The organism is Azospirillum soli (genome assembly GCF_017876165.1).
Classification (GTDB): domain Bacteria; phylum Pseudomonadota; class Alphaproteobacteria; order Azospirillales; family Azospirillaceae; genus Azospirillum; species Azospirillum soli.
Genome location: NZ_JAGINQ010000017.1, coordinates 1 through 114,088, shown reverse-complemented (window position 1 = coordinate 114,088; position 114,088 = coordinate 1). Strand labels below are relative to the sequence as shown.

Genomic DNA, 114,088 nt, shown 5'->3' with positions numbered 1-114,088 from the left:
CTCGACACCGACGACCAGATCCGCCTGATCAGGCAACTGCTCGAAGCCGAGCACATCGATTCCAAGAAGTGGCCGGCCCGTCAGGTCCTCGGCGTCATCGAACGCTGGAAGGATCGCGGCCTGACCCCGGACAAGCTGGGCGACGCCGACGGCGGCGACGTGGCCGGCGGCCGGGTCGTCAGCCTCTACCGCCAGTATCAGGACCGCCTGCGCACGCTGAACGCCTGCGACTTCGGCGATCTTCTTCTGCACAACTTGGCCATCTTCCAGAACCACCCGGACGTGCTGGCCGAGTATCACCGGAAGTTCAAATACATCCTGGTGGACGAGTATCAGGACACCAACGTCGCCCAGTATCTCTGGCTGCGCATCCTGTCCCAGGCGCACAAGAACATCTGCTGTGTGGGCGACGAGGATCAGTCGATCTACGCGTGGCGCGGCGCCGAGATCGGCAACATCCTGCGCTTCGAGGCCGACTTCCCCGGCGCCAAGGTCATCAAGCTGGAGCAGAACTACCGCTCCACCGGCCACATCCTGGCCGCCGCCTCCGGCCTGATCGCCAACAACAAGGGCCGCCTCGGCAAGACCCTGTGGACCCAGGCGGACGGCGGCGAGCCCGTGCGCGTGCGCGGCGTCTGGGACGGCAAGGAGGAAGCCCGCTGGATCGGTGAGGAGATCGAGGCGCTCCAGCGCAAGGGCGTGCCGCTGTCCCAGATCGCCGTCCTGGTCCGCGCCGGCTTCCAGACCCGCGAATTCGAAGAGCGCTTCAACACGGTGGGGCTTCCCTACAAGGTGATCGGCGGCGCCCGCTTCTACGAGCGGCAGGAAATCCGCGACGCGATGGCCTATTTCCGCGTCGTCAACTCCCCCGACGACGACCTCGCGTTCGAGCGCATCGTCAACGTGCCCAAGCGCGGCATTGGCCCCGCCGCCCTGCAATGCATCCATGTGGCGGCGCGCGCGCAGGGCATCCCCTTGACCGAGGCCGGCTGGGCGCTGACCGAAACCGACGAGCTGAAGCCCAAGGTCCGCAACACCGTCCGCACGCTTCTCCAGGACTTCTTCCGCTGGCGGACCCTCGCGGCGACCATGCCGCACACCGACCTCGCCCGCATGATCCTGGACGAGTCCGGCTACACCCGCATGTGGCAGGAGGACAAGACGCCGGAGGCTCCCGGCCGCTTGGAAAACCTGAAGGAACTCATCACCGCCATGGCGGAGTTCGAGAACCTGTCGGGCTTCCTCGAACACGTCGCACTGGTGATGGAGAACACCGAGGCCGCCGGGGCCGATCAGGTCACGGTGATGACCCTGCACGGCGCCAAGGGGCTGGAATTCGACATCGTCTTCCTGCCCGGCTGGGAAGAGGGCGTGTTCCCCAACCAGCGCGCTCTGGACGAGACCGGCATCGCCGGCCTTGAGGAGGAGCGCCGCCTCGCCTACGTCGGCCTGACCCGCGCCCGCAAGCGCGCCTTCGTCAGCCACGCCGCCAACCGGCAGCTGTACGGCAACTGGGTCAGCGCCATCCCCTCCCGCTTCATCGACGAACTTCCCCCCGACGACGTCGAGGCCGAAGCCGCCAGCGGCCTCTACGCCGGCGGTGGCGGCGGGAGCTACGGTGGCGGCAATTACGGCGGCGGGGGAGGGGGCTTCTCCTCCGGGTTCCGCTCGCCGCCGCGCCAGCCGCCGGCCCCGCGCACGATCACGCTGGACAGCGGCTCCTACCAGGTGGAGCAGCGCGCCCGCCCGAACGCTCCCTTCCCGAAGGGCGCGCGGGTCTTCCACCAGAAATTCGGCTACGGCACCGTCACGGCGGTCGAGCAGGACAAGCTGGAAATCGACTTCGACCACGCCGGTTTGAAGAAGGTCATGGACAGCTTCGTGGTGGCCGCCGACAAAGCGGGGTGACCGGGTGACGGCCGTCACAGCCAAACGAACCGCCAGGGGGTAATGTCAGGCCTCGGAGTTGAAAAACAATCTGGGGCCTCACCCGTGTTCGGCAGCAGCAGCACCTACGAAGTTCAGGTCCGCCGCGAAGGCCGCTGGCGGATCGAAGCCACCTTCACGGAGGAGGGGCCGGCGCTCTCAAGCGCGCGCGGCCAGATGACCGGGCGCGGTGTCGAGGAGGTGAAGGTCACCAAATACCGCGCGCTCGCCGGCATGGCGCTGGAAACGGTGCTGTTCCAGAAGAAGACTCCGGAGATCAAGAACAAGCCGCTGGCGTTGGGCGGTTCGGCCGAGGGGGCGCCCTACTGCCTCGACGCCGACGATCTCTACGGGTTCGAGGCGCGCGTGGTGATCGGGCGGCTGCTGAGCCAGTTCCTCGACAAGTTCCACATCACCACGACCGAGCTGCTCCATTCCTGGACCTACGTCCGCAAGCTGGACGAGCAGGGCACGCTGATGGGCGCGGCCATCCACGCCGCGGCCCGCCACCACGCCGACATGCGCGGTGTCGCCGTGCCGGGCCGCGTGCGGGAACTGCGCGCCTTCGCCGACGTCGCCATGACCCGCGCCCGCGACTTCCTGGCCGAACGCAAGCGCCTGCCGGCCTTCGACATCCAGGATCTCGCCGGCTCCAGCCGCGCCATCGACTACGCCGTGGGGGTGGACGGGCATGATTTCGTCTTCCTGGCCCAGCTCTCGCTCCACCTCGCGGACAACAACTCCCTGGTCGGCAAGCTGGAGACGCTGCTGAACCTGCTCCACGACGATTCGGAGCCGCGCCATTTCGCGCTGATCGACGGCGTGATGGCCGACGCGCTGGGCTCGGCCGACGTGGTGAAGGATCTGCTGGGCGCGCAGCCCAACCTCGCCATGGGCCTGTGCGTGCTGGCCGACCATCTGCACGGCCGCGACCCCGACCCAAACGCGGAACCGGCCAGCCTGCTGCTCGCCCGCATCTGCGACCTCGCCCTGCGCGGCCGTGCCCCGCAGTGCCGCGCGGTGCTGGTGGACCGCATCCGCCGTTCCCTCAACGGCCAGCAGCCGCTCGACCGCCGTGACCCCAAGGCGGAGGCGCATCTGGTGGACCTCGTCTCCACACGCCTGAAGGGCGCCGACGGCCGACCGCTGGGCGGTGCCGAGGTGGACAAGGCCCTGGCCCGCCGCCTGCTGCGCCACCGGCAGAACCTGCTGCGCGAACAGGGTATGTACGACATCGCGGACCGGTTGTCGGGGCGGTAGGGAAAGGGTGCCTTTTGTGGTAGAGGGATTCACCACCAAGGCACCAAGGTCGCCATGCCCGCGTCCATTCCGACCGAAATTGACCACATTGCCCGACAGGCCGTGGATTCCGCCTTTCGTGTTCACAGCACGCTTGGTGCGGGGCTTCTTGAATCGGTGTACGAATCCTGCCTTGAGCACGAATTGCGCAAGCGTGGTTTGACCGTTCGGCGTCAGGTCGTCGTCCCCGTCGTGTACGACGACATCCGCTTCGACGAGGGCTTCCGGCTCGACCTGCTGGTCGAGAACATGATCGTCATCGAGATCAAGGCCGCAGAACGCTTGCTTCCCGTCTTCGAGGCGCAACTGCTGACTTATCTGAAACTGACCGGGTTGCGGTTGGGCTTTCTGATCAATTTCAACGTCGGCCAGATCAAAGACGGCATTCGTCGGATCGCTCTTTAGAACGCGGACCGGAAGCCGAAAGTCGATGGGGTGGGAACTTCTTGGTGCCTTGGTGTCTTGGTGGTAAACCCCATCCGACACAGCGACCACTCACCACCAGCGACCCGCCCCCATGTCCCGCACCAAGCTCTGGCGCATCGCGCTCGTCGTTCCCGAAGCCCACGCTCCCGCCTTCGCGGAGGCGGTGGGCGACCACGCCGATGCCGTCTCGACCTTCGAGCTTGAGGAGGGCGGCAACTGGCTGGTCGAGGCGACCGTCTACGGCGAGCCCGACGCCCCGCGCCTGACCGCCCGCGTCGCGATCCTCGCCGAGGCCATCGGCATCCCCGAGCCGAAGCTGATCATCGAGGATCTGCCGTCCATCGACTGGGTGTCGCACAGTTACCAGGGCTTCCCGCCGATCCGCGCCGGCCGCTTCTTCGTGCACGGCTCGCACCACGAGGGCACGGTGCCCGCCGGCTCCATCCCGCTTCTGGTGGACGCCGCGACCGCCTTCGGCACCGGCGAGCATGGTTCGACCAAGGGCTGCCTGATGGCGCTCGACCGCCTGTCCCGCCACGTCAAGCTCCCCCGCAACGGCCGGGGCGGCGCGCTGGACATGGGCTGCGGCTCCGGCATTCTGGCGCTGGCGGTGGCCAAGCGCTGGCGTGTTCCTGTCACCGCCGTGGATATCGACCCGGAGGCCGTGCGCGTCACCCGCCTGAACGCCTCCATCAACGGCATCAAGACCCGCATCCGGGCGGAAGGCGGCGACGGCTACCACACGCCCGTGGTGGGCAAGCACAAGCCCTACACGCTCATCACCGCCAATATCCTGGCCCGCCCGCTGGCCCGCATGGCCCCGCAGCTGCGCCGCCATCTGAAGCGCGGCGGTTATGCCGTCCTCGCCGGCCTGCTGAACCGGCAGGAGCGCCACGTCCTCCAGGCCCACCGCACCCAGGGTCTCAACCTCGTCGCCCGCATCCCGGTCGGCGAATGGACGACTCTTGTGGTGAAGCGCCCGAAGCGCCGCTGAACCGCAACTGGCATTCGGCCCTCCGCGCGCCATTTCTTCCTGTGAGGAAGAAGGACCGCACGGAGGACCGATGCTGAACCGGATCAGGGCGCTTTTCGATTCCACCGACACCGGCGAGACCGACAACCACACGCTCCAGGCCGCCGCCGCGGCGCTTCTGGTCGAGGCCGCGCGCACCGACGACACCATCTCCGGGCCGGAGCGCGACCGCATCATCGAGGTGACCCGCCGCCACTTCGGCCTGACCGAGGATGAGGCACGGGACCTCTTGACCGCCGCCGTCTTCGACACGGAAGGCGCCTCGCCCTACTACCGCTACGTCAGCGTCATCATGGACCGCTGCCCGCCCAACAAGCGGCTGTGGATCATCGAGATGCTGTGGGAGGTCGCCTACGCCGACGGCCAGTTGAACGACCTGGAAGCCAACCTCCTGCGCCGCATCGGCGGCCTGCTCCACGTCTCCGACATCGAGCGCGGCGAGGCCCGCAAGCGCGTCCTGGAACGCCTCGGCCTGCCCGAAGACACAGGTCTCCCTTGATTGTCGGCCTTCCATCATAGCGCCCTTCCGCCCGCTTGCGTTGCGCCGCGCCGCTGCCTAGCCTGACCGCATCGGCATCATCGGACGAGGACAGATCCCGTGCCCAGCGCGTACCGTGGCGACGAAACCCTGGCGGCCCTCCTGACCCAGGCGGGCGTTTCCCGCAGCCCGGCGGAGGTCCGCGCCCTCGTGGCCGGCGTCCTCGCCGCGCCCGAGCCGCAGGACCCCGACGCCTGGATGGTTCTGGTCGCCGAGCGTCCATCCCCCGACCTTGTCGACCAGCTCCGCGCCCTGAAGGCGGACCTCGCCGCCGCCACGGCGCCCCAGGCCCCGGACCACGCAGCCCGCCTGAAGGCCCTGCGCGACGTGCTGAAGCGCCGCGAGCTGGATGGCTTCATTATCCCGCGTGGCGACGAGCACCAGGGCGAGTACGTCCCCCCGCGCGCCCAGCGCCTTGCGTGGCTGACCGGCTTCACCGGGTCCGCCGGCCACGCCGTGGTCGCCGCCGAGCGCGCCGCGATCTTCGTGGACGGCCGCTACACCCTTCAGGTTCAGGCCGAGGTGCCCGCCGCCCTCTACGACTACAAGCATCTGATCGAGGATCCGCTGTCCGCCTGGGCGGCCGAGGCGCTGCCCCAGGGCGGCCGGCTCGGCTACGACCCGTGGCTGCACACGGTCGGTTGGGTGGAGAAGACCCGGCAGCAGCTGGAGCGTGCCGGCCTGACTCTGGTGCCCTGTCCGGACAACCCGGTGGACGCCGTGTGGGCCGACCAGCCGCCGCTGCCGCTTGCCCCCGTGGTCGCCCATGACACCGCTTTCGCCGGTCCTTCCGCCGCCGATAAGCGCGCCCGCATCGCCGACGAACTGAAGCGCCAGGGCATCGGCGCCGCCGTCCTGACCCAGCCCGATTCCATCGCGTGGCTGTTGAACCTGCGCGGCGCCGACGTGCCCTGCACGCCGTTGCCGCTGTCCTTTGCGATTCTCGGTGACGACGGCTCTGTCGATCTCTTCATCGACCGCCGCAAGCTCGCCCCCGGCGTGGAGGCCCACCTCGGCAATCAGGTCGCCGTCCGCGCCCCCGAAGACCTCGGCCCGGCTCTTGATGCCCTTGGGCGCGGCGGGCGCAAGGTGCTGGCCGACCCGACCACCACCTCCGCCTGGATTTTCGATCGCCTGCATTTGGCCGGCGCGAAGATCGAACGCGACCCCGATCCCGTCGCCCTGCCGAAGGCCTGCAAGAACGAGGCGGAACTGAACGGCACCCGGGCCGCCCACGCCCGCGACGGCGCGGCGCTCGTCCGCTTCCTGCACTGGCTCTCCAAGGAGGCGCCCAAGGGCACGGTCACGGAAATCACCGCCGCCGAGCACCTTCTGTCGCTGCGCCAGACCAACGAGCATTTCCGCGGCCTCAGCTTCGAGACGATCAGCGGTTCCGGCCCGAACGGCGCCATCGTCCATTACCGCGTGTCGCCGGACACCGACCGCCGCCTGGAGCCCGGCAGTCTGTTCCTTCTGGACAGCGGCGCCCAGTATCTGGACGGCACGACCGACGTCACCCGCACCATCGCCATCGGCACGCCGACGCCCGAGATGCGGGAGCGTTTCACCCAGGTCCTGAAGGGCCACATCGCCGTCAGCACGGCGCGCTTCCCGCACGGCACGACCGGGTCCCAGCTCGACACGCTGGCCCGTCTGCCGCTGTGGATGGCAGGATTCGACTACGACCACGGCACCGGCCACGGGGTGGGCAGCTTCCTGTCCGTGCACGAGGGGCCGCAGCGCATTTCCAAGGTGCCGAACACCATCGCGCTTCAGCCTGGCATGATCCTGTCGAACGAGCCCGGCTACTACAAAACCGGCGCTTACGGCATCCGAATCGAGAACCTGATCGTCGTCCAGCCTCTCGACCTGCCCATGGCCGAACGCCCCATGTTGGGCTTCGAGGTGCTGACGCTCGTTCCCATCGACCGCAACCTGATCGAACCGGCGCTGCTGACGGCCGAGGAAATCGCCTGGATCAACGCCTACCACGCCCGCGTCCGCGACGCCCTGACCCCGTTTCTTAACCCCGATACGGCGGCGTGGCTGCTGGAGGCGACCTCCCCGATCATCGTCTGAGTCGAAGCCACATCGCGTGACGCAAGATCGACACGGATTTCACCGATTAGAACACGGATTTCACGGACATTCCCGCCATCAGCCTCACTCGTCGTCATGCCCGTGCTCCACACGGGCATCCACGACAGGGGAGGGGGCTTCGGAGAAATCCGTGTGAATTCTTGCCCCCGATTTCAGCGCCTTTCGCACGAAGCAGCGCGTCCGCTTGTCACGGCCCGCAATGCGCGAACGGGCAAATCATCCCGTGCGTTCGCTCGTGAAATCTGGCAAGGTCCGCAACCGGCACGCGGCCTGTCCGATAGGGTTAACTCCTTGTGACCGTTCGCAACGGAATTCGGTTGCGACGGCATTTGGTAACCTGAAATTTACGGGCTTGCCGCAGTGTCTCTCTGAGGGATGACTTTTCGACAGACTTAGGGCATCACAGTCGGAACCAGTCCTCGACTACGGCGCAAGCGCCTTGCGCCGGACGAGCTGAACGCCGGGCCGGGGCCTAGCAACGGAAGAATGCGGAGACGCCTAGATGAAGATCCTCGTCGTCGATGACTACGCCACCATGCGGCGCATCGTGCGGAACCTCCTGACCCAGATCGGCTACACGGACATCGACGAAGCCGGCGACGGCGTCTCGGCCCTGGCCAAGCTGCGCGAAGCCAAGTTCGGCCTCATCATCTCCGACTGGAACATGGAGCCGATGACCGGCCTCCAGCTCCTCAAGGAGATCCGCGCCGACGCGAAGCTCGCCCCGATCCCGTTCATCATGGTCACCGCCGAGAGCAAGACCGAGAACGTGATCGCCGCCAAGCAGGCCGGCGTGAACAACTACATCGTCAAGCCCTTCAACGCCGACACGCTGAAGCAGAAGATTCAGGCCGTTATCGGCGGTTGATTGGGCGGCGGCTAAGGAGCACCGGCTTGGACCAGCTTCCGCAGCTTTCCGAGGAGGAGTTCGAGCAGATCGAAGAAGCGATCGCTCGAACCGCCAAGGGGCGCGCCTTTCTGCGCCGCCTCCACCGCCGTGCCTTCGGGGCATCGTCGGAGGAGGTGCGCAGCATGCTGTCGGAGTTCCGCAACTCCTGGCAGCAGCAGAATCAGGCGGTGGAAGCGGCCAAGCACGTCGAGGTGCTGCGGCGCGAGCTGATGGAGATGGCCGCCTCCATCGAGCAGGCGCGGCGCGAGGTCGCGGCCCTCCGGCCCCCCGACGGGGCCAGCGACAAAATCCTTTCGGCCACCAACGAGCTGGACGCCATCGTCATCTCGACCGAGCGCGCCTCGTTCGAGATCCTGAACGCTGCCGAGCGGCTGATGGATTTGTCCGGCAAGCTGCGCGCCGACGGTGCGGACGGCAGCCTGTGCGGCGAGATCGAGGCGGAGGTGACCAACATCTTCACCGCCTGCTCGTTCCAGGATCTGACCGGCCAGCGCACCAGCAAGGTGGTCAACGCGCTCCGCTACATCGAACAGCGCGTCAACGCCATGATCGGCATCTGGGGTGCCGAGGCGTTCGAGGGCCTGAAGGTCGAGCACGAAAACACCGACAAGCGCCCCGACGCGCACCTGTTGAACGGCCCGCAATTGGACGGGCTGGGGGTCAGTCAGGCCGACGTGGACAGCATGTTCGACGGCCCGTCCGTCCCCGCCGCCGCCCCGGCTCAGGAACCCGCTCCGCCGTCCGCGCCCGAGCCTGCCCCGGCGGCCGGCGCGAAGTCCAGCCAGGCGGACATCGACAGCCTCTTCGACAGCCCGGCGCCTGCCGCTCCGGTTCCCGCCGCCCCGGCCAAGGCGAGTCAGGCCGACATCGACAGCATGTTTGATTCGCCGGCACCCGCCGCCGCTCCGGCCCCTGCGGCCCCGGCCAAGGCCAGCCAAGCCGATATCGACAGCATGTTCGACAGCCCGGCGCCCGCTGCTGCTCCCGCCAAGGCCAGCCAAGCGGACATCGACAGCATGTTCGACAATCCGGCTCCGGCGGCCCCTCCGCCCGCCAAGAAGCCGGTGCCGAAGCCGCCCACCGCAGCGGCCAAGCCCGTGCCGAAGCCGGCCCCCAAGCCCGCTCCCGCTCCGGCTCCCGCCGCCGAAGCCCCGACCCCCCTCGACCAAGCGGCCATCGACGCCCTGTTCGGCTAACGGTGCCGAAAACGCCCTCGCCCACCCCCGGCGGGAGAGGGAAGGGGCCCATGGCGAGGCCATGGGAAGGGTGAGGGCTTGGTTCACCCCTGCATTGAACAGAGTCCGCGCGCCGCGCAATCTGCGCAACGATGCAAAGCCGGGCCATGCAACCAATGCATGACTTTCCGGTCGCTCAAACACCATCAATCTTCTCTTTGCCACCGAAGTCACAAATCTTTAGGCGAAATCCAAGGCAAAGTTTGATATGACGTGTGCTGTGCGGCGGTCCCTGTCCAAGGCCGGCGCCAAGCGCTGACATACCGGCCGGATGGCCGTTGGCAAAAGGGCGAGGAGCCAGCATGAAGAATCTCTCGAAACCCTTCATGGCTGAGATTCAGAAGGCTCGCCGCAACGGCAGCAGCCCATTCCAGGTCATCGCGGAGGAGGTCGGCCCCATCGCGGCCGCTCTGCCCGCCGGCCCGGTGACGGTGGACCAAACCGAGGTCATCCGCGCCATCAACGATCTGGGCGCCAAGCTCGACCGCTTCCTGACGCTGGACGCCAACCAGATCGAACAGATCCAGGTCGAGATCGCCGACATCTCCGGCCGCATCAAGGCCACCAAGGTGGAAATGGCGGCGATCCGCCACCCGCTGGCCGGCGAGGACAAGTTCCAGCAGGCCTCGCAGGAACTGAACGCCGTCGTCAACGCGACGGAGGTCGCGACCAACACCATCATGGCCTGCGCGGAAGAGCTGGAAGAGGTCGTGCACGAGCTGAAGTCGTCGCTGCCGGAGGGCTACCACGCCGACCGCGTCAACGACATGAACGACGTCATCGTGCGCATTTACGAGGCCTGCAACTTCCAGGACCTGACCGGCCAGCGCATCACCAAGGTCGTCCGCGCCCTGTCCTTCATCGAGGAGCGCGTGGAGGCGATGATGGGCCACTGGAACAAGCGCGAGTTCGAGGCGATGCCGCTGCCGCCGTCCGTCACCAAGAAGGACGAGCACCTGGAACTGCACGGCCCTGCCGAGCAGCAGGAAGCCGGCAACATCAGCCAGGCCGACATCGACGCCCTGTTCGCATAAGCTCTTTCCTGGGACGACGGGGATGTCAGGGAACCGGGGAGTGTGGCAACGGCCGGACCCCCATCCTTGCCTCAGAAACAGAACACCCAAGGAACTTGCCGTGCCCGCACGCCTCCGTGCTATATAGGGCCAAACTTGGAAGCATTGTGACGATCATGCCGCCTCGCCTGACCCGCCTGCCGCTCGTGGCCCTCCTCCTCGGCACCGCCCTGACCGCCTGCTCCTCCACCAAGGAGGAACTGGATTACGTGGAGCGCCCCGCCGAGCAGATCTATCAAGAGGCGGACGCCGCCATGCAGGACGAGCGGTTCAAGACCGCCGCCAAGCTGTATGACGAGGTGGAGCGTCAGCACCCCTATTCCGAATGGGCCGCCAAGGCGCAGATCATGGCCGCCTACGCCCATTACCAGGACCTGAAGTACGACGACGCCATCCTGGCGCTCGACCGCTACATCCAGCTGCATCCGGGCAGCAAGGACGTCGCCTACGCCTATTACATGCGGGCGCTGTCCTACTACGAGCAGATCACCGATGTCCGCCGCGACCAGCGCATGACGAGTCGCGCGCTGGAGGCCCTGTCGGAGGTCGTGCGCCGCTTCCCCGAAAGCCAGTACGCGCGCGACGCCAAGATCAAGATCGACCTGACCAACGACCACCTCGCCGGCAAGGAGATGGAGGTCGGGCGCTTCTACATGAAGCAGGGTCAGCAGACCGCCGCCATCGGCCGGTTCCGCACGGTGATTGAAAACTACCAGACCACCTCCCATGTGCCGGAAGCCCTCCACCGTCTGGTGGAATGCTATCTGGCGCTCGGTATCACCGACGAGGCGAAGACCGCCGCCGCGGTGCTCGGTCACAACTTCCCCGGCAGCGAATGGTACACGGACAGCTACGCACTGCTGGTGGACGCCAACGTGCGTCCGGAGCGAAACGACAAGTCGTGGATCAGCAAAGCCTGGAGCTCCCTGTTCTAGGCCGTTCCGTGCTGGCCTCGCTGACGATCCGGGACGTCGTCCTGATCGAAAAGCTGGCGCTCGGCTTCGATCGGGGCCTCTGCGTGCTGACCGGCGAGACCGGCGCCGGCAAGTCGATCCTGCTGGATGCGCTGGGCCTTGCGCTCGGCGCGCGCGCCGAATCGGGCCTCGTCCGTCACGGCGCCGAGCAGGCCTCGGTCACCGCCGAGTTCGAGCTGTCCGGCGACCATCCCGCCTTCGACATCCTGAAGGAACAGGGGCTCGACGCCGAGGACCGCCTCGTCGTGCGCCGCACCGTCAGCGTTGATGGCCGCAGCCGCGCCTGGGTCAACGACCAGGCGGTCGGCGTCGGCCTGCTGAAGCGCCTGGGTGAGGAACTCGTCGAAGTTCACGGCCAGTTCGACACCCACGGCCTGCTGAACCCGCAGACCCATCGCAGCGTGCTCGACGCCTACGCCGGCCTTGACGCGCAGGCCGCCCAGGTCGCCGCCGCGCACCGCGCGTGGCGTCAGGTCGAGGACGCGCGCGCCAACGCCGCCGCCGAGATCGCCCGCGCCCGCTCCGAAGAAGAATACCTCCGCCACGCCGTCGCCGAACTGGACGCGCTCGCCCCGAAACAGGGCGAAGAGGAAGAGTTGGCTGAGACCCGCGCCGTGCTGATGCACCGGGAAAAGCTGGTCGACGCCATGAACTCCGCCTTCGCGGAGCTGTCCGGCGACCGTGGCGTGGAACGTGCCCTGTCCTCGGCCATCCGCACGCTGAGCCGCATCGCCGACAAGGCCGGCGGCAAGCTCGACCCGGTGATTGCCGCGCTCGACCGTGCCGCGACCGAGGCGGGGGAGGCCATCGCATCCCTCCAGGCCGCCTCCGCCGACGTGGACATGGACCCGCAGGCCCTGGAAAAGCTGGAAGAGCGCCTCTTCGCGCTGCGCGCCGCCGCCCGCAAGCACGGCGTGGACGTGGACGCGCTGGCGGCGCTCCGCAAGGACATGGCCGACCGCCTTCTCCTCATCGAGGACCAGGGCGACCTGCTGACCCGCCTCGCCAAGGAGGCCGAGGTGGCGCGCGAGGCCTACCGCAAGGCCGCCGAGGCGCTGAGCAAGGCCCGCCAGTCCGCCGCCGGAGACCTGGACAAGGCGGTCGCCGGCGAGCTGGCACCGCTGAAGATGGAAAAGGCCAGGTTCCGCACGCTGGTCGAACCGCTGGGTGAAGCCGAATGGACCGCCGCCGGCATGGACCGCGTGGCCTTCCAGGTCGCCACCAACCCCGGCTCGCCCCCCGGTGCGCTCAACAAGATCGCGTCCGGCGGTGAACTGGCGCGCTTCATGCTGGCGCTCAAGGTGGTTCTGGCCCAGACCTCGACCGTGGGCACGCTGGTCTTCGACGAGGTGGACACCGGCATCGGCGGCGCCGTCGCCGCCGCCGTGGGCGAACGGCTGGAAAAGCTCGGGCACGGCTTGCAGGTGCTCGTGGTCACCCACAGCCCGCAGGTCGCCGCGCGCGGCTCCACGCACCTGAAGGTCCAAAAGTCGGTGAAGGGCGAGCAGGTGACGACCGGCGTCGCCGAACTGGACGGCGACGACCGCCGGGAGGAGATCGCCCGCATGCTCTCCGGCGCCACCATCACGGCGGAGGCCCGCGCCGCCGCCGACAGTCTGATCGCGGGGCGAGGGTAGGGCAAAGTCCCATCCTTCGCCCGCAACGGTCATCCAACGGCCACAGCAAAGTCCGGATAGTCCAGCCTCGTACAGTTATGGAACGAGGTTGGCGCTATGTCGAACACCACCGCCCCCATCGGAAACGTCGTCGTGATCGACACTGGCCTGTCCTCGTCCTGGGGCACGGGCCGGCTGGTCTATCAGCAAGATTTCTACCACAACGACGACAACGTCATGGTTTCCGACGCGAACACGCACGGGGCCATGGTCACGGCCGGCATTCTGAAGAACGCCCCCGACGCCGGCATCATCGCCCTGAAGGTCATGTCCGACAGCGGCGGCGCCACCGACGAGACTTACATCGAGAAGGCCCTGCAATGGGTCGTCGCCAACGCCGACGCCTACAACATCGTGGCGGTGAACCTGTCGCTCGGCGGCGGCGCGCAGACCGTGGCGGCGACCACCTCCATGTCCGACGAACTGGCGGCACTCGCTGCCAAGCGCGTCCTGACCGTGGCGGCCGGCGGCAACAGCGGCGACGGCGGCGCCACGCAGAGCGTGTCGAGCTTCGCCGCCGACGCCAACCAGATCTGCGTCTCCGCCTCGACCGGCGACGGGAGCTTCCCGGCCTGGGCGCAGCGCAGCCCGACCCTGACCGACATCTGCGCGGACGGCACCGACATCCGGCTGACCAACAGCGCCGGTCTCACCTATTCGGCCAACGGTTCCTCCTTCGCCGCGCCCACCGTCACGGCGGCCGTGGCGCTGGCCCAGCAGCAGGCCGTCAGTCTGACCGGCGCGCGCCTGACCCAGGACCAGTTCCTGTCGCTCGCCAAGGCCAGCGGCACGGCCATGGGCACGTCGGGCTATTTTGATCTGAACACCGACGCCCTGCTCGCCAAGATCGCCCAGACTTACACGCCGACCACCCCGGCGCCGCAGCCCGACACCTCGACCATCACCGTCAACGCCCTGGGTTACCCGGCCGGTGGCGTGAACGCCCACTTCAAGCTGCTGGTGGACGGCCAGAAGATCGGCGAGGGCGTGGCCGGCACGACGGCCAAGGACTACGCCTTCACCGCCAACCTGACCGGCGGCCAAGCCCACAAGGTCCAGGTGCAGTACGACAACGACGCCGTCGTCAACGGCCAGGACCGCAGCCTGTTCGTGAACAAGGTCACCGTCAACGGCCACGCCATGGCGGCGACCGACGCGAACGTCACCTACGACAAGGGTGCTCTCGACGGTCTCGACGTGGTCAAGGGCCAGTCGGGGATGTGGTGGAACGGCACGCTGGTGTTCAACACCCCGGCTTCCGCTTTCCCGGCCGCTCCGGCCACCGGCTCGACCATCACCGTCAACGCCTCCGGCAGCCCGGCGGGCGGCGTGAGCGCCCATTTCAACCTGCTGGTCGATGGCAAGAAGATCGGCGAGGGCATGGCCGGCACCACGGCCAAGGATTACAGCTTCAACACCAGCCTGACCGCCGATCAGGCCCACAAGGTCCAGATCCAGTACGACAACGACGCGGTCATCAACGGCCAGGATCGCAGCCTGTTCGTCAACAAGGTCACCATCAACGGCAAGGCGGTCCTGCCGACCGATGGCATCGTGACCTACGACAAGGGGGCCTTGGACGGTAAGGACGTGGTCAAGGGCCAGTCGGGCCTGTGGTGGAACGGCACGCTGGTGGTGAACGCCGACAAGGGCTACTTCCCCGGCGCCACCGCCCTGGCCGAAGCCGGCCAGCAGGAGGTTTACCAGCACCTTGTCACGCAGGGGCTGGACGGGCTTCAGGGCCATACGGACGATGTGGTGCCCATGGCCTTCGATCTCGCGGCGCTGGCCCCGGACCTCTACGCCCACGCCGACCTGCTGCACGACCACAGCACCGGCTGACGCATCGCCAAAGGGGGCGGCGCAGTCCTACGCGCCCCCCTTCGGCATCACGCCGCGCTCTTCCACGGCTGCCAGCCGCCCAGCCGCAGCCCGACGGCGAAGCTGGTGAAGGGGATGCGCAACTCCAGATCACGCGGCTGGAAGAAGGTCAGGCGCTCCGGCGCGCCAGTGGGGCCGAACTCCAGCCGGGCGCCCTTCGGCTCCTCGGCGAACTCGTCGCTCATCACCTGCCAGATCTCCAGATCGTCGCCGTGGTTGGAGATCTTGTACTGGCCGCAGCGCCACACCGACGTTTCGCCGACCCCGCCTTCGACGACTTTCTTGTCGCCGTCCATCTTCACGTCGCCGACCCCGGCCGCCTGGCCGGACATGGACGGTCCCTGACTCTCGGCGCGGAAGCCCAGCCGCAGCCACGGCGTGCGCGTGCGCGGGATCATCCGGCGCAGCAGCCGCGCATCCTCCGCCGCGAAATGGTCCGGGTCGTCGTACAGGATGCGGTCGAGCGCCGCGGCGATGACGAACCGATCATCGACGGAGAGGGAGTTGGCGGGCAGGGGCATGGCGGCTTCCGGCTTGTCCTCGCATCTCTCCATTTGCCTTTCCCATCCGGCAAATTCCAGGAAAACTGCATCATCCGCCTCCGTTGGAACTGCTTTTCGGGTTGTTGGCATATTCATTTATGATCAGAATTTGAGAAGAGCTTCATGACTTTCGCCGAATTGACTCGGCATGTCTCGCAGACGCACCATCCAAGGGTGCGGGTGAGAGCATTCAGATAAGAAGCACCGCACTCGTCGGCGTTCTTTGGGAGGAATGCAAATGACCGAACGACGTGCATGCCGGACCAAGCTGTACCTTGCCGTTCTGCCCTTCTTGATGGTGCCGCTCGGTGCTTGCGGATTGACCGCTGCGCAGAAGGAGGCCGTGGCGACCTTCGGCACCGCCAGCAAGGACTACGGTGAATTGGTGGTGACGGAGTTGCCGCAGATGCGCAACGGCATCATGGAGATGCAGGCGGCGTCCCTGGCGCTTCCGGGCGCCAGATCCTCCAGCGATTTCGCCGCGAGGAAGTTCACCAATCTGGACAGAAACCTCGATCAAGACGATCTGACGCGCCCGATGCAGTTGGCGCTTGCCCTTCGGTCCTATGGGCAAGGGCTGGTCGATCTCGTCGGCGACGGCAATCCGGATGCCGTCAAACAGCACATGTCGTCCATCGGCGACAATCTCGCCAAGCTGCCCGGCTTCGCCGAGGACGGCGACCGTATCAAGGCCGTGGCGGGGAAGGCCGGGCCGGTCGCGTCGCTGGCCGTGGAGAACGTCAAGCGCGATGCCGTGATCGACATCGTCCGGGCTTTCGCGCCGACGGTGGACAAGGCTGCCGATCTTCTGGCCGGAGAATTCCGCGTGTCCGGGAACACGTCGCTTGCGGCGTATGAGTCGGCGGCGCGTGGGCTCGACATTTCGCTTCGCGACGCGTTCGACACGATCAACGCTCCAAACCGCCGTGCGAGCATGCCGGCGTCCGACCGGTGGCTTTTCGTCAACGCCGACCGGATGCACCGCAACCACAAGGCGCACATCGCCACGCTCGACCAGACGGGAGGCGAAACCGCAGCAAAGCTGAAGAAGGCGCATGCCGCCCTGCTCGCGGCGGTGGAGGACCGTGCCTACTCGATCGAGGACATCCGCCAGTTCGCCAGGGAAGTGCAGACCCTCTACGCCCTCGTCCGGGCCTTCGGCTAAGGAGATCGCTCTCATGACCACCAGCCAGTCTCTTGGAAACGACATCCGCCTGCTCCTCGATGAGTTGATGGATCTGCTCGACGAAACACCGGTCGATCGAAAGGGACCGATCTACGCTCGGATCGACGAGCTGCACGAACTGCTGGACCGTCTGATCGACGAAACCATCGAGAGGAAGAAGGCGGAGTACGACGCCGCCATTGCCGATCTCGGGCGGGCGAACAAGGCGATCAAGGAGGCACGCAAGCGGGTCAAGGATCTGCTGGAAGCGTTGGAGATCGTTGACAAGGCGGTGTCCGCCATTGCCGGCCTGCTCAAGGCCCTGGCCTGACCGCGGCCGTCCCGCGACGGATCCCGGATCCGTCGCGGGCTGCGCACGCGGCGGGGAAGGCATGGCGTTTCGTCTCTCCCGATCCCGTCCCATCGGCGCTATGCTGCGCCCCCAAATGACGAGGGACAGAAGAGACCCACCATGACCGACCTGTTCGACACCCCCGCCAACCTTCGCGCCATCCCCGTGGAGGAACTGACGGTCGAGCAGGCGCAGGCCGAACTGGCCGCCCTGTCCAAGGAAATCGCGCACCACGACCGGCTCTATCACCAGATGGACAAGCCGGAGATCAGCGACGCCGACTACGACGCTCTGGTCCGCCGCAACAACGCCATCGAGGCGCGCTATCCCGAGCTGCGCCGCGCCGATTCGCCGAGCCTGCGCGTCGGCGCCGCCCCGGCCGCCGGCTTCCGCAAGGTGCGCCACGCCGTCCCCATGCTGTCGCTCGGCAACGCCTTCGCGGAGGAGGACGCGCACGAATTCGTGGCGCGCATCCGCCGCTTCCTGGGCCTGCCCGACGACGCCCCCATCGAGTTCGTGGCCGAGCCGAAGATCGATGGCCTGTCCCTGTCGCTCCGCTACGAGGACGGCCGCCTCGTCCAGGCCGCCACGCGCGGCGACGGCACGGAGGGCGAGGACGTGACCGCCAACGTCCGCACCATCCGGGACGTGCCGCAGCAGCTCCCCGCCCCATACCCCGCCGTGCTGGAGGTGCGCGGCGAGGTCTACATGAACCGCGACGACTTCCTGGCGATGAACCGCGCCTACGCGGAGAAGGGGGAGCCCGTCTTCGCCAACCCGCGCAATGCGGCGGCCGGCTCGCTGCGCCAGAAGGACGCGAAGATCACCGCCTCCCGCCCGCTCTGCTTCTTCGGCTACGCGCTGGGCGAGGTGTCGGAACCCATCGCCGACACCCAATGGGGCATTCGCGAGCGGCTGCGCGGCTGGGGCTTCCACCTGAACCGCCCGTCCAACCTGTGCGACGGGGCCGAGGCGCTGCTGACCCACTACCGCAAGATCGGCGAACAGCGCTCCGCCTTGCCGTTCGACATCGACGGCGTGGTTTACAAGGTCAACAGCCTGGAGCTTCAGCAGCGGCTGGGCTTCGTTTCCCGCGCGCCGCGCTGGGCCATTGCCCACAAATTCCCGGCGGAGCAGGCGCAGACCCGGCTGAAGGGCATCACCATCCAGGTCGGCCGCACCGGCGCCCTGACTCCCGTAGCAGAGCTTGAGGACATCACCGTCGGCGGCGTCGTGGTCAGCCGCGCCACCCTGCACAATGAGGACGAGATCGCCCGCAAGGACATCCGCATCGGCGATCTCGTGATCGTCCAGCGGGCCGGCGACGTGATCCCGCAGATCGTCGGCGTGGTGGAAAGCCAGCGCCCGGCCAACACCGAGCCCTACCGCTTCCCCGACCATTGCCCGGTCTGCGGCAGCCTCGCCGTGCGCGAGCCGGACGAGGCGGTGCGCCGCTGCACCGGCGGCCTGATCTGCGGCGCCCAGGCGAAGGAGCGCCTGCGCCACTTCGTTTCCCGCAACGCCTTCGACATCGAGGGGCTGGGCGAGAAGACCATCGAGGAATTCTGGGACGACGGCCTGATCCGCTCCCCCGTGGACATCTTCACGCTGGAAAAGCGGGTGGAGGAGGGCGCCATCGCCATCCTCGGCCGACCCGGCTGGAAGGAAAAGTCGGTGGAGAACCTGTTCTCCGCCATCAACCAGCGCCGCGCCGGCATCGACCTGCACCGCTTCGTCTTCGCGCTGGGCATCCGCCACATCGGCGAGGTGACTGCCAAGTCGCTGGCCCGGCATTACGTGTCGCTCGACAGCCTGCTGACCGGCATGGAGCGCGCCATCGCCGACATGCCGGGCGAGGCGTGGCTGGACCTGCACGCGCTGAACGGCCTCGGCCCGGTGAAGGCCGATGCGCTGCTGGCCTGGTTCTCCGACCCGGAAAACCTGCCCAAGGTGGACTTCTACGCCACCCAGGACGCCTTGCGGCTGGAGAAGATCATCAAGCTGCTGGGCATCAAGAAGGTGGACGCCCGCGCCGCCCAGGCGCTGGCCGAACGGTACGGAACGCTGGACGCCTGGAAGCGGGCGATGATCGCCGCCGCCGGGGCGCAGCCCGGCCCCGCCTGGAACGAGCTGGTCGCCATTCCCGATGTGGGCGAGGTGGCGGCCGAGGAACTGGCCGGCTTCTTCCGCGAACGGCACAACCTGGACATCATCCAGGGCTTTCGGGAGGCGGGCGTCACCGTTCTCGACGCCGAGCGTCCGAAGGCGGCGGCCAACTCCCCCGTGGCCGGCAAGACGGTGGTCTTCACCGGCACTCTGGAGACCATGTCCCGCACCGAGGCCAAGACCCGCGCCGAGGCGCTGGGCGCCAAGGTCGCCGGCTCCGTCTCCGCCAAGACCGACTATTTGATCGCGGGCGCCGACGCCGGCAGCAAGGCGACCAAGGCCCGCGACCTCGGCGTCACCATCCTCACCGAACAGGAGTGGCAGGCGCTTATCGCCGGTTGAGGAGAGCCGTCAAATTGCCGCAGCGCGGCTGTGGCGCGTTGACGTGCCACAGCCTCCGGCCCCATAACAGGCGCCAAGAATAAGATGCGCTGGGGGACCGCCGTGGAACCGATTCAGTGGTCGCGTTGGATGAGCGTCGGCATCGACGACCTGGATGAGGATCATCGGGTCATCGTGGGCATCGTCAACAAGCTGGCCGAGGACGGGAGCCGCAACAACCCCGACGTGATCGAGGCCATCCTCGACGAGTTGATCACCTACACCAAGCGCCACTTCGCTGCCGAAGAGGCGCACATGGAGCGGGCCGGCTACCCGACCTTCGCCGCGCACAAGGCCCTGCACGACGGCCTGACCCGGCAGGTGGAAGCCTACCGCGAGCGCTTCCACGCCCAGCGCGACCAGATCCCCGGCGACGAGGTCTTCGGCTTCTGCTCCGACTGGCTGGGCAAGCACATCCTCCGGGAAGATACCCGCTTCGGCGAGTACGCCGCCGGCCCTACGGCGCCGTCCACGCCGTAAGCGCCTTCGCCCGACATCTCCGTTCTTTTCAAAGACGGTTGCTTTGCCGCCGGCCGCCGCAGCCCGTGGGCCGGCGCATCCGTCGTCATGCGCTCGTATGGGGTAAAAATTCCTTATGTCAGACTTTTATGCCTTGAACTGAACCGGTGTAATAGGTATAAAATCTTTCATCGGATTGGCGGTTAACCCGTAAGCCGAACGCGCCGCACGGCGCTCGTCCTTCCAAGCGAACACGACAGCGACCGGCGCACACACTGCGCGCCGGCAATGCATTCCCACACCCATTTTGAAAGGGAGTCCTCATGAGCCACAACGCGATCACGCTTGTCGGCCTGCCCGTCACCGCAAACGGACTGCTCAGCGCCCGTTCTTCGGTCAGCACCCTGTCCATCGGTTCCGGCATCAAGCCGCTGACGGTGGACACCGGCAAGGGATTCGAGCCGAACATGTGGGTGGTGGCCAGCGATGCGGCCGACCCCGACAATTCCATGGCCGGCACGGTCGTGGACTATAATCCTTCCACCGGTGCTCTGACTCTCCGCGTCTCTCCCGCCGATGTGCGCGGCGGCGGCACGCCGTCCTCCTGGACCGTGGCCATAAGCGGCCCGACCGGCCCGCGGGGGCCGCAGGGTGTTCAGGGCGAACCGGGCCAGCAGGGTCCGATGGGCCCGGTCGGCCCCCAAGGCGCGCAGGGACCGCAGGGTGTTCAGGGTGAACCGGGTCCGCAGGGTCTGATGGGGCCGATCGGCCTCCAGGGTGCACAGGGACCGCAGGGCGCTCAGGGTGAACCGGGTCCGCAAGGCCCGACCGGTTCGCAGGGTCCCCAGGGCGAGGTAGGCCCTCAAGGCCCGCAGGGGCCGCAGGGTGAAACCGGTCTGCAAGGCCCGACCGGTCCGCAGGGACCCAAAGGCGACGTCGGTCCCCAGGGACTCACGGGCGCGACGGGACCGCAGGGTCCGCAGGGCGAACCGGGACCGCAGGGCATCCCCGGTCTGAAAGGCGACAAGGGGGACAAGGGCGATAAGGGCGACGCCGCCGTTGTCGTCCCGGCGACGGAGACGGCGGCTGGCGTCGCCATGATCGCCACGCAGGCGCAAGCGAACGCCGGGACCGACGACGCCACGATCATCACGCCCAAAAAACTGGCGGCAATCACACTCCAGACCGGAACCGCCACGTTCAGCGGCGGCACCCTGACCCTCGATTTCGGCGGGCATGCTCATGCCGAATTCGCCCATACCGTCGCCGCCAACATCACGGCTTGGTCCTACGTCAACCGCCCGACCACCGGACGGACCTACGCCCGTGTCTCCCTAACCAACGCCGGGGCCTACGTTGTGGCATCGCCCACCGGCGCGCAGGCGGCGGGGGGCGTCGCCACCGGCATCGGCGCTTACACGGCCTCCGGAAAAGACGTGCTTCTGCTGTCGATCAACCCCGCCGGCACGGTGACCGAAATGTCGATCAAGAAGGATGTCAAGGCATGAGCATGATGCTGGCGGGCCTCATGGAGGAAGAGTTTGCCTTGGTGGGCGGTGGCAAGCTGTACGTGGACGACGTGTTCGGCGCCTCGGCCTATGTCGGGAACGGGGGCACAATGACGGTCCTCAACGGCCTGAACATGGCTGCGCGTGGGTGGATGACGTGGACAAAATCCCGAACCACCACGCACGGCCATGCCGTCATGTCCGATCTTATCGGCAACGGCTCGTACCTTACGACCCCAAGCGCGGCAGGCCCGGCCACGAATGGAAACACCTTCAGTACGGACGCCAATGGGATGGTGCTCGGCCCCTGGAACGGCTTCAACGCGGCGAATCAAAAGTTCATCAACTGGACCTTCCTTGAGGCCCCGAAGTTCTTCGCTAGAAAATTGGTCAGCCATACGACCGGAACTAATACGACAATTGACCTGACTGACTTGGGGGTGGTTGGCTGCGCCATTGTCAAGCGCGTGGATGCCGTGGGCGACTGGTGGGTGTGGCATCGGTCAGCACCAAACCACCTGCTGTATCTGAACCTGCCCAATGCCGTCGTCTCCAGCACGACCCTCGCTGTATCCAGAACCACGCTGACGCTTAACAGCGCAAGCCCTACAGGACAATACCTCGTCCTCGGCTTCGCGCACGACACGTCGCCGGACGGGATGATACAGTGCGATTACTACAGCAGCACGGCCCCCATTAATCTCGGATGGGAGCCACAGTTCATGCTCTTGAAGACCTCAACCGTAGCGGATAATTGGTATATCGCAGATCAGGTGCGAGGTTGGACAGCGGATGGGAGCTGGACAAGTCTGCAACCGAACACCAACAATACCGAAGCCGCTGGGTCCAATTTTTCTCCTAACGCCTCGGGGTTCACCCCTGCGTCCAACACCAGCAACTTGCCAGTCATCTACGTCGCAATCCGTCGCCCCAACAAGCCCGCACTGCAACTTGGCGCGGACAAGGTGTTTTGTCCGGTTGTGCGTACGGGTAACGGTGGAGCAACCAATATCACCACGCCCGGCTTCCCGGCTGATATGGTCTATGTCAACTACCGTGACAGTGCCCAGGCACGAGCTGTTGTTTCCCGACTTCGCGGTGGTGGAAAATATCTGCAAACGGAAAGCATCAACGCGGAAGGCTCCGCAATCTTCCTCAACTTTGACCAAATGTCAGGGTATCAGATTGCGAGTAACGTCCATAACGGCGTTGGGTATAGCCTGATTGATTACGCCTTCAAGCGCGCCCCCGACTATTTCGACGAGGTGTGCTACACAGGTACAGGCTTCGCCCGCCCCATCCGGCACAATCTCGGCAGCGCGCCGGGGATGATGTGGATCAAGCGGCGGGACGCCGACCAGGGCATCAACTGGCTCGTCTACCACAAGGCCCTCGGCTCGCCCTTTTCCCTGTCCCTGAACACGACGGCGGCTCCAACGGGTCCGTCCACCGACCACCTCAACGCCACCGATCCCACGGCGAGCAACTTCACCGTAGGCACGGGCGCGGCGACGAACTTCAGCGGCGGGAAGTACACGGCGTTCCTGTTCGGCGACACCCCTGGCCTTTGCAAGGCCGGATCGTTCACACTCGGGGCCGCGCCGTGGACCGAGACCTGCGGCTTAAACCCGCGCCTCGTCATCTTGAAGCGCACCGACGCTGTCGGGGACTGGTACGTGTGGGATACCGCACGAGGCATCGTCGCAGGGAACGATCCCTACTTCCTGCTCAACTCCACCGCCGCCGAGGTCACCAGCACCAACCACATCGATCCGGCGACGAACGGCTTCATCATCAACCCGACGCTCCCCGCCGGATCCTACGTCTACTGGGCCTGCGCCTGAGAGGAGGCGACACCATGGATCTCTATCGTGACCGCGCCACGGGCGCTTACCCGCTGACTCCCGATACCCTTGCCGCCCGACACCCCGGTTTCGGCTTCCCGGCGGGGACCTGGGGGCAGCCGATCCTCGACTTCCTGGGCGTCGATCCGGTGCACCCGGCGCCAGCCCCCACGCCGCCGGATGACGATCACGCGGTGCGCGAAGCGGCGCCCGTTCTGACCGCCAAGGGCCACTGGGAACAGGCGTGGGAGGTGTTCGACATCCGCGAGGTGCTGACGCCCGAGCAGGTGACCGACCTGAACGCGAACATCGCCGCCAAGGAGCGGGCGGCGGCTGAGGCCCTGATCGCGGCGATCGGCACGGCCGTGCAGGCCCACCTCGACGCCGAGGCGCGCACCCGCCGCTACGACGGCATCCTGAGCGCCTGCACCTACGCAACCAGCACCGTCCCGACCTTTCAGGCGGAAGGGCAGGCCTGCGTGGCGTGGCGGGACGCCGTTTGGGCCAAGTGCCACGAACTGCTTGCCGAGGTGCAGTCCGGCAAGCGGGCGCCGCTGACGCCGGCCGAGGTGGTGGCTTTGCTGCCGGCTCCGGAATGGCCGAACACGCCCTCCTGATCGACAACGCGAGGCCGCCGGATCCTGTCCGGCGGCCTTTCTTCCGCAGGGGAGGGAGACGCTGACGCCGGCAGGCCTCATCCAATTTGTTTGAAAATTGTTGTAATCCATTGAAATAATTGGAAAGTTGAATAGTCTTCAACGCTCCTGCGCGCACTGCCCATTTCTTCCGTCCCGGAAGGGGAGGGCGGTTGCGCGCGACTCTCCGCGTTCGCTTTGGAAGGGGAGGGCGCCCCGCGCGGGACTGGCGCCCCGCGAACCCGATAGGGGAGGGGCCGTACAAAAGCAAAAAGCCCTCCCCGGAAGGGGAGGGCAGTGCGGAACAGCAGGGCCTTTTCTGCTGGGAGGAACGGAGTTACGCGACCGCGCGGTGCTCGACAGTGCACCAGCCGGACGGAAGCATGGTCGTCGGCGTGTCGTAGCACCAGGCCGAGCGGTCGGCGAACAGCGCGCGCAGCAGCTGGTTGTTCAGCGCATGGCCGGACCGGACGCCGTGGAAATGGCCGATGAACGGACCGCCGGCCAGATACAGGTCGCCGACGGCGTCCAGGATCTTGTGGCGGACGAACTCGTCGTCGAAGCGCAGGCCGTCCTCGTTCAGCACCCGGTCGCCGGAAATGACGATGGCGTTGTCCAGCGAGCCGCCACGGGCCAGCCCCATCTTGCGCAGCCCCTCGACCTCGTGCAGGAAGCCGAAGGTGCGGGCGCGGCTGATCTCGTCCTTGAAGCTCTCGCCGTCCAGCTCAATGGCGTGGCTCTGCTGCGCGATCACCGCGTTGTCGAAATCGATGTCGAAGCGGAAGGTCGTGACGTCGTCCGGCGTGAAGGTCGCGCTCTTGGCGCCGTCCACCACGGTGACCGGCTTCAGGATGCGGATCGCGCGGCGGGCGGCGTTCTGCGCCACGGTGCCGACGCGCTCGATGGCCTCGACGAAGGGCTCGGCGCTGCCGTCCATGATCGGCACTTCGATGTTGTCCAGCGCGATGATCGCGTTGTCCACGCCGCAGCCGGCCAGCGCCGCCATCAAATGCTCGATCGTGCCGACGGTGGTGCCGTGGGCGTTGCCGATCACGGTGCACAGGCGGGTGTCAACCACGGTGTCCCAGCGCGCCTGGATCACGGCGGCCTGGCCGCTCAGATCGGTGCGCAGGAAGACGAAACCGGTGTTCGGCTCGGCCGGGGAAATCGTCAGCGTAACCGTCGCACCCGTGTGCAGACCAACGCCCGTGCAACGCACCGGCTTCTTCACGGTCCGTTGCAGCATGCCGTCGGTGTTCATGCGATTGTGAGCCACGGTCTCTTCCCGGTTTGATCTTGTGTTCTTGCGGCCGGTCCGCGTCACTTCAACGCCTGGGCGTTCCAGCGACAGCGCTTATGACCGCATATGCTAGGTATCATTCGGCCCCGTCGAGGACAAATCACTCTTTGTTACCGTTTGTTGCAAAGCGGTGGAGGCCATGCCGCAGACGCGAAAAGGCCGCCCCCAGAGCTTTCTTGCGAAACTCCGGAGGCGGCTGAAGTCGAACAGGTTGTGGATCTCCCACCGACGCCGCTTCAGGGAGGCGGCGGCGGCCGGCGGGGTACTCTCAGACCGAAAACACCCGCTTTAGTTCGCCTGACGACGCAGGAAGGCCGGGATGTCCAGCTGCTCCTCGTCGGTCTTGCCCTGCGGCGGCACGGCCGGGGCCATCGGCTGCGGGGCGGCGGCCGGCATGGCCGGGGCCTGATGGTGGTGAACCGGCTGCTGCTGGTGGGCAACGGGCTGGTGGTGGGCCGTCTGGTGATGGGCCGTCTGGTGGGCGTGCGGCGGCTGCACCGGCTGCTGCGGGGCGGCTTCACCCTTGCGGCCGGCCAGACCGGTCACCAGACCGAACAGGAAGTTCGGCTTGCGGGCCGGGGCGGCTTCCGGAGCCGGGGCCGGCGCCGGGCCGGCGGACAGCGCGGACGGAGCAACCGGGGCGGTCGCCGGCTGGCGCGGGCCGGGGTCGGCCGGGGTCGGGGCAATGAAGTGGCCGTCGCGGCGCTCGCCATGCAGCGGGCCGGTGGTGCGGGCCGGCTGGGCGGTCTCGACCGCCTGCTGCGGGGCAACTTCCGCCTGGACCGGAACCTGCTCCGGGGCCGGCTGGTGCACCGCCGGGGCGGCTTCCGCCTGGGCCGGGGCCTGATGGTGGTGGGCCGGGGCGTGCTGCAGGGCGGTGTTGCCGCTGCTCATCGGGCGGACACCGACAGCGGATCCGGTGGCGGCGCCCGGAATCGCCGGGGCGACCGGGGCCGAAGCCGGGGCCGGGGCGGTCAGGCCGGTCGGGGCCATCGGGGCGGCCGGCTTCTTCACGCCGCGGTCGGAGACCAGCGACAGGTTGACCGGGTGCAGGGTGCGCGGGTTGGCCATGGCGGCGGCGTCAATGCCCGTGGCGACGACGGACACGCGCATGGTGCCTTCCAGCGAGCTGTCGAAGGTCGAGCCGAAGATGATGTTGGCGTCCGGATCGACCTCGTCACGCACGCGGTTCGCGGCCTCGTCGACCTCGAACAGGGTCATGTCGTAGCCGCCGGTGATGTTGATCAGCACGCCGCGCGCGCCCTTCATCGACACGTCGTCCAGCAGCGGGTTGGAGATCGCGGCCTCGGCGGCCTCGATGGCGCGGCGCTCGCCGCCGGCCTCGCCGGTGCCCATCATCGCCTTGCCCATCTCGGTCATGACCGAGCGGATGTCGGCGAAGTCCAGGTTGATCAGGCCGGGCATGACCATCAGGTCGGTCACGCCGCGCACGCCGGAATGCAGCACGTCGTCGGCCATCTTGAAGGCGTCGGCGAACGTGGTCTTCTCGTTGGCGATGCGGAACAGGTTCTGGTTCGGGATGATGATCAGCGTGTCGACATACTGCTGCAGCTCGGCGATGCCCGACTCCGCCAGACGCATGCGGTGCGCGCCTTCGAAGTGGAAGGGCTTGGTCACCACGCCGACGGTCAGGATGCCGCGCTCACGGGCCGCGCGCGCGATGACCGGGGCTGCGCCCGTGCCGGTGCCGCCGCCCATGCCGGCGGTGATGAACACCATGTTGGAGCCGTCGAGGTAGCTGACGATCTCATCGATCTGCTCCTCGGCCGAGGCCCGGCCGACGTCCGGCTTGGACCCGGCGCCCAGGCCGCGCGTGACCGTGGTGCCGAGCTGAAGGCGCTTTTCGCACATCGAACCCTTCAGCGCCTGCGCGTCGGTGTTGCCGACGACGAAGTCCACGCCTTCCAAGTTCGACTTGATCATGTTGTTGACGGCGTTGCCGCCGGCGCCGCCGACGCCGAACACGGTGATCCGGGGCTTCAGTTCGGGTTCGATACCGGGCATCGTCACGTTGATCATTTGAGCCTCCACAACCTTTGCATTGGTTCGATGTTTGTCTCGCGGGTGACATCCCCCGGTTGATCCGGGGGCTTTTTGGAAACCGGCTACGGATTCCTCATCAGAGGTTCTCCCGCAGCCACAGGCCGACACGCCCGAAGAAACCGGAAGCAACGCCAGCCTCATGGCCCGCCACCGGAAGTTCCGTCGGATTGCGAACGGCGTGTAGGAGAAGGCCCGCACCGGTCGAGAAGGCGGGACCGCCGTGCGCCTCGTTCAGGCCGGCGATCCGCGTCGGGCGACCGATGCGGACCTGCTTGTCCAGGATGAGCTGCGCCAGCTCCCGCGTGTTGGGCAGCTGGCTGGCCCCGCCGGTCAGCACGACGCGGCGGCCGACCAGCTTGGCATAGCCCGACTGCTCCAGGCGGGAACGGACGATCTCGAAAATCTCCTCCAGCCGGGGCTGGATGATGCGGACCAGGAAGGATTTCGGCAGGTTGTTGGCGCCTGCGCGCTCCTCCTCGCCGACCTGGGGCACGTCGATCATCTCGCGCTCGTCGGCGGCGCTGGTCATGGCGCTGCCGTACAGCGTCTTCATGCGCTCCGCATGGACGACCGGGGTGGTCAGGCCGCGCGCGATGTCGTTGGTGACGTGGTTGCCGCCCAGCCGGATGCAGTCGGTCCAGACGAGGTTGCCCTCGCAGAAGACCGAAATGGTCGTGGTGCCGCCGCCCATGTCGATGCAGGCGGAGCCCATTTCCATCTCGTCCTCGACCAGACAGGCAAGGCCCGAGGCGTAGGGGCTGGCGACCATGCTCTCCATGTCCAGGTGGCAGCGCGCCACGCAGGTGTGCAGGTTGCGCACCGACCCGGCCGAGGCGGTGATGACGTGCGCCTGGACGCCCAGCCGCTCGCCGTACATGCCCTTGGGGTCGCGGATGCCCCGGTTGCCGTCCAGCGAGAAGCCCACGGGGATCGCGTGCACCAGCGCCTGATCGGGGCCGACCTGCAGCGTGCGCGCGTGGGACAGCGCGCGGCGCACGTCGCCCTCCGTCACCTCCTGGCCGGACACCGAGATCTCGGCGTTGAAGCCGTGGGAGATCGGGCAGGAGACGTTCACGATGACGTCGCGGATGGTCTCGTTGGCCATCTGCTCGGCCGCGTGGACGGCGGCGCCGATGGACGTCTCCGCCGCCTCCATGTCGATGATGGAGCCGGCGCGCACGCCCGTCGCGATCTGATGGCCCATGCCCAGAATGCGTACCGCTCCCGCGTCCTCGACACGCGCGATGAAGCAGACCACCTTCGTGGAGCCAACGTCCAACGCGGCGACGATTCCGCCGCGCGTGGGACGTTTTGGCTTTTTCGCTCCATTGAAGCCCATTTTCAGCACCCTGTGGCCTCGCTGCGTCCGATCACGTCTTCCTGCCCGGCTTCTTCTTGGTCTCCTCCTCCGTCCAGGGCAGGACGGCGGTGGCGGAGGTCTGAAGCACGGCGCGGTCGGGCTGGCGCAGGTCGACGGCGACCACGTCGCGGTCCAGCACGCGGCCGGACGCGTCCAGCTCGGCCAACTGGCGCAGCGCGGTGGTCATTCCGCCTTCCGGCAGCTTCACGACGACCCCGTTGTTCAATTTCAGGTCCCACCGGCGATCGCTGATCCACACGGCGGCGGTCACCTTGTCGCGCACCGAGGGCACCTTGTCGAGCGCCGCCAGCAGCTTCGGCACCTGCGCCGGGGCGTTGGCGCCCACGACCTGGGGCAGCGTCTCGATGCGCTCGTTGCCGCGCCGGGCCAGCTCGGTCGCGTCGGCCAGCGGACGGCCCTCGCGGTCGATCACCGTGAACTTGCGGTCGTGCTGCCAGATCGCCATGGGCTGGCGCTCGGTCAGCCGGACGTAGAGGATGTCCGGCAGGCGGCGCTCCACGGCGGCCGACGACACCCAGGGCAGACCCTCCAGCCGCTCCTTGGTCTCGGCCAGATTGACCGCCAGGATCGGGTCGCCGCGCTGAACGCCCAGCACGCGCAGCATGGCGTCGCGGTCGGTCTCCGTCCGTCCCTCGACCATCACGTCGTCCACCGCGAAGCCGATCCCGGCGCTGGCCGCGATCAGGCTTTCCTCGAAGGCGGCGGCGGTCTCGGCGAAGGTGCCGCGCTGCCACGCCATGCCGGCGGCGCCGGCGGCGACCAGAACCGGGGTCAGCAGCAGCGCGGCCTTGATCGCCGGCCGGGTCCAGCGCGGCCACGCGCGGCGGCGGTTGCCTTTCTGGGCCGACTGCGCCATGGCGCGCGGCGGGACCGGCGCGTCGCCGCGCGAACCCGTGGGACGGAAATGAGGATCGACACTCAATCGAGCTGGCATGCCGCGTTCTCCACCATCCAAGCGACCAGCGCGCCGTAGGACATGCCCACGGACACCGCCTGTTCGGGCACCAGCGACAGCGGCGTCATGCCGGGCTGGTTGTTGATCTCCAGGAAATACAGGCCCGTCGTGCCCGGCTTGCCGTCGTCCCAGCGGAAGTCGCTGCGGGTCACGCCACGGCAGCCCAGCGTCTGGTGCGCGACGATGGCGAGGCGCTTGGCCTCCTCGGCGACCTCCTCGGGGATGTCGGCCGGGACGGTGTGCACCGCGTGGCCGGCGCTGTACTTGGCCGTGTAGTCGTAGACCTGCGCCTCGAACCGGATCTCGGTGACGTTCAGGGCCTTATCGCCCATCACGCCGACGGTCAGCTCGCGGCCCGGAATGAACTCCTCGACCAGGGCGCGCTCGCCGAAGGTCCAGGCGTCGCCGACCGGGCTGTTCTGCCCCTCGCGCACCAGCGTGACGCCGACGGTCGAGCCTTCGTCCACCGGCTTGACGATGTAGGGCGCCGGCATCGGGTGCTGCCCGCCGGTCAGCTCCCCCCTGGTCAGAACGATGCCCTTGGGCGAGCGCACGCCGGCCGTGTCCAGCACGCGCTTGGTCATCACCTTGTCCATGGCGATGGCCGAGGCGCGCACACCCGAATGCGTGTAGGGCAGCCCGAGGAACTCCAGGATGCCCTGGATCGTGCCGTCCTCGCCGCCGCGCCCGTGCAGGGCGTTGAAGACCACGTCCGGGCGCGGGTTGGACAGCGCCTGGACGAGGCCGTTCAGGTCGCGCTGCACGTCCACCGCCGTGACCGTGTAGCCTTCCTCTTCCAGCGCCTTGGCGACACCGGCGCCGCTGACCAGCGACACCTCGCGTTCCGCCGACCAGCCGCCCATCAGGACCGCGACATGCTTCTTCCCGGTCATTTCGGCACACCCACGCGCTTGATTTCCCATTCCAGCGTGACGCCGGAGGTTTCGAACACCCGCCGCCGCACTTCCTCGCCCAGATTCTCCAGGTCCGCCGCGCTGGCCGAGCCCTGGTTGATGAGGAAGTTGCAGTGCTTCTCCGACACCTGCGCGTCGCCGATGCTCAGGCCCCGGCAGCCGGCCTTGTCGATCAGCTCCCAGGCCTTGTGGCCCGGCGGGTTCTTGAAGGTCGAACCGCCGGTGCGCGAGCGGACCGGCTGGGTGTCGGCGCGCTTGTCGGAGATCTCCGCCATGCGCCGCGCGATCTCCAGCGTGTCGCCCGGTTCGCCCTCCAGAACCGCACCGGTGAAGATGCAGTCGGCCGGCACATCGGCGTGCCGATAGGAGAAGCCCATCTGCTCGTTGGAGAAGGTCAGCAGCTCGCCCTTGCGATCCACCGCCTGCGCCGCGACCATCACGTCCTTGATCTCGCGTCCGTAGGCGCCGCCGTTCATGCGCAACGCGCCGCCGATGGTGCCCGGAATCCCCGACAGGAACTCCAGGCCGGCAACCCCGTTATCCCGTGCGACGTTGGCCACATTCAGGTCCAGGGCCGCAGCGCCCACGGTCAAGGAAGCCCCGTTGACCTCGATGTCCGTGAAGCCGCGCCCCAGCCGGATCACCACGCCGGGAACGCCGCCGTCGCGGATCAGCAGGTTCGACGCCACGCCAACGACCGTCACCGGGATCTCGGCCGGCAGCGCGGCCAGGAACTCGGCCAGATCCTCGGCGTCGGCCGGGCGGAACATGACCTCCGCCGGGCCGCCGACGCGGAACCACGTCACGTTCGCCAGTGGCGCGTCGGCGGTCAGCCGGCCCCGGCACTTGGGCATCAGGTCGATGAGGTGGAAATTGGACATCGCGTGCGCCGCCGTCATGCAGTCCTCCCCGCCAGCTTGTCCAGCTCACCCGGCAGGGCGTTCGCCCACTGGGTGATGTTGCCGGCGCCGAGGCAGACCACGAGGTCGCCCGGACGCGCGATTTCCCGCACCAGCGTCGGCAACTCCTCCGGCCCGTGCAGCGCCATCACCTGACGGTGACCGTGCATGCGCAGGCCCTCGACCAGACTGTCGCGGTTCACGTTCTCGATAGGCTGCTCACCCGCCGCGTAGACGTCGGCCACGATCACCGCGTCGGCGTCGTTGAAGCAGGTGCAGAATTCCTCGAACAGGTTGGCGAGGCGCGAATAGCGGTGCGGCTGCACCACGGCGATGGTCCGCCCCGTGCCCGCCGTCCGCGCGGCCTTCAGCACGGCGGCGATCTCCACCGGGTGGTGGCCGTAATCGTCGATGACGATGATGCCGTTCGACTCGCCGGTCTTGGTGAAGCGGCGCTTCACGCCCTGGAACTTCGCCATGCTGTCGCGCATGACCACGTCCGGCAGCCCCATCTCGTTGCCGACCGCGAAGCAGGCCAGCGAGTTTTGCACGTTGTGCGGCCCGTACATCGGCAGGCGCACGTTCGCGATGGTGCGGCTCTCGCCCGTGTGGCGGTCGTAGATCGACACGTCGTACTCGGCACCATCGGGGCCGAGGCGCATGTTCACGGCGCGCACGTCGGCCTGCGGGCTGAAGCCGTAGGTGATGATGCGGCGGTCCGACACGCGCGGGATCATCGCCTGCACCTCCGGGTGGTCAATGCACAGCGCCGCGAAGCCGTAGAACGGGATGTTCTGGACGAAGCTGTCGAAGGCCGCCCGCGCGTTGTCGAACGTGCCGTAATAGTCCAGATGCTCCGGGTCCATGTTGGTAACGACCGCGATGCAGGCCGGCAGCTTCACGAAGGTGCCGTCGCTCTCGTCCGCCTCTACCACCATCCAGTCGCCGGTGCCCAGCCGCGTGTTGGTGCCGTAGGCGTTGATGATGCCGCCGTTGATGACGGTCGGGTCGAGGTTGGCGTGCTCCAGCATGTTGCCGACCAGCGAGGTGGTCGTGGTCTTGCCGTGCGTGCCGCCGATGGCGATGGCCCACTTCAGGCGCATCAACTCGCCCAGCATCTCCGCGCGGCGGACGACCGGGACCAGGGCGGCGCGCGCCGCGACCACCTCCGGGTTGTCGCGCTTGACGGCGGAGGACACGACGACCACCGCGGCCCCCGCGATGTTCTCCGCCCGGTGCCCGATGGACACGGCGATGCCCAGGTCGCGCAGGCGCTTGACGTTGGCGCTCTCGGACAGGTCGGAGCCCTGGACCGTGTAGCCCAGATTCTTCAGCACCTCGGCGATGCCGCTCATGCCGATGCCGCCGATGCCGACGAAGTGGATGGTGCCGATGGAGAGGGGGAGGGCGCGCATGGTGATCTTTACTTTCCGCGGCGGAGCATCAGGCTGAGGGTGGCGTCCACGGCCTGGTCGGACAGGCCGGGGGGCAGGGGCACGGCCCCGGTGACGATGTGAAGGCGGTCGCGCAGGAAGCCGTTGGCGGCGACCTCGCGCGGCAGAAGCGGGCACCAGGGCCGGTTGCTCCAGGCGCCTTCGGTGCGGGTCATGTCCGCCGGCCAGTCCTGCAAGGGACGCGGTGTGCGACGACGCGAGAGGTTGCTGCGCGTACCCTTGATCATTCCGCGGCCTCCTTGGCGTTGGCGTGGTTGCCGTTGGCACCGTTGCGTTCGTCGATCATCGCCAGCACGGCGTCGGCCAGCCGGCTCGCCGCGTCGGCCATGCCCCAGCCATGCGCGGCGGATGCGGCGCGCGCAAGCTCGTCCGGCGACCCCAGCAGTTCGCCCAGCTTCGCGGCGAGCGCGTCGGCGGTGAACTCCGTCTGCGGCATCAGCCACGCCGCACCCGCCGAGGCGAGTTGCTTGGCGTTGGCGGTCTGGTGGTCGTCCATGGCGTGCGGGTAGGGCACCAGCAGCGCCGGCCGACCGATGCAGGTCAGCTCCGCGATGGTCGAAGCGCCCGCGCGCGTGATGGCGAGGTGGCAGGCCGCCAGCCGCTCCGGCACGTCGCGAAAGAAGCTCTCCAGCTCCAGCCCGCCCAGGCCCATGCCCTGATAGCGGGCGCGCGCCGCCTCCAGATCCTCCGGCCGGCACTGCTGCGCCAGATGGATGCGGCTGCGGACCGCCTCGGGCAGACGGCCCAGCGCTTCCGGAATGACTTCGGAGAAGACGCGCGCTCCCTGGCTGCCGCCCATCACCAGAATGCGGATCGGACCATCACCGGCCGGCGCCGCATAATCGGCACTGCGCTTGGCCGCCACCGCCGGGCGCACCGGGTTGCCGGTCCGCACGATCTTCGCCCGATGATCGTCCTTGATCATCGTGATCTCGGGAAAGGCCACCGCCAGACGCCGCGCCGCCGCGATCAGCATCCGGTTGGCGCGACCCAATACCGCGTTCTGCTCGTGGATCAGCACCGGCACGCGGTTCTGCGCCGCCGCGTAGACGGTCGGCACCGACGGATAGCCGCCGAAGCCGACGACCGCCGCCGGCTCCAAATGGCGCATCAGCGCGTTGGCGCTCAGCAGCCCCAGGCCCATCTGCCACGCCGCCCCGATCTTGGCGACCAGACCGCCGCCGGGTGCCGCGCAGCGGATGCGGTGCACGGGCACCTCCGGCAGGGAATCCCCAAACGCGTGCCCGCGCTTGTCGGTGACCAGCGTGACCGCGCGTCCGCGCGCCAGCAGTTCCCGCGCCAGCGCTTCGGCGGGGAAGAAGTGCCCGCCGGTGCCGCCGGCGGCGAGGATGATCGGCTTGGTGCTGGTGGGTTCGGCTGCCATGGGTCCTTACTCCGCCGGGCCGAAGCGTTTGCGAGTCAGTGCCAGCACCATCCCCATGCCGAAGCCCAGCGCCAGCAAGGACGAGCCGCCGTAGGAGATGAAGGGCAGCGTCATGCCCTTGGTCGGCATCAGGTGCAGGGCGGAGCCCATGTTGATCGCCGCCTGCAAGCCGAACTGGATCAGCAGGCCGCTCGCCGCCAGCAGCACGAAGTAGTTCGTGTCGTTGAACACCCGCGCGAAGCCGCGCAGCACGATGAAGGCGAACAGCGCCACCACCACCAGACAGAAGATCAGCCCCATCTCCTCGCCCGCGACGGCGAAGATGAAGTCGGCGTGGCTGTCCGGCAGGGAGAACTTCACCGTGCCCTGGCCGGGGCCGGTGCCCAGCAGCCCGCCGTTGCCGAAGGCTTCCAGCGAGCGGCTGACCTGATAGGTGTCGCCGCTGGCCGGGTCGAGGAAGCGGTTGATGCGGCTGGTCACGTGCGGCAGCGTGAAATACGCGCCGACGAGGCCCGCCACGCCCGCGACGCCCAGGCCGACCACCAGCATGATGTTCAGTCCGGCCAGGAAGAACTGCGAGAACCAGACCACCGACACGACCACCGTCATGCCCAGGTCCGGCTGAAGCAGCAGGCCGCCGATGGTGACGGCGTACAGCGCAATGGACACCGCCGTGCCGGGAAAGCCGGGGTTGGTGCGCGACAGGGAGAACAGCCACGCCCCGACCACCGCGAAGGCGGGCTTCACGAACTCCGACGGCTGGATCGACATGCCGGGGACGTGGATCCAGCGCCGCGCACCCTTGATCTCCACGCCGACGACCAGCGTCGCGTAGACCAGCGCCACCGAAATCAGGAAAACGACCAGCGCCACCCGGCGCACGCCGCGCGGGCTCAGCAGCGACACGCCGCACATGATGGCGATGGCCGGCACCAGCATCATCAGGTGCCGCTCGACGAAATAGAAGGTGTCCTGGATGCCGATGCGCTCCGCCACCGGCGGGCTCGCCGCCGTGATCAGCACGGTGCCGATCGCCATCAGCAGGGCGAGCGCGCCCAGCTGCCAGCGATCCACGGTCCACCACCAGCGGCCGAAGACGGATTGGTCGGTGCGGTCGAAGGTCATCATCGGGCCGCACCCCCCTCAAGAGCGTTCACGGCCTCGGCGAAGGCCTCGCCGCGCTTCTCGAAATTGGCGAACTGGTCCCACGACGCGCAGGCCGGCGACAGCAGCACGCAGGCGCCCGGCCGCTGTTCGGCCAGCGCCATCTGCGCCGCCTCCCGCACGGCCACGTCCAGCGTGCCGCAGCGGGTGTGCGGCACCTTGTTGGTCTCCAGCCATTGGGCGAACAGGTCGGTCGCCTCGCCGATCAGGAAGGCGTGCCGCACCCGGTCCATGTAGGGCTCCAGCCCCGCTAGTCCGGTGTCCTTCGCTTGGCCGCCCAGGATCCAGTAGATCGGGTCGAAGGTCGCCAGCGCCTTTTCCGTGGCGTCGGCGTTGGTCGCCTTGCTGTCGTTGACGAAGCGCACGTCCGTGATGGTCCGCACCAGCTGCTGGCGGTGCGCCAGTCCGGGGAAGGTCGCCATGGCCGCGACGATGGCCGGCACCGGCACGCCCGCCGCCTTGCACGCCGCAAAGGCGGCGGCGGCGTTCTGCCAGTTGTGCTTGCCCAGCAGCGCCGGGAAACTCGCGAGGTCGGCCACGCGCTCGGCGTTGCCCTCGGTGTCGTCGATCAGTCCGCCGGCATCGGCGTAGACGCCGCCCGGCACGCGCCCCTCGGCCGAGATCGGCCAGATGCGCTGATCGCCGGCCGCGACCAGATCCTCGTAAATCCTGCGGCAATGCGCATCGTCCACGCCGATCACCGCCGTGCGCGGCTTGGTCTGGCGGTGGAAGACCAGCTTCTTCGCCGCGACGTAGCCATCCATGCCGCCGTGCCGCGCCAGATGGTCCGGCGTGATGTTCAGCAGCACCGCCACGTCGAAGGTGATCGAGAAGGTCAGCTCCAGCTGGTAGCTGGACATCTCCAGCACGTAGCTGCCGCCGCCCCCCATGGGCTCGAAGGTCAGCGCCGGCGTGCCGAGGTTGCCGCCGACCGCGACCTTGCGCCCGGCGTTCCCCATGATGTGGCCGACCAGGGTCGTCGTAGTGGACTTCCCGTTGGTGCCGGTGATGCCGATGTAGGCCGCGTCGCGCTCGGAGCGCGCCAGCAGCTCGATGTCGCAGACGATCTCCAGCCCCGCCTCGCGCGCCCGCACGGCGACCGGGTGGGGTTTGGGGTGCGTGTGCGGAATGCCCGGCGACCAGACGACGGTCGTCAGCTCCGACAGGTCCGCCGTGTTCAGATCGACGACGCGGTAGCCCTTCGCCTCGGCCGTCTTGCGGCCGGCCTCGTTGTCGTCCCAGACCCACACGTCGGCGCCGCTGCGCGCGAGCGCCTCCGCCGTGGCGAGGCCCGACTTCCCGAGCCCCATCACCGCAACCGGCAGGCCGTCCATGTAGAAAAGGTTGATCATGGGTGGATCACCGCAGCTTCAGGGTGGACAGCCCGACCAGGGCCAGAACGGACGCGATGATCCAGAAGCGGATGACCACGGTCGACTCCGCCCATCCCTTCTTCTCGAAGTGATGGTGCAGGGGCGCCATGCGGAACACCCGCTTTCCGGTCAGCTTGAAGGAGGCGACCTGGACGATCACCGACACGGTCTCCAACACGAAAAGGCCGCCGATGATCGCCAGCACGATCTCGTGCTTGGTGACCACGCTGACGGCTCCGAGAGCCCCGCCGAGGGCGAGCGACCCGGTGTCGCCCATGAACACCATGGCGGGCGGCGCGTTGTACCAGAGGAAGCCGATGCCCGCACCGACCAGAGCCCCGCAGAAAACGGCAAGCTCGCCCGCGCCCGGCACATGATGAATCTGGAGGTAGTTGGCGAAGATCGCGTTGCCGGTCAGATAGGCGATCAGGCCGAAGCAGGCCGCCGCGATCATCGTCGGCACGATGGCAAGGCCGTCCAGACCGTCGGTCAGGTTCACCGCGTTCGACGCGCCCACCATGATGAAGGCGCCCAGCGGCACGAAGAACCAGGACAGCTGGATCAGGAAATCCTTCACGAAGGGCACGGCCAGCCCGCCGGACAGCGGCGGGTTCGACACCAGCATGATCGCCAGCGAGGCGGCCAGACCGATGGCGATCTCCCAGCCCAGGCGGAAGCGGCCCGACAGCCCCTTGGTGTTGCGCTTGGTCAGCTTCAGATAGTCGTCGCCGAACCCGATCAGACCGTAGCCGATGGTCACGAACAGCACGATCCAGGTGTAGACGTTGGTCAGGTCCACCCACAGCAGCGTGCTGGTCGTCACGGCGATCAGGATCATCAGGCCGCCCATGGTGGGCGTGCCCTTCTTCTTGAAATGGGTCTCCGGCCCGTCGGACCGGATCGGCTGGCCTTCACCCTGCTTGCTCTTCAGCCACGCGATCAGGCGCGGAAAGAACATGAAGCTGATGACGAGCGCAGTCAGCATCGCTCCGCCCGTCCGGAAGGTCAGATACCGGAACAGGTTGAACGGCGTGAACACGTCCGCCAGAGGGAAGAGCAAGTTGTAAAGCATAATAAACCGGTCAGCCTCTTTGTCCGTTCACCGCAGCCTGCTGCGGCGTGCCGTCGTTCTTGTCCTGTTGCTGGGTGTCCAGCGCGGCCAGTGCCTCCACCACCAAACCCGTGCGGCTGCCGGCGGAGCCCTTCACCAGCACCACGTCGCCGCCCTTGACGGCGTCCGCGACGATGGGGGCGAGGTCCGCGCTGCTCTCCTTCCACGCGCCGCGCATGGCGGCGGGCAGACGGTCGAACAGCGCCCGCATGTGCGGGCCGCAGACATAGACCGCGTCCACATGCGCGGCCTTCAGCGGCTCGGCCAGTGCGGCGTGCAGCGCGTCGGCGCGGTCGCCCAGCTCCCGCATGTCGCCCAGCACCGCGACGCGCTTGCCGCCGGCGCCGGGGTCGATCTTGCCCAGAACCTCCAGCGTCGCGGTCATCGCCGCCGGGCTGGCGTTGTAGCTCTCGTCGATCAGGGTGAAGGCGCCGCGCGGCCCCTGGATGCGCTTGCGCGTGCCGCGCCCCTTGACCGGCTGGATGGTGGACAGCGCGCGCGCAGCGGCGGCCACGTCGGCGCCCAGCGCCCTGACGGCCAGCAGCACGCCCAGGCTGTTCATCACCCAATGCTTGCCGGGCAGCGCCAGGCAATACTGGATGCGCTCGCCCTTGATGACGGCGGTCACCGCGCTGCAGGTCGCGTGCAGCGAGTATTCGACCAGACGCGCCTCCGCGTCCTCGTGACTGCCGAAGCTCCAGATGCGGCTCAGGCCCTGCGTCCGCGCGGCGGCCAGCAGGCGCCCGTAATGCGGGTTGTCGCGGTTCAGCACGGCGACCCCGTTGGGGTCCATGCCCTCGAAGATCTCGGCCTTGGCGTCGGCGATGGCCTCGACGGAGTCGAAGAACTCCAGATGCGCCGCCTCGACCGTGGTGATCAGGGCGACGTCCGGCCGCACCTGCCGCGACAGCGGCCCCAGCTCGCCCGCGTGGTTCATGCCCAGCTCGAACACGCCGAACTGGTTGTCGGCGGGCATGCGCGCCAGCGACAGCGGCACGCCCCAGTGGTTGTTCAGGCTGCCCTCGGTCGCGAAGGTGCGGCCTTGAGCGGACAGGACATGGCGCAGCGTCTCCTTGGTGCCGGTCTTGCCGACCGACCCGGTGACGCCGACCACCTTGGCCTGCGTGCGCAGCCGCGCGACGTTGCCCAGGTCGGCCATGGCCGCCAGGGTGTCCTCGACCGCCAGCAGCGGCGCGTCGCCCGGCACCCCGGCCGGGACGCTGCTCACCATGGCGGCGGCGGCGCCGGATTCCAGCGCCTTGGCGACGAAGTCATGCCCGTCGAAATTCGGCCCCTTGATGGCGACGAACAGGTCGCCCGGCGCCACCTTGCGGCTGTCGATGGACACGCCGGTGGCGGCCCACGGGCGCGTCACCTGCCCGTTGGTGGCGGCAGCAGCGTCCTCGGCGGTCCACAGGATCGTCTCGCTCATGCTCCAACCTCCGCTACGGCGGCTTGTGCCTCGGTCGCGTCGTCGAACGGACGGACCTCGGTGCCGACGGTTTGTCCCTGCTCGTGGCCCTTGCCGGCGATGACCAGGACGTCACCGGCCCGCAAACCACGGACGGCGGCGCGGATGGCCTCGCGCCGGTCGCCGATCTCTTCCAACGCCGGGGACCCCGCCAGCACCTCCTTGCGGACGGCGGCCGGATCCTCGGTGCGCGGGTTGTCGTCGGTGACGATGGCGCGGTCGGCCAGACGGCCGGCCAGTTCGCCCATCACCGGACGCTTGCCCCGGTCGCGGTCGCCGCCGCAGCCGAACACCACCACCAGCTGGCGCTGGGCGTGCGGCTTCAGCGCCGTCAGCACCGTTTCCAGCGCGTCGGGCGTGTGGGCGTAATCGACGTAGACCGTCGCCCCGCAGGGGTGCGTGGCGACGTGTTGCAGACGCCCCGGCACGCCTTCCAGACGCGTCAAGGTGTCCAAGGCCTCATCACGGTCCGCCCCGGATCCGATCACCAGACCCAGCGCGCACAGCACGTTCCAGGCCTGGAACCGGCCCGCCAGCGGCAGGTCCACGGTGAGATCGCGGCCGAGCACGGAAAGGTCCAGACGCTGTCCATGCGCCAGCGGTTCGACCCCGTTCACCCGCAACTCGCGACCGGCCAGACCGTACCCGAAGACGCGGTGACCGCGTTGTGAACAAATCTCGGATAGTTTCCGGAAGGTGTCGCTGTCGGCGTTCAGCACCGCGGCACCGCCCGTCGCCAGCACCCGGTCGAACAGCATGGCCTTGGCGTCGAAATACGCCTCCATGGTGCCGTGATAGTCCAGATGATCGCGGGTCAGGTTGGTGAAGCCGGCCGCCTTCAGCCGGACCCCGTCCAGCCGGAACTGCTCCAGCCCGTGGCTCGACGCCTCCATGGCCAGACGCTCGATCCCCGCATTTTTCACAGCGGCCAGATCGCGGTGCAGCGACACCGGGTCCGGCGTGGTCATCCCGCCATAGGCCTCCAGGCCCGGCCCGATCAGCCCCAGCGTGCCGAGGCTCGCGGCCTTCTGGCCCATGAGGTCCCAGATCTGCCGCGCGAACTGCACGGTGGAGGTCTTGCCGTTGGTGCCCGACACGGCCACCACCGTCTCCGGCTGCGCCCCATGGAAGGCCGCCGCCATCAGCGCGAACGCCCGGCGTGGCTGCTCATCCTCGATCAGCACCGCTCCCGAAGGCGCTTCCGTCCCTTTCGGCGCCACCACCGCGACGGCGCCCTTGGCGACCGCGTCGGCGATGAAGGCGCGCCCGTCCACCTTGACGCCGGGCAGGGCCGCAAACACGAAACCGGGCCTGACCGCGCGGCTATCCGCGGTCAGCCCGGTCACGTCCGGATCGGCCTGAAGCGTCGTGGCTTCAGCGTGGCTTGTTGCCAGCAGCAGGTGGGACAGAAGCAACGGTACTGCCTTTCGGTTGGGCGACGGGTTGCGGCGGAGCGATCTGGGTCTGGCCGGCGGAGTTGATGTAGGTGGCGTTCAGGATCTCGGGTGCCGTCTCGTTGACCGGCTGCACGCCCAGCAGCGGACCGATCTGCCGGACGATGCGGCCCGCCGTCGGGGCGGCGACCCAACCGCCGGTGGCGAAGCCGTAGGTCTTCTTGGTGCCCTTCGGCTCGTCCACCAGCACGTACACGATGTATTTCGGGTCGTGCATCGGGAAGGCGCCGAGGAACGACGACATGCGCGAGTTCTTCTGGTAGTGGCGGCCCTTCTGCTTGTCCGCCGTGCCGGTCTTGCCGCCGACGACGTAGCCCTGGGCGGCGGCGCCCTTCGCCGTGCCCTCCGTCACCACGAAGCGGAACAGGCGCCGCATCATGTCGGAGGTCTGCGGCGACACCACCTGATCGCCGGGCACGGGCAGGCTGGGATCGCGCTTCAGGATCGTCGGCTGGTGCATGACGCCGCCGTTGATCATGGCCGCCGCCGCCGCGACCGTGTGCATCGGGCTGACCGAGATGCCGTGGCCGAAGGAGATCGTCATGGCGTTGATCTCGCGCCACGGGTTCGGCACCAGCGGCCAGCCGTTCTCCGGCAGTTCCAATCCGGTCGGTCGGGTGAAGCCCAGCTTGGTCATGAAGGCTTTCTGCCCCGGCACGCCGACCTGCATGGCCATGCGCACGGACCCGATGTTGGAGGAGTGCTGGAACACCTCCGCCATGGTCAGCGCGCGGTGCATGTTGTGATAGTCGCTGATCGTGAAGCGGCCGATGGAGATGCCCTTCGACGCGTCGAAGTAATCGGACACGCGCATCTTGCCCGTGTCCAGCGCCATCGCCGTATTGAAGATCTTGAAGGTGGAGCCCATCTCGTACACGCCGAGCGTCGCCCGGTTGAACAACGTGTCCGGGTCCAGTCCCGTGGGATCGTGCGGATCGAAGTCGGGCAGCGAGACCATCGCCATCACTTCGCCCGTGCGCACGTCGTAGACGACACCGGCGGCGCCGATGGCGTTGAATTCTTCGACAGTCGCCTGCAACTCTTTCTTAAGGATGTGCTGAAGGCGCAAGTCTATGGACAGTTGCAGCGGGTGCGGGTCGTTGGTCAGGCGCTTGTTCTGCGACTGCTCCATGCCCGCAAGGCCGTTGTTGTCCACGCCGGTGAAGCCGACGATGTGCGAGGTCAGGTTCGACGCCGGGTAGAAGCGGCGCTCCTCCCGCTCGAAATAGACGCCGGGCAGGCCCAGCCGGTGCACGGCGGCCTGCTGCTTCGGCGGCATGTTGCGCTTGATCCAGACGAAGCGCTTCTTCTCGTCGCTCAGCTTGCCCAGCAGATCCTTGTAGTCCAGCTCCGGCAGGACCTGCGTCAGCTTGCGCGCCACCTCGTCCGGCCGGCTGATCAGCTTGGGGTCGGCGTAGAGCGACTGCGTGGTGAGCGAGGTCGCCAGCAGGTTGCCGTTGCGGTCGACGATGTCCGCGCGGTTGACCGGCGGCGCGTCCACCTCGGCGGCGAGGCGCTGGCGCGGTTCGGCGGCGCGGCTGAACAGGGTGGCGTCCACCAGCTTCACGCCGATGGCCGAGAAGACCAGGGCGACCATCGCCGCCGTCACCATCAGCCGGTTCCGGCTCTGCTCCAGCGCGACCGCCAGCGACGTCCTCGGCTGTGAAACCGGGGGCGGCGTGTAGGCGTTGTCGTAGCCGGGCGGCTGAAGGGTCATCGATTGGCTCCCAGGCGGGCGACCAGAACGCCGATGCTGTCGTGCTGCGGCGGGACGGTGTTGGAAGCGGGCTGCGGCTGCCGGGCGGCGGGGGCCGTCAAGGGTTTGGGCGCCGCCGACGGACGGGCGGCGATGTCGGTCGGCTTCGTCGTCACCACCGGCGGGGGCGGCGCCTTGACGACCGGGGCGGCGGCGGGCGCCTGCGCGGGCAGGGCAGGGACCTTGGCCGAGGCCGGGATGATCGCCGACGGCTTGATCGGGGCGGGGCGGGCCGGGGTGGCCGAGGCTGGGATGATCGCCCCGGCGGCGGGCTTGGCCGGGTTCGACGCCATCGGCGGCAGCGGGGCCGGGATGACGCTCGGCTTCGGAATCAGGGACGGCGCGGGCTCGACCTCGGGCACGGGGACCGGGCGCATGGGAACCACGTCCATCGCCACGAACTGGCGCGCCTCGGTCGGCTGCAACGCCAGATGCTGGCGCGACAGGTTCTCCAGGCGCATCGGGTCGTTCAGATAGCTCCACTCGGCCTTGAGGATCTGAATCGCCTCCTGCTCCGCCATGATCTTGCGGTTCAGCGAGCCGAGCTTCTCCTCCAGTTCCTGGACCTCGTAGCTGGTCTGGAACGTGACGACTCCCGCGACGGCAATCAGGCCGCCCCAGAACAGCGCGGATTTGTACTTCATGCCGCCTCCCTGCCGGGCGCCGGGAAGGTCGGCGCCGCCGTGCGTTCAGCCGCGCGCAGCCGGGCAGAGCGCGCGCGGGGGTTGCTGGATGCTTCCGCCTCGGTCGGGCCGATGGGCTTGCGCGACAGCAGGCGGAAGGATGGAGCGCGGGCGTCCGCCGGGGCGGTCGGCGCGTGTCGGGACGGGGAGGGCGGGGGCGAGGAACGCTCCTTCAGGAACGTCTTGACCTCCCGGTCCTCCAGCGAATGGAAGGAGACGACGGCGAGCCGCCCGCCGGGCTTCAGCAGCGACTCGGCCGCCGCGAGGCCCCGGCGCAGTTCGCCCAGCTCGTCGTTCACATGGATGCGCAGGGCCTGGAAGGTGCGCGTCGCCGGGTCGATGGCGTCGCCCTTCCCCTTCGGCACCACCGACCGCACGATCTCGGCCAGCTGCCGGGTGCGTTCGATGGGCGCGTCCTTGCGCGCGGCCACGATGGCGCGGGCGACCCGGCGGGCCATCCGCTCCTCGCCATAATGGAAGATGATGTCGGCCAGCTCGTCCTGCTCGGCGGTGTTGACCACGTCGGCGGCGGTTGGCCCATCCCGTCCCATGCGCATGTCGAGCGGGCCGTCGAAGCGGAAGGAGAATCCGCGTTCCGGCTCGTCGATCTGCGGGGAGGACACGCCGATGTCCAGCGCCACGCCGTCCACCGACTCGACTCCGCGCGCGGCCAGCAGGGAACCCATATCGCCGAATCGGCCTTCCACGATCTCCAGCCGGCCGGGGTAGGCGGCCGCGAGCTGGCGGCCGCGTTCGATGGCCTGGGGGTCGCGGTCGATGCCCCAGACGCGGCAGTTCGCCGCCTCCAGGATGGCGCGGGTGTAGCCGCCCGCCCCGAAGGTGCCGTCCACATAGACGCCGCCGTCACGCGGGGCGAGGGCGGCGACGACCTCGTTCAGCAGAACCGGAACATGGATGGGGGCGTCGGTCATGCGCCCTCCCCTGCCCGGCCGGCGGCGCCGCGCGAGGCCTTGGCGACGATCTGGCTCAGCGAGATGTCCTTGCGCACGACTTGGTCGCGCAGCGCGGCCTCGTGGGCCTTCAGCGCGTTCGGTTCCCAAATCTGGAAGGTCTTGCGGCGGCCGATGAAGGCGGCTTCCTCGCCGATGCCGGCGAACTCGGCAAGCTCCTTGGGGAGGACGATTCGGCCCTCGTTGTCGAGGGACACGGGGATGAGCTTGCCGAAGATGAAGGTCTCGATCATGTCGCGCTCGTCCGCGTCCAGGTCGGGGGACTCAAGGCTGTCGGAGAGCACGTCGAGATAATCCTGATCGGCGCCTTCCAGCGCCTGATGGTTCAGCGAGGGCCAGAGATAGACGGTGCCGGGGGCCGACGTTTTGGCAAGCGACTGCCGGAACTGCGCCGGGATGGAGCAGCGACCTTTCCTGTCAACTTTGTTGACGTATGTGGAAAGGAAAACGGCCATAGGCCCGGTGAACTCCCCCAGCTTCCCCGTTGCGTGAGACCCCGCCGTCGCGTGGTCCGCGTGTCGCTTTGCCCAAAACCTGCCCGCTCGGATTACCCGGGATGGGTAGGTCTCCCCCTAAACTGGGCATTCTTGGGATAGCATGGGACGGCATGGGCGTCAACGGCCCCGCCAGTAATCAGATACCAGTGTCAAGACTTTTCACCCGATGTGTTGCTTCGGCGCAAATAGGTGAACGGAATCGGCGAAATGTCGCAGAGTTCCGGTGTTATGCACACCTGTGGATAACTGCGACTCGGGCGGTTCGCCGAATGTTCCTAAAATCCGACCCGAATCTATAGTGAAATAACTTTGCCTAAGTCCGAATCGCACCCTCCCAAAGGCCTACCCAGCAGGGGGGGTGGATACGGGTCTGGCATGGGACGGCATGGGAAAACGCCCCACAGTTATCCACCGGCTGTGGATGATCCTGGGGAAAGTTTTGGGGGGCAGGGCAAAACCCCGCGATTTCGGGGCAGGGCGCCACCCCGAACGGGCTAGGAATGGATGGGATAAGCGCCAGATGGCCTGTAAGCCGGGTTTTGTCCCCAGGTTGCCCTGGTGGATGGCCATTCATCTGGGACGCCGGTTGCCCGGCGCCTCTCGCGACCAACCCGGGCGGCGGCGCGGAAACGCGCTTGGCCCCATACAGTCCCAGCCAATCAAAGAAAGGTTGGAACTGCGGGCCGTGCCGCCCCTATTCGGTCTTGCTCCCGGTGGGGTTTACCGTGCCGCCCCTGTTGCCAGGGGCGCGGTGCGCTCTTACCGCACCCTTTCACCCTTACCGCGGCCCGAGGACCGCTGGCGGTTTGCTTTCTGTGGCACTTTCCCTAGGGTCGCCCCCGCCGGCCGTTAGCCGGCACCGTGTTTCCGTGGAGCCCGGACTTTCCTCCCCCGACGGCTGTGTCGAAGGCGGCCATCCGGCCATCTGGCGGGGCACTATGTACAGAGGAATGACGGGATCCGCAATGCCGCTTGGAAGGTGGTGGGGGCCGATCCCAAACCGGCCCCCATTTTTGCTAGCTATGAAGCGCGTTGCGTCGCCTCGATCAGCTGCGTGCCCACCGGGGACACGGGCATGGCGGGGAAATGCTCCTTCACCTCCGGCGCGGCGCGGCGGGTCATCCGATAGAAGCCCCACAGCGCGATCAGCCCCTGCGCGGCGACGATCAGCCACGCCAGCCCATCGTTTCCCAGGTAGGACATGGCGAAGCCGCCCAGCACCGGCCCGGTCGCCATGCCCGTGCCCTGGACGATCAGCAGGCCGCCCGACGCGGCGACGAACTCCTGCGGCGTGACCGCGTCGTTCACATGGGCGACGACCACATTGTAGGTGGGCAGGATCAGCCCGCCGAAGGCGAAGGCCAGGACGTAGGTGAGCAGCGGCGGCAGCCGCTCCGGCACGGCCAGCACCGTCGCTCCCAGGATCAGCGCGGAGCCCAGCGCGATCGCGATGACCACGATCCGCCGGTCCATCCGGTCGGAAATCCAGCCGAACGGCCAGGTGGTGGCGAAGGCGCCCAGCGTCGCGCAGGCCATGAAGACGGCGATGCCCGTCTCCGAAAAGTCCAGCCTCTGCGCGTAATAGGGGCCGAGCGCGAAGAACGCCCCCGTGGTGATCCCGCACAGGAAGGCGGCGACAAGCCCGAACGGCGACTGCCGGTACAGCTTGCGCAGGTCCAGCCCGGCCTGCTCCTCGCCCAGGTTCGGCGCGGTGGCGCGCGAGACCGTCACTGGCACCAGTGCCAGCGAGATGATGACCGACGCGATGCAGAACAGCATGAAGCCCGCCGGATTCGCAACCGGCAGCAGCAGCTGCCCCGCCACGCCGGAAATCAGCCCGGTCATGCTGTACAGGCCGAGGATCTGCCCCCGGATGGCCGGAGTCGCCGCACCGTTCAGCCAGCTTTCCACCGCCATGAACAGGCCGGCGAAGCAGAATCCGGTCATGGTGCGGAAGACCACCCAAGCGATCGGGTCCACGATCATCAGGTGGAGCAGGGCGGCCGCCGACGCCAGCGAGGCCAGCGCCGCGAAGGTCCGCGTGTGCCCGACCGCGCGGATCAGCGCTCCCGCCCTCAACGATCCCAGCACCAGCCCGGCCGAAAAGCCCGAACCGATCAACCCGATTTCCGTCGCGGAGAATCCCTCGATGCCGCCGCGCACGGTCAGCAGCGTGCCTTGCAGCGTGTTCCCCATCTGCATCAGCCCAAAGCCGACCAGCAGCGCCACCACCGTCGGCAGTGTGCCCGCAATGCCCGTTTTGCCAGCGGTTTCTGGTTTCAATGGGAGCCTCTTGTCCTTGATTGCAGCCTCGTGCGCGGCGTCGTTGCTGCGCCGCACATAAGTGTGCAAACAGATCAGGCGCGGGATGCTCCCGTTCCCCGCGCCCGTCCCCCGTCCCCGGTCAGCCGCCGGTGGGGCCTGCTCCCAAATCCACGTTCGCATAAAGCGCCGACACGGGCGCCTCGAACCCGACGCCGTCGAGCGTCAGCACGTCCGCGTCTTCGACCAGCAAATCGACCTGCCACCGCGTGTCGTCCAGCCGCCGATGCACCTCGACGAACAGCATCTCCGAGTGGATCAGGACGATCTCCTGCACGCTGGCGATGGACCGGTAGACCGGCAGCTTGATCTTGCGGTCGTGATCCTCCGTCGAGCGGGACAGGATCTCGACGATGACCAGCGGATCAGGAACGGCGTATTGCCCGTGCTCATGCGGCTTGCAGGTCACCGCGAGGTCGGCCTGAAAGTAGTTCCGGAAGCTGTTGGGCTTCAGGATGCCCGCCTCCGACCGCACATGGCAGGGCGGGCGCTTGCGCAGAACATCCGTCAGGGCAACGGCGGCGTTGACCGCTATGATCTGATGCGCCCCATAGGTCGGCGCCATCGCCACCGGCACGCCGTCGATCAGCTCATACTTCGTGTCAGTCCCATCGTCCCAGACGAGGAACTCATCCACGCTCATGCGCTTGTAGGCTGGTTCCGACATACCGCGCCCCACCGATGATCGGCAACGCTCATCAATATAAGGTATGGCGCGCCGATAGCGATATCGCTTATCGCCCGGTCATCCGCATCAGCGCGCGCAGCCGCCGCACCGTCTCCGCGTCGGCTTCCCCCGTCATCGCCTCCGGCCGGAAATGCCGTTGGAAAGACAGCAGCGTGCGCGGGCAGGCCGCGTCATACCCATAGCGCCCCAGCAACGCCGCCACCTCGCCCTCGCCAACCGGCCCGTCGTCCGGATCCAGCGCCTCCGGCCAAACCCCGATCCCTTGCGCCGCCAGCCCGCGCCAGTCGAACAGTTCGCCGGGATCCTCCTTGCGCGACGGGGCGATGTCGCTGTGCCCGATGACGTCCTCCGGGGCGATCCCATGCCGTCCCATCACGTCCCGGCACAGCTCCGCCACCGCCATCATCTGCGCCTCGGGGAAAGGCCGATAGCCGAACTCGTGCCCCGGATTGACGATCTCGATTCCGATGGACCGGCTGTTCACGTCGGCCACGCCCCGCCAGGACGACACGCCCGCGTGCCACGCGCGCCGGTCCTCGGGCACATGGGCGTAGACGGTGCCGTCCTCGTCCACCGTGTAATGGGCGCTGACCTGCGCCGCCGGATCGCACAGCCGGGCCAGGGCATCGGCCGCCGTCGGCATGCCCGTATAATGAAGAATGAGCAGTTCCGCCCGCGTCCCCTCCGGCCGAGGTCCATGGTTGGGGGAGGGCAGGGAAACGATTCTCATCATGTCGGGTTGGTCACCTTCTCCGCCACCACGGTGGGGCGCCTCAGCACGACGACCGCGACTCCGCCCACCGTCAGCAGCCCGCCCAGCACCAGCCGCAGCGTGAACGGGTCGTCCATCAGAAGAACGCCCGCCGCCACGCCGAACACCGGCACGGTCAGCAGATAGGGCATGGTCTGGTTCACCTCATACTTGCGCAGCAGAGGGTACCACAGGCCGTAGGCCCCGATGGTCGCCCCGATCGCGAGGTAGGCGAGCGACGCCCACCCCCACGGGGTCGCGTTGGCGACCGCCTCCATCTGCCCCTGCTCCATCAGCAGCGACAGCACCAGCAGCTGCGGCGCGGCGAACAGCGCCATCCAGCCGTTCAGCGCGAAGCCGTCCACGCCGGTGATCATCTTCATCTGCGCGCTGGCGACCGCGAAGGCGAGGCTCGCCCCCAGGATCAGCAGCAGCGGAGTCAACTGCCCGGCAAGGCGCGGCTCGCCCGCGATGACGACCACCCCGGCGAAGGAGGCCGCCATGCCCAAGGCCCGGCGCCAGCCCAGCTTGTCCTTGAACAGGATCGCCGCCAGCAGGGAGGAGAAGGGCACCTGCGCCTGCGCCGCGATGGAGGCGGTGGCCGCGTCGATGCCGTTCAGCCCGTTGAACATCAGCGGGAAATGGATGCTGCCCAGCGTCACCGACAGCGCGGCGATGGGCAGCATCCTGCCCTTCGGCACCCGCGTGAAGGGCAGCAGCAGCGCCGCCACCAGCATGAAGCGCAAGGCCATGAGGAACATCGGCGGGAATTCCGCCAGCCCCCATTTCGCGACCACGAAGTTCAGTCCCCACAGCGCCATCACCACAAGCGCCATCAGGGAGTCGCGAAAGCTCATCCCCGGCCGCCTTCCAGCTCCTCGCGCAAGGCTTCCAGCTCCAGCCAGCGTTCCTCGGCGGCGGCCAGCTCGGCCTGCTTGGCGTGCAGCTGCTCCGACGTCTTCTGGAACTTCGCCGCGTCGCGGGTGAACAGGTCGGGGTCGGCCAGCGCCTTTTCCAGCTTCGCCACCTCGGCGGTCAGCGTGTCCATGCGCGCCGGCAGCTCGTCCAGTTCGCGCTGGTCCTTGTAGCTCAGCTTGCCCCTGGGCTTCGGCGCGGCGGGCTGGGCCGCCGGCTTGGCCTTCGCGGGGGCCGCCGCCTTCTCCTTCGGCGCCGGGCGCTGGATCAGATAGTCGGAATAGCCGCCCGCGTATTCGGCGACCGTGCCGTCCCCTTCCAGGGCGATCGTGCTCGTCACCAGCCGGTCGAGGAAATCGCGGTCGTGGCTGACCAGCAGCAGCGTGCCCTGATAGTCGCCCAGCACGTCCTCCAGCAGGTCCAACGTGTCCATGTCCAGGTCGTTGGTCGGCTCGTCGAGGATCATCATGTTGCTGGGCCGCGCGAACAGCCGCGCCAGCAGCAGCCGGTTGCGCTCACCGCCGGACAGGGCCTTCACCGGGCTGTCCAGCTGCCGGGTGTCGAACAGGAAGTCGCGGATGTAGCCGGCGACGTGGCGCGGGTTCCCATTGACCATCACGCTGTCGCCGCCGAACGGGCACAGCACCTTGCGGATCGTGTCCTCGGGGTCGAGCCCGGCGCGCCGCTGGTCGAAATAGGCGGTTTCCAGATTGGTCCCCAGCCGCACCGTGCCGCTGTCCGGCTCCATCTGGCCGGTCAGCATCTTCAACAGGGTGGACTTGCCGGCGCCGTTCGGCCCGATCAGCCCGACCCGATCCCCGCGCAGGATGCGCGTGGAGAAATCCTTGACGATGACCTTCGGCCCCTCGGACGAGTCAAACGCCTTGGAAATCCGCTCCGCCTCGATGACCAGCCGCCCGCCGCGCTCGGCCTCGGAAATGGCGAGCTTGGCCTGCTGCCCGCCCTTGATCCGCTCGGCCCGGTCCGTCCGCAATTGCAGCAGCGCGCGCACGCGGCCCATGTTGCGGGTTCGCCGGGCGGAGATGCCCTCGCGCAGCCACTTCATCTCGCCTTCGATCTTGCGGTCGAGCTTCTGGGCGGCGATCTCCTCCGATTCGAACACCTCGGCCTGCCACGCCTCGAACTCGGAGAAGCCGCGATCGGTCGCCCGCACCGTGCCGCGGTCCAGCCACAGCGTCCGCCGCGCCAGCCGGTTCAGGAAGGTGCGGTCGTGCGAGATCAGCAGCAGCCCGCCGCGATAGGCCAGCAACTCCTCTTCCAGCCACTCGATGGTGGGAAGGTCGAGGTGGTTGGTCGGCTCGTCCAGCAGCATCACGTCCGGGTTGCCGACCAGCGTGCGGGCCAGCGCCGCGCGCCGCGCCTCGCCGCCCGACAGCGTGTTGGGGTCGAGATGCCCGGCGACCTGCAAGCGGTCCAGCACCGCGTCCACCCGGTGCGCCTCGTCCTGCTCGTCCGCCGGCAGCCCGCTGGCCACGTAATCATGGACGGTCGCGCAGCCGGTGAAGTCCGGCTCCTGCGGCAGATAGGCGATGCGGGCGCCCGGCTGCACGAAGACCTGCCCGCCGTCCGGCTGGACCATGCCGGCGAGCACCTTCATCAGCGTGGACTTGCCGGACCCGTTGCGGCCGACCAGACAGGCCTTGTCGCCGCGCGCGATGGACACGTCGATGGTTTCGAACAGCGGCCGGCCGCCGAAGGTGATGGACACGCCCTGAAGCGCGGTGATGGGAGCGGGAGGAGCCATGACCCGGAACATGGAGAATGAAGGGCCGCTTTTATAGCCCGCCGGCCCGCCCGCCGCGACCGAATTCCCTCTCCCGCCCCGGGAGAGGGAAGGGGCCCACGCGAAGCGTGGGAAGGGTGAGGGTGCCGACAAGGATCAGCGTTCAACCTTTGCAAGCCCCTCATCCGGCCGCTGCGCGGCCACCCTCTCCCGGGGCGGGAGAGGGGGAAATCACCCCCGCCCGCGCTCCTTCGCGACCCGATCATAGGCCGCGTTGATCGTGGCGACCTTCTGGGTGGCGAGGTCGATGAACTCCTGCGGAAGGCCCTGGGCGATCAGCCGGTCGGGGTGATGCTCGCGCACCAGACGGCGGTGTGCCGCCTTCACCTCATCATCCGTCGCCGTGCGCGAGACGCCCAGCACGCCGTAGGGATTGGTCTCGTCCGCCGTTCCCGCCACATGGTGCCCGGCCAGGATGCGATCGAAATCGGCGTCGGCGAACCCGAAGATGTGCGCCACGCTGCGCAGATACTCCACCTCGGTCTCGTGCAGCTCGTCGTCGGCCTCGGCGATCATCAGCAGGCTGTCCAGCAGCTCTTCCAGAACCGCGTGCCGGTTCTCGAACAGGGCCGCGATCTGCCGCGCGTACTCCTCAAATCCGTGGGTGTCGCGCCGCGCGAGGTCGAAAACGCGGCCGACGTTGTCCAATTCCTCCGGGGGCACCCGGAACAGGCGCTTGAAGGTGTCCACCTCCACGCGCTTCACCACCCCATCGGCGCGCGCCATCTTGGCGGCCAGCGCGATGACGCCGATGGTGAAGGCGATGGACTTGGTGGCGTCGCCCGGCCCGCACATCCCCTCCAGCCGGAAGCGGCCCACCGCGTGCCCGGCCGCCAGTCCCACCAGCGCGCCGATTGGTCCGCCGATGGCGAAGCCCGCGGCCCCGCCCAGGATCGTGCCCCAGATGCTCATTGCGAAAACGCCTCTTGCCGGATGAGGCGCAGCATAACGGCCGGCCTCCGCCCCGCCAACTGTTGCGTCTCCGCCACAAGCTTGGCCCTTTCCGGCCGGTGCCCTTGCCATTCATGTTGCGCCGCACCATTTCGGGATGCAGTGTCAAACTCATATGACGTTCGGCTGATTCAACGGTCGGCATTCTAGGGACGAGCGCTCTCAAGCGGTGCGTTTATCGGTTCGACAAACGTGAGCGACAAGAGCCATGCCTGCTTTCCGCAAGCTTCTCCCCACCGAACGGGACCAATATCTGGCGCACCTGCTGCGGCTGGACCGGACTGACCGCTACGCGCGTTTCACCGGCACCATTTCCGACGACGTCATCCGGCAGCACGTCGCCGGCCTCGACTGGGGCCGCACCATTCTGGTCGGGGCCTTCATCCAGGGCGAGCTGCGCGGCGCGGTCGAGTTGTGCACCGACCGCCTGCTCTGGCCGAATCAGGCCGAACTGGGGATCAGCGTGGAAAAGGGGCTTCAGGGGCGAAAGGTCGGCACCACCCTGATTCGCCGCACCATGACCATCGCTGCCAACCGGTCCATCCAGCAGGTCCACATGATCTGCCTCGCCGACAACGTCCGCATGCGCGCGCTGTCGCGCAAGCACGGCGGCCGGATCGAGCTGGAAGGCGGGGAATTCTCCGTCACCTTCGACCTGCCGCGCCCGAACCAGTTCTCCCTGGCGCTGGAAGCGCTGGAAGACGGGGCCGGCGCCTTCAACACCGTTCTCGACCGTTTCCAGGGCGCTGCCCTCGACCGCGCGGCATAAAGCGCGGCGCATTCCATTCTTCCGCCAGCTTCGGGTTGACCTGCGCCGCCGGATCGCCACACTCCGTTCCAAACCCAAGAAGAACGGGGAGTAAGGGCGATGACCACCCAGGCGCAAGGCCACCCATCGAACGGCCAATCGATTGGCCGGTGGCAGTTCTGGATCGACCGGGGCGGCACCTTTACCGACATCGTGGCGAAGCGGCCCGACGGTTCGGTGGTGACGCACAAGCTGCTGTCCGAAAACCCGGAGCGCTACCCGGACGCCGCCATCCAGGGCATCCGCGACCTGCTGGGCCTCGCCCCCACCGACTCCATCCCGGCCGAGGCGGTGGAGGCGGTGAAGATGGGGACCACCGTCGCCACCAACGCGCTGCTGGAGCGCAAGGGCGAGCGCACCCTCCTCCTCATCACCGAGGGGCTTGGTGACCAGCTTCGCATCGGCTATCAGGCCCGGCCGAAGATCTTCGCGCGCCACATCGTCCTGCCCGAACTGCTCTACGACCGCGTGATCGAGGTGCCGGAGCGCCTGATGGCCGACGGGACGGAGCTGAAGCCCGTCGATCTGCGCGCCGTCCGCCTCCAGCTTGAGGACGCCTTCCGCGAGGGCTTCCGCTGCGCCGCCATCGTGCTGATGCACGGCTACCGCTTCCCCGAGCATGAAAATCAGGTCGCCTCGCTGGCCCGTGCGGTCGGCTTCACCCAGGTGTCGGTCAGCCATCAGGTCAGCCCGCTGATGAAGATCGTCGGGCGCGGCGACACCACCGTCGTGGACGCCTACCTCTCGCCGATCCTGCGCCGCTATGTCGATCAGGTCGCCGGGCAGCTGAACGGCACCCGCCTGATGTTCATGCAGTCGAACGGCGGCCTGACCGACGCGCGCTTCTTCCAGGGCAAGGACGCCATCCTCTCCGGCCCGGCCGGCGGCATCGTCGGCGCGGTGCGCACCGCGCGCATGGCCGGATTCGACCGGGTCATCGGCTTCGACATGGGCGGCACCTCCACCGACGTGTCCCACTACGCGGGCGAGTACGAGCGCGCCTTCGACACGGTGGTGGCCGGCGTGCGCATGCGGGCGCCGATGATGCACATCCACACCGTGGCGGCCGGCGGCGGCTCGGTCTGCGTCTTCGACGGCAGCCGCTTCCGCGTCGGGCCGGAGAGCGCGGGGGCCAACCCCGGCCCGGCCTGCTACCGGCGCGGCGGCCCGCTGACGGTGACCGACTGCAACGTCATGGTCGGCAAGCTGAACCCCAAATTCTTCCCGCACGTCTTCGGCCCCGACGCCGACCAGCCGCTCGACGCCGCCGTCGTCCGCGAGAAGTTCACCGCTCTCGCCGCCGAGGTCCGGGAAAAACTCGGCACCGACCTGACGCCCGAGCAGGTCGCCGAGGGCTTCCTGAAGATCGCCGTGGACAACATGGCGAACGCCATCAAGAAGATCTCGGTCCAGCGCGGCTACGACGTCACGCAATACACGCTGAACGGCTTCGGCGGGGCCGCCGGGCAGCATGTCTGCCTGGTCGCCGACGCGCTCGGCATGCGCAAGGTCTTCCTGCACCCGCACGCCGGCGTGCTGTCCGCCTACGGCATCGGCCTCGCCGACACCGTCGCCATCCGCGAACGCGCGGTGGAGGCGCGCCTCGACGACGCCCTGGTCACCGACCTCGACCAAATCCTTACCACCCTGGAGGCCGAGGGGCGCGCCGAACTCGCCCGCCAGGGCGTGGAGGACGCGCGGACCGCCGTCCACCGCAAGGCGCACATCAAGGTGGAGGGCTCCGACAGCCCGCTGATCGTCGATTTCGGCCCGCTCGCCACCATGACCGCGGCGTTCGAAGCCGCGCACCGCCAGCGCTACGGTTTCATGATGGAGGGCAAGCCCCTGGTGGTCGAGGCCGTCTCGGTCGAGGCGGTCGGCCACACCGACAGCGCCGACGACGTGGATTTGCCCAACGTCACCGGCGCCCTGCCGCGCCGCCTCTCGACCCTCACCATCCACACCGGCGGCCAGAAGCGCGAGGCCCCCGTCTACGACCGCGACCAGCTCCAGCCCGGCAACCGCATCACCGGCCCGGCCATCATTCGCGAGAAGATCGCCACCACCGTGATCGAGCCCGGCTGGATCGCCGAGGTGACGCGCAAGAACCACCTCGTCCTGACCCGCTACGAAGAGCTGCCGCAGCGCCTCGCCATCGGCACCAAGGCCGACCCGGTGATGCTGGAGGTCTTCAACAACCTGTTCATGTCCATCGCCGAACAGATGGGCTTCACGCTGGAAAAGACCGCCTATTCCGTGAACATCAAGGAACGGCTGGACTTCTCCTGCGCCCTGTTCGACCGGGACGGCGGCCTGATCGCCAACGCCCCGCACATGCCGGTCCACCTGGGCTCCATGGGCGAGAGCGTGCGCGCCGTCCGCGAGGGCCGGGGTTCCGACCTGAAGCCCGGCGACGTGGTCATGCTGAACGACCCCTACCACGGCGGCACGCACCTGCCGGACATCACCGTGGTCACCCCTGTCTTCGACGACGCCGGCAAGGAGGTGCTGTTCTACGTCGCCTCGCGTGGCCACCACGCCGACGTCGGCGGCATCACCCCCGGCTCCATGCCGCCCGACAGCCGGACCATCGAGGACGAGGGCGTCCTCATCGACAACTTCCTGCTGGTCGAGGGCGGCCAGTTCCGCGAGCAGGCGGTCGTCGACCTCTTCACCACCGGGCCGCACCCCGCCCGCAACGTCCAGCAGAACCTCGGCGACCTGAAGGCGCAGATCGCCGCCAACGAGCAGGGCGTGCGCGAGCTGCGCCGCATCGTCGGCCAGTTCGGCCTGGACACGGTGCGCGCCTACATGCGCCACGTCCAGGACAACGCGGAGGAGCAGGTCCGCCGCGCCATCGACGTGCTGACCGACGGCGACTTCGTCCAGGAACTGGACAACGGCGCGGTCATCAAGGTCCGCATCTCCATCGACAAGGCGAACCGCTCGGCCACGGTGGACTTCACCGGCACCAGCGCGCAGCTGCCCAGCAACTTCAACGCCCCCAGCGCGGTCTGCCGAGCCGCCGTGCTCTACGTCTTCCGCACCCTGGTGGACGACGAGATCCCGATGAACGAGGGCTGCCTGCGGCCCATCGAGATCGTCATCCCGCCGAGCTCCATGCTGGCGCCCAGCTACCCCGCCGCCGTGGTCGCCGGCAACGTGGAGACCAGCCAGTGCATCACCGACGCGCTGTACGGCGCGCTGGGCGTGCTGGCCTCCGCGCAGGGCACCATGAACAACACGACCTTCGGCAACGAGCGGCACCAGTATTATGAGACGGTCTGCGGCGGTTCCGGTGCCGGCCCCGGCTTCCACGGGACGGACGCGGTGCACACGCACATGACCAACTCCCGCCTCACCGACCCGGAGGTGCTGGAGTGGCGCTTCCCCGTGCTGCTGGAAAGCTTCCGCATCCGCCGGGGGTCGGGCGGGGAGGGCAAGTGGAACGGCGGCAACGGCGTGGTCCGCCGCCTGAAGTTCCTGGAGCCGATGACGGCGGCGATCCTGTCCAACCACCGCCGCGTTCCCCCCTTCGGCCTGAAGGGCGGCGAGCCGGCCATGACCGGCCGCACCTGGGTCCAGCGCACCGACGCCTCGGTGGAGGAGCTCGGCCCCCAGGACAAGACCGCCATGAACGTGGGCGACGTGCTGGTGGTGGAAACCCCCGGCGGCGGCGGCTACGGGGAGGCGTAAGGGGTTAACGGACGCGCGCCAGCCGTTTGCGCTGACCTTCAATCACCCGGTGCTTGAAGGAGCCCAGATGCCGGCGCGCGTCGAACAGCAGGCTTCCCTTTTCCACGATGGTTCGACGGGCGATGTTCCCGCCGAACCCCAGCATGAATTGCAGGCGCTGCGGGCTGGTGACCCCGTCGAAGTCGAAGCGCAGCCCCCGCGCCTGCGCCTCTTGGATGCCGTGCCAGACCAGCAGGCTCACCGCGCCCAATTCGGCCGAATCCCGGTTCCGCGTGGACAGAAAGTAATAACAGTCGTTCTGGTCCCAGATGAAGAAGACGGCGGCGTGCGGCGTTCCCTGTTCGTCGAAGGCGGCCAGGATGCGGCCCTGGTCCCGGCTCTCCACCGCCCGGTGCACGCTCTCGATCAGGTCCAGGTCGAAGTAGGACGCCCCCTCCAGGTTCGCCGCGTAGAAGGCGCGGAACGCCGCCGCCGACAGTGGTGCTACGGTCAGCCGCTCCTGCGCGCGCCGGATCAGGTTGCGCGTCTTGTCCCGCATGTCCCGCCATGGGTCGCACTGCGGGCGCCGGGTGTCGATGATGAAGGTGTGCAGGATCCGCGTGCGGAACCCGTGCATCTGCCAGGCCAGCGCGTCCGGGCAGGACGGGCCGAGGACGAAGTGCGTGTAGTGCGCGCTCGGCAGCTGCTCGATGATCTCCGACAGGATGGACAGCGACTTGCGGTTCAGCGATTCGCTTTTCTTTCCATCCACCGACAGCACCGGATACAGCACCCGCGTCAGCGGCGGCGTGCCGCAGGCCGTCATGCCCTGTTCCCGAAAGGTGCCGAAGGGCAGCCGTCCAAAAATATGGCCGCCCTTTTCGGCGGCCGCCTCCCCCCAATGTCCTTCCGACACGGTGTCAAGCCACCAATCTTCATGGAAGATCGTCCTGTACATCGTTCTTCTTTCTTCCGGGGGGAGCGGCCACGGAGCAAATCATCCGTGAAAAGTTCATCGTTGCGCGGTTGCGAAAGACCGCACCGCGTCTTCTGCGCGGTTTGTTGAACAACGCTTTGCCGCCCCTGCTTCAGGACGATCGCGTGGTGAGACCTGCCTAACATTGATAAATTGCATACGACAATTGCCCCAATGGGATGGTCGCCAGTGTATCCAGCGCTTCCAACGGGGCATCTCCATCGGCACGGAACGGATTGCCGCGACGGTGCGCGCCCGACCGAAAGTGCTGATTTGTCGCGTTGACGTTGCGGAGCGTGCGACCGATAGTTTCGCGATGCGCGAACAAGAACCTCCGCTTGAGGACATCCTCCGCAACCTTCACGCCCTTTTCGAAAGCGAAAAGGAAATCGTGCAGGACGCCCGCTCGCTCGGCCGCCGCCTCGACCGCTCGGAAGCGGGGCAGGGGGAAACCCGTGAACTGCTCGGCCGCATGGAAGAGCTGTTGGGTCGGGTGTTGGACAACCAATCCGCCCTGCTGGTCCAGCTGGAAACGCTCGCTGCCGAACGGCGCGAGCTGGACCGTCTGGAAGATCTCGTCCTGCGCCTGATCGCCCGCCTGCCGCTGGCCGGCATGGCCGACCCGCCCGCGATCAAGGTCCCCGACCAAGTCAATTAAGGACCACGTCAATCAAAGGCGTTGAAGCAGGCACCCCAGCCCTGCGCGCATCCGGCTTGCCTCCGTCCCCGCAGGGCCTTAGCTTGCTTGGTCATACCAAGCAAACAAACGGACCCGCAGGGAGACCTCGTCCATGACCGCCGTTCAAGCCCAGCCGCGCGTTGCCCTCACCGACGAAGCCAAGGCCGAATTCAAGGCCCTGTTGGGCGAGCGGTTCAGCACCTCCGGCGCGGTGCGCGAGCATCATGGCAAGGACGAGTCCTACCATACCCCCTTCCCGCCGGACGGCGTGGCCTTCGCGACCTCGACGGCGGAGGTCAGCGCCATCGTCAAGATCTGCGCCAAGCACAAGCTGCCGATCATCCCCTTCGGCACCGGCACGTCGCTGGAAGGCGGCATCGCGGCGCTGCACGGCGGCGTCTGCATCGACGTGTCGGGCATGAAGGAAATCCTGCGCCTCAGCCCGGAGGATCTGGACGTCACCGTCCAGGCCGGCGTGACGCGCAAGCAGCTGAACGAATACCTGCGCGACACCGGCCTGTTCTTCCCCATCGACCCCGGCGCCGACGCCTCGCTGGGCGGCATGGCCTCGACCCGCGCCAGCGGCACCAACGCCGTGCGCTACGGCACCATGCGCGAGAACGTGCTGGGCCTCACCGTCGTGCTGCCCGACGGTCGCGTCATCAAGACCGGCGGCCGCGCCCGTAAGTCGGCGGCCGGCTACGACCTGACGCGCCTGTTCGTCGGCTCCGAAGGCACGCTGGGCATCATCACCGAAGTGACGCTGCGCCTCTACGGCATCCCGGAGGCCGTCTCCGCCGCTGTCTGCCCCTTCAAGGACATCCGGGGTGCGGTGGACACGGTGATCCAGACCATCCAGTCCGGCATCCCCGTCGCCCGCATCGAGCTTCTGGACGAGGTCCAGATGGACGCGGTCAACAAATACTCCAAGCTCGATTACGCGGTCGCCCCGACCCTGTTCTTCGAATTCCACGGCACCCAGCGCGGCGTTGAGGAGCAGGCGGAAATGGTCGCGGCCATCGCCGCCGAGAACGGCGGGACGGAGTTCGCCTGGGCGACCCGGCCGGAGGACCGCTCCAAGCTCTGGCAGGCCCGCCACGACGGCTACTACGCCGCGCTGGCGCTCCGCCCCGGCGCGAAGGGCTGGCCGACCGACGTGTGCGTGCCGATCTCCCGCCTCGCCGACTGCATCCTGGAGACCAAGCGCGACATCGCCCAGTCCAGCCTTCTGGCGCCGCTGGTCGGCCATGTCGGCGACGGCAACTTCCACCTCGTCTACGTCATCGACCCCGACAAGCCGGAGGAGATGGCCGAGGCCAAGCGCCTGAACGACCGCATGGTCGCCCGCGCGCTCGCCATGGGCGGCACCTGCACCGGCGAGCACGGCATCGGCTACGGCAAGATGGAATTCCTGGAACAGGAAGCCGGCGAGGCTTTCGCCGTGATGGGCGACCTGAAGCGCGCCTTCGACCCGGACAACATCATGAACCCCGGCAAGGTGGTGCGGGTCTGATCCCCGCTCCACCCCTGATCGGCATCGGCGGCGTGCGTTTCGGCAAGGGCGTGTCCTTGCCGACGCATGCCGTCCTATGCTGTGCAAGGCGGCCTCAATAAAACCGAAAAGCATCCACGCTGCCTTTTAAAGAAAACCAGACCAAAAAGGCCCTGTTTCTTCAGCAATAAGTTCCAGCCGTTCATCCTTTTTGTTGATTGAGGATTGAAAAATCCTTCCTTTATCATGATGAAAAAGGGAGGAAACGCCTTGGCCTATTTCGAACCGCCATGGCCGCTCAACGAACCGGCCCGTCTTGGCCGGCTCAAACGCTACGCCGTGCTCGACACGCCCGCCGAAGAGGTGTTCGACCGGATCACCGGGCTCGCCGCCCGCCATTTCGGAATGCCGATCGCGCTGGTCAGCCTGATCGACGAAACCCGGCAGTGGTTCAAATCCCACTACGGGTTGGACGTGCCCAGCACCGGCCGCCGCCTTGCCTTCTGCGCCTACGCCATTCTGGAAGACAAGGTCATGGTGGTGCCCGACGCGACGGCGGACGATCGTTTCGCCGACAACGAGCTGGTCACCGGCCCGAGACACTTCCGTTTCTACGCAGGCGCTCCGCTGATCGCGCCGGAGGGGTTCATCCTCGGTACGCTGACGGTGATTGACCACCGCCCGCACCACGACTTCGGCCCCGACCAGGAGCGCGACCTCGTCGAGTTCGGCCGCCTCGTCATGCATGAACTGGAGGCCCGCCACGCCATGGCCGAGGCCCAGGAGGCCAGGCGCGAGGCGCAGCGGGCGAACGAGGCCAAGACCCGCTTCCTCGCCGCCGCCAGCCACGACCTGCGCCAGCCCTTCCAGGCGATGGAACTGCTTCTCGGCGTCCTCGCGCAACGGCTGGAGAGCCAGCACGACAACCACGCTCTCCTCGGCCGCGCGCAGGAGGCGCTCCACTCCGGCCAGGCGCTGCTGAACGGTCTGCTCGACATCGCGACGCTGGAGGCCGGAACGGTCGAGCCGACCATCACCGACTTCCCGATCCGCAAGGTGATCGACCGGCTGATCCGCGAGACGACCGAGCTGGCCGAACAGCGGGGCCTCAAGCTGCGCGTGATGGACTGCGCCCAGCCGGTGCGCAGCGATCCGCTGCTGCTGGAACGCATTCTGCGCAACCTGCTCAGCAACGCGCTCGCCCACACCCGGCAGGGCAGCGTGCTGGTCGGCTGCCGCCGTCGCGGCGACATCCTGCGGCTGGAGGTGTGGGACACCGGCCCCGGCATCCCGCCGGAACAGCAGGAATTGATCTTCGAGGAGTTCTACCAGCTCAACAACCCGGAGCGGAACCGCCTGAAGGGCCTCGGGCTCGGCCTCGCCATCGTGCGCAAGACGGCGGAACTGCTGGGCCACCGCGTCGGCGTGCGGTCCGAGGTCGGCAAGGGAACGATGTTCTTCGTGGAGATGCCGCGCGCGGAGTCGCAGCCCGCCTCACCCTGCGCGCCCGCCCCGCTGGATGGCAATGGTCTCACCGGCCGCACCGTCATGGTGATCGAGGACGAGGACCAGCAGCGCGGCGCGCTGTCCATGTATCTGGAAAGCCTCGGCTGCCGCGCCATCGCCACCGGCTCGGCGGACGAAGCCATCGCCTGCCTTGAGGAATCCGCGCCCTCGCCCGACGCCGTCGTCAGCGACTTCCGCCTGATCGGCCGGACAACCGGCCTGGACGCCATCGCCGCCGTCCGCCGCCGCCTCGGCCGGCGCCTTCCGGCGGTCCTGGTGACCGGCGACACCGACCCCCAACGCCTGCGCGAGGCCAAGCGCGCCGGCTGCACCCTCCTGCACAAGCCCTTCCGCCCCGACGACCTGCACCGCGCCCTGTCCAAAGCCTTCCGCCACCCCAACGGCAACGGCCCCACCCGCAAGGCGGGGTGAGGGGATAAAGATTTGCACCCGTCCCCCCTCCGGTGCAGGATACCGGCAGCTTCCCCCACCCCCTCCCTGATCCCAGAGAGGGGCTTTTGGTGTCGATGGAATGACGAACGACCGGACTGAATCCCTTGAGAACCGGCGCAAGCGGCTGCGCTTCCGCTCCTGGCACCGTGGCATGCGCGAGATGGACCTGCTGATGGGCAGCTTCGCCGACGCGCATGTGCCGGATTTCGACCATGGCCAGCTCGACCGGTACGAGGCGCTCCTGGAACTCAGCGACCCCGATCTCTATAACTGGATGACCGGCCGCGAGCCGGTTCCGGCCGAGCATGACAACGACGTCATGCGGCTGTTGACGAAGTTCAAGTTCACGCCCCGACAGGGTTCCTGAAGGTTTCACCCTTGCCCAGCTTCGATCAGTTGCAACCCGGACGCTCCGGCCGCCTGCTGGTCGGCGGCGCGCCGGAAGGCTTCGACGCCCGCGTGCTCGCCGACCTCGCCAAGCGGGCGGGGGCGGGGGGCGTTCTGCACGTCGCTCTGGACGACTCCCGCGCCGCCCTGCTGGCGGAGGCGCTGGCCTTCTTCGCGCCGGGGCTGGAGGTGCAGGTCTTCCCCGCCTGGGACTGCCTGCCCTACGACCGCGTGTCGCCCAACGGCGGCATCGTGGCGAAGCGCATCGACACGCTGACCCGCCTGCTCGACCGCAAGGCCGACTCCGGCCCCCTGGTGGTGCTGACCACCGTCAACGCCGTTTTGCAGAAGGTGCCGCCGCGCGCCGCCTTCCGCAGCGCGGTCTTCTCGGCCAAGGTGCGCGACCGCATCGACCTGGAGCGGCTCCAGCGCTACCTCGCCGACAACGGCTACACCCGCGCCCAGACGGTGCGCGAACCCGGCGAGTTCGCCATTCGCGGCGGCATCGTGGACCTGTTCCCGCCGGGCACGGAGGAGCCGCTGCGCCTCGACCTGTTCGGCGACGAGCTGGAGGCAGTGCGCAGCTTCGACCCCATGTCGCAGCGGACCACCGACAAGCGCGACGGCATCGACCTGAAGCCGATGTCCGAGGTCTTCCTGGACGAGGCGAGCATCGCCCGCTTCCGCTCCGGCTACCGCGAGCTGTTCGGCGCCATCACCGACGACGACCCGCTCTACGAGGCGATCAGCGCCGGGCGCAAGTACGGCGGCATGGAACACTGGCTGCCCCTGTTCCACGAGAGCATGGACACGGTGCTGTCCTACATGCCCCGGGCCATCGTGTCGCTGGACCATCAGGCGACGGAATCGCGCGATTCGCGAATCGCCCAGGTGGCGGACTTCCACGCCTCGCGCGAAGGCATGATGACCATCGAGAAGCGGGCGGGCTCCCCGGTCTACAAGCCGGTGTCGGTCGGCATGATGTTCCTCGACGCGCAGGCCTGGGACGACCTTCTGGCCGCCCACGCCGTGGCGCAGCTCCAGCCCTTCGGCACGCCGCCCGGCATCATGGGCACGGTGGACGCTGGCGGCCGGCGCGGCCACGACTTCGCGGAGGAGCGCAACCGCCCCGACGTGAACGTCTTCGACGCGGTGAAGGACCACATCCGTGCCCTGCGCGCGGATGGGCGGCGGGTGCTGGTGGCCGGCTACTCGGCGGGCTCGCGCGACCGCCTGATGACCGTGCTGGGCGACCACGGGATCGAGGGGCTGGAGCCGGCCGAAACCATCGAGGAGGTGCGCCGCTTCGACCGGGGCATCACCGGCATGGTGGTGCTGGGGCTGGAGCACGGCTTCACCTCGGCCGACCTCGCGGTTATCACCGAACAGGACATCCTGGGCGACCGCCTCGTCCGCCCCACCGCCAAGAAGAAGCGCAAGGCCGCCAACTTCATCGCCGAGCACACCGCCCTGACTGCGGGCGATCTGGTCGTGCACATGGACCACGGCATCGGCCGCTACGACGGGTTGGAGACGCTGGAGGTCTCCGGCGCGCCGCACGACTGCCTGCGCCTGATCTACGAGGGCGGCGACAAGCTCTACGTCCCCGTCGAGAACATCGAGGTGCTGACCCGCTACGGGTCGGAGGACGCGCACGCGCAGCTGGACAAGCTGGGCGGCGCCGGCTGGCAGGGCCGCAAGGCCCGCGTCAAGAAGCGCCTGAAGGACATGGCCGAGGCGCTGCTGAAGATCGCCGCCGAGCGCATGCTGAAGCGCGCCGACCCGGTCTACACGCCGGAGGGCATCTACCAGGAATTCGCCGCCCGCTTCCCTTACCCGGAAACGGAAGACCAGCTGAAGGCCATCGAGGAGGTCTTCGGCGATCTGGCGTCCGGCCGTCCCATGGACCGCCTCGTTTGCGGCGACGTCGGCTTCGGCAAGACGGAGGTGGCGCTGCGCGCCGCCCTGATGGTCGCGATGAGCGGCCAGCAGGTCGCCGTCGTCGTGCCCACCACACTCCTGGCCCGCCAGCACTTCAAGACCTTCACGACGCGCTTCGCCGGCCTGCCGCTGCGCGTGGTGCAGCTGTCCCGCATGGTGACGCCGAAGGAGCAGACCAAGGTCAAGCAGGAGCTGACGGAGGGCACCGCCGACATCGTCATCGGCACCCACGCCCTGCTGGGCAAGGGCGTGCAGTTCAAGCGCCTGGGCATGGTCATCGTGGACGAGGAGCAGCACTTCGGCGTCAAGCAGAAGGAGCGGCTGAAGGAACTGCGCGCCGACGTGCACGTCCTGACCCTGACCGCCACGCCGATCCCGCGCACCCTGCAAATGGCCCTGAGCGGCGTGCGCGAGCTGTCGCTGATCGCCACCCCGCCGGTGGACCGCCTCGCGGTGCGCACCTTCGTCCTGCCCTACGATCCGGTCGTGGTGCGCGAGGCGATCCTGCGCGAGCACTATCGCGGCGGCCAGACCTTCTACGTCTGCCCGCGCGTCGAGGACCTGCCCAAGGTCGCCGAGCGCGTGCGCGAGCTGGTGCCGGAGGTGAAGATCGTCACCGCCCACGGCCAGATGCCGGCCAGCGAACTCGAAGACGTCATGACCGCCTTCGACGAGGGCAAGTTCGAGGTGCTGCTGGCGACCAACATCATCGAAAGCGGCATCGACATCCCCAACGCCAACACGCTGATCGTGCACCGCGCGGACATGTTCGGTCTGGCGCAGCTCTACCAGATCCGTGGCCGCGTCGGCCGGTCGAAGGTGCGCGGCTACGCCTACCTGACCTATGCCCCGAACAAGCCGCTGACCGGCACGGCGCAGCAGCGCCTGCACGTCATCGAGACGCTCGACAGCCTGGGCGCCGGCTTCCAGCTGGCCAGCCACGACATGGACATCCGTGGTGCGGGCAACCTGCTGGGCGAGGAGCAGTCCGGCCACGTCAAGGAGGTCGGCGTCGAACTCTACCAGCACATGCTGGAGGAGGCCGTCGCCACCGCCCGCGCCGGCATGGACGGGCAGGTGCCCGCCGGGGCGGAGGCGCAGGCCTGGACGCCGCAGATCAACCTGGGCACCCCGGTCCTGATTCCGGAAAGCTACGTCACCGACCTCACCGTGCGTCTCTCCCTCTACCGCCGCATCGCGGAGCTGGTGGACCGGGCGGAGGTGGACGGCTTCGCCGCCGAACTGATCGACCGCTTCGGCAAGCTGCCGACCGAGGTGGAGAACCTGCTGGACGTGGTGACCATCAAGCAGCTCTGCCGGCAGGCGGGGGTGGAGCGGGTGGACGCCGGGCCGAAGGGCGCGGTGCTGACCTTCCACGGCAACAGCTACGCGGAACCGGCCAAGCTGCTGACCTACATCAGCCAGCAGATGAGCCTGATGAAGCTGCGCCCCGACCACAAGCTGGTCTACACCCGCGACTGGACCGACGAGGCGCAGCGCGTGCGCGGCGTGCACCGGCTGATGAAGGATCTCGCGGCCATGGCGGCCGGCGAGGCGGTGCCGAAGGGCGAGCCTCCGCCCCCGCCACCCCCTCCACCGCCGCCCCGGCCCAACGCGCTCAAGGCCGGCTCCAAGTTCGGCCGGAACATCCCGGCGCGCCCCTTCGGCCGGCGGTAACGGATGGTCAAGAACGGGAGCGATCTGGCGAAGGCCCTCGCGCTGGGCGACCGCCGGACCATCGGCGACGCCCCCACAGTGGCCGAGGCGGTCGCCGCCGACCTCAGGCGCCTGCCGGAACTGGTCGGCTGCCTGTTCGCCGAGGATGCTGGCGTGCGCATGCGCGCTGCCGACGCGCTGGAACGTGTGTCGCGCGGCGACGCCCGCCCGCTGGACGCCTTTGCCGAACGCCTGCTGACCGACGCGGCGGCCATCGATCAGGCGGAGGTGCGCTGGCACCTCGCCCAGATCATCCCGCGCCTGACCCTGACCGACGCGCAGCGCGGCCGCGCGGCGACCCTCCTTCTGGAGTGGTTCGAAACCAGCGCCAGCCGCATCGTGCAGACCTCGGCGCTCCAGGCCATGGTCGATCTGGCGGCAAGCGCCCCCGACCTGCGCCCCACGGCGGCGGACATGCTGGGCCGCGCCATGCGCTCCGGCATCCCGTCGCTCGCCGCCCGCGCCCGCCGCATCCTGAAACCGTTCGAAGTCGATCAGGCAACCCTGGACGCCGCCCTCATCCAAGAGGAATCGGACGCCCTCACCCTGTCCGTCCTCCCCGACCGTTTGGCCGTTGCACGCCTGTCCCCCGGCAACGGCCTGCCAGCTTGGCTCGACTGGACCGACCCTCTGGTCAGCGCGACCCGCACGGGCGAGGAACTGTCGATCCTCTGCCGCGAGGACCGCGTGCCCGACACCGTGAAGGTCGAACGCGGCTGGCGCGCCTTCAAGGTGGAAGGCCCCCTGGACTTCTCCCTGTTCGGCGTCCTCGCGCGCATCGCCGTGCCGCTGGCCCAGGCGCGCATTTCGATCTTCGCGATGTCCACCTACGACACCGACTACATCCTCGTCCGCGCCGAAGACCTCGACCGCGCCGCCGACACCCTGACCCGCGTCTGCACCATCATCCGCTGAAAAGCCCTTCTCCCCCCCTGGGGAGAAGGGTTGGGATGAGGGGGCGGCCGAAGGCCGGACCAGCGCCGCAGCGCCGAGGATTCACCACCAAGGCACCAAGGCACCAAGGCACCAAGAATCCTCGCCCTCTTTAAGCCGTGGCTTCTTGGTGCCTTGGTGTCTTGGTGGTGAAAAACCCCCGGCGACGCCCGCGCTTATCCCCTCACCGCCTCATGCGCTTCATCAGGCTCGACGTGTCCAGCCGGTTGCCCCCCATGGCCTGCACCTCGGCGTAGAACTGGTCCACCAGAGCCGTCACCGGCAGCGTGGCCCCGTTGCGCCGCGCCTCGTCCAGCACGATGCCCAGATCCTTGCGCATCCAGTCCACGGCGAAGCCGAAGTCGAACTTGTCGTCCAGCATGGTCTTGCCGCGATTCTCCATCTGCCAGGACTGCGCGGCGCCCTTGGAGATCACGTCCACCACCTTGTGCCCGTCCAGCCCGGCCTTCTGCGCGAAGGACATGCCCTCGGCCAGCGCCTGGACCAGCCCGGCGATGCAGATCTGGTTGACCATCTTGGTCAGCTGCCCGGCGCCCGACGCACCCATGTGCGTGACCGACCGGCCGTAGCAGGCCATCAGCGGCCGGGCGCGCTCGAACGCCGCCGCATCACCGCCGACCATCACCGTCAGCACGCCGTTCTCCGCCCCAGCCTGACCACCGGACACCGGCGCGTCCAGGAAGAACAGGCCCTTGGCCCGCGCCGCCGCGTCCATCTCCCGCGACACCTCGGCCGAAACGGTGGAATGGTCGGCGATCACCGCCCCCGGCTGCATCGCACCCAGCACCGCGCCGACCACCTCACGCACGTCGTCGTCGCCGCCGACGCACAGTAACACCACCTCGGCCCCCTTGGCGGCCTCGGCCGGTGTAGCCGCCTTCACGCCCCCGAATTTGGCCACCCAGGCGTCGGCCTTGGCCGCCGTCCGGTTGTAGACGGTGACCCGGTGCCCGGCCTTGGCGAGATGCCCGGCCATGGGAAAGCCCATGGTGCCAAGCCCCAGGAAGGCGACGGTTCTGGACCCGGTCGTTCCGGATTCGGTTGTCCCGGATTCGGGCGCGGTTTCAGCCATGTTCCCCTCGTTTGTCTTTGTTCGGCGTGGTGCCGTTCGGTTCATTGCGGCGCAGGGTAGGCCGAACTTCTTCCCCGATCAAACGCCCGCTGACGAAAGTCCGATGCGGGGGGATGCCGCTCCGGCGCATGGATCTTTCGAATGAGGTTGTCTCGCCGCGCCCTTGCTCCCGGCGCACGATGTGTTAAGACGTATTCAGGCCTGACGCCGCCAGAGAACGAGGGAAGGAACACCGCATGACTAACCAATCGGGTTTCCAGGACGCGCCGCCGGACGACCGTTCGGAGCTGACGCCGGAGCAGGAAAGCGCCATCCGCATCATCGCCAACAACCTGCACCGCCTGAACGACGCCGTCGTCAAGGCCGTGGAGGCCGGCATCACGGTCGAGCTGATGCGCACCGCCCGCTATCACAACGCGTCGGGCAACTGGGGCGACCAGCTGACCCCGGTGATCCGTCCGGGCAAGTAACGCACGGGCCGGCAAACCCCCAGGTCGTCTCCACCGAGGCATCGTGTGGCGGCATCGCTTGGGGGCACCGCTTTCGAAAACCCCTCTTCCCCATGGAAGAGGGGTTTTTCATTGTCCCCACTCGAAAGGGGGTTCTTCCTTCGGGACCGTTGGGCGCGACGCTCCCCCATCTTATGTGCAATGCGGAACCGCAGCCGCGTTCGATGGTTCTGTGGAAGACGACTGCGGCAAGACGAACGCCGACTGTCCGACAGCACGAGAAGGGCACGCCATGCACGACGCTCAGCCGGAACGGACCAAGGACCGCGAAGCCATCTGGCGCCTCCATTCCCTTGCCGAACCGACCTTCACCGACCTGACGCAGGGGATCTTCCTCGGCCTCCTCTGGTCGCTGGCGTTGTGGCTGCCGATGTTCATCAGCGTGCTGATGTGACGGTCGTCACGCCGCCTGGATTTGCGCGGCCTGGATTTGCATGGCCCGGATCTACGTGGCCCGGACTTACACGGCCTGAGCCGACGCCAGCAGCGTGCGGATGCGCCCGGCCAGCTGGTCGGGCGTGAAGGGCTTCGGCAGAACGGCGGTGTCCGCGCCCAGGCCGGTCAGCGACTCCGGGCTGTAGCCGGAGATCAGCAGCACCCGAATGTGCGGCCAGCGCTCATGCACCCGGCGGGCAAGGTCGATCCCCGACACCCCGTAGGGCATGACCACGTCCGACACCACCACATCGATTCCCGATTCGCGCTCCAGCACCTCCAGCGCCTCGGCGCCGTGGTCGGCGGTCAGCACGTCGAAGCCTTCCTGCGCCAGCCCCTCCACCGTCGCCATCAGGACCAGCGCGTTGTCCTCCACGACCAGCACCCGCACATGCTCCGGCCCGCCGCGCGCCGCTTCCGGGGCCGCCGGTTCGGCGACCGGGCGCTTGGTGGTGGCGGGCAGGGCGATGCGGATCAGCGTGCCGCGGCCGGGCGTGCTCTCGATCTCGGCGTTGCCCCCCGACTGGCGGGCGAATCCGTAGACCATCGACAGCCCCAGTCCCGTGCCCTTCCCGTCGCTCTTGGTGGTGAAGAAGGGCTCGAAGGCACGGGCCTGCACCTCGGGCGGCATGCCCTGGCCGGTGTCCGCGACTTCAAGCATCACAACGCCCCCCGTTGGCGAATCACCCGCCGGCCGGGCCGAAATGCGGATGCGCCCGCCTCCCGGCATGGCGTCGCGGGCGTTGATCACGAGGTTCAGCACGACCATTTCCAGCTGCACCGGATCGACCTCCACCGCCATGGGCAGAGGTGCCAGATCCCAGTCCAGCGCGATGTCGGCACGGATGGAGCGTTCCAGCAGGTTCGCCATCCCGCGCAGGCTGTCGCCCAGATCCACCACCGTCGGGTTGACCGCCTCCTGCCGGGAAAAGGCCAGAAGCTGCCCGGTCAGCTTCTTCGCCCGGTCCAGCGCAGCGTTGGCCCCGTCCAGATGGCGCGCCGCCTCCTGCGGCAGGTGGCGGGACATCAGGTGCAGGTTGGTCAGCGCGGCGGTCAGCAGGTTGTTGAAGTCGTGGGCGACCCCGCCGGTCAGCTGGCCCAGCGCCTCCAGCTTCTGCGCTTGGCGCAGCGCGATCTCCAGCTGCTCGCGGTTGCGCACCTCCTCGGCCCAGCGGCGCACCGCGTCGGTCTCGCGCCGGGCGCGGCGCATGGCCAGCCACGACATGACCGCCAGCGCCAGCGTCGCCGGTAGGGCGAAGGCCGCGTACATCATCATGTTGCGCAGCCACGCCGCCGTGATGTCGCTTTGCGCCACCCCGTAGGACACATAGACCGGATAGGGCGCGACCCTCTTGTAGCCGAAAATCCGCTCGATCCCGTCGACGTGGCTCTGGCCGCGATGGACGCCGTCCTGCCGCCCCTCGGCGACGGCGCGCATGAAGACCGCGTCCGGTCCGAGCCGCAAGGGCGTGCCGCTCTCCAGCGCCGGGTAGCGGGCCAGAACCATTCCGTCCTCGCGCAGGATGGAGATGGCCTCGTTCTCGCCCTGCGCGACTTGCCGGTAGAACTCGACGAAATAGTCGGTCCGGATGCTGGCGACCAGGGTGCCGGCGAAAACCCCGTCCGGCCCGCCGGGGCTGGTGCGCCGCCGGCTGACGTTGAACTGGGGGCGCCCGGTGCGGCGGTTGACCAGCGCCTCGCCGACGTGGAAGCCGTGGTCGCGTTCCCGTTGCGCCCGGAAATACTCCCGGTCGGCGACATACAGCGGCTCCAGCGGGAAGACCCGGCTGACGATCTGGACAAAGCCCTGCGGATCGACCAGCGCGAGCGACCCGACCTGCGGCAGCTCGTCGCTCAGCGTCTTCATGTAGCGATGCAGCGACTCGGAGCTGGGGATCTCCTCCCAGCCCATGCCCCGCGACCGTTCGTCCACGCGGTCGAGCGCCTGTTCCACCGTGTCGAACACCTTCTGCACGTGCTCGTGCAGGATCAGCACGGTCTTGCGGATGTTGCGCTCGGCGTCGGCCTGGACCTCCAGGTAATCGCGCCACGCGATGGCCGCGAACAGGGACAGCGGGACGACCACGGACGCTGCCAGCAGCAGGCGCAGGAGGCGGAGCGATCCGGGGGGGCCATCGGCCGAACTGACGAGCGAGCGATGCGGCATAACCATCGAAAAGGCGGGCAAGACAGCAGGGGCTAAGCTATGGCTCCATCCATGTGCCCGGCAAGCCGGCCTTCCGGCCGGACTTTCGGGTGAATCTATGCCGTTCGGTCAGATGAATCCCTGCGCGGAGGCGTACCCCTGTTCCCCGACTTGTCCCCCAGCCGGGCGCGGCAGCGGAATGCCGGTCTGGCGGCGCGGGGCCAGCCGCTCCAGGATCAGGGCGCCGGGCCGGCAGGCGTCCACGCACAGCCGGCAGCCGGTGCAGTCCTCTGCCGTGATGCGGAAGGCCGGCGGGTCCCCGGCCAGCCGGATGGCCCCGGTCGGGCACAGCCGCGCGCAGCTGGCGCAGCCCGAGCAGACGCTGGCGTCGATGGAGGGCACCCACGGCCAGGGCACCGTCTCCGCCGCGCGATCCTCGGCCGGTTCCGGCAGCCGCCGCCCCACCGGCCACGCCGCGTCACTTTTCAGCTCGATCACCGCCCGGTCCGGAGTCGTGTCGAAGGTCAGATAGGCGCGCCACGGCGTGACCGACCGCCGGGTCAGCGTCAGCGGCGGCAGCCCGCGCCCCTCCAGCAGCACGTTCAGCTCCTCCACCGCGCGCTCCAGCCGCACGGCGGTGGAGCTGCCGGTGGGGCAGGTGGCGCAGCTTTCCCGCACGATGACCATGCGCCGCACCCCGGCGTGGTACAGCTCGGCCAGTTCGGATTGTCCCAGCACGTTCAGGCAGGGCAGCACCCCCTCCACCCCGTCGCGCCCGTTGCGCAGGCCCGTCTGGGAGCAGGCGGCAAAGGCCACCGGGTGCCCGTGGTCCAGCCGGCGGGCGACCCTGTGGCTGTGGCCGATGACCGCCTGCGGGCAGGCCGGCGCGCACAGCCCGCAGCCGTCGCACGCCTGCGCGTCCAGCGTCACGCGGCCGTCATCCTCGCCCCCGTCCCCGACGATCCAGGCACCGCGCGGGCAGGCGTCGGCGCAGGCACGGCAGCTGGCAAGCTCGGAGCGGCTGTGGACGCAACGGTCCATGGCGATGGCCGGCATGCGCTTGTGGGAGCGGGAGATTCCGAACAGCCCGTCACCGCCATCCATCGCCAGCCCCTCCGGACGAGTCAATTTCATCCGAAATTATCCTCTAGGCCCACGGATCCGCATATTCTGGCTTTCGGCTCAATGTGCCCTTCCTTTCGGTCGCACGCCGTTCGTCCAGGGGACGGAGCAGGGCGAAATCCCGCTCCAGCCGGTCGCGCAGCTGGTCGAGATAGGCGCCGGTCAGCAGCGCCACCCCCGCGAAATAGGGCGTGCGGCAGTGCGCCGCGATCCGCCCGCAGAAATCCGGGACCCAGCGCAGCGGATGCTGGTCGAGGAAGGCGGCGGCGTCCTCCGGCCGGGCGCGGTCCAGCAGCTCGGCCAGGAAGCGCAGCTCCGGCACCAGATGGTCGGGGTCGCGTGGATCGCCGCTGACGAAACCGAAGCGCAGGTGCCACGCTGCCACTTGGGACACCGCCTCCGCGTGGCCCCAGACCGATTCGCGCGGTCCGGCGCGGAAGGCGTCGGTCCGGTGGATGCTGGCGAAGTCGGCCGCCAGCTCCTCCAGCGACTCGCCGTCGATGGGGCAGGGCAGGTCGGCCGCGACCTCGGCGATCAGGGCCATGGCCTGTTCGGCGTCGGGCCGGTCGAGCGTCAGGCCGAAAAGATCCTGGAGGGGCTGCTCGCGCAGCTCCTCCAGGAGTTCGGCGGTCGGTTCCCGGTCGTGCAAGCGCGCCAGCCGGCGCAGGTCGGCCGCCGCCGCCTGCCCGAACCGGACGACCACCGGGGACGCCTCGCTGCCAGGGGCTGCGGCCCCCTCCATCACGCGGTCCATGACATCGGCCGTGACGCGGGCAAGCCCATGCGGTGAGCGGAAGCCGCACGCATCAATATCCAAGCGCCGCCCGGCTCCGCCTTCAGCATAGGTTTCCTCGCCCATTCAGACTATGACTAGAATTCTTGTTTTTAAGCTTTTACCGTTTCAATTATTACGCTTGCGCTTCAGTTTTGGTCAACTTCCGGACTTCGACTTGTGCGTTGCAGCATTGTTTAAAGGCGCCTTAAGATATAATCGTCTTTTAGCAAAACTTGCGACAGCCTTCGCCCGGTATGACTCTAAACGTTTGAACGCCATGGGTTTTGCCGGTGGCGCCCGGTCCGTCCCGGAACCACGCGCGGCCAATCGCGCATAGCGCGCGCGCCCAAGCCCGGCCAAAATGTCGCAGGCCATCCCACCGTCACAGCAGGATCCCCCATGCCCCTGAAGCCCATCGAGCACGCCGACGCCACCCCCGAAGTCCGCGCCGTCTTCGACGACATCAAGGCGACCCGCAACGTCCCCGACGTGAACAACTTCTGGAAGATGACCGCGCACCACCCGGCGACGCTGAAGCGCACCTGGGAAAGTTTGAAGGAGGTCATGGCCCCCGGCGCGCTCGACCCGCTGGTGAAGGAGATGATCTTTGTCGCGGTCAGCGTCACCAACGGCTGCGCCTACTGCATCCGCTCGCACGAGGCGGCGGCCCGCAAGGCCGGCATGACCGACGCCCAGTTCGGCGAGCTGATGGCGGTCATCGGCATGGCCAACGAAACCAACCGCCTCGCCAACGGCTACCAGGTGGAGATCGACGAAGCTCTCAAGTAAGAGATGCCGGCTCAGGCGAAATCGCTCATCGCCTCTTCCAGCGACGGGTAGACCGCCTCGGCCTGCGATCCGTCCACCCGCAGGGGCTTGGGCAGCAGTTCCACCGCCTCCAGCGCCTCCCGCAGGGTCAGCCCGGCCACCTCGACGAAGCCGCCGGCGTCGCCGTAACGTCCGGCGGTCCATTCCGCGCGGTCCGGATCGCCGTCGAGCCGGCCGTTGCAGGACACCATCACATGGGTGCTGTCGGCGATGTGGGTGCCGTCGGTCACCTGGGTGGTGTCGTTCTCGTGGCGGCTCCAGGCCATGCGCCCGCGCCCGATGTCGCGCGGCCGCAGCCCCGCCGCCAGCACCGCCTCGCGCACCGCCGGACGGACGTCCACCGCCGCCGGATCGAGTTGGACCCCAATCGGCCCGCCGGGCGCGCCGTCTCCGTTGCTGATCGCGTCTTCCACCATTGGCCTCCCCGGACGTTGCGTCTCCGAGGATGGTAACAGCCAACGGCCCCGTTCATGCCGGCACGGCGAAAACGACAGGCTGAAATGAAAAAGGGCCGACGCGTCTCCGCATCGGCCCTTCATCTTTTGGTCGGAGAGAGAGGATTCGAACCTCCGGCCCCTGCCTCCCGAAAGCAGTGCTCTACCAGGCTGAGCTACTCTCCGTCAGTTCGGCGCCGAACCGTCACCGGTGCCGCCGAGGCCGCGTATATAACCGGTCGGGCCGAGGGCTGCAACGCAAAAATCCCTTTTTCCTCAACGGAATCGACAAAGGATCCCGAAACAACGACAAGAACCCCGAAACGACGAAGGGCCGACGCGTCTCCGCATCGGCCCTTCATCTTTTGGTCGGAGAGAGAGGATTCGAACCTCCGGCCCCTGCCTCCCGAAAGCAGTGCTCTACCAGGCTGAGCTACTCTCCGTCAGTCCGACGCCGAACCGTAAACCGTTACCGTCCGCGTCGAGGCCGCTGATATAGCGGCTCGAACCGGGGGCTGCAACGCCAAAATCGCCCCCGGCGCAAAAAATTACGGCCGCTTAGAAATCGCGGTCGATCACGAAGTCGATGACCTCCAGCAGCGCGCGCTTCACCGGGCTGTCGGCGAACAGGCCCAGGGAGTCGCGGGCGATGGAGCCGTAATGGCGGGCGCGCTCCACGGTGTCCTTCAGGGCGTTGTGCTTGGCCATCAGCTCCTGCGCGCGCTCCAGGTCGCCGTCCTGCTGGTCCAGGTCTTCCATGACCCGGCGCCAGAAGGCGCGTTCCTCGTCGTTGCCCCGGCGGAAGGCCAGCACGACCGGCAGGGTGATCTTGCCCTCGCGGAAATCGTCGCCGACCGTCTTGCCCAACTTGGCCTGGAGCGCCGAGTAATCCAGCACATCGTCCACCAGCTGGAAGGCGATGCCCAAGTTCATGCCGTAATCGTACAGCGCCAGCTCTTCCGCCTGCGGGCGCTCGGCCACCACGGCGCCGACGCGGCAGGCGGCGGCGAACAGCTCGGCGGTCTTGGCCTTGATGACCTCAAGGTAGGCCTGCTCGCTGGTCTCCGTGTCGTTGGTGGTGCGCAGCTGCAGCACCTCGCCCTCGGCGATGACGGCCGAGGCCTTGGACAGGATGCGCAGCACGTCCAGCGACCCGACCTCGACCATCAACTCGAAGGAGCGGGAGAACAGGAAGTCGCCGACCAGCACGCTGGCCTTGTTCCCAAACACCGCGTTGGCCGAGGCGAGGCCGCGCCGCAGATCGCTTTCGTCCACGACGTCGTCGTGCAGCAGCGTGGCGGTGTGGATGAACTCCACCACGGCGGCCAGCATCTTGTGATCCTCACCCTGGTAGCCGCACAGCTCGGCGGCGGCCAGCGTCAGGACCGGGCGCAGCCGCTTGCCGCCGGCCGCGATGATGTAGCCGGCAAGCTGCGGGATCAGATCCACGGACGAATGCATCCGCTGAACGATCAGATCGTTGACCGCGCTCAGGTCATCGGCCACCAGGGCGGTCAGATCGTCGAGCGGGGTGGACTTGCGCCGTTTCGGCTCGAGGTTGGTCACGACCGCCAAGGTCGACTCCAATGATGATTGACGTGACGAATTCCGGCAGGGAGCATAACGGCATAGCCTCTTCGGTCAAGTCCGCAGGGCGATTCGCATTCGAGATGTGATGAAGGAACTCCTGCGCACCACCGATCCGGTCCGTTTGTCCTGGCTTCTCGCCCTTCTGGCGGACGCCGGGATCGAGGGCGTCGTGCTTGACACCCACACCAGCATCCTGGAGGGCTCCATCGGCGCCATCCCCCGCCGCCTGATGGTGGCCGAGGCCGACCACGCCCGCGCCCGCCGCCTCCTGCGCGACGCGGGCGAGGAAACCTGACCCCTCTCCCAGCAGGGCTGGGCGAGGGAACATTGCCCGGAAAGGCCATGACCACCGACACCCTCCTCGACGGCCGCGTCCGTCTTCTCCAGCCCTTTGACGGCTACCGCGCCGCCATCGACCCGGTGCTGCTCGCCGCCTTCACCGACGCGCGTCCCGGCGAGCGCGTGCTCGACGTCGGCACCGGCACCGGGGCCGCCGCGCTGTGCCTCGCCGCCCGCGTCCCCGACGCGCTCGTCACCGGCCTGGAGAAGCGCGCGGATGCCGCTGGCTACGCCCGCCGCAACGCCGCCCTCAACGGCGCGGACTCCCGCGTCACCATCCTCGACGGCGACCTTCTGTCCCCACCACCGAACCTGACGCCGGCCTCCTTCGACCGCGTCATGATGAACCCACCCTATCTCCGCGCCGGTGCCGCCAGCCTTCCGCCCGACCCCTGGAAGGCCGCCGCCAACGTGGAAGGGGAGGCCGCGCTGAAGGACTGGCTGCGCTTCGCCGCCGCCATGCTGAAGCCGCGCGGGGCGCTGACCCTGGTCCACCGCGCCGACCGGGTGGACGAGATCCTGGCGGCCCTCCATGGCGCCCGCTTCGGCTCCCTCATCCTTGTCCCGCTGTGGCCCAAACCGGGGGAGGACGCCCGCCGTATCCTCCTGTCCACGCGGAAGGGCGGCAAGGCCCCGGCCCGCTTCACGTCGGGCCTGACCCTGCACACCCCCAACGGCTCCTACACCGACGAGGCCCAGCGCATCCTGCGCGATGCCGCCGCGCTGGCGCCCTGAGTCCACCCAGGCAGAAACCCGTAGGCAAAAACGCTCAGGCAAAAATTCTCAACCTGAGGCAGTATGCCGCAATGCAAAAAACGCAGTTGTCTCTTGCCGGACCGCTCCCCAAAACAATGTGGATGGTATCGACTCAAAATTAACAGCCTAAAAGGGCGGGGGAGTTGGACATGCGTTTCAGCGATTGGAAAATCCTGACCAAGGTGCTTTTCGTGGTCGGGCTGCTGTCGGCGACCATGGCCGTCATCAGCGTGATCAGCGTCAACGCACTGAAGAATCTGAGTTTGGAGGCCGGCGAGGTGCAGGAAGCCGGACAGGAGGCGTTGACCGGCTCCCGCCTGAACCAGAACGTCATCGCGCTCAACCGGGCCGAGTTCCGCGTCGCCGCCGAGCCGTCGCCGGCGCAGGTCGCCGAGGTGGAAAAGGTCATCCAGGAACAGCGCGCTCAGCTTGAGCAGCGGCTGACCGGCCTGAAGGCTACGGCCGGGGCGCGCGGGGCGGAGCTGTTGCGCGCGGTCGAACTGGCCTACGCCGCCTACCTCAAGGAACTGGACGACACCATGGCCGTGGCGCGCCGCAACGGTGCTCAGGTCACCAACGACAAGGCGCGGCAGGAGATCGTCGATTCCGCCCTCGCGTCGCGCGCCGCGGCGACCCAGCTTCAGCAGGCCATGGGGGCATTCAACAGCTACTCCGACGACAAGGCCAACACGGTCGCCAAGAGCGCGCAGGAGGATGCGGCCCGCATCCAGACGCTGGTCCTCACCGTCGCTGTGCTGGGCGTGGTCGGCGGCATCGTCGTGGGCTTCCTCATCGCCCGGTTCGGCATCGGCCGTCCGGTGGCCGCTTCGGTCGGCTGCCTGCGCCGCCTCGCCGACGGCGACACCGCCGTCGAGATCTACGGCGTCGGCCGCAAGGACGAGATCGGCGACATCGCCGGCACCATGCAGATCTTCAAGGAAAACCTGATCCGCACCCGCCGCATGGAGGAGGAGGCCAAGGAGGCCGAACAGCGCGCCGCCCAGGAGAAGAAGCGCCTGATGAACGAACTGGCCGACAGCTTCGAGGCGTCGGTGAAGAGCGTGGTCGGCGCCGTGTCGTCCTCCGCGACCCAGCTCCAGGGCAACGCGCAGAGCATGTCCTCGGTCGCCGAGGAGACCACCCGGCAGGCCGCCGCCGTCGCCGCCGCGACCGAGCAGGCCTCGGCCAACGTCCAGACCGTGGCGAGCGCCGCCGAGGAACTGGCCGGCTCCATCGCCGAGATCGCCCGTCAGGTCGAGGATTCGGCCCGCAGCACCCAGACCGCCGTGGACGAGGCGCAGCGCACCAACGCCATGGTGGAAAGCCTGAACGACGCCGCCCAGCGCATCGGCACGGTGGTCCAGCTGATCCAGGAGATCGCCGCGCAGACCAACCTGCTGGCGCTGAACGCGACGATCGAGGCGGCCCGCGCCGGGGAGGCTGGCAAGGGCTTCGCCGTCGTGGCGTCGGAGGTCAAGAGCCTCGCCAACCAGACCGCCAAGGCGACCGAGGAAATCTCGGGTCAGGTCCAGGCGATCCAGAAGGAGACGCAGGACTCGGTGGAGGCCATCCGCTCCATCACCACGACCGTGCGCAAGGTGAACGAGATCGCCGCTTCCATCGCCTCGGCCGTGGAGGAGCAGACGGCGGCAACCGGGGAGATTTCCCGCAACGTCCAGCAGGCCGCCGCCGGCACGACCGAGGTGACCCGCAACATCACCGGCGTCAACCAGGCGGCGCAGGACGCCGGCCGCTCGGCCAGCGAGGTGCTCCACGCCGCCAACGACCTGTCCAGCCAGTCGCGGACCCTGACCACCACCGTCGAAAGCTTCATCGCCCGCATCCGCGCGGCGTGAGGTCTTTCATTCCCTCCCCCGTGCGCGGCACGGGGGAGGGTGGGGGCTATCGCATTTGAATTTCCACCGCCAATAGGGTCGTCAATGGGAAGGCTCGGCCGGCCAGCAGACAGCTTCCCATACGTCATCCCCGCGAAGGCGGGGATCCAGAAAACTTCGCACCTCAGCACTGATGTGCCCTGGATTCCCGCCTTCGCGGGAATGACGCTGGAAAGTTGCTTTTGACACGGAAAGCGGCTTCAACGGCCAAATGCGATAGCCTTGGTGCAAGGGTGGGGGGCCCCCGGCCGGCGCTTTTTTCCCGTCACCCCCGCCCGATCCTTGCAAACCCACCGCCAGCGTCACCATTTCAACCGGCGATGACCATGCAAGACTTCCTCGCCAAGCTCCCCTTCGGCCCCTGGCGCGAGGCCGGGCCGATCGTGTCCGTCCTGCGCCTGACCGGCGTCATCGGCCAGCTGGGGCCGTTGCGCCACGGGCTGACGCTGGCCGGTTCCGCCCCCCTGATCGAGCGGGCCTTCGCCCTGAAGAAGCAGGCGGCGGTGGCGCTGATCGTCAATTCGCCGGGCGGATCGCCGGTGCAGTCGGCGCTGATCGCCAAGCGCATCCGCGACCTCGCCACCGAGAAGAACGTCCCCGTCTTCGCCTTCTGCGAGGACGCGGCGGCGTCCGGCGGCTATTGGCTGGCTTGTGCGGCGGACGAGATCTGGGCCGACGAAAGCTCCATCCTCGGCTCTATCGGCGTGGTGTCCTCGGGCTTCGGCGCGCACGAGTTCATCCAGCGCCACGGCATCGAGCGGCGTCTCTACACCGCTGGCGACAAGAAGGTTCTGCTCGACCCCTTCGCGCCGGAGCGCGAGGACGGCGTCGCCCACCTGAAAGCCATCCAGACCGACATCCACGACGCCTTCAAGGCGATGGTCCGCGACCGGCGCGGCGGGCGGCTGAACGCCCCGGACGAGGTTCTGTTCTCCGGCGCCTTCTGGGCCGGGCGCAAGGCGCTGGAGATGGGCCTGATCGACGGCATCGGCGATCTGCGCACCATCCTGCGTGGCCGATTCGGCGAAAAGGTCCGCCTGCGCGTGGTGCAGGAAGACCGCCGCTGGTTCCGCCGCGTCGGCCTGCGGGTGGGGGCGCCCGCCCTCGATTCGGCCCTCGATTCGCTCGCCTCCGAGCTTCCGGGCGCGGCGCTGGCCGCCGTCGAGGAACGCGCCCTCTGGTCCCGCTACGGCCTCTGACGCGTCACTGCGTCACTTCGCGCAGACGCTCGGACGGCGGCGGCACCGGCTGGCCGCCCTTCTGCGCCGCCTCGATCCACGCGCGGATCGCCGCGCGCGTCGCCGCTTCCGCCTCGGCCGGCGTGGCCCCCCCGGCGGTGCAGCCCGGCAGGTCGGGCACCTCGGTCACGTAGCCGACGCCCTGCTCCGGCGCCAGCGGGCGGACGATGACCGGGTAAGCGCTGACGTCCATTGTCTTTTGCTCCTCCTTCGTCTGGGGATTCATTAAGGTGCCGATCCTGCGGCGGACGGCAAGGCTTACTTTATGCTCAGCGCGCTCATCTTTCTGGCCGGCGGGGCGGCCGGCGGCCTGCTTCTGGGCATGCTGGGCGTCGGAACGGCGCTGGTGGCGGTGCCGCTCCTGACGCTGCTGCTGCCCTGGCTGGGCGTGCCCGCCGCCGTGGCGCCGCTGACCGCGCTGACCACCTCCATGGCCGTGGTAGCCGCGACCTCCGTCTCCTCGGTGCTGTCGCATCACCGGCTCGGCAACGTTGATTGGCGCGTCTTCCGCACCACCATCGCCGCGAGCCTGCTTGGCGTCGCGCTGGGCAGCGCCGTCGCCACGCATCTGCCGGCCGTTGCCCTGCGCGTTATCGTCGCGGCGTTCCTGCTTTACACCGCCTGGCGCATGCTGACGGCCTCCGCGCGCAAAACCGCCGCCACGCCCGCATCCCCCACCACCTACCGTCTCGGCGGCGCGCTGATCGGCGTGGCCGGCAGCTTCATCGGCGCCGGGGGTGGGGTGCTGATGGTCCCCTTCCTCAGCGGCCGGGGCCACCCCATGACCCGCGCCATCGCCACCTCCACGGCCATCGGGCTTCCCGTGACGGTGCTCGGCGCCATCCTCTACACCGGTCTCGGCCTGCGCCAGGGCGTGGACCTGCCGGGTCAGGTCGGCTACCTGCACCTGCCGGCCTTCCTGGAGATCAGCGCGGCCAGCGTTCTGGCCGCTCCGCTCGGCGCACGCCTCGCCTCCCGCATCCCGGCGCCGCTGCTGAAGCGCGTCTTCGCGGTGATCCTGATCCCCCTGGCCGTGAAGATCGCCGTGGGTTGAACCGATCCGCCTTGACCCAAGGCGCCGTCCCCCCTTAATCCTGCGGCATGTTCGGAAAGATACTGCTCCTGGCGCTGGTGATCGGCGCGGTCTGGTTCGGCTGGCGCTGGTACAACCGCGTCGGCGCGGTCGGGCGCGAGCGCCTGCGCGAACGCGAGCGCGAGCAGAAGCGCCAGACGGGGGGCACCGCCCAATCCTCCCGCGTCTCCGCCGAGGACATGGAGAAGTGCCCGGAGTGCGGCGCCTACGTCGCCCCCCATTCGGCGGTGTCCTGCGGCCGTCCCGGCTGCCCCTACGGCCGCTAAGGCGGCTTGCAAGCAAGAATGCTGGCGCGTATCGTGCGGCGCGCTTTTTCAACAATAATCGTACGTGACCGCCGATGGCCTCCCAGAGCGGGATTCCCAAAGACAATCGCGGCCTGTCTTTCCAGGCCCTGATCCTCAAGCTTCACCAGTTCTGGTCGGAGCAGGGCTGCGTCATCCTCCAGCCCTACGACATGGAGGTTGGCGCGGGCACCTTCCACCCGGCGACGACGCTGCGCGCACTCGGTCCCGACGCCTGGAAGGCGGCCTACGTGCAGCCCTCCCGCCGGCCGAAGGATGGGCGCTACGGCGAGAATCCGAACCGTCTCCAGCACTATTACCAGTATCAGGTGATCCTGAAGCCCTCGCCGGCCAACGCGCAGGAGCTGTATCTGGAAAGCCTGAAGGTGCTGGGCATCGACCCGTCGCTGCACGACATCCGCTTCGTCGAGGACGACTGGGAGAGCCCGACGCTCGGCGCCTGGGGCCTGGGGTGGGAGGTGTGGTGCGACGGCATGGAGGTCACGCAGTACACCTATTTCCAGCAGGTCGGCGGCATCGAGTGCGACCCCGTGGCGGTCGAGCTGACCTACGGGCTTGAGCGCCTCGCCATGTACGTCCAGGGCGTCGAGAACGTCTACGACCTCGACTTCAACGGCCAGGGCGTCAAGTACGGCGACGTCTTCAAGCGCGCCGAGGTCGAGTATTCGGCGCACAACTTCGAACACGCCAACACCGACATGCTGCTCCAGCATTTCAAGGACGCCGAGGCCGAGTGCCAGTCCCTGATCGCCAAGGGCGTGGCCCTGCCGGCCTACGACCAGTGCATCAAGGCGTCCCACCTTTTCAACCTGCTGGACGCGCGCGGCGTCATCAGCGTCGTGGAGCGCGCCGCCTACATCGGCCGCGTCCGCGCGCTGGCGAAGGCCTGCTGCGAGGCGTGGACCGCCGGAGGGGCCAAGTAACATGCCCGAATTGCTCATCGAATTCTTCTCCGAGGAAATCCCCGCCCGCATGCAGGCGCGCGCGGCTGACGACCTCAAGCGCCTCGTCACCGACCGTCTGGCCGCCAACGGCCTGACCTTCACGGACGCGCAGGCCCATTCGACCCCCCGCCGCCTCGCCCTCGTCATCGACGGCCTGCCCGAGCGCACCGCCGACGTGAAAGAGGAAAAGAAGGGTCCCCGCGTCGGCTCGCCCGAGCAGGCGGTCCAGGGCTTCCTGAAGTCCGCCGGCCTGACCAGCCTCGACCAGTGCGAGCAGCGCGACACCGGCAAGGGCGTCTTCTACTTCGCCGTCGCCGAGAAGAAGGGCCGCGCCACCGCCGAGGTGCTGGCGGAGATCATCCCCGCCGTGATGGCTGAATTCCCCTGGCCGAAGTCCATGCGCTGGGGCACCAGCACGGTGCGCTGGGTGCGTCCGCTGCACTCCATCATCGCGGTCTTCGGCGGCAAGGTTCTGGACGGCGCCTACGACCTCGGCGGAGTCCAGGGCAAGCTGGCCTTCGGCAACAGCACCCGCGGCCACCGTTTCCTCTCCCCCGACGCCTTCACGGTCGAGAACTTCGCCGACTACAAGGCCAAGCTCGCTGAGGCCCACGTCATCCTCGACCGCGAGGAGCGCAAGGCCAAGATCAAGGCCGACGCTGAGGCTCTGGCCGCCAAGGAGGGCCTGACGCTCTCCCCCGACGACGGCCTGCTGGAAGAGGTCGCCGGCCTTGTCGAATGGCCGGTCGTGCTGATCGGCTCCATCGACGAGAAGTTCATGGACGTGCCGTCGGAGGTTCTCATCACCTCCATGCGCACGCACCAGAAGTATTTCGCGGTGCTCGACAAGGCCGGCAAGATGGCGCCGCGCTTCGTCGTCGTCGCCAACATGGTGACGACCGACGGCGGCAAGGCCATCGTCGCCGGCAACGAGCGCGTCCTGCGCGCCCGCCTGTCCGACGCCAAGTTCTTCTGGGACCAGGACCGCAAGACGAAGCTTGAGGACCGCGTCTCCAAGCTCGCCGCCATCACCTTCCACGCCAAGCTCGGCACGGTGTCGGAGAAGGTGACCCGCGTGCAGGTTCTGGCGGCGGAGATCGCCCGTGCCATCGGCGCGGATGCCAACGCAGCGACCCGCGCCGCCCTGCTCGCCAAGGCGGACCTCGTCACCGAAGTGGTCGGCGAGTTCCCCGAGGTCCAGGGCATCATGGGCCGCTACTACGCGCTGGGCGAGGGTGAGAACCCGGTGGTCGCCGAGGCCATCGCCGAGCATTACAAGCCGCTCGGCCCCTCCGACTCCTGCCCGAACGCTCCGGTCTCCGTCGCGGTCGCGCTGGCCGACAAGCTCGACACGCTGGTCGGCTTCTTCGCCATCGACGAGAAGCCCACGGGCTCCAAGGACCCCTACGCGCTGCGCCGCGCCGCACTGGGCATCATCCGCCTGATCCTGGAAAACGGCCTGCGCCTGAACCTGTCCCAGGTCTTCAAGGCCGCGCACGGTGCCTACGGCGTCAACGGCTTCGCCGCCGCCGATGCGGTGTCGTCCGACCTCATGGCCTTCTTCGCCGACCGCCTGAAGGTCACGCTGCGCGACCAGGGTGTCCGCCACGACCTGATCGACGCGGTCTTCGCGCTCGGCGGCGAGGACGACCTCGTCCGCCTGCTCGCCCGCGTGAAGGCGTTGCAGGAGTTCGTCGGCTCCGATGAGGGTGCCAACCTGCTGGCCGCCTACAAGCGCGCCAGCAACATCGTCCGCATCGAGGAAAAGAAGGACGGCAAGACCTACGACCAGCCGGTCGATGCCGCCCTGCTGACCCTGGCCGAGGAAAAGGATCTCTACGGCGCCCTGACCGACGCCGCCGAGACCGCCAAACCCCTCCTCGCGAACGAGGACTTCACCGGCACCATGGCGGCGCTTGCCCGCCTGCGCGGCCCGGTGGACGCCTTCTTCGACAAGGTGACGGTGAACGCCGACGACGCCGGCCTCCGCGCCAACCGCCTGCGCCTGCTCAGCCAGATCCGCAGCACGCTGAACGCGGTCGCCGACTTCTCGCGCATCGAGGGGTAAGCGCACCTCACTCCACGAAAAAGCCGGGGTGCCTTCGGGCCCCCGGCTTTTTTATTCACTGCTCTCCCCCCATTCGGTGTCCCCTCTCCCCTCCGGGGAGAGGGTTAGGGTGAGGGGGCTCGTGCGCAGCACGAACCCTCTCCCTGTGGGAGAGAGTTGCCCCGCGTGAGCGGGGCGGGTGAGGGGCAAACTATCTTCATTCTGCTTGACGGCGTCCTGCCTTGCCGATTCTGCAACTCCTATGATAGGAATATATGCAGAAAACAAGGCCAGGAATACACCCCATGCCCCCGCACCCCACTGTCACCAACCTCCCCGTCGAACTGTCCGAACCCCCGATCCCGCCCAACGGCCAACTCGTTCCCGGCTCCCGCTACTCCGACGCCGATTGGGCCATGGCGGCGCATCGCCTCGCGTCCGGCTGGCCAGTGCTCCAAGTGGCCCGCGCCATGGGTTGCCACCGCAACACCATCTGGCGCGCCTACTACGTCTCTCGCGCCTTCCGCGAACGCGTGGAATGGGAACGCGCCTGCCTGCGCCGTGAGGCATCGGCCCGCCTGCGTTCCCTCTCCCACGTCGTGACCGCCCACATCGAAAACGCCATCAGTAAGGGCGACATGCACACGATCCGCTGGCTGGCCGGTCAGTTGAAGCTCGCGGCGGTTCCGGCGCTTGACGGTCCCGGCGATCCGCCCGGTCCCGACATCGCCGACCGCGCCGAGCGCGTTCCCGAAATGGACCTGCCCGAGTCGGTTCCTTTCGATTGGCAGGATGAATTCGCTCCGGATCTTCCCTTCCGGTGATCCCGTGTCGCGCGTCCCTGGACCGAAAAAAACGCCCCGCCGCGCCTAGCCATAAGCACACAAATCGTTGTGCATTGACCGCACAACATAAGGGCGCAAACAAACCACTGCAACGCGCTGAAATGAAAGGAGAAAACGCCCAAAAACGCCATTGTGCATTTTTGAAAATCGCCGGAATCTGCACAACGATGCACAATCGGCCGGGCGTCTCCACCCCCTCCGTTCCACCCCTTCCGACCCCTGTGGCAACGAAGGGACCAACACGGTCGCGTTCACGCTATGCAACGGATCGTCTTGTCTTCTCCTTCCGCGCGGGGCTAGAAGGGCGCATATCGGAGACGGTCGCGCGGTCATACCAGTTTTACGACCGTGCGGCCCGGTGCCGGACGACCATGAGAGTGAACGAGGATTTCACGATGGCGAGCCAGGGCGAAAGCAAGTGGGTCTACAGCTTCGGGGCCGATGCCACCGAAGGCCGGGCGGATATGAAGAACCTGCTCGGTGGTAAGGGTGCCAATCTGGCCGAGATGGCCAACCTCGGTCTTCCCGTCCCTCCGGGCTTCACCATCACCACCGAGCTGTGCACCTATTATTACGCCAACGGCCGCACCTACCCGGCGGAGCTGAAGGCCCAGGTCGCCGCCGCCGTGCAGCGGCTGGAGCGGGCCATGGACGCCACCTTCGGCGATCCGGCCAACCCGCTGCTGGTCTCGGTGCGCTCCGGCGCCCGCGCGTCCATGCCGGGCATGATGGACACGGTGCTGAACCTCGGCCTCAACGACGAGACCGCCGCCGGCCTCGCCAAGCGCTCGGGCGATCCGCGCTTCGCCTACGACAGCTACCGCCGCTTCATCCAGATGTACTCGAACGTGGTGCTCGACGTCGATCACCACCATTTCGAGGAGATCCTGGACAACCACAAGCGCGACAAGGGCTACAACCTCGACACCGACCTGAAGGCCGAAGACTGGCAGTCGGTCATCGAAGGCTACAAGAAAGCCGTCGAGCACGAGCTGGGCAAGCCCTTCCCGCAGGACGTGCAGGAGCAGCTGTGGGGCGCCATCGGCGCCGTGTTCGGCTCCTGGATGAACGCCCGCGCCATCACCTACCGCAAGCTGCACGACATCCCGGCCGAATGGGGCACGGCGGTCAACGTGCAGTGCATGGTGTTCGGCAACATGGGCAACGACTGCGCCACCGGCGTGGCCTTCACCCGCAACCCGTCCACCGGTGAGAACGCCTTCTACGGCGAATATCTCGTCAACGCCCAGGGCGAGGACGTGGTGGCCGGCATCCGCACGCCGCAGCACCTGACCATCGCCGGCAAGCACGCCAACAAGTCCGACCTCCCCGCCATGGAAGAGGTCATGCCGGAGGTCTTCAACCAGCTGAACGAGGTCCGCCTCAAGCTGGAGAAGCACTACCGCGACATGCAGGACATCGAATTCACGGTCCAGCAGAACAAGCTGTTCATGCTGCAGACCCGCAACGGCAAGCGCACCGCCCCGGCGGCGCTGAAGATCGCCGTTGATCTCGCCAACGAAGGGCTGATCGACCAGGCGGAGGCCGTGCGCCGCATCGACCCGGCCTCGCTCGACCAGCTTCTGCACCCGACGCTGGATCCGAAGGCCGACCGCACCGTGATCGCCAAGGGCTTGCCGGCGTCGCCCGGCGCCGCCTCCGGCAAGGTCGTCTTCACCGCCGACGAGGCGGAGGCGCAGGCCGGGCTGGGCGACGCGGTCATCCTTTGCCGCGTGGAAACCTCGCCCGAGGACATCCACGGCATGCACGCCGCCCGCGGCATCCTGACGACGCGCGGCGGCATGACCAGCCACGCTGCCGTGGTGGCGCGCGGCATGGGCCGCGCCTGCGTGTCGGGTGCGGGTGACCTGCGCATCGACTACAAGACCAAGACCATGACGGTGCGCGGCACGGTCGTGAAGGAAGGCGACATCGTCACCATCGACGGCTCGACCGGCGAGGTGATGCTGGGCGAAGTCCCGACCATCCAGCCGGAGCTGTCGGGCGACTTCGCCACGCTGATGGGCTGGGCCGACTCGATCCGCCGGATGAAGATCCGCACCAACGCGGAAACCCCGCTGGACGCCCGCACCGCCCGCAAGTTCGGCGCCGAGGGCATCGGTCTCTGCCGCACCGAGCACATGTTCTTCGACCCGGCGCGCATCCTCGCCGTGCGCGAGATGATCCTGGCGGAGAACGAGGCCGGCCGCCGCGCCGCGCTGGCCAAGCTGGAGCCGTTCCAGAAGCAGGACTTCGTCGAGCTGTTCACGATCATGTCCGGCCTGCCGGTGACGATCCGCCTGCTCGACCCGCCGCTGCACGAGTTCCTGCCGAACACCGAAGAGGACATGGCCGAGGTCGCCAAGGCCACCGGCACCGACCCGCTGCGGGTGCACCACCGCACGGTGCAGCTGCACGAGGCGAACCCGATGCTCGGCCATCGCGGCTGCCGTCTCGGCATCAGCTACCCCGAGATCTACGAGATGCAGGCCCGCGCCATCTTCACGGCGGTGGCCGAGGTCTCCAAGAGCACGGGCGAGACGGCGACGCCGGAGATCATGATCCCGCTCATCGGCACCAAGAAGGAGTTCGACATCCTGAAGGAGGTGGTGGACCGCGCCGCCGCCCAGGTGAAGGCCGCCACCGGCCAGGAGTTCGACTATCTCGTCGGCACGATGATCGAGCTGCCGCGCGCCGCCCTGCGGGCCGGCGACATCGCGGAGACGGCGGAGTTCTTCTCCTTCGGCACCAACGACCTGACGCAGACCGCCTTCGGCCTGTCGCGCGACGACGCCGGCGCCTTCCTGCCGGAGTACCAGCGCCAGGGCATCCTGGAGCATGACCCGTTCCAGACGCTCGACCAGGAAGGTGTGGGCGAGCTGATCGCCATCGCCGCCGAGCGCGGCCGCAAGACCCGCGAGAAGATCAAGCTCGGCATCTGCGGCGAGCATGGCGGCGACCCGGCCTCCATCTCCTTCTGCGAGTCGGTCGGTCTCGACTACGTGTCGTGCTCGCCCTACCGCGTGCCGATCGCCCGTCTGGCTGCGGCCCAGGCGGCGCTCAACGCCGACACCGTCAAGCGCGACTGACGGGCAACGGATCGTGATGGTTACGGAAAGGCCCCCTCCCACGGGGGCCTTTCTTTTAGTAGAATAATCTTATGACGACCTCTCTCGCCTGGACCGACGACCTGTCCGTCGGCTCCCCCGCCATCGACCGCGAACACCGGGAACTGGTGGAGCTGTTCCAGCGCCTCACCGACCCGGCCCGCCAAGGCGACGCCGCCTTCCTGCGCGCCACCCTCGACGATCTCGTCCGCCACGTCGGCGAACATTTCGAACGGGAGGAGGGGATCATGCGCCGCCACGGCTATCCCGACTATGGCCGGCACCGGCAGCTCCACGGCGACCTGCTGGATCAGATCAACCACTTCATGGACCTGATGGACGAGACGGGCGCCGCCCTTCCGCCGGCCCGCATCGTCGACTTCGTGGGCAACTGGCTGGTCGGCCACATCCTCCGCGACGACAAGGCGCTGGGCCTCTGGCTCGCCGCCAAGCACGGCTCCGCCGCCGCGTGACCCGCGACCCCGCCCAGGCACTCACCAATCTCCTCAACGAGGACCCCGGCCCGAATTCCGCCCCCACGTCCGCCCGAGTCGCTGTCCTCGCCGTCTGCCGGGGCAACGATGCCTGGACCACAGGCCTCGCCCGTGACGGCTATGACCCGCCGGACCCCGCGTCCCGCTTCCTGACCTACAGCATCACCAAGACCATGTCGGCCGCCGCCATCCTGCGTCTGGCGGCCCGTGGAGTCCTCGACCTCGACGCCCCGCTGGACCGCTGGCTGCCCGACTTTGGTCCCGCTGACCGCATCACGCTGGCCCAGGTGCTGGCCCACCGCGCCGCCCTCCACAATTACGGCGGCATGCCCCTCTACCACGCCGCCGTCCGCTCCGGCGCCGAGCCCTGGACCGAGGACGAGTTCCTGGCCCGCTGCCGCGCCGACCACCTCTACACCGAGCCCGGCCGCGAGTTCTCCTACTCCAACATCGGCTATCTGCTGGTTAAGCGGGTGCTGGAGCGCGCCACCGGCCTCACCTTTGCCGAGGTCCTGACCCGCGAACTCTTCCAGCCCCTCGGCATCGACGGCCCCACGGTCCCGACCCGCCGCGAGGATCTGGACCCGCTTCTCTTCGGCCCCAGCCCCTACCTGGGCTCTGGTGATGGCAGCGACGGCACGCCGGTCCCCGTCGTTCCGCTCTACCACCCCGGCTGGGTCTCCCACGGAGTTGTCGCCGCCAGCGCCCTGGACACTGTCCGCTTTCTGCACGGCCTGTCCACCGGCGCCCTGCTGCCGCCCGAGCTTCTCTCACGCATGACCCAAGCCGAGCCCGTCATCACCCCGATGCGCGATCGCCCCTGGGTGGAGCCGTCCTACGGCCTCGGCCTCATGGTGGAACTGGACGGTCAAGCCGGCCCCCTCTGGGGGCACACCGGCGGCGGCCCCGGCTGCACGCCGGTCGCCTATCATGTCCCCGGCCCCAGCCCCCTGACCGTCGCCGTCTTCACCGACGGCGAGGATGGCGCCCAGGCCGAATGGATGGCCGTCGAGGCCGCCCATGCGCTGCGATAGCGGACGCTCAGCGCCGGTCGAACAGTTCCACTTCCCCTTCGACGGGGGTCCGTTTCAGGATCTTCAGGAAATCCAGTTCCTGATGGATCGTCTCGCGCTCCGTCTCCGGCCGCAGCAGGCGGCGGAAGGCCTTGCCGGTGGTCGGGAAGAAATGCACCCGCCGCCCCACCGGCCCGCCGAGATCCTGGCCCGTCAGCGACAGCCCTTCCCGCTGCACATAGTCCAGCACGAAGGCTGCGTTGCTGGCGCCCACGTCCATGCTGGTCTCGATGACGCGGGAGGCGCCGAACACCTTGACCTCCAGCCGCTCGCGCCGGGCGCCGCGCTCCAGCAGGTCGTTGATCAGCCGCTCCATCGCCACGCTGCCGTAGCGGGTCGCCACGCCGAAGCCGTCGCCGCCCACCGGCGCGCCCGGCAGCAGGAAATGGTTCATGCCGCCGACCCGCGCCACTGGATCGTGGATGCAGGCCGCGACGCAGGAGCCGAGAGTCGTCACCAGCATGTCGTCGGTGCGGCTGGAGATGCGATGATGCCCCAGCACCACCGGGACCACGTAGGCCTGGAACTCGGAATCGAAGTAGCTGCCGTCGGCCCGCACGCCGTCCAAGGCGGCGCCACGCCGGTCATAGCCGTCGGCGGGGTCGCCGGGCGGCTGGAACGCGCTGATGCTGGGCCGTGTGATGCCGGACAGTGGCATGGGGCCGCTCCTTCAATTCCCGGGGTCCGGGGAGGATCAGCCTCCATTATACATCGAACACCTTATCGAAAATGCTCTTAATTGGTCTGACGGTGCATTCGTGCCGCTATGCCCTTCCGCAGTAGCCGAAAGGCAACAGCTCATCCGGACGCTCGGCCTTGCGGCGGAGCATGTCGCGGCCCATTTCGCCAGGAAAAGGGGTACAATTGCCGCAAAGCCCCACCGCAAACCAGAGGGGGCACCGAAAAACGATGGGGAGGACGATCATGGGCGAAGCGGCCCGCAACCTGCCGGAGCAGTCCTGGGAACGCAGTTACCCTGCGGAGGTCGATTGGAACGCCCCGATTCCATCGCTGCCTCTGACGGCACTTTTGGATGAGGCGGCGACCCGCTTCGCCGACCGGCCATGTCTCGACTTCATGGGCAAGCGCACCAGCTACGCCGAGGTCGCGCGCATGGTGGACCGCGCCGCCAAGGGCTTTCAGGCGGCCGGGGTGGGAAAGGGCATCCGGGTCGGCCTGTTCCTGCCCAACACCCCCTATTACGTGATCTGCTACTACGCCATCCTGAAGGCCGGCGGCACGGTGGTGAACTTCAACCCGCTCTACGCCGAGCGCGAGTTGGAGCACCAGATCGCCGACAGCGGGATCGAGATGATGGTCACGCTCGATCTCAAGGTGCTCTACGACAAGATGGCCCGCATGCTCGCCGAATCGCGGCTGAAGCGGCTGGTCGTCTGCTCCATGGCCGACATCCTGCCCTTTCCGAAGAATCTGCTGTTTCCCATCGTCAAGCGGGCGGAGGTCGCGCGCATCCCCGCCGACGACCGGCACATGCCCTTCAAGAAGCTTGTCGCCAACGACGGCCGCCCCCAGCCGGTCGCCATCGACCCGGCCGAGGACATCGCCGTCCTGCAATACACCGGCGGCACCACCGGCGTGCCCAAGGGGGCGATGCTGACGCACGCCAACCTCTACGCCAACACGGTTCAGTGCGCCCTGTGGTTCCACGGCGCCCGGCCGGGGCAGGAACGGATGCTGGGCGTTCTGCCCTTCTTCCACGTCTTCGCCATGACCGTCGTGATGAATTTCAGCATCCGCTTCGGGGCGGAAATCGTCATGCTGCCGCGCTTCGACCTGAATCAGGTCATGGAGACGATCCACAAGAAGAAGCCGACGCTGTTCCCGGCGGTGCCGACCATCTACACGGCGATCAACCACCACAAGAACCTGTCGCAGTACGACCTGTCCTCGATCCGCTTCTGCATCTCCGGCGGCGCCCCGCTGCCCGTCGAGGTGAAGGAGACGTTCGAGCGCAACACCGGCTGCACGCTGGTCGAGGGTTACGGTCTGTCGGAAGCGTCGCCGGTCGCCACGGCCAACCCGATGACGGGGGTGAACAAGGCGGGCTCCATCGGCCTGCCGCTGCCCGGCACGGTGATTGAGATCGTCAGCCTGGAGGAGCCCCGCCGCGTCCTGCCGCCCGGCGAGAAGGGCGAGGTCTGCATCCGCGGCCCCCAGGTCATGAAGGGCTATTGGAAGAAGCCCAGCGAGACCGCCATGGCCCTCATCGACGGACGCCTGCACACCGGCGACGTCGGCACCATGGACGAGGCCGGCTACACCTTCATCGTGGACCGCATCAAGGACATGATCCTGTGCAGCGGCTTCAACGTTTACCCGCGCAACGTGGAGGAGGCGATCTACCTGCACCCGGCCGTGGCCGAATGCGTGGTGGCGGGCCTGCCCGACGAATACCGGGGTCAGACGGTCAAGGCCTACATCCGCCTGGACGAGGGCCAGAGCTTGACGCGGGAAGACCTGCTGGATTTCCTGAAGGACAAGCTCTCTCCCATCGAGATGCCCAAGGTGATCGAATTCCGTGACGAACTGCCCAAGACCATGATCGGCAAACTCAACCGCAAGGCCCTGCTGGACGAGGAGGAGGCGCGCCGCAAGAGTGCCTCCGGCACGGCGTGAGCGACGTCGAAACTCCGGAAAACAAGGCGGCTGACGAGGCGCCCGACGACACGATCAGGCGCAAGCGCCTGCGCGGCTTCCTGAACCACCTGATCGCCTATTTCGGCGTGATGGTGGTTCTGGTGCCGATCAACGCCCTGCTGGCACCCGGCACGCCCTGGTTCCTCTTCCCCCTGGTCGGCTGGGGAGCCCCCCTGGCCGTGCACGCGGCCTATGTCATGGGCTGGTGGGGCAAGGCCAAGACGGAGTCCGGCAATGACTGACGCAGAGCGCAAATCGGTCCGCGCCCGCATCCATGGGCGGGTGCAGGGCGTCTGGTACCGGGGCTGGACGGTGGACGCGGCCACGGCCTTCGGCTTGAACGGCTGGGTGCGCAACCGGAGCGACGGCACGGTCGAGGCGGTCTTCGCCGGCCCCGCCGCCGCCGTGGACCGCATGCTGGAGGCCTGCCGCAAGGGACCGTCCGCCGCCATCGTCCGCGACATCGCCGTCGAGCCCGCCGAGGATCCCGGCTCCGGCCCCTTCGAACAGCGCCCGACGGTGTGACGGGCTTTCCGGCTTTCAGGACGGCGCGCGGAGGGCGGGACGGCATGCGCTGGTGACTCCGTGCCCAAAATTGTTCATACTCCACACGACTCGCCAGGGGCGGGTGGAAGCGCCAATGACCATGGACAGGAGCGCGGCGCATGACGCAGCGGTTTCCCCAAAACGGGACGCCCGCCATCCGTTGGCCGGGGAACGCCGCCGGACCGCAGCAGGTCCAGCCGCACCCGATCCAGGCGCACCCGATCCAGGCGCACCCGATCCAGGCGAAGTCGGCATCACCGCGCCCGTCCCCGCTGCTTCCCGGTCCTCCGGTTCCGGCCCACAGCGCCGGACCGTTTCCTGCCGTGCAGCCAAAGCGCGCGGTCGCGCCGGTGGGGCCGCCCGCGCCGGCCCATGGACCGGTGCTCGCTGTGCAGCCAAAATTCGCCCCGGGGGTGCGCCCGGACCATCGTTCCAATCTCCCCTTGCGGCCACCTGCGGCCGGAGGCGGATGTCCGGCGCACCATGGCGCCGTCCGCGCGCCTTCTCCGCCGGGCGCGGTGGTGCAACGCCAAGCCGTCGCGCCGTCGCGCGGCGTCATTCAACGCATGGAAATCGAAAGCGAGGGGGAGGCCTCCAGCAGCAGCGAGGAGGAAGATGACAGCAGCGACGAGAGCTATGAGCCAACGAAGAAAGGCCCTCCGCGCTGGACATTTTCGTCCGGCACCGTCGAACAGGTGATCCGAACGACCGCACATCGCAAGAAGTATTACAACGCCGCCTATGACGCGGTGTGGACCTGTCCGGGTTGCGGCAGGCCGCTCGCCTACGAAAAGAATGGCGCGTTCGAGCTTGTGGACTACACCTACATCACGAAGAAGAAGAAAAAGAAGGAGACGATGCGGGCGGCCGCGATGGACCACAATCCGCCGTGGAGCCGCCGTTACGAAAAGCTGCTGGGCAAACCGCCCCACGTCATCCGGGCCGACCATGACGATCCGTCAAAGCTGCGGGCCCTGTGCACGCGATGCAACGGAAGCCACAAATACGAAAAGGTCGGCAACATTCCGGATTACGATTCGGACACGGACTCCAAACGGGGGCGCGCAAGGACCCCATCGCCCGAGCGCGACACCAACAAGGGCCGCTTCAGCAGCTTCCTGGCCTAGGGGCGCGGGTTAGGATTTCGTTAGCCATGATCTGACTAGGCTGGCGGCCTGTTCCCGCTTTCCTGGGAGGCCGCCGTGATCGGGTCGGACCTGACGTCGATGAAGGACATGCTGGCGAACGCGTTCACCCGCGCCGCCGCCGCAAAGGACAAGGCCGCCAGGGACACGCAGCCCAAGGCCGAGAAGAAGGACGCCTCCGACCCCGCCTTCCTGCTCAGTGCCAACCTTCAGGATCTGACCGGCCGCCTGCGCGATCTGACCGAGGGGGCGAGCGACGCGGCCAAGAACGGCGTCGCCCAGGCCGACGACGCGCTGGGCCGGATGCAGGGCATCCTCGACTATACCGACGAATTCGCCGAACAGCTCGACGGCGTAATGCAGGCCATGGGCCGCGATCTTGGGCGCATGCTGAAGGCCTTCGGCATGGGCGACGAGGAAACGGACGAGGCCGTCAAGGGCTTCACCGACCGTTTCGGCAAGGACGAGCGCCAAAAGGCCGCCCACGAGGCGCCGCCAGCCGCCGAACTGTCCCAGCACCGCGAATCCTCGGCCGTCTCCGTCGAAGCCACCAACATCGAACTGACGCTGGAGCAGGGCGGCAAGACACTCACCCTGACCTTCGACCGCACCTCCCTCTCCATGGCCCACACGTCGGAGACGGTCCAGGCCGCCACCGACGGCCGCAGCTCCGTGTTCGGGATGGAGCGTTCGGCCGCCACGCTGAACGCGCGGTCCGAGAGCTTCACCCTACAGGCCGATGGCTTCAGCGTCGAGGAACTGGACGGCATCATGAAGAGCCTCCAGGGCGCCATGACCAAGCCGTCCGAAGGGCTGGAAGGGCAGGCGACCCTGAAGCCCTTGAACGCCCCGAAGGACGGCGAGGCGCTGCACCTATCCCTGGACCTGAAGGGCCTGCTGACCTCGGCCTTTGGCGAGAAGGGGGCCAAGGCCGCCGGATCCATGGGCAAGGAGATCGAGAAGCAGGGCTTCGACGTGCGGGTGTGACGATGAAGCGCCTCGCGCCCGCGATCCTCTTCCCGATCGCCCTTCTGGCCGCTCTTCCGGCCGTCGCCCAGAGCCCGCTGGAGAAGACGGATCCGCAGCACCTCTCGCCGGTCCCGCCCGGCGGCTACAACCTGCCCCTGTCCCCACCGGTGGTGCCGTACCCGCTGCCGCCGCAATGGGTGACGATCCGCTCGACCCAGGACTGGCGCAAGGCCGGCCGGATCGAGAAGAAGCTGAGCGACGCCTGCGCCGCGCGGCACTTCCGCCAGTTGTCGCCGCTCCGCTTCCGCGCCGTCTTCAAGGGCGAGATTCTGGGCGTCGCCTTCGGCCACGGCCTGAATCTGGTGGATACCAAGAAACTGGCCGACCGCAAGCTGATCTACCTGTTCCGCAACGGCGACACCACCGGCTGCACGGTCGTCTCCATCACCAACGAGGATCTGCGGGTCCTCAACGATGACCCGCAGGCCACGCCCGCCAAGAAGTAAACGGTCTTGCGGCGAGGCAAGGTCATGTTCCCTCCCCCGCCGTCAGGTGGGGGAGGGTCAGGGTGGGGGCCCGCCGCGACACCTTATTCCTCGTCCAACACCTCTTCCCCGAACACCTCCGGCCACGTCGCGATCAGCGCCGAATCCACGTCTTCCATGGTCACCAGATGGCCGAGCCCGACCATCGACGTCACCCCATGTTCGGCGATGCCGCAGGGCACGATGCCGGCGAAATGGGACAGGTCCGGCTCCACGTTCAAGGCGATCCCGTGGAAGGTCACCCAGCGGCGCACCCGCACGCCGATGGCGGCGATCTTGTCCTCCTGGCCGGGGGCGCCGCCATAGGGCTGCTTGTTGACCCAGATGCCAACGCGCCCCTCGCGCCGCTCCCCCTTGATGTTGAAGGAGGCGAGCGTGCGGATCAGCCACTCCTCCAGGTCGTGGACGAAGGCGCGGACGTCGGCCCCGCGCTTCTTCAGGTCCAGCATGACGTAGGCCACGCGCTGCCCCGGCCCGTGATAGGTGAACTGCCCGCCACGGCCGGCGTGGTAGACCGGGAAGCGGTTGGGCTCCAGCAGGTCCTCGTCGCGGGCGCTGGTGCCGGCGGTGTAGAGCGGCGGGTGCTCCAGCAGCCAGACCAGCTCCGGCGCGGTGCCGGCCCGGATCGCCTCGACGCGGGCCTCCATCTCGGCCAGCGCCTCGGGGTAGGGGACGAGCGTGTCACTGATGCGCCATTCGATGTCTGTCATGGAAGGCTCGGAAGACTTTCTTTTCGGAGAACGCGAGACGCCGCTTGATCGGGCGTTGGGGATCTGGTATTCCCCCGCTCCACCCGATGACAAGAGCAATCGACTCGTCGGGAGCTACCAGCCTCGTGCGGTCGTGGCGGAATTGGTAGACGCGCAGCGTTGAGGTCGCTGTTCCTTAACCGGAGTGGAAGTTCGAGTCTTCTCGACCGCACCACCTCCAAACGCCCTTGGGCGGTTGGGGGCGGCAGGACGAAAAAAGCCCGCCGGTCCGAAACGGATCGAAGCGGGCTTTTTCGTATCCGCATCCTCGCATCCGCATCGCGCAGGCCCCAAAACCCCGGCCCCGTCAGCGGAACTCCACATACTGGTCCATCGCCACGCGCCGCAGTGTCTGCGTGATGTAGGGCTGCGCGCCGACGACCGTCACCAGGCCCTTCGCGTCGCGGCAGCGGTTGGCCAGGATGAACAGCATGCCGATGGCCGCCGAATCGATGAAGGTCAGGAAACGCAGGTCCAGATTGACCTGCGGCCGTGCCGTGAAGTCCCACTGCCCAAGCATGTCGTGGAACTTGCGGCTGTCGTCGTAGGTGAAGCGCCCCGACAGGAGAATGCCTTCCTGGCCGTCGACGTCGGTAAAGGCGTACTCCATCGGTCTTTCCGCTTGTTGAGGTGCCGTCGCGCCGTCTTGACCGCAGACCCAAGACAAAAGCCGGGGCCGAAAGCCGGGCGCACCCTATGGGTGCACCAAGTTCCGGTGCGGCGCAAGTTTTGCGCCAGTGACGCCGTCCGAAATCTATGACCGCGCCACGATACGTCAAGAATACACGTGCGGGCAATGGATCGGCTGCGCGGCATGGGGCTGATGCGAAACGGAAACGAACGCTAGCGGTGGGGAATTTTTTACTTTATGCGCGCAATAATTGTTGGTGCGCGCGACGGGATCTTGCGGACCGGCGACCGCGCGGGGCCATGCTCTCCACCCGTCCGCGCCGCCGCTTGCCGCGCTGGACAAAGCGGTTGAGCACCTATATTCGGTGGGCGCCCCGGTGTTCCGCAACCGGGGCTCCCCCAACCTGCAAACGCCGGTGCGCCATGGCCGACCGTTCCCTGGACCATGCCGTCATGGCGCGTTGCCATCGTTAAGGGAGGGTGCCGCCATGCACGCCGACCCCCAGGAACCGAATCGTATTCCGGACGATGAGCCGCGCCCAGCCGAGCGCCCGCAACAGCCGCGCGACGCCCAACAATCCCGCGATGAAGGCGAGGAAGAGCGTGCCTACGGCGTCGAGCCGGAGTTCGTCGAAGAGGTCGTGGAGCTTCTGAACGCCGGCCGTCTGGACGATCTGCGCGCCCAGCTGGACGAGTTGCATCCGGCCGACATCGCCGACCTGATCGAACAGCTCGGCCATGACGACCGCGAACGGCTGATCGAGGCTTTGCGGCCCGGTTTCGACGGCGAGGTGCTGACCCACCTCAACCCCGACCTCCGCGAAGAGGTCGTGGAGCTGTTCGAGCCGAAGGAACTGGCCGCCGCCGTTGCCGAGCTGGACACCGACGACGCCGTCGACGTCATCGAGGATCTGGACGAGGAGACGCGGCGGGAAATCCTGGAAAACCTGCCCGCCGAAGACCGCGCGCTGGTCCAGGAAAACCTGACCTACGACGAATACACCGCCGGTCGCCTGATGCAGCGCGATCTGGTGGCCGTGCCGCAGTTCTGGACGGTGGGCAAGACCATCGACTATGTCCGCGCCGCCACCGACGAACTGCCAGAGGACTTCTACGACATCTTCGTCGTGGATCCCATGCACCGGGTCGTGGGCGCGGTCCCGCTGTCCCGCCTGCTGCGCCAGAAGCGCTCCGCCCGCATCGCCGATCTGGTGACGGAGGAGGTGGACGCCATCCCCGCGACCATGGACCAGGAGGAGGTGGCGAACCTCTTCCGCCAATACGCCCTGGTGTCCGCCCCGGTGGTGGATGCCGGCGGGCGGCTGATCGGCGTCATCACTGTGGACGACGTGGTTCACATCATCGACGAGGAGGCGGAGGACGACATCCGCAAGCTGAGCGGCGTCGGCGACACCGGCGTGTTCAGCGGCGTCGGCGACATCGTCAAATCGCGCGTGGGGTGGCTGGGGCTCAATCTGGTCACCGCCTTCCTGGCGGCGGGCGTCATCTCGCTGTTCGAGGCGACCATCGAGCAGATCGTGGCGCTGGCCGTTCTGATGCCCATCGTCGCGTCCATGGGCGGCAACGCCGGCACCCAGGCTTTGACCGTCGCCGTCCGCGCGCTGGCGACCCACGAGCTGTCGTCCTCCAACGCGCTGCGCGTGGTGGGGAAGGAGATGCTGGTTGGCCTCATCAACGGCGGGGTCTTCGCGGGGCTGGTCGGCCTAATTGCGGCCTTCTGGTTCTCGCCCATGATCGGCGGGGTCATCGCCTGCGCCCTCGTCATCAACCTGTTCGTCGCCGGTCTGTTCGGTGTGCTGATCCCGATCGGGCTCGACAAGCTGGGCATCGACCCGGCGGTGGCCAGTTCGGTGTTCCTGACCACCATCACCGACGTGGTCGGCTTCTTCGCGTTCCTGGGCCTCGCGGCGGCGATCCTTCTTTAGATTTAGAGTTGCAAAAGCGAAGGCTCTCTCCGATTATCCAGGCATTGGCTGGGGTGCTGCGCGGGTCCGCCGCGTGGCTGAGATCACACCCAACGAACCTGTCTGGATAATGCCAGCGAAGGGAGCCGCCGCATGGTCATCGCGCCGTCCGCGCCACGAATCCCATTACCGTCCTCAAATCCTTCCGTCGCCATTATCGGGGCCGGGGTCATCGGCCTGTCCATCGCGTGGCGTCTGGCCTCCGCCGGCTGCCGTGTCGATGTCTTCGACCGCGGTGCCGCCGGGCGCGGGGCCAGCCACGCGGCCGGCGGCATGCTCGCCGCCTGCGTGGAGACCGAACCGGGCGAGGAGAGCCTTCTCCCCCTGACCCGCGCCTCGCAAGCCCTCTGGCCCGCCTTCGCGGCGGAGTTGGAGGCGGCCACCGGCCAGTCGGTGGAACTGCGCATCGAAGGCACCATGGTCATCGCACTGAACGCCGACGACGCGGCCAAGGTGCGCTTTCTCCACGACTTCCAGACCAAGCTCGGTCTGCCGGTGGAGTGGCTGACCGGCGCCGAGGTCCGCCGCCGCGAGCCCTACCTGCAACCCGGCGTGGCCGGCGCCCTCTATTGCCGCGAGGACCATCAGGTCGACAACCGCAAGCTCGCCGCCGCCCTGCACGCCGCCGTGCTCCAGGCCGGCGGCCGGGTGCACGAGCACGCCAACGTCACCCGCGTCGAGGTCCAAAACGGCCGCGCCACGGGCGTCCGCGTCGGCGACACCCTGATCGACGCCGACCGCGTCGTCCTCGCTGCCGGAGCTTGGTCCGGAAACATCGGGTCTGGCCGCATCGACGGCCTGCCTCCCGTCCCCGTCCGCCCCATCAAAGGCCAGATGATCTGCGTCCGCATGGACGAGCGTCTGCCCTTGCTCCGCCACGTCGTGTGGACGCCCGGCACCTACCTGATCCCGCGCCTCGACGGACGCCTCCTGATCGGCGCCACCACCGAGGAGCGCGGCTTCGACGACCGCCTGACGGCCGGCGGCCAGTTCGCCCTTCTGGAAGGCGCGTGGCGCGCCCTGCCGGGCATCGCCGAACTGCCCATCGAGGAAAGCTGGGTCGGCTTCCGCCCCGGTAGCCGCGACGACGCGCCGATCCTTGGGCCTTCCGGCATCGATGGCCTGATCCTCGCCACCGGGCACCACCGCAACGGCATCCTGCTGACCCCGGTCACCGCCGATTCGGTGGCAAAGCTGATCCTGACCGGCGAGGCCGACCCGGTGATCCGGCCCTTCGCCATCACCCGCTTCCAGCCCAGGGGAGCCGCCGCATGAGCGCGACCATCCAGATCAACGGCCGGGCCGAGGCGGTCACCGCCGCGACCGTCGCGGCGCTTCTGGCCGAACGCGGCATCGTCCCCGGGGCGCGCGGCGTGGCCGTGGCGCTGAACGGGGCCGTGCTGCCGTCGCGCCGCTGGGCGGAAACCCCGCTTTCCCCCGGCGACGCCATCGAGATCGTCCGCCCCATCCAGGGCGGCTGAGAGGATATCCCCATGCAGGACGACACCCTCACCATCGCCGGCCGGACCTTCCGGTCGCGTCTGTTCCTCGGCACCGCCGGTTACCCGAACCAGCAGGTCATGCTCGATTCGCTGGAGGCCAGCGGCACCGAACTCGCCACCGTCGCCATCCGCCGCATCAGCCTCGACGGCTATTCGGAAAGCCTCGTGGATGTGATTGCGGACGTGCTGGGCGGCCGCGTCGGACTTCTCCCCAACACCGCCGGCTGCCTGACCGCCCGGGAAGCTGTGCTGACCGCGCAGCTGGCGCGCGAGGCGCTGGGCACCGACTGGGTCAAGCTGGAGGTCATCGGCGACCGCGAACTGCTCTACCCCGACGTGGAGGAGCTGTTACGCGCCACCGAGGAACTCGTCGCCGACGGCTTCACCGTGCTTCCCTACTGCAACGACGACCCGGTGACTTGCCGCAAGCTGGCCGACCTCGGGGCGGCGGCGGTGATGCCGTTGGGGGCCTTCATCGGCTCTGGTCTCGGCATCCGCAACCCGCACGCCATCGAAACCATCTGCGCGCGCAGCCCGGTGCCCGTGGTGCTGGACGCCGGCATCGGTACGGCGTCGGACGCGGCGCTGGCGATGGAGCTTGGCTGCTCCGCCGTGCTGCTGAACACCGCCGTGTCCAAGGCGCGCGATCCGGTGCGCATGGCGGCGGCGATGCGCGACGCCGTGTCCGCCGGGCGTTCGGCGCGTCTGGCCGGGCGCATGCCCAAGCGGGCCTTTGCCGAACCGTCCAGCCCGCAGCTCGGCTTGATTGGAACGTAAGGCTGGCGCAGGGTAGGGTCGCTTCACGAGGACAACCGGAGGGACCCTGCCTTGACCAAGCGTTTCGAGCCCCGCGACCCCGATTGGGAGGCGCGCATCCGCGCCAGCTTCGACCGCCAGCCGATCTGCCAGACGCTGGGGATCGAGCTGACGCGCACGGAGCCCGGCTTCTGCGAGATGCGCATGCCGTTCCGCGCCGACCTGACGCAGCAGCACGGCTTCTTTCACGCGGGCATGGTCACGACCCTGGCCGACAACGCCGGCGGTTACGCCGCCTACACCCTGATGCCGGCCGGCAGCGAGGTTCTGGCGGTGGAGTTCAAGGTCAACCTGATGTCCCCGGCCAAGGGCGAGGTGATGATCGCCCGCGCCCGCGTGTTGAAGCCGGGTTGCACGCTGACCGTCACCAGCGTCGAGGTTTCCATGCTCGACGGCGGTGTGGAGAAGGACTGCGCGATCATGCAGCAGACCTGCTTCTGCCAGATGCCCGCCTGAGCCCGTTTCCCTTTTCAGCCATGGGGGATGTTTGAATGTCGCCGTCGCGTCTTTCCGGTGCCCTGCTCGTTGCGGGCCTTGCCGCCGTCACGCTGTCCTCGCCGGCCCACGCCCAGAAGGAGCCGCCGGCCTGCGCCGCCATCTCCTTCCGGCCGATCCCGCCCGGCGCCCCGGACGGGGAGCAGGACGCCGGCCTCTACAAGTCCCGCTTCGGCAAGATCGAGATCAAGGCCGACGTGAAGGGTGGGCAGGCGACCAACTACTACATGGTCCTGAACGGCAAGAAGATCGACGCGTCCGCCAACCCGCCGAAGGCCGCCGACAGCTGCCTGAAGTCCAAGCACGTCAAGCTTCCCTACCAGAAGCAGGCGGCCGGCGCCTGCACCGGCAACCGTTTCCGCGTCGTCATCGACCGCTCCGGCAAGCAGCCGGTCGCGCTGTTCTTCGGGCTGCAAGGCGACGACTGGGCCTATTGCAGCGGCACGACGGTCGAAAAGTCGGCGTGAGGCCCCAGTCTTAGCCACACCCCCGGCGACCGGCGTCACCGGCCGCCGGGGCGGTTCCCTGAACCGTCCAGCAGGGAACGATTTCCCCATGCGGGGTTATGTCATGCACAAGCGCTGGAGGAGGCGAGGTGTTTGACTGGATCACGCGCATGGTGGAGCAGACCGGCTATCTCGGCATCGCGGTCCTGATGCTGGTGGAAAACGTGTTCCCGCCGATTCCGTCGGAACTGATCATGCCGTTGGCGGGCTTCACCGCCGCGCGCGGCGAACTCAGCCTCGCGCTGGTGGTGCTGGCCGGCACCGCCGGTTCGGTCGCCGGGGCGCTGTTCTGGTACTATGTGGGCCGCTGGCTCGGCTGCGAGCGGCTGAAGCGCCTCGCCGCCCGCCACGGCCGCTGGCTGACCCTGGGGCCGGAGGAGATTGATGACGCCGCCCACTGGTTCCAGCGGCATTGCGGAGCGTCGGTGTTCTTCGGGCGCCTGATCCCGGCGGTGCGGACGCTGATCTCCGTTCCGGCGGGGATCGCCGGCATGGCGCTGGTGCGCTTCCTGATCTACTCCGCGGCGGGAACGGCGATCTGGTCGGCGTTCCTCGCCGGGAGCGGCTATCTGCTGGAAGACCAGTACCAGAAGGTCTCCGGCTGGGTGAACCCAGTGTCCAACCTCATCCTCGGTGCGACCGCGGTCTGGTACGTCTACCGCGTCATCACCTTTCGCCCGAAGGAAGCCCGCCCCAAGGAAGCCGGCTAACACCACTCTGCAGCTTCCGAAGAGAGGTCGGTTCTGGCGTAAAGCCCTTCTCCCCTTGTGGGAGAAGGGTTGGGATGAGGGGTATGCGGCAAAGCCGCACATGCGATTGAGCCTCTTTTCCCGTCCTGCCGGACGGTATGCCCCCCTCACCCCAACCCCTCTCCCACGAGGGGAGAGGGGCAGCATGCAGCCGCTGAGCCTGTCTCGGCAGATGGGAGTGGCAGAGTGGTGTTAGAGCCGCATCGCCCGCACCTGCTCGCGCAGGCTCGCGCGGGCCGCGTCGGCGTCCTTCCGCGCCGTGGCAAGATCACGCGCCAGCGTGTCCAGCCGGGTTTCCGCCTCGCCCATCTTGGTCAGCGTGCGCTTGTGCAGGTCGCTGTCGCGCGGCAGGGAATCGAGGTTCTGGCGCATCCGTTCCTGCTCCTTGGCCTGTTCGGCCTGCTCGCGCTCGATGTCGGCGATGCGGCGTTCCTTCTCCGCGACGGCGGAGCGCAACGCGGCGACCTTGCCCAGCGCCTCGCGGACGGCTGGCGGCAATTCGGCGGAGGACGCATAGGCTTGCACCTGCTCCGGCGACAGATCGACCAGCCCCAGCCGGTCGGTGCGCGGGCGCTCCAGCGTCGCGGTCAGGCTGACCGTCTTGCTGGCGGGCACGGCCACCGGCAGGCGATAGGCGGTCGCCGTGCTGTCCGGCGCCGGGCCGGCGGGCTCCACCAGATCCCACCCCGGACGGCGCGAGTGCTCGACGATGACCGTCCGGTCCTCGCGGGCGGCGCCGGCGATGCGGTAGGTGGTCGTCTGCCGCTCCGTCACGGTCAGCTGCAACACGCCATCGGCCAGCGTGGCGCGGGAGATAGTGCGGCTCGGCTGCTCAGACCGGTCCACCGTCACCGCCTGATCGACGGCGAAGCTCAGCAGCCGGCTTTCTCCCGCCGGAAGGGCCGCCAGCCGCGCGTCGCCCACATAGGCCGCAGCCCCCCCGACCGCCTCGTACAGCGTCAGAACCCCCGGCGGCAGCCCCCTATTCCCGCCATCACCTCCCCCGTCATTATTCAGCCGGACGGCGGCCAGCGGGTGGCGCGGCTGGGTGCCCGGCTGGTACAGCGCCAGCCGTTCGGCCGGAACGGCGCGGGCGACGATGGGCATCATCAGCGTCCCGCCGTTCGGCACGGTCACCGGTTGCGGGTAGCGGAACAGCACTTGGGCGGTTGCTTCCGTGTTCTCGGCCGCCATCGTTTCCGCCGCGCGCTGCGGCGCGCCCATCGCGCTCATCCCTGCCACGGGGCCTGCCATGGGTGCCGGCGCGGCCATCGGAGCCGGCGCGGGGGGAGCAGCCATCTGCGCCCGGTTCATCGGCGCCATCGATTTCTCGGCCACGGCGTCAGCGGCAACGGCCCCCTCGTCGGGCTTGGGCAGCACGCGGCCGAGCACCTCCACCGGGACGGTCGGGCGGTTGACGAAATAGGCGTCGTAGAGCGCCTGCCGGAAGGTCACCGGATTGCCCGACGCCACCGACAGCTCGACCCCGTTCCAGTCCTCGCCGCTCAGGTTCTCCAGCACCGCCCAGCCCTGCAAATTGCCCGTCTTCGATTGCGCGTCGGGCAGGGTCAGGCGGTAGGTCGCCTTCCACAGCGGGGCGCCGACCACATAGGCGACGCGCACGGTCCGCTCGGCGTTCGCGCCGTCCTTCGGCACGGTGGTCCGGATGGTCAGGCGCCGCCGCTCCTTGCCGGCGTTCCCGGCGACGGCGGCCAGCGCGGCGTCCAACTGCGCCTGCACGCGCGGGTCGGTGAAGCGCAGCGAATCCGTCTCCTCCAGCACCAACTGCCGCAGCCCGTCCGCCGTCATCAGGCTGACCCGGTGCCGCGTGACGGTGCCGCCGCCGTTCGGCAGTTGAACGGTCTCCTCCGTCACCGACAGCAGGCGGCCGGTCACTTCCCGCGCGCCCTGGGCACGCACTTCCGATCCCTTCAGCGCGTTCAGTATGGCGGTGGGGGAGGCGAGGTCGTCCGGCGAGAAGGGCAGTTCGCGGAAGGCTGTTTCCAGCGGCTCCTGCCCCGGCAGCCCGACCGTGCCGACGCCGCCCCGGTCGTCGTACACGACGATGCTCTTCAGCACGTCGTCCACCTGGTCGCGCCGCACCTCCAGCGTCAGGGCGGCGTCGCCGGTCACCCGCGCCTCATGCTCGAAATAGCCCACGCCGCCGGTGGACAGCAGCACCCGCTTCAGCGCCAGCGCACCCGGCGCGGCATCGGCCGCGAAAGCCGGCACCGCCAGCAACGGCACGATCACAAAGGGCCCCATCAGAGTGAATAGGGCGGTCTTCGGCATCCTGGTCATGCGGCTTCTTCCGTCGTTGATCGAGGCATCCTGAAACAGGGGAATACGCGCTCATTTGGGAAAGATTGCGGCGGCCATGTCACGGGACCCAGAGTCATAGGCGAAAGGGCCGATTCGCCTTCCCTCCGATTCGCCCTCCGGTGGGGATGGTGCACGGAACGGTTTGTGTCATGCTGGTCGTCGACGACGAAAGACTGCACCGCAGTCCTGGGGAAGGACGCCGCCGCATGGACCGCAAGCTGATCTCCTCCGGCTCCAGCTTCGAACGGCTGGCCGGCTATTCCCGCGCCGTGGTGGACGGCAAGTGGGTGTTCGTGTCCGGCACGACCGGATTCGACTACGCGGCCGGCACCATATCCGACGATGTGGTGGAACAGACGCACCAGACCTTCCGGAACATCCGCGCCGCCCTGCGCGAGGCCGACGCGGCGCTGGAGCATGTGGTGCGCGTGCGCGTTTATCTGGCCGACGCCGCCGATTTCGCGCGGGTCGCCCCGATCCTGGGGGATTACTTCGCGGACATCCGGCCGGCGAACACGACGGTGGTCTGCCCCCTGATCGATTCCCGCATGAAGATCGAAATCGAGGTGACGGCGCGGCGATGACGCGGACGGTGTCCGCTGCGGCCTTGCGGTTACGATGTCGGCAGCCAGCGGTTCATCATCTCGGACCACAGGCCCGCAACCTGCCCGGAAACCGCCTGGGGTGAAAAAAGCCCCCTCCCCCAGGACGGGGGAGGGGAGGCGAGGGGAAGCATCCGGTCACCCTCCGGGTGCTTCGGTGAACGGTGAGTTTCGTCGCGCCGGCCAAGCTGGTGCCCGTACCGCTCGTGCGCCGAACGGCGCGTCCCCCGGCAGGTCCGCGCGTGCGACGGCGGACGCGCCGGGGACCGGTCGGTCCGTCGCTCGCAATCGCATGCGGGGCAATAGGCCGGCGCCATGGTGAGGTTCCCTGGGTGAGTGACGCTGCGGAAGGATCAGGCGCCGCCGCTGAGCGTGCGCGCCGATTCGAGATGGCGGCGCGCCTCGCTGAGCAGGGCGCGGTGCTGTGCCAGCGCCTCGCGAATCGGCAGGCGGTGGTTGTACACGCGCACCTCGTTCAGCAGGTGATCGGCCCGATCGAGGTGTGCGATACGTTCCAGACATTGCTCGATCACGCTCATGGTCTGTCCCCTGGTCTTACGTGTCGCAGTGCTTCCGCGTCACGATCCGGAGTAAACCCAACGCTTATGAATGCGTGATTTCAGAAAACGGGATTTTTCGTTTCGGTTGTGGGATGGGTTGTTTCAACCGATTCACCAAAAGGCCGTGGCGCGAGAGCCTGTTACGGGGTTGTAACCGATTGCGTGTACCCCCTACTGTGGGATAAGAAGAGGGCGGGAGGTATAGGGCATGCATATTCTCGCGGTCGATGATGACGAACCGGTACGGGACCTGCTGGCGTCCTATCTGACGGCAGAGGGCTACCGCGTCACGACCGCGCCGGATACGGCGACGGCGAAGCAGGCGCTTGAGGGTGACCCTGTCGATCTCGTCGTGTGTGACTTGCGGTTGCCGGACGGCGACGGGCTGGGGCTGGTGCGCCACATCCGGACGGAGTCGCACATTCCCGTCATCATCCTGTCCTCCAAGGACCAAGATGTGGACCGGATCGTCGGGCTGGAGCTGGGCGCCGACGACTACCTGACCAAGCCTTTCAACCCGCGCGAGTTGCTGGCCCGCATCAAGGCCGTGCTGCGCCGCGTCTCCGGCGAGGGGCGCCCGCCCCGCAGCGCGGACGAGCTGCGCGCCGTGGTGCAGTTCGCCAATTGGGAACTCGATCTCACCGCCCAGCGACTGCGCGGCGAGGGCGGGCGCGAGGTGGAGCTGACCAAGGCGGAGTTCGGCCTGCTCGCCGCCTTCGTGAAGCGGCCGCAGCGCGTGCTGACCCGCGACCAGCTGCTGGACTTGACCCGCGCCGATGGGGCCGAGGTGTTCGACCGTTCCATTGACGTGCTGATCCTGCGCCTGCGCCGCAAGATCGAGGCGAACCCCAAGGAGCCGCGCATCATCAAAACCGAACGCGGCGCCGGCTACGTCTTCGACGCCAAGGTGCGCGCCATCTGACGGGGCGCGTGACGACGGGCACAGACCCGGATCTTGTCTATCCATCTGACATAACACTTCCAAGGATCGTCATGCCCGGACTTGATCCGGGCATCTATAGTTACTGCCGGACATAGTTGCGCTGGCGTGGATGACCGGGGCAAACCCGGTCATGACGGTGGAGAAGCATCGCATCCAATGGAAAGCCGCTCCAAAGGAGCGTCTCTCCTGCCGTTCTTGATTTGTTTCGTTCGGTCGCTTACCCTTGGCCATCACCATCCGAACTGCGCCTTTTCCGACGCTGGCCATGGGGCCGCTGCGCGGGGCTCATCCACATCATTCGTCTGCAAATCGTTGTGCACCCACTGCACAATGACCGTTCACGAACGAACACGCCCAACACACTGATCGGCAACGACAAAACATCCCAATCCACCCATTGTGCAGAACCGCCCGACTGCACAATCCGCACGACGATGCACAATTGGCGACAGGAGCCGGCTGTGACGTCGCGCCGGGTGGACGGAAGGGCTCGCCGCGCGTTAACCTTCTCGGAAAACCAAAACCGGGAGGAACGGCGGATGCCCGAACCCATCGATTTCTATTTCGACTTCGCCTCGCCCTACGGCTATTTCGCCAGCCGACGCATTGAGGAACTGGCTGCGGCGCACGGCCGCACAGTGACGTGGCGCCCGATCCTGCTCGGCGCGGTCTTCAAGGTGACGGGCATGAAACCGAACCTGCAACAACCGTTGCGGGGCGAGTATCTGGTCCATGACGTGGGCCGGATCGCGCGGCTGACCAAGGTTCCGTTCACCTATCCCGATTCGGCGCCGGTCAACGGGGTGGCGGCCTCGCGCGCCTTCTACTGGCTGACCGACGAGCATCCGGAACAGGCCAAGCTGCTGGCCCGCACGCTGTACCACGCCCACTGGGGCGAGGGGCGCGACATCGGCCCGGCCGAAACGGTGGTGGAGATCGCCGGCGGACTCGGGCTCGACCGCGCGGCGGTGGCGGCAGCACTTCAGGACCAGGACATCAAGGACCGCCTGCGCGCGGAGACCGAGGCCGCCATCGACCGGGGCGTCTTCGGCTCCCCCTTCATCATCGTGGACGACGAGCCCTTCTGGGGTTGGGACCGGCTGGAGATGGCGGACCGCTGGCTGGCGACCGGAGGCTGGTGAGAAGGGCGCTCAGCCGCTCTCCCGGCCGATCTCCAGCACCAGGATTTCCGGCGGCATGTTGAAGCGGATCGGCAGGGTGCTGGTCCCGATGCCGCCGGTCACCATCAAGTGCCGGCCATTCTCCACGATGTGGCCGTAGGCCCAGCGGCGGGGCGCCCGGCCCGGCACGATCAGGGCGCCGATCCACGGCAGGTAGACCTGCCCGCCGTGGGTGTGTCCGGCCAGGGTCAGGAGCGGCCGTTCCGGCATCGCGGCGAAGGGGGCGGGGTCGTGGCTGAGCATCAGGACCGGCTCGCCGTCGTCGATCCGCGCCAGCGTGCGGGGAATGTCTGGCCGGCGCGTGGTGTCGTCGGCAAGGCCGCCGATCCACAGCCCGCGCCCGTTCCCCAGATCGAGGCGGACCGCGTCGTTCTCCAGCACGCGGATTCCGATGTCGGACATCATCTCGGCGATCTTCGGGCCATCGTCCCACCAATCGTGGTTGCCGAGCACCGCCACGATGCCGAGCGGCGCCTTCAGCCCGGTCAGCACATCCACGATGGCTTCCGGCGGCACGTAACGGCCGCCGAGCACGTCTTGGATGACATAGTCTCCCAGCAGGAGGACGAGGTCCGGCCGTTCGGCGTTCGTCGTGGCGACGATTTCGCGAAGCTTCTCAAGGCCGACGTGCGGCGCTCCGACGTGAAGGTCGCTCAGCACCGCGACGCGCAGCGGCGGGTGCGTTTCGGGCCATTGCTCCGTCTGGAAGAGAACGTGGCGGACAACCAGCCGCCCCGGCTCGATCAGCACGCTCCAGCCCGCGAGCAGAAGGCCGGCGGCAAAGGCCAGCAACAGAAGTTGGACGATTCGGCGCATCATCGCCGGATGATCGCACGGACGCGCGGGACGGCGCAGCCGATCATTTCCGGGCGAAATTCCTGACAAAACGAAGGGACGCGGCGCTATAACAGGGGCGACCCGCTTCTGCCGATTCGCCGCATGAACCAGACCGTTTCCGACCGCCGAACCAAGGCCGCCGGCTCCAGCCACGCGTCACGCGCCGTGCGCCGATCCTGGATGGGCGGCGCGGTCCTCACCGCGTTGCTGCAAGGCATGATCGCCCTGTCGATCCGATCGGTCTCCGGCGATCTGGCCTTCGTGCTTCTGGGCTCGGTCGGCATGGTGGTGGGCGCGTTCCACTATCTGTTCCCCGGCAGCCAGTTCTTCACCCTGGCGCTGGCGAACTTCATCGGCGTGTACGCCTGCGTCTTCGTCTTTTTTCTGGAAAGCAACTTCCAGAACATGCCGCCCCTGATCCAGGCGGTGGCCTTCGTGATACCGCTGGCCGCCTTTCTCGGCGGGGCGTGGTGGCGGGCCGGCGACATCCGCACCATCGTCATGTCGCGCCGCTTGCGGGAGGGCGGGCATTTCGACCGCATCTTCCTGTGGATGGCCCCGGTCTGGGGCATCGGCGCCCTGACCTTCCTGCTGCCCGGCCGCGACATCCCGCCGGAAACGCTCGGCGCCATCTTCATCCTGGCCATGCTGACGATTGGCGGCATCGTCGTCCTGGTGGCGCGCGACATCGCCATCTTCCTGCTCGACGCCGGGCTTCTGTTCGAAGGGTTCTTCCAGCAGGCGTCCCGGCTGGTGCTGCCGGCCTTCGCCTTCCTGACCTTCTATTCGCTGTGCATCATCATGTTCGGCGCCATCTACACGATCATGGACCGCTTCATGGTCGAGCCGAACTTCATCGTGGACGGCATGCGCCGCGACCTGACCTTTCCGGAGGGGCTGTACTTCTCGCTGGTCACCTTCGCGACGGTCGGCTATGGCGACATTCACCCGGTGACCGGGGCGGTGCGCCTCGTCTGCGGCATCGAGATCATCATGGGCGTGCTGCTGCTGCTCTTTGGCTTCAGTGCCATCATCGGCCACGCCAACCCGCGCGACCATCGCGACCGGAACGACCCGCTGTAAAGCGGGCCGTCCCATGTGATTCCGCGTCAGTCCAACAGCGTGTCCAGCCCGCGCCGCAGCCCCGCCTGCTCGCGCACCCGGCGCACCGCCAGCAGCGTCCCGGCCACATAGGGCGCGGCGCTCGACCCGGCGTCATGGCGGATCGACAGACGCTCGTCCGGCGCGCCGAACAGCACCTCGCAGGACAGCACGAAGCCCGGCAGCCGCAGCGAATGCACCTGCGTGCGTCCCACCGTGGCGCCGCGCGCCTCCTGCGGGCCGATCAGCGTGTCGATGGGCTTGCTGGTGGCGTCCTGCCGGACCGCCGACAGCCGCTCGGCCATTTCCCGCGCGGTGCCGCTCGGCACGTCGGGCTTCTTGGCGGAGGCGTAGTCGATGACCTCCACGTCCGGCACGTACCGCGCCGCCATCAGCGCGAACCGCTGCATCAGCGCCGCCGTGATGGAGTAGTTGCCGGAGGCCAGCACGCCGACCCCGTGCTCCCGCGCCGCCCGGTCGATCTCGGCATAGTCTTCCCCCGTCAGGCCGGAGGTGCCGACGACCACCGCTCGCCCGGCGGCGATGGCGGCCAGCGTGTGCCCCTTCACCGCCGTTGGCGCCGTGTAGTCGATCACAACGTCGCTCGGGATGGAGAGCGCCTCCTCCAGCGTCGGCACGATGGTCACACCGACCGAGCCGACACCGGCTGCTTCGCCCGCATCCCGCCCGGCGGCCTGCCGCGCCATGGCGGCGGCCAGCGTCAGGTCCGGCGCGGCGGCAATGGCCTTCACCAGTTCCTTACCGACCCAGCCGGTGGCGCCCAGCAATGTCACGGAAATCGTCATGGTGTGGTCTCCTCCCTCTTGTCTTGGATTTTCGATCGTTGAAACGCCCCGGTGCCGAGCGCGATGCCCAGCAGAACGCACAGCAGCCCGGCCGCATGGCCGAGAGTGAACGCCTCGCCAAGGAACAGAACAGCGGCCACCACCCCCGCCGCCGGGATCAGGCCGGTGAACAGCCCGGCGCGGCTGGCCGGCACATGAACGATCCCGCGCATCCACAGCACCACCGCGAGCAGGCCGCCCGCCAGCCCCGACACCACGAACAGCCCCCAGACCCAGCCCGGAACCGCCGTCGGATCGAACCCGTCCAGGGTCAGCAGCGCCGCCGGTGCCATCATCACCGCCGACAAGACGTTCGCCAGAAAGGTCAAGGTCAGCGGCGGCACCCGCCCACCGAGCCGCCGCGCGAAGACCCCGTACAGCCCCTCCGACACCACCGCTCCGAAGACCAGCGCGTTGCCGACCAGCGAATCGTCGGTTCCGGCGCTCTCGCCAGGCCGCAGGTTCAGGGCGGCGATGCCCAGCACCGCCAGCGCGATGGCCCCGGCACTCCCGGCCGAGATCCGCTCCCGCAGGATCAGGGCGGCGCACAGCGCGGTCATGGCCGGGATGGTGCTGGTAATGATGCCTGCCGCCACCGCACTGGTGGCGCGAAGCCCGTACAGCAGGAACAGGTTGAACAGGACCATGCCGAACAGGGCCAGCAGAGTCAGGCTGGTCCAGTCCCGCGCGTTGGTCGGCAACGCCCCCCTCCCGCCGCGCAGAGCGAAGGGCGCCAGCAGCAGGGCCACCATGGCAAACCGCATCTCGGCGGTCGCCAGCGGCGGCATGTGGGCGACCAGCACCTTGGACGCCGGCACCGACAGGCCAACCAGGGTCATGGACAGGGCGAGGTTCAGATAGGCTGTGCGCATGACCGCACTCTAGCAGCGTGGCGCTCGGTCGTCCGAAGCGTCATTTTTACGCAATGAATCTGCAAGGAATGCGTGCCACACTGCCGCCCTTTTGGAGCGTAGGGGTAATTGGGTATGTCGGACGCGATCCTTGGAATCACCAATTGGATGCAGCTTTTCCGCTGGATCGTGAAGCTGATCCGTGACGAGTACGGCGTGGACGAGAAGATCCTCACCCGCAACGCGGTGCTGGAGGACGGCGTCGGCCTAAACGCCGAACAGCTCGAACAGGTGCTCGATCATATCGGCGAAGCGTTCGAGATCCATTTCCCTGAGGACACACTGCACGAGACCGCCCATCTGGAGGATCTCTGCATGCTCGCCAGCTGGATCAAAGGGCTCTACAAGAAGCCCGATTTCGTGACGCCCGACTTCGAGGAGCGCTGCCGCGCCCTCAACCCCATCCCGGCCTGACGCCCGGCCTGACCGAAAGCGGCTCTCATCCGGGGCGGCTGGAAACAGTGCCGGGTCGCCCCATCTGGGCACCGGACCCTTGTGCCAGCCCATCCAGAGCCCTTCATGTCCCTGCATCTCATCAAACTCGCCGTCGGCATCCGCGACCTCGACCACCTGACCGAAGTCCAGGCGGGCCGTGCCCACCGGACGGACGGCCGCTCCATCGTTCCCGTCTACACCCGCCGTGTGCCGAAGCGCGGCGAGGAGATCCTGGCCAGCGGTTCCATCTACTGGGTCATCCGGGGCAGCGTCCTGGCGCGTCAGCGCGTCCTGGCCATCGACACCGGCGTGGACGAGGAAGGGGAAAGCTACTGCACCCTTAGCCTCGACGCCGAACTGGTGCCGACCGTCCCCACCGCGCACCGCCCGTTTCAGGGTTGGCGTTATCTCGATCCGCAAGCCGCGCCGAAGGATCTTGCCGATGCGGGCGGGCAGGGGGACGAACTGCCTCCACATCTCGCGGCGGAACTGCGCTCGCTGGGCCTGTTATAGACCCATTGGCTGATGCGGACGGCCAAGGCCTTGAAAAACCAAGCGTCCTGAAAATTTTCACGACTCTGTCAAAAAAGCCCTTGCGCGGCCCCGACCCGCCGAACTATATACCCGTCACCGACGCGGTGGCCGCCAACAAGGCGCCGACGGGTCGGGCAGCGATGAAAAATTGGCCCTGGCGGCCCGCCCCGGAAGGGGTTGGGTGCTGGGCATTGCGGTTCCGGTTCTCGGTTCTGCGGTTTCTTGGACAAGTTGATACCGTGTTGTGAGAAGGGATGCGCAGGCGGCGGTGTTTGGTGCCGCGTCGCGGAGCCGGTCTCCTGGTTTGGGGATTGGCATTGCGGTTGCCTGGAGCATCCTGATCTATGCAGCAAGAGACATCAGTTTCGAAAGCTTGGGTGAGGTTGCTTGAGGGCGACCACGTCAAGTGAGCGTCAGCTCATCTTGAACCTGAGAGTTTGATCCTGGCTCAGAACGAACGCTGGCGGCATGCCTAACACATGCAAGTCGAACGAGGGCTTCGG

Annotated in this window: 103 protein-coding genes, 3 tRNA genes, 1 rRNA gene, 1 other RNA gene and 1 riboswitch (1 of these 109 cut by a window edge); of the genes, 63 read left to right on the top strand and 45 right to left on the bottom strand. The window is 67.9% G+C overall.

Annotated features, from left to right (window positions below; translation table 11 throughout):
* The 8 genes from J2852_RS23120 to J2852_RS23085 form a co-directional block, all read left to right on the top strand.
* Window positions 1-1,908, top strand: the 3' portion of a protein-coding gene (locus J2852_RS23120; protein ID WP_209880293.1) for an ATP-dependent helicase. Its footprint begins 432 nt before the window's first position; only the last 1,908 of its 2,340 coding nucleotides appear in the window; the start codon falls outside the window, past its left edge; the stop codon is at window positions 1,906-1,908.
* An 84-nt stretch (window positions 1,909-1,992) separates the two neighbouring features.
* Window positions 1,993-3,186: a hypothetical protein gene (locus J2852_RS23115; RefSeq protein ID WP_209880292.1), complete on the top strand. Its 1,194-nt coding sequence runs from the start codon at window positions 1,993-1,995 to the stop codon at window positions 3,184-3,186.
* Window positions 3,187-3,240: 54 nt separating this feature from the next.
* Complete coding sequence (locus tag J2852_RS23110; RefSeq protein WP_209880290.1) at window positions 3,241-3,630, top strand: GxxExxY protein; 390 nt, start codon at window positions 3,241-3,243, stop codon at window positions 3,628-3,630.
* Window positions 3,631-3,742: 112 nt separating this feature from the next.
* On the top strand, window positions 3,743-4,645 hold the full coding sequence (locus J2852_RS23105; protein ID WP_209880288.1) for a 50S ribosomal protein L11 methyltransferase: 903 nt from the start codon (window positions 3,743-3,745) through the stop codon (window positions 4,643-4,645).
* Window positions 4,646-4,715: 70 nt separating this feature from the next.
* On the top strand, window positions 4,716-5,183 hold the full coding sequence (locus tag J2852_RS23100; protein ID WP_209880286.1) for a tellurite resistance TerB family protein: 468 nt from the start codon (window positions 4,716-4,718) through the stop codon (window positions 5,181-5,183).
* Between the two features lie 99 nt (window positions 5,184-5,282).
* Window positions 5,283-7,301, top strand: coding sequence for a M24 family metallopeptidase (locus J2852_RS23095; RefSeq protein WP_209880285.1), 2,019 nt, complete (start codon window positions 5,283-5,285; stop codon window positions 7,299-7,301).
* Between the two features lie 523 nt (window positions 7,302-7,824).
* On the top strand, window positions 7,825-8,190 hold the full coding sequence (locus tag J2852_RS23090) for a chemotaxis response regulator CheY (protein ID WP_209880283.1): 366 nt from the start codon (window positions 7,825-7,827) through the stop codon (window positions 8,188-8,190).
* 26 nt (window positions 8,191-8,216) lie between these two features.
* Window positions 8,217-9,428, top strand: a complete 1,212-nt coding sequence (locus J2852_RS23085) for a protein phosphatase CheZ (RefSeq protein ID WP_209880281.1) — start codon at window positions 8,217-8,219, stop codon at window positions 9,426-9,428.
* A 175-nt stretch (window positions 9,429-9,603) separates the two neighbouring features.
* On the opposite strand, the gene J2852_RS23080 is transcribed toward J2852_RS23085, so the two are convergent.
* Window positions 9,604-9,795, bottom strand: coding sequence for a hypothetical protein (locus tag J2852_RS23080; RefSeq protein ID WP_209880318.1), 192 nt, complete (start codon window positions 9,793-9,795; stop codon window positions 9,604-9,606).
* On the opposite strand from J2852_RS23080, the gene J2852_RS23075 reads away from it, so the two are divergent.
* The 4 genes from J2852_RS23075 (at window position 9,794) to J2852_RS23060 (ending at window position 15,032) form a co-directional block, all read left to right on the top strand.
* On the top strand, window positions 9,794-10,501 hold the full coding sequence (locus J2852_RS23075) for a protein phosphatase CheZ (protein ID WP_246499926.1): 708 nt from the start codon (window positions 9,794-9,796) through the stop codon (window positions 10,499-10,501). The two genes, J2852_RS23080 and J2852_RS23075, sit on opposite strands and share 2 nt — an antisense overlap.
* A gap of 155 nt (window positions 10,502-10,656) precedes the next feature.
* The gene (locus J2852_RS23070) at window positions 10,657-11,475 is read left to right on the top strand and encodes an outer membrane protein assembly factor BamD (protein WP_209880277.1); all 819 of its coding nucleotides are present in this window, start codon (window positions 10,657-10,659) and stop codon (window positions 11,473-11,475) included.
* Window positions 11,476-11,483: 8 nt separating this feature from the next.
* Window positions 11,484-13,151 (top strand): DNA repair protein RecN, encoded by a 1,668-nt coding sequence (recN, locus tag J2852_RS23065; protein ID WP_209880315.1) that lies wholly within the window; start codon window positions 11,484-11,486, stop codon window positions 13,149-13,151.
* Between the two features lie 96 nt (window positions 13,152-13,247).
* On the top strand, window positions 13,248-15,032 hold the full coding sequence (locus J2852_RS23060; protein WP_209880276.1) for a carbohydrate-binding domain-containing protein: 1,785 nt from the start codon (window positions 13,248-13,250) through the stop codon (window positions 15,030-15,032).
* A gap of 47 nt (window positions 15,033-15,079) precedes the next feature.
* Here J2852_RS23060 and J2852_RS23055 read toward each other — a convergent pair whose 3' ends face one another.
* Window positions 15,080-15,625, bottom strand: coding sequence for a hypothetical protein (locus tag J2852_RS23055; protein ID WP_246499925.1), 546 nt, complete (start codon window positions 15,623-15,625; stop codon window positions 15,080-15,082).
* A 226-nt stretch (window positions 15,626-15,851) separates the two neighbouring features.
* On the opposite strand from J2852_RS23055, the gene J2852_RS23050 reads away from it, so the two are divergent.
* From J2852_RS23050 to J2852_RS23020, 7 genes are all read left to right on the top strand, one after another.
* Complete coding sequence (locus J2852_RS23050) at window positions 15,852-16,778, top strand: hypothetical protein (protein ID WP_209880274.1); 927 nt, start codon at window positions 15,852-15,854, stop codon at window positions 16,776-16,778.
* A gap of 13 nt (window positions 16,779-16,791) precedes the next feature.
* On the top strand, window positions 16,792-17,109 hold the full coding sequence (locus J2852_RS23045) for a hypothetical protein (protein ID WP_209880272.1): 318 nt from the start codon (window positions 16,792-16,794) through the stop codon (window positions 17,107-17,109).
* Window positions 17,110-17,250: 141 nt separating this feature from the next.
* Window positions 17,251-19,638: an NAD-dependent DNA ligase LigA gene (gene ligA, locus J2852_RS23040; RefSeq protein ID WP_209880270.1), complete on the top strand. Its 2,388-nt coding sequence runs from the start codon at window positions 17,251-17,253 to the stop codon at window positions 19,636-19,638.
* 102 nt (window positions 19,639-19,740) lie between these two features.
* The gene (locus tag J2852_RS23035) at window positions 19,741-20,157 is read left to right on the top strand and encodes a bacteriohemerythrin (RefSeq protein ID WP_209880268.1); all 417 of its coding nucleotides are present in this window, start codon (window positions 19,741-19,743) and stop codon (window positions 20,155-20,157) included.
* Window positions 20,158-20,459: 302 nt separating this feature from the next.
* Window positions 20,460-21,644, top strand: a complete 1,185-nt coding sequence (locus J2852_RS32115; protein ID WP_209880266.1) for a collagen-like domain-containing protein — start codon at window positions 20,460-20,462, stop codon at window positions 21,642-21,644.
* On the top strand, window positions 21,641-23,488 hold the full coding sequence (locus J2852_RS23025) for a DUF7483 domain-containing protein (RefSeq protein WP_209880264.1): 1,848 nt from the start codon (window positions 21,641-21,643) through the stop codon (window positions 23,486-23,488). The genes J2852_RS32115 and J2852_RS23025 overlap by 4 nt, the downstream gene beginning before the upstream one ends.
* Before the next feature lie 14 nt (window positions 23,489-23,502).
* Window positions 23,503-24,105: a hypothetical protein gene (locus tag J2852_RS23020; protein WP_209880262.1), complete on the top strand. Its 603-nt coding sequence runs from the start codon at window positions 23,503-23,505 to the stop codon at window positions 24,103-24,105.
* 355 nt (window positions 24,106-24,460) lie between these two features.
* Here the strand turns inward: J2852_RS23020 and lpxC are convergent, their stop codons facing one another.
* From lpxC to J2852_RS22895, 25 genes are all read right to left on the bottom strand, one after another.
* Window positions 24,461-25,399, bottom strand: a complete 939-nt coding sequence (lpxC, locus tag J2852_RS23015; protein WP_209880260.1) for a UDP-3-O-acyl-N-acetylglucosamine deacetylase — start codon at window positions 25,397-25,399, stop codon at window positions 24,461-24,463.
* Between the two features lie 312 nt (window positions 25,400-25,711).
* On the bottom strand, window positions 25,712-27,463 hold the full coding sequence (ftsZ, locus tag J2852_RS23010; protein ID WP_209880258.1) for a cell division protein FtsZ: 1,752 nt from the start codon (window positions 27,461-27,463) through the stop codon (window positions 25,712-25,714).
* 100 nt (window positions 27,464-27,563) lie between these two features.
* Window positions 27,564-28,826 carry a cell division protein FtsA gene (gene ftsA / locus J2852_RS23005; protein WP_209880256.1) on the bottom strand — a complete coding sequence of 421 codons (1,263 nt, stop codon included), beginning with the start codon at window positions 28,824-28,826 and terminating at the stop codon, window positions 27,564-27,566.
* 31 nt (window positions 28,827-28,857) lie between these two features.
* A complete protein-coding gene (locus J2852_RS23000) occupies window positions 28,858-29,802 on the bottom strand; it encodes a cell division protein FtsQ/DivIB (RefSeq protein ID WP_209880254.1) in 945 nt (314 codons plus the stop codon).
* Complete coding sequence (locus J2852_RS22995; protein ID WP_209880252.1) at window positions 29,787-30,716, bottom strand: D-alanine--D-alanine ligase; 930 nt, start codon at window positions 30,714-30,716, stop codon at window positions 29,787-29,789. The genes J2852_RS23000 and J2852_RS22995 overlap by 16 nt, the downstream gene beginning before the upstream one ends.
* Window positions 30,713-31,636 (bottom strand): UDP-N-acetylmuramate dehydrogenase, encoded by a 924-nt coding sequence (murB, locus tag J2852_RS22990; protein ID WP_209880250.1) that lies wholly within the window; start codon window positions 31,634-31,636, stop codon window positions 30,713-30,715. Before murB ends, J2852_RS22995 begins: the two co-directional genes overlap by 4 nt.
* Window positions 31,633-33,051, bottom strand: a complete 1,419-nt coding sequence (gene murC / locus J2852_RS22985) for a UDP-N-acetylmuramate--L-alanine ligase (RefSeq protein ID WP_209880248.1) — start codon at window positions 33,049-33,051, stop codon at window positions 31,633-31,635. The genes murB and murC overlap by 4 nt, the downstream gene beginning before the upstream one ends.
* A gap of 8 nt (window positions 33,052-33,059) precedes the next feature.
* A complete protein-coding gene (locus J2852_RS22980; RefSeq protein WP_209880246.1) occupies window positions 33,060-33,317 on the bottom strand; it encodes a hypothetical protein in 258 nt (85 codons plus the stop codon).
* Window positions 33,314-34,474, bottom strand: a complete 1,161-nt coding sequence (gene murG / locus J2852_RS22975) for an undecaprenyldiphospho-muramoylpentapeptide beta-N-acetylglucosaminyltransferase (protein ID WP_209880244.1) — start codon at window positions 34,472-34,474, stop codon at window positions 33,314-33,316. Before murG ends, J2852_RS22980 begins: the two co-directional genes overlap by 4 nt.
* Before the next feature lie 6 nt (window positions 34,475-34,480).
* The gene (gene ftsW, locus J2852_RS22970) at window positions 34,481-35,602 is read right to left on the bottom strand and encodes a putative lipid II flippase FtsW (RefSeq protein WP_209880242.1); all 1,122 of its coding nucleotides are present in this window, start codon (window positions 35,600-35,602) and stop codon (window positions 34,481-34,483) included.
* Window positions 35,599-36,990, bottom strand: coding sequence for a UDP-N-acetylmuramoyl-L-alanine--D-glutamate ligase (gene murD / locus J2852_RS22965; RefSeq protein ID WP_209880240.1), 1,392 nt, complete (start codon window positions 36,988-36,990; stop codon window positions 35,599-35,601). The genes ftsW and murD overlap by 4 nt, the downstream gene beginning before the upstream one ends.
* 7 nt (window positions 36,991-36,997) lie before the next feature.
* Window positions 36,998-38,083, bottom strand: coding sequence for a phospho-N-acetylmuramoyl-pentapeptide-transferase (gene mraY, locus J2852_RS22960; RefSeq protein ID WP_209880238.1), 1,086 nt, complete (start codon window positions 38,081-38,083; stop codon window positions 36,998-37,000).
* A 10-nt stretch (window positions 38,084-38,093) separates the two neighbouring features.
* Entirely contained in the window at window positions 38,094-39,554 is a 1,461-nt protein-coding gene (locus J2852_RS22955) for a UDP-N-acetylmuramoylalanyl-D-glutamyl-2,6-diaminopimelate--D-alanyl-D-alanine ligase (protein ID WP_209880236.1), read from the bottom strand.
* Entirely contained in the window at window positions 39,551-41,008 is a 1,458-nt protein-coding gene (locus tag J2852_RS22950) for a UDP-N-acetylmuramoyl-L-alanyl-D-glutamate--2,6-diaminopimelate ligase (RefSeq protein ID WP_425514402.1), read from the bottom strand. Before J2852_RS22950 ends, J2852_RS22955 begins: the two co-directional genes overlap by 4 nt.
* On the bottom strand, window positions 40,968-42,764 hold the full coding sequence (locus J2852_RS22945; RefSeq protein WP_209880235.1) for a peptidoglycan D,D-transpeptidase FtsI family protein: 1,797 nt from the start codon (window positions 42,762-42,764) through the stop codon (window positions 40,968-40,970). The genes J2852_RS22950 and J2852_RS22945 overlap by 41 nt, the downstream gene beginning before the upstream one ends.
* Window positions 42,761-43,447: a cell division protein FtsL gene (ftsL, locus tag J2852_RS22940; protein WP_209880233.1), complete on the bottom strand. Its 687-nt coding sequence runs from the start codon at window positions 43,445-43,447 to the stop codon at window positions 42,761-42,763. Before ftsL ends, J2852_RS22945 begins: the two co-directional genes overlap by 4 nt.
* Window positions 43,444-44,418, bottom strand: coding sequence for a 16S rRNA (cytosine(1402)-N(4))-methyltransferase RsmH (rsmH, locus tag J2852_RS22935; protein ID WP_209880231.1), 975 nt, complete (start codon window positions 44,416-44,418; stop codon window positions 43,444-43,446). The genes ftsL and rsmH overlap by 4 nt, the downstream gene beginning before the upstream one ends.
* Window positions 44,415-44,912 (bottom strand): division/cell wall cluster transcriptional repressor MraZ, encoded by a 498-nt coding sequence (locus J2852_RS22930; RefSeq protein ID WP_209880229.1) that lies wholly within the window; start codon window positions 44,910-44,912, stop codon window positions 44,415-44,417. The genes rsmH and J2852_RS22930 overlap by 4 nt, the downstream gene beginning before the upstream one ends.
* A gap of 554 nt (window positions 44,913-45,466) precedes the next feature.
* Window positions 45,467-45,883, bottom strand: an RNA gene (gene rnpB / locus J2852_RS22925) — RNase P RNA component class A.
* A gap of 91 nt (window positions 45,884-45,974) precedes the next feature.
* Window positions 45,975-47,237: an MFS transporter gene (locus tag J2852_RS22920; RefSeq protein WP_246499924.1), complete on the bottom strand. Its 1,263-nt coding sequence runs from the start codon at window positions 47,235-47,237 to the stop codon at window positions 45,975-45,977.
* Between the two features lie 121 nt (window positions 47,238-47,358).
* Entirely contained in the window at window positions 47,359-47,943 is a 585-nt protein-coding gene (locus J2852_RS22915) for a Uma2 family endonuclease (RefSeq protein WP_209880227.1), read from the bottom strand.
* Window positions 47,944-48,010: 67 nt separating this feature from the next.
* Window positions 48,011-48,694 (bottom strand): N-acetylmuramoyl-L-alanine amidase, encoded by a 684-nt coding sequence (locus tag J2852_RS22910; RefSeq protein WP_425514403.1) that lies wholly within the window; start codon window positions 48,692-48,694, stop codon window positions 48,011-48,013.
* Window positions 48,694-49,572, bottom strand: coding sequence for a DMT family transporter (locus tag J2852_RS22905; protein WP_209880223.1), 879 nt, complete (start codon window positions 49,570-49,572; stop codon window positions 48,694-48,696). The genes J2852_RS22910 and J2852_RS22905 overlap by 1 nt, the downstream gene beginning before the upstream one ends.
* Window positions 49,569-51,395, bottom strand: coding sequence for an ATP-binding cassette domain-containing protein (locus J2852_RS22900; RefSeq protein ID WP_209880221.1), 1,827 nt, complete (start codon window positions 51,393-51,395; stop codon window positions 49,569-49,571). The genes J2852_RS22905 and J2852_RS22900 overlap by 4 nt, the downstream gene beginning before the upstream one ends.
* A 210-nt stretch (window positions 51,396-51,605) precedes the next feature.
* Window positions 51,606-52,346, bottom strand: a complete 741-nt coding sequence (locus J2852_RS22895) for a TerB family tellurite resistance protein (protein WP_209880219.1) — start codon at window positions 52,344-52,346, stop codon at window positions 51,606-51,608.
* 247 nt (window positions 52,347-52,593) lie between these two features.
* Here J2852_RS22895 and J2852_RS22890 point away from each other — a divergent pair, with 247 nt between their 5' ends.
* Together J2852_RS22890 and J2852_RS22885 are read left to right on the top strand one after the other, a co-directional pair.
* Window positions 52,594-53,154, top strand: a complete 561-nt coding sequence (locus J2852_RS22890) for a GNAT family N-acetyltransferase (protein WP_209880217.1) — start codon at window positions 52,594-52,596, stop codon at window positions 53,152-53,154.
* 99 nt (window positions 53,155-53,253) lie between these two features.
* Window positions 53,254-56,889, top strand: a complete 3,636-nt coding sequence (locus J2852_RS22885; RefSeq protein ID WP_209880215.1) for a hydantoinase B/oxoprolinase family protein — start codon at window positions 53,254-53,256, stop codon at window positions 56,887-56,889.
* A gap of 4 nt (window positions 56,890-56,893) precedes the next feature.
* Here J2852_RS22885 and J2852_RS22880 read toward each other — a convergent pair whose 3' ends face one another.
* Window positions 56,894-57,826 carry a GNAT family N-acetyltransferase gene (locus tag J2852_RS22880; protein ID WP_209880213.1) on the bottom strand — a complete coding sequence of 311 codons (933 nt, stop codon included), beginning with the start codon at window positions 57,824-57,826 and terminating at the stop codon, window positions 56,894-56,896.
* A gap of 334 nt (window positions 57,827-58,160) precedes the next feature.
* On the opposite strand from J2852_RS22880, the gene J2852_RS22875 reads away from it, so the two are divergent.
* The 6 genes from J2852_RS22875 to J2852_RS22850 all read left to right on the top strand — a co-directional run bounded on the left by J2852_RS22875 (window position 58,161) and on the right by J2852_RS22850 (window position 66,933).
* Window positions 58,161-58,502, top strand: coding sequence for a hypothetical protein (locus J2852_RS22875; RefSeq protein WP_209880211.1), 342 nt, complete (start codon window positions 58,161-58,163; stop codon window positions 58,500-58,502).
* A 133-nt stretch (window positions 58,503-58,635) separates the two neighbouring features.
* Entirely contained in the window at window positions 58,636-60,036 is a 1,401-nt protein-coding gene (locus tag J2852_RS22870; protein ID WP_209880209.1) for an FAD-linked oxidase C-terminal domain-containing protein, read from the top strand.
* Window positions 60,037-60,285: 249 nt separating this feature from the next.
* Window positions 60,286-61,953 (top strand): ATP-binding protein, encoded by a 1,668-nt coding sequence (locus J2852_RS22865; protein ID WP_209880207.1) that lies wholly within the window; start codon window positions 60,286-60,288, stop codon window positions 61,951-61,953.
* Between the two features lie 100 nt (window positions 61,954-62,053).
* Complete coding sequence (locus tag J2852_RS22860; RefSeq protein ID WP_209880205.1) at window positions 62,054-62,341, top strand: FAD assembly factor SdhE; 288 nt, start codon at window positions 62,054-62,056, stop codon at window positions 62,339-62,341.
* A gap of 11 nt (window positions 62,342-62,352) precedes the next feature.
* Complete coding sequence (mfd, locus tag J2852_RS22855; RefSeq protein WP_209880203.1) at window positions 62,353-65,979, top strand: transcription-repair coupling factor; 3,627 nt, start codon at window positions 62,353-62,355, stop codon at window positions 65,977-65,979.
* Window positions 65,980-65,982: 3 nt separating this feature from the next.
* Entirely contained in the window at window positions 65,983-66,933 is a 951-nt protein-coding gene (locus J2852_RS22850) for an ACT domain-containing protein (RefSeq protein ID WP_209880201.1), read from the top strand.
* 202 nt (window positions 66,934-67,135) lie between these two features.
* On the opposite strand, the gene J2852_RS22845 is transcribed toward J2852_RS22850, so the two are convergent.
* Window positions 67,136-68,089: an NAD(P)-dependent oxidoreductase gene (locus tag J2852_RS22845; protein ID WP_209880199.1), complete on the bottom strand. Its 954-nt coding sequence runs from the start codon at window positions 68,087-68,089 to the stop codon at window positions 67,136-67,138.
* A gap of 191 nt (window positions 68,090-68,280) precedes the next feature.
* On the opposite strand from J2852_RS22845, the gene J2852_RS22840 reads away from it, so the two are divergent.
* Both J2852_RS22840 and J2852_RS22835 read left to right on the top strand, forming a co-directional pair.
* The gene (locus tag J2852_RS22840; RefSeq protein ID WP_209880197.1) at window positions 68,281-68,514 is read left to right on the top strand and encodes an SMc00767 family acetate metabolism repressor; all 234 of its coding nucleotides are present in this window, start codon (window positions 68,281-68,283) and stop codon (window positions 68,512-68,514) included.
* Window positions 68,515-68,785: 271 nt separating this feature from the next.
* Entirely contained in the window at window positions 68,786-68,947 is a 162-nt protein-coding gene (locus tag J2852_RS22835; RefSeq protein WP_209880195.1) for a hypothetical protein, read from the top strand.
* 66 nt (window positions 68,948-69,013) lie between these two features.
* Here J2852_RS22835 and J2852_RS22830 read toward each other — a convergent pair whose 3' ends face one another.
* The 3 genes from J2852_RS22830 to J2852_RS22820 all read right to left on the bottom strand — a co-directional run bounded on the left by J2852_RS22830 (window position 69,014) and on the right by J2852_RS22820 (window position 73,073).
* Window positions 69,014-71,155: a hybrid sensor histidine kinase/response regulator gene (locus J2852_RS22830; protein ID WP_209880193.1), complete on the bottom strand. Its 2,142-nt coding sequence runs from the start codon at window positions 71,153-71,155 to the stop codon at window positions 69,014-69,016.
* A 108-nt stretch (window positions 71,156-71,263) separates the two neighbouring features.
* The gene (locus tag J2852_RS22825) at window positions 71,264-72,268 is read right to left on the bottom strand and encodes a 4Fe-4S binding protein (RefSeq protein ID WP_209880191.1); all 1,005 of its coding nucleotides are present in this window, start codon (window positions 72,266-72,268) and stop codon (window positions 71,264-71,266) included.
* Window positions 72,269-72,281: 13 nt separating this feature from the next.
* Window positions 72,282-73,073 carry a TorD/DmsD family molecular chaperone gene (locus tag J2852_RS22820; RefSeq protein WP_209880189.1) on the bottom strand — a complete coding sequence of 264 codons (792 nt, stop codon included), beginning with the start codon at window positions 73,071-73,073 and terminating at the stop codon, window positions 72,282-72,284.
* Between the two features lie 357 nt (window positions 73,074-73,430).
* Here J2852_RS22820 and J2852_RS22815 point away from each other — a divergent pair, with 357 nt between their 5' ends.
* Entirely contained in the window at window positions 73,431-73,820 is a 390-nt protein-coding gene (locus J2852_RS22815; RefSeq protein ID WP_209880187.1) for a carboxymuconolactone decarboxylase family protein, read from the top strand.
* Between the two features lie 11 nt (window positions 73,821-73,831).
* Here the strand turns inward: J2852_RS22815 and J2852_RS22810 are convergent, their stop codons facing one another.
* From J2852_RS22810 to J2852_RS22795, 4 genes are all read right to left on the bottom strand, one after another.
* Window positions 73,832-74,275 (bottom strand): hypothetical protein, encoded by a 444-nt coding sequence (locus J2852_RS22810; RefSeq protein WP_209880185.1) that lies wholly within the window; start codon window positions 74,273-74,275, stop codon window positions 73,832-73,834.
* 127 nt (window positions 74,276-74,402) lie between these two features.
* Window positions 74,403-74,479 (bottom strand) — tRNA-Pro (locus J2852_RS22805).
* A 180-nt stretch (window positions 74,480-74,659) separates the two neighbouring features.
* Window positions 74,660-74,736 (bottom strand) — tRNA-Pro (locus J2852_RS22800).
* A gap of 115 nt (window positions 74,737-74,851) precedes the next feature.
* The gene (locus J2852_RS22795) at window positions 74,852-75,868 is read right to left on the bottom strand and encodes a polyprenyl synthetase family protein (protein WP_209880183.1); all 1,017 of its coding nucleotides are present in this window, start codon (window positions 75,866-75,868) and stop codon (window positions 74,852-74,854) included.
* A gap of 100 nt (window positions 75,869-75,968) precedes the next feature.
* Between J2852_RS22795 and J2852_RS22790 the strand changes: the two genes are divergently transcribed.
* The 4 genes from J2852_RS22790 (at window position 75,969) to J2852_RS22775 (ending at window position 80,072) form a co-directional block, all read left to right on the top strand.
* Complete coding sequence (locus tag J2852_RS22790; RefSeq protein WP_209880181.1) at window positions 75,969-76,178, top strand: putative signal transducing protein; 210 nt, start codon at window positions 75,969-75,971, stop codon at window positions 76,176-76,178.
* Between the two features lie 47 nt (window positions 76,179-76,225).
* The gene (locus J2852_RS22785) at window positions 76,226-76,957 is read left to right on the top strand and encodes a tRNA1(Val) (adenine(37)-N6)-methyltransferase (protein WP_209880179.1); all 732 of its coding nucleotides are present in this window, start codon (window positions 76,226-76,228) and stop codon (window positions 76,955-76,957) included.
* Between the two features lie 170 nt (window positions 76,958-77,127).
* Window positions 77,128-78,834 carry a methyl-accepting chemotaxis protein gene (locus J2852_RS22780; RefSeq protein WP_209880178.1) on the top strand — a complete coding sequence of 569 codons (1,707 nt, stop codon included), beginning with the start codon at window positions 77,128-77,130 and terminating at the stop codon, window positions 78,832-78,834.
* Between the two features lie 365 nt (window positions 78,835-79,199).
* A complete protein-coding gene (locus tag J2852_RS22775; RefSeq protein ID WP_425514401.1) occupies window positions 79,200-80,072 on the top strand; it encodes a S49 family peptidase in 873 nt (290 codons plus the stop codon).
* A 4-nt stretch (window positions 80,073-80,076) separates the two neighbouring features.
* On the opposite strand, the gene J2852_RS22770 is transcribed toward J2852_RS22775, so the two are convergent.
* A complete protein-coding gene (locus J2852_RS22770) occupies window positions 80,077-80,304 on the bottom strand; it encodes a type II toxin-antitoxin system HicB family antitoxin (protein WP_209880174.1) in 228 nt (75 codons plus the stop codon).
* A gap of 72 nt (window positions 80,305-80,376) precedes the next feature.
* On the opposite strand from J2852_RS22770, the gene J2852_RS22765 reads away from it, so the two are divergent.
* From J2852_RS22765 to J2852_RS22730, 8 genes are all read left to right on the top strand, one after another.
* Window positions 80,377-81,165: a sulfite exporter TauE/SafE family protein gene (locus tag J2852_RS22765; protein WP_209880172.1), complete on the top strand. Its 789-nt coding sequence runs from the start codon at window positions 80,377-80,379 to the stop codon at window positions 81,163-81,165.
* Between the two features lie 47 nt (window positions 81,166-81,212).
* Window positions 81,213-81,470, top strand: a complete 258-nt coding sequence (locus J2852_RS22760; RefSeq protein WP_209880170.1) for a hypothetical protein — start codon at window positions 81,213-81,215, stop codon at window positions 81,468-81,470.
* A gap of 74 nt (window positions 81,471-81,544) precedes the next feature.
* Window positions 81,545-82,432 carry a glycine--tRNA ligase subunit alpha gene (locus J2852_RS22755; RefSeq protein WP_209880168.1) on the top strand — a complete coding sequence of 296 codons (888 nt, stop codon included), beginning with the start codon at window positions 81,545-81,547 and terminating at the stop codon, window positions 82,430-82,432.
* Window position 82,433: 1 nt separating this feature from the next.
* Entirely contained in the window at window positions 82,434-84,521 is a 2,088-nt protein-coding gene (glyS, locus tag J2852_RS22750) for a glycine--tRNA ligase subunit beta (protein WP_209880166.1), read from the top strand.
* Between the two features lie 284 nt (window positions 84,522-84,805).
* Complete coding sequence (locus tag J2852_RS22745) at window positions 84,806-85,324, top strand: helix-turn-helix domain-containing protein (protein WP_209880164.1); 519 nt, start codon at window positions 84,806-84,808, stop codon at window positions 85,322-85,324.
* 416 nt (window positions 85,325-85,740) lie between these two features.
* Window positions 85,741-88,434, top strand: a complete 2,694-nt coding sequence (ppdK, locus tag J2852_RS22740) for a pyruvate, phosphate dikinase (RefSeq protein ID WP_209880308.1) — start codon at window positions 85,741-85,743, stop codon at window positions 88,432-88,434.
* A gap of 71 nt (window positions 88,435-88,505) precedes the next feature.
* Window positions 88,506-88,925 (top strand): bacteriohemerythrin, encoded by a 420-nt coding sequence (locus J2852_RS22735; RefSeq protein ID WP_209880162.1) that lies wholly within the window; start codon window positions 88,506-88,508, stop codon window positions 88,923-88,925.
* Complete coding sequence (locus J2852_RS22730) at window positions 88,922-89,980, top strand: serine hydrolase domain-containing protein (protein ID WP_209880160.1); 1,059 nt, start codon at window positions 88,922-88,924, stop codon at window positions 89,978-89,980. Before J2852_RS22735 ends, J2852_RS22730 begins: the two co-directional genes overlap by 4 nt.
* Before the next feature lie 7 nt (window positions 89,981-89,987).
* Here J2852_RS22730 and J2852_RS22725 read toward each other — a convergent pair whose 3' ends face one another.
* Window positions 89,988-90,677: a chemotaxis protein gene (locus tag J2852_RS22725; protein WP_209880158.1), complete on the bottom strand. Its 690-nt coding sequence runs from the start codon at window positions 90,675-90,677 to the stop codon at window positions 89,988-89,990.
* Between the two features lie 266 nt (window positions 90,678-90,943).
* On the opposite strand from J2852_RS22725, the gene J2852_RS22720 reads away from it, so the two are divergent.
* The 6 genes from J2852_RS22720 (at window position 90,944) to J2852_RS22695 (ending at window position 95,843) form a co-directional block, all read left to right on the top strand.
* On the top strand, window positions 90,944-92,656 hold the full coding sequence (locus J2852_RS22720) for a long-chain-fatty-acid--CoA ligase (RefSeq protein ID WP_209880156.1): 1,713 nt from the start codon (window positions 90,944-90,946) through the stop codon (window positions 92,654-92,656).
* Window positions 92,653-92,919 carry a 2TM domain-containing protein gene (locus J2852_RS31670; protein ID WP_209880154.1) on the top strand — a complete coding sequence of 89 codons (267 nt, stop codon included), beginning with the start codon at window positions 92,653-92,655 and terminating at the stop codon, window positions 92,917-92,919. Before J2852_RS22720 ends, J2852_RS31670 begins: the two co-directional genes overlap by 4 nt.
* Window positions 92,912-93,202, top strand: coding sequence for an acylphosphatase (locus J2852_RS22710; protein WP_209880153.1), 291 nt, complete (start codon window positions 92,912-92,914; stop codon window positions 93,200-93,202). Before J2852_RS31670 ends, J2852_RS22710 begins: the two co-directional genes overlap by 8 nt.
* Before the next feature lie 140 nt (window positions 93,203-93,342).
* Window positions 93,343-94,350 carry a hypothetical protein gene (locus J2852_RS22705; protein ID WP_209880151.1) on the top strand — a complete coding sequence of 336 codons (1,008 nt, stop codon included), beginning with the start codon at window positions 93,343-93,345 and terminating at the stop codon, window positions 94,348-94,350.
* Between the two features lie 75 nt (window positions 94,351-94,425).
* Window positions 94,426-95,355: a hypothetical protein gene (locus J2852_RS22700; protein WP_209880149.1), complete on the top strand. Its 930-nt coding sequence runs from the start codon at window positions 94,426-94,428 to the stop codon at window positions 95,353-95,355.
* 2 nt (window positions 95,356-95,357) lie between these two features.
* Window positions 95,358-95,843 carry a hypothetical protein gene (locus J2852_RS22695; protein ID WP_246499922.1) on the top strand — a complete coding sequence of 162 codons (486 nt, stop codon included), beginning with the start codon at window positions 95,358-95,360 and terminating at the stop codon, window positions 95,841-95,843.
* 83 nt (window positions 95,844-95,926) lie between these two features.
* Here J2852_RS22695 and lipB read toward each other — a convergent pair whose 3' ends face one another.
* The gene (gene lipB / locus J2852_RS22690) at window positions 95,927-96,655 is read right to left on the bottom strand and encodes a lipoyl(octanoyl) transferase LipB (RefSeq protein WP_343206804.1); all 729 of its coding nucleotides are present in this window, start codon (window positions 96,653-96,655) and stop codon (window positions 95,927-95,929) included.
* 64 nt (window positions 96,656-96,719) lie between these two features.
* Here lipB and J2852_RS22685 point away from each other — a divergent pair.
* Window positions 96,720-96,806: transfer RNA gene (locus tag J2852_RS22685), tRNA-Leu, on the top strand.
* A gap of 132 nt (window positions 96,807-96,938) precedes the next feature.
* Here the strand turns inward: J2852_RS22685 and J2852_RS22680 are convergent.
* On the bottom strand, window positions 96,939-97,241 hold the full coding sequence (locus tag J2852_RS22680) for an STAS domain-containing protein (RefSeq protein WP_209880145.1): 303 nt from the start codon (window positions 97,239-97,241) through the stop codon (window positions 96,939-96,941).
* A gap of 508 nt (window positions 97,242-97,749) precedes the next feature.
* Here J2852_RS22680 and mgtE point away from each other — a divergent pair.
* The 7 genes from mgtE to J2852_RS22650 all read left to right on the top strand — a co-directional run bounded on the left by mgtE (window position 97,750) and on the right by J2852_RS22650 (window position 103,275).
* Window positions 97,750-99,207: a magnesium transporter gene (gene mgtE / locus J2852_RS22675; protein WP_209880143.1), complete on the top strand. Its 1,458-nt coding sequence runs from the start codon at window positions 97,750-97,752 to the stop codon at window positions 99,205-99,207.
* A 39-nt stretch (window positions 99,208-99,246) separates the two neighbouring features.
* Window positions 99,247-99,348, top strand: a riboswitch (TPP riboswitch).
* Entirely contained in the window at window positions 99,340-100,521 is a 1,182-nt protein-coding gene (gene thiO, locus J2852_RS22670) for a glycine oxidase ThiO (RefSeq protein WP_209880141.1), read from the top strand. It overlaps the preceding riboswitch by 9 nt.
* On the top strand, window positions 100,518-100,727 hold the full coding sequence (thiS, locus tag J2852_RS31665; protein WP_246499921.1) for a sulfur carrier protein ThiS: 210 nt from the start codon (window positions 100,518-100,520) through the stop codon (window positions 100,725-100,727). Before thiO ends, thiS begins: the two co-directional genes overlap by 4 nt.
* A 12-nt stretch (window positions 100,728-100,739) precedes the next feature.
* Window positions 100,740-101,525: a thiazole synthase gene (gene thiG / locus J2852_RS22665; protein ID WP_246499920.1), complete on the top strand. Its 786-nt coding sequence runs from the start codon at window positions 100,740-100,742 to the stop codon at window positions 101,523-101,525.
* Between the two features lie 51 nt (window positions 101,526-101,576).
* The gene (locus J2852_RS22660) at window positions 101,577-102,020 is read left to right on the top strand and encodes a PaaI family thioesterase (protein WP_209880139.1); all 444 of its coding nucleotides are present in this window, start codon (window positions 101,577-101,579) and stop codon (window positions 102,018-102,020) included.
* 35 nt (window positions 102,021-102,055) lie between these two features.
* The gene (locus J2852_RS22655) at window positions 102,056-102,526 is read left to right on the top strand and encodes a hypothetical protein (RefSeq protein ID WP_209880137.1); all 471 of its coding nucleotides are present in this window, start codon (window positions 102,056-102,058) and stop codon (window positions 102,524-102,526) included.
* A 128-nt stretch (window positions 102,527-102,654) separates the two neighbouring features.
* Window positions 102,655-103,275: a DedA family protein gene (locus J2852_RS22650; protein WP_209880135.1), complete on the top strand. Its 621-nt coding sequence runs from the start codon at window positions 102,655-102,657 to the stop codon at window positions 103,273-103,275.
* Between the two features lie 231 nt (window positions 103,276-103,506).
* Here J2852_RS22650 and J2852_RS22645 read toward each other — a convergent pair whose 3' ends face one another.
* On the bottom strand, window positions 103,507-105,615 hold the full coding sequence (locus J2852_RS22645) for a DUF4139 domain-containing protein (RefSeq protein WP_209880133.1): 2,109 nt from the start codon (window positions 105,613-105,615) through the stop codon (window positions 103,507-103,509).
* A 170-nt stretch (window positions 105,616-105,785) separates the two neighbouring features.
* Between J2852_RS22645 and J2852_RS22640 the strand changes: the two genes are divergently transcribed.
* Window positions 105,786-106,220 carry a RidA family protein gene (locus J2852_RS22640; protein WP_343206803.1) on the top strand — a complete coding sequence of 145 codons (435 nt, stop codon included), beginning with the start codon at window positions 105,786-105,788 and terminating at the stop codon, window positions 106,218-106,220.
* Between the two features lie 371 nt (window positions 106,221-106,591).
* Here the strand turns inward: J2852_RS22640 and J2852_RS22635 are convergent, their stop codons facing one another.
* Entirely contained in the window at window positions 106,592-106,777 is a 186-nt protein-coding gene (locus J2852_RS22635; protein ID WP_209880131.1) for a hypothetical protein, read from the bottom strand.
* 229 nt (window positions 106,778-107,006) lie between these two features.
* Here J2852_RS22635 and J2852_RS22630 point away from each other — a divergent pair, with 229 nt between their 5' ends.
* Window positions 107,007-107,720 carry a response regulator gene (locus J2852_RS22630; protein ID WP_209880129.1) on the top strand — a complete coding sequence of 238 codons (714 nt, stop codon included), beginning with the start codon at window positions 107,007-107,009 and terminating at the stop codon, window positions 107,718-107,720.
* 560 nt (window positions 107,721-108,280) lie between these two features.
* Window positions 108,281-108,883: a 2-hydroxychromene-2-carboxylate isomerase gene (locus tag J2852_RS22625; RefSeq protein ID WP_209880127.1), complete on the top strand. Its 603-nt coding sequence runs from the start codon at window positions 108,281-108,283 to the stop codon at window positions 108,881-108,883.
* 9 nt (window positions 108,884-108,892) lie between these two features.
* On the opposite strand, the gene J2852_RS22620 is transcribed toward J2852_RS22625, so the two are convergent.
* Window positions 108,893-109,741 (bottom strand): metallophosphoesterase, encoded by an 849-nt coding sequence (locus J2852_RS22620; protein ID WP_209880126.1) that lies wholly within the window; start codon window positions 109,739-109,741, stop codon window positions 108,893-108,895.
* Window positions 109,742-109,861: 120 nt separating this feature from the next.
* Here J2852_RS22620 and J2852_RS22615 point away from each other — a divergent pair, with 120 nt between their 5' ends.
* The gene (locus J2852_RS22615) at window positions 109,862-110,842 is read left to right on the top strand and encodes a potassium channel family protein (RefSeq protein WP_209880118.1); all 981 of its coding nucleotides are present in this window, start codon (window positions 109,862-109,864) and stop codon (window positions 110,840-110,842) included.
* A 26-nt stretch (window positions 110,843-110,868) separates the two neighbouring features.
* Here J2852_RS22615 and dapB read toward each other — a convergent pair whose 3' ends face one another.
* Window positions 110,869-111,666 (bottom strand): 4-hydroxy-tetrahydrodipicolinate reductase, encoded by a 798-nt coding sequence (gene dapB, locus J2852_RS22610; RefSeq protein WP_209880115.1) that lies wholly within the window; start codon window positions 111,664-111,666, stop codon window positions 110,869-110,871.
* Entirely contained in the window at window positions 111,663-112,577 is a 915-nt protein-coding gene (locus J2852_RS22605; RefSeq protein ID WP_209880112.1) for a DMT family transporter, read from the bottom strand. Before J2852_RS22605 ends, dapB begins: the two co-directional genes overlap by 4 nt.
* Window positions 112,578-112,691: 114 nt before the next feature.
* Here J2852_RS22605 and J2852_RS22600 point away from each other — a divergent pair, with 114 nt between their 5' ends.
* The 3 genes from J2852_RS22600 to J2852_RS22590 form a co-directional block, all read left to right on the top strand.
* Entirely contained in the window at window positions 112,692-113,030 is a 339-nt protein-coding gene (locus tag J2852_RS22600) for an acyl carrier protein (RefSeq protein WP_209880109.1), read from the top strand.
* Window positions 113,031-113,135: 105 nt separating this feature from the next.
* Window positions 113,136-113,564 (top strand): DUF1489 family protein, encoded by a 429-nt coding sequence (locus J2852_RS22595; RefSeq protein WP_209880106.1) that lies wholly within the window; start codon window positions 113,136-113,138, stop codon window positions 113,562-113,564.
* Between the two features lie 446 nt (window positions 113,565-114,010).
* Window positions 114,011-114,088, top strand: a 16S ribosomal RNA gene (locus J2852_RS22590); the annotation flags it as partial.

Bases quoted from the DNA above. Each gene is read 5' to 3' on its own strand.
- J2852_RS23110 (WP_209880290.1), top strand. From the start codon at position 3,241: ATGCCCGCGTCCATTCCGACCGAAATTGACCACATTGCCCGACAGGCC.
- J2852_RS23105 (WP_209880288.1), top strand. From the start codon at position 3,743: ATGTCCCGCACCAAGCTCTGGCGCATCGCGCTCGTCGTTCCCGAAGCC.
- J2852_RS23100 (WP_209880286.1), top strand. From the start codon at position 4,716: ATGCTGAACCGGATCAGGGCGCTTTTCGATTCCACCGACACCGGCGAG.
- J2852_RS23090 (WP_209880283.1), top strand. From the start codon at position 7,825: ATGAAGATCCTCGTCGTCGATGACTACGCCACCATGCGGCGCATCGTG.
- J2852_RS23075 (WP_246499926.1), top strand. From the start codon at position 9,794: ATGGCTGAGATTCAGAAGGCTCGCCGCAACGGCAGCAGCCCATTCCAG.
- J2852_RS23080 (WP_209880318.1), bottom strand. From the start codon at position 9,795: ATGAAGGGTTTCGAGAGATTCTTCATGCTGGCTCCTCGCCCTTTTGCC.
- J2852_RS23070 (WP_209880277.1), top strand. From the start codon at position 10,657: ATGCCGCCTCGCCTGACCCGCCTGCCGCTCGTGGCCCTCCTCCTCGGC.
- J2852_RS23060 (WP_209880276.1), top strand. From the start codon at position 13,248: ATGTCGAACACCACCGCCCCCATCGGAAACGTCGTCGTGATCGACACT.
- J2852_RS23055 (WP_246499925.1), bottom strand. From the start codon at position 15,625: ATGGAGAGATGCGAGGACAAGCCGGAAGCCGCCATGCCCCTGCCCGCC.
- J2852_RS23050 (WP_209880274.1), top strand. From the start codon at position 15,852: ATGACCGAACGACGTGCATGCCGGACCAAGCTGTACCTTGCCGTTCTG.
- J2852_RS23045 (WP_209880272.1), top strand. From the start codon at position 16,792: ATGACCACCAGCCAGTCTCTTGGAAACGACATCCGCCTGCTCCTCGAT.
- ligA (WP_209880270.1), top strand. From the start codon at position 17,251: ATGACCGACCTGTTCGACACCCCCGCCAACCTTCGCGCCATCCCCGTG.
- J2852_RS32115 (WP_209880266.1), top strand. From the start codon at position 20,460: ATGAGCCACAACGCGATCACGCTTGTCGGCCTGCCCGTCACCGCAAAC.
- J2852_RS23025 (WP_209880264.1), top strand. From the start codon at position 21,641: ATGAGCATGATGCTGGCGGGCCTCATGGAGGAAGAGTTTGCCTTGGTG.
- J2852_RS23020 (WP_209880262.1), top strand. From the start codon at position 23,503: ATGGATCTCTATCGTGACCGCGCCACGGGCGCTTACCCGCTGACTCCC.
- ftsZ (WP_209880258.1), bottom strand. From the start codon at position 27,463: ATGATCAACGTGACGATGCCCGGTATCGAACCCGAACTGAAGCCCCGG.
- ftsA (WP_209880256.1), bottom strand. From the start codon at position 28,826: ATGGGCTTCAATGGAGCGAAAAAGCCAAAACGTCCCACGCGCGGCGGA.
- J2852_RS23000 (WP_209880254.1), bottom strand. From the start codon at position 29,802: ATGCCAGCTCGATTGAGTGTCGATCCTCATTTCCGTCCCACGGGTTCG.
- J2852_RS22995 (WP_209880252.1), bottom strand. From the start codon at position 30,716: ATGACCGGGAAGAAGCATGTCGCGGTCCTGATGGGCGGCTGGTCGGCG.
- murB (WP_209880250.1), bottom strand. From the start codon at position 31,636: ATGACGGCGGCGCACGCGATGTCCAATTTCCACCTCATCGACCTGATG.
- murC (WP_209880248.1), bottom strand. From the start codon at position 33,051: ATGCGCGCCCTCCCCCTCTCCATCGGCACCATCCACTTCGTCGGCATC.
- J2852_RS22980 (WP_209880246.1), bottom strand. From the start codon at position 33,317: ATGATCAAGGGTACGCGCAGCAACCTCTCGCGTCGTCGCACACCGCGT.
- murG (WP_209880244.1), bottom strand. From the start codon at position 34,474: ATGGCAGCCGAACCCACCAGCACCAAGCCGATCATCCTCGCCGCCGGC.
- ftsW (WP_209880242.1), bottom strand. From the start codon at position 35,602: ATGATGACCTTCGACCGCACCGACCAATCCGTCTTCGGCCGCTGGTGG.
- murD (WP_209880240.1), bottom strand. From the start codon at position 36,990: ATGATCAACCTTTTCTACATGGACGGCCTGCCGGTTGCGGTGATGGGG.
- mraY (WP_209880238.1), bottom strand. From the start codon at position 38,083: ATGCTTTACAACTTGCTCTTCCCTCTGGCGGACGTGTTCACGCCGTTC.
- J2852_RS22955 (WP_209880236.1), bottom strand. From the start codon at position 39,554: ATGAGCGAGACGATCCTGTGGACCGCCGAGGACGCTGCTGCCGCCACC.
- J2852_RS22945 (WP_209880235.1), bottom strand. From the start codon at position 42,764: ATGACCCTTCAGCCGCCCGGCTACGACAACGCCTACACGCCGCCCCCG.
- ftsL (WP_209880233.1), bottom strand. From the start codon at position 43,447: ATGAAGTACAAATCCGCGCTGTTCTGGGGCGGCCTGATTGCCGTCGCG.
- rsmH (WP_209880231.1), bottom strand. From the start codon at position 44,418: ATGACCGACGCCCCCATCCATGTTCCGGTTCTGCTGAACGAGGTCGTC.
- J2852_RS22930 (WP_209880229.1), bottom strand. From the start codon at position 44,912: ATGGCCGTTTTCCTTTCCACATACGTCAACAAAGTTGACAGGAAAGGT.
- J2852_RS22915 (WP_209880227.1), bottom strand. From the start codon at position 47,943: ATGTCGGAACCAGCCTACAAGCGCATGAGCGTGGATGAGTTCCTCGTC.
- J2852_RS22910 (WP_425514403.1), bottom strand. From the start codon at position 48,694: ATGAGAATCGTTTCCCTGCCCTCCCCCAACCATGGACCTCGGCCGGAG.
- J2852_RS22905 (WP_209880223.1), bottom strand. From the start codon at position 49,572: ATGAGCTTTCGCGACTCCCTGATGGCGCTTGTGGTGATGGCGCTGTGG.
- J2852_RS22900 (WP_209880221.1), bottom strand. From the start codon at position 51,395: ATGGCTCCTCCCGCTCCCATCACCGCGCTTCAGGGCGTGTCCATCACC.
- J2852_RS22895 (WP_209880219.1), bottom strand. From the start codon at position 52,346: ATGAGCATCTGGGGCACGATCCTGGGCGGGGCCGCGGGCTTCGCCATC.
- J2852_RS22890 (WP_209880217.1), top strand. From the start codon at position 52,594: ATGCCTGCTTTCCGCAAGCTTCTCCCCACCGAACGGGACCAATATCTG.
- J2852_RS22885 (WP_209880215.1), top strand. From the start codon at position 53,254: ATGACCACCCAGGCGCAAGGCCACCCATCGAACGGCCAATCGATTGGC.
- J2852_RS22880 (WP_209880213.1), bottom strand. From the start codon at position 57,826: ATGTACAGGACGATCTTCCATGAAGATTGGTGGCTTGACACCGTGTCG.
- J2852_RS22875 (WP_209880211.1), top strand. From the start codon at position 58,161: ATGCGCGAACAAGAACCTCCGCTTGAGGACATCCTCCGCAACCTTCAC.
- J2852_RS22870 (WP_209880209.1), top strand. From the start codon at position 58,636: ATGACCGCCGTTCAAGCCCAGCCGCGCGTTGCCCTCACCGACGAAGCC.
- J2852_RS22860 (WP_209880205.1), top strand. From the start codon at position 62,054: ATGACGAACGACCGGACTGAATCCCTTGAGAACCGGCGCAAGCGGCTG.
- J2852_RS22850 (WP_209880201.1), top strand. From the start codon at position 65,983: ATGGTCAAGAACGGGAGCGATCTGGCGAAGGCCCTCGCGCTGGGCGAC.
- J2852_RS22845 (WP_209880199.1), bottom strand. From the start codon at position 68,089: ATGAACCGAACGGCACCACGCCGAACAAAGACAAACGAGGGGAACATG.
- J2852_RS22840 (WP_209880197.1), top strand. From the start codon at position 68,281: ATGACTAACCAATCGGGTTTCCAGGACGCGCCGCCGGACGACCGTTCG.
- J2852_RS22835 (WP_209880195.1), top strand. From the start codon at position 68,786: ATGCACGACGCTCAGCCGGAACGGACCAAGGACCGCGAAGCCATCTGG.
- J2852_RS22830 (WP_209880193.1), bottom strand. From the start codon at position 71,155: ATGCCGCATCGCTCGCTCGTCAGTTCGGCCGATGGCCCCCCCGGATCG.
- J2852_RS22825 (WP_209880191.1), bottom strand. From the start codon at position 72,268: ATGAAATTGACTCGTCCGGAGGGGCTGGCGATGGATGGCGGTGACGGG.
- J2852_RS22815 (WP_209880187.1), top strand. From the start codon at position 73,431: ATGCCCCTGAAGCCCATCGAGCACGCCGACGCCACCCCCGAAGTCCGC.
- J2852_RS22810 (WP_209880185.1), bottom strand. From the start codon at position 74,275: ATGGTGGAAGACGCGATCAGCAACGGAGACGGCGCGCCCGGCGGGCCG.
- J2852_RS22790 (WP_209880181.1), top strand. From the start codon at position 75,969: ATGAAGGAACTCCTGCGCACCACCGATCCGGTCCGTTTGTCCTGGCTT.
- J2852_RS22785 (WP_209880179.1), top strand. From the start codon at position 76,226: ATGACCACCGACACCCTCCTCGACGGCCGCGTCCGTCTTCTCCAGCCC.
- J2852_RS22780 (WP_209880178.1), top strand. From the start codon at position 77,128: ATGCGTTTCAGCGATTGGAAAATCCTGACCAAGGTGCTTTTCGTGGTC.
- J2852_RS22775 (WP_425514401.1), top strand. From the start codon at position 79,200: ATGCAAGACTTCCTCGCCAAGCTCCCCTTCGGCCCCTGGCGCGAGGCC.
- J2852_RS22770 (WP_209880174.1), bottom strand. From the start codon at position 80,304: ATGGACGTCAGCGCTTACCCGGTCATCGTCCGCCCGCTGGCGCCGGAG.
- J2852_RS22765 (WP_209880172.1), top strand. From the start codon at position 80,377: ATGCTCAGCGCGCTCATCTTTCTGGCCGGCGGGGCGGCCGGCGGCCTG.
- J2852_RS22760 (WP_209880170.1), top strand. From the start codon at position 81,213: ATGTTCGGAAAGATACTGCTCCTGGCGCTGGTGATCGGCGCGGTCTGG.
- J2852_RS22755 (WP_209880168.1), top strand. From the start codon at position 81,545: ATGGCCTCCCAGAGCGGGATTCCCAAAGACAATCGCGGCCTGTCTTTC.
- glyS (WP_209880166.1), top strand. From the start codon at position 82,434: ATGCCCGAATTGCTCATCGAATTCTTCTCCGAGGAAATCCCCGCCCGC.
- J2852_RS22745 (WP_209880164.1), top strand. From the start codon at position 84,806: ATGCCCCCGCACCCCACTGTCACCAACCTCCCCGTCGAACTGTCCGAA.
- ppdK (WP_209880308.1), top strand. From the start codon at position 85,741: ATGGCGAGCCAGGGCGAAAGCAAGTGGGTCTACAGCTTCGGGGCCGAT.
- J2852_RS22735 (WP_209880162.1), top strand. From the start codon at position 88,506: ATGACGACCTCTCTCGCCTGGACCGACGACCTGTCCGTCGGCTCCCCC.
- J2852_RS22725 (WP_209880158.1), bottom strand. From the start codon at position 90,677: ATGCCACTGTCCGGCATCACACGGCCCAGCATCAGCGCGTTCCAGCCG.
- J2852_RS22720 (WP_209880156.1), top strand. From the start codon at position 90,944: ATGGGCGAAGCGGCCCGCAACCTGCCGGAGCAGTCCTGGGAACGCAGT.
- J2852_RS22710 (WP_209880153.1), top strand. From the start codon at position 92,912: ATGACTGACGCAGAGCGCAAATCGGTCCGCGCCCGCATCCATGGGCGG.
- J2852_RS22705 (WP_209880151.1), top strand. From the start codon at position 93,343: ATGACGCAGCGGTTTCCCCAAAACGGGACGCCCGCCATCCGTTGGCCG.
- J2852_RS22695 (WP_246499922.1), top strand. From the start codon at position 95,358: ATGAAGCGCCTCGCGCCCGCGATCCTCTTCCCGATCGCCCTTCTGGCC.
- J2852_RS22680 (WP_209880145.1), bottom strand. From the start codon at position 97,241: ATGGAGTACGCCTTTACCGACGTCGACGGCCAGGAAGGCATTCTCCTG.
- mgtE (WP_209880143.1), top strand. From the start codon at position 97,750: ATGCACGCCGACCCCCAGGAACCGAATCGTATTCCGGACGATGAGCCG.
- thiO (WP_209880141.1), top strand. From the start codon at position 99,340: ATGGTCATCGCGCCGTCCGCGCCACGAATCCCATTACCGTCCTCAAAT.
- thiS (WP_246499921.1), top strand. From the start codon at position 100,518: ATGAGCGCGACCATCCAGATCAACGGCCGGGCCGAGGCGGTCACCGCC.
- thiG (WP_246499920.1), top strand. From the start codon at position 100,740: ATGCAGGACGACACCCTCACCATCGCCGGCCGGACCTTCCGGTCGCGT.
- J2852_RS22655 (WP_209880137.1), top strand. From the start codon at position 102,056: ATGTCGCCGTCGCGTCTTTCCGGTGCCCTGCTCGTTGCGGGCCTTGCC.
- J2852_RS22645 (WP_209880133.1), bottom strand. From the start codon at position 105,615: ATGACCAGGATGCCGAAGACCGCCCTATTCACTCTGATGGGGCCCTTT.
- J2852_RS22640 (WP_343206803.1), top strand. From the start codon at position 105,786: ATGCTGGTCGTCGACGACGAAAGACTGCACCGCAGTCCTGGGGAAGGA.
- J2852_RS22635 (WP_209880131.1), bottom strand. From the start codon at position 106,777: ATGAGCGTGATCGAGCAATGTCTGGAACGTATCGCACACCTCGATCGG.
- J2852_RS22630 (WP_209880129.1), top strand. From the start codon at position 107,007: ATGCATATTCTCGCGGTCGATGATGACGAACCGGTACGGGACCTGCTG.
- J2852_RS22625 (WP_209880127.1), top strand. From the start codon at position 108,281: ATGCCCGAACCCATCGATTTCTATTTCGACTTCGCCTCGCCCTACGGC.
- J2852_RS22620 (WP_209880126.1), bottom strand. From the start codon at position 109,741: ATGATGCGCCGAATCGTCCAACTTCTGTTGCTGGCCTTTGCCGCCGGC.
- J2852_RS22615 (WP_209880118.1), top strand. From the start codon at position 109,862: ATGAACCAGACCGTTTCCGACCGCCGAACCAAGGCCGCCGGCTCCAGC.
- dapB (WP_209880115.1), bottom strand. From the start codon at position 111,666: ATGACGATTTCCGTGACATTGCTGGGCGCCACCGGCTGGGTCGGTAAG.
- J2852_RS22605 (WP_209880112.1), bottom strand. From the start codon at position 112,577: ATGCGCACAGCCTATCTGAACCTCGCCCTGTCCATGACCCTGGTTGGC.
- J2852_RS22600 (WP_209880109.1), top strand. From the start codon at position 112,692: ATGTCGGACGCGATCCTTGGAATCACCAATTGGATGCAGCTTTTCCGC.
- J2852_RS22595 (WP_209880106.1), top strand. From the start codon at position 113,136: ATGTCCCTGCATCTCATCAAACTCGCCGTCGGCATCCGCGACCTCGAC.